At 51.5% G+C, this 115,343-nt stretch carries 86 protein-coding genes and 2 tRNA genes (2 of these 88 running past the window's edge); 31 read left to right on the plus strand and 57 right to left on the minus strand.

All coding sequences use genetic code 11. From position 1 onward, the window contains the following. A protein-coding gene (locus R3I13_RS02500; protein WP_346316338.1) for an ABC transporter ATP-binding protein crosses the window boundary here: on the minus strand, positions 1-660 show its 5' portion. Its footprint begins 177 nt before the window's first position; 660 of the gene's 837 nt are visible here — the first part of the coding sequence; its start codon is at positions 658-660; its stop codon lies beyond the left edge, outside the window. Between the two features lie 158 nt (positions 661-818). Here R3I13_RS02500 and R3I13_RS02505 point away from each other — a divergent pair, with 158 nt between their 5' ends. Further along, a complete protein-coding gene (locus R3I13_RS02505) occupies positions 819-3,182 on the plus strand; it encodes a PDZ domain-containing protein (protein ID WP_346316339.1) in 2,364 nt (787 codons plus the stop codon). Positions 3,183-3,256: 74 nt separating this feature from the next. Here the strand turns inward: R3I13_RS02505 and glyA are convergent, their stop codons facing one another. Beyond that, positions 3,257-4,537, minus strand: coding sequence for a serine hydroxymethyltransferase (gene glyA / locus R3I13_RS02510; RefSeq protein ID WP_346316340.1), 1,281 nt, complete (start codon positions 4,535-4,537; stop codon positions 3,257-3,259). A gap of 223 nt (positions 4,538-4,760) precedes the next feature. Here glyA and R3I13_RS02515 point away from each other — a divergent pair, with 223 nt between their 5' ends. Next, on the plus strand, positions 4,761-5,753 hold the full coding sequence (locus R3I13_RS02515; protein ID WP_346316341.1) for a sugar phosphate nucleotidyltransferase: 993 nt from the start codon (positions 4,761-4,763) through the stop codon (positions 5,751-5,753). A 44-nt stretch (positions 5,754-5,797) separates the two neighbouring features. Further along, positions 5,798-6,769: a nitronate monooxygenase gene (locus R3I13_RS02520; RefSeq protein ID WP_346316342.1), complete on the plus strand. Its 972-nt coding sequence runs from the start codon at positions 5,798-5,800 to the stop codon at positions 6,767-6,769. Between the two features lie 193 nt (positions 6,770-6,962). On the opposite strand, the gene R3I13_RS02525 is transcribed toward R3I13_RS02520, so the two are convergent. From R3I13_RS02525 to R3I13_RS02545, 5 genes are all read right to left on the minus strand, one after another. Further along, positions 6,963-8,267, minus strand: coding sequence for an ABC transporter permease (locus tag R3I13_RS02525; RefSeq protein WP_346316343.1), 1,305 nt, complete (start codon positions 8,265-8,267; stop codon positions 6,963-6,965). A gap of 10 nt (positions 8,268-8,277) precedes the next feature. Further along, positions 8,278-9,033, minus strand: a complete 756-nt coding sequence (locus R3I13_RS02530; RefSeq protein ID WP_346316344.1) for a hypothetical protein — start codon at positions 9,031-9,033, stop codon at positions 8,278-8,280. A 6-nt stretch (positions 9,034-9,039) separates the two neighbouring features. Beyond that, positions 9,040-9,957, minus strand: a complete 918-nt coding sequence (locus tag R3I13_RS02535) for an ABC transporter ATP-binding protein (RefSeq protein ID WP_346316345.1) — start codon at positions 9,955-9,957, stop codon at positions 9,040-9,042. Between the two features lie 93 nt (positions 9,958-10,050). Then, positions 10,051-11,610, minus strand: a complete 1,560-nt coding sequence (locus tag R3I13_RS02540; protein WP_346316346.1) for an FAD-dependent oxidoreductase — start codon at positions 11,608-11,610, stop codon at positions 10,051-10,053. Positions 11,611-11,715: 105 nt separating this feature from the next. Continuing rightward, on the minus strand, positions 11,716-12,108 hold the full coding sequence (locus R3I13_RS02545) for a DUF3127 domain-containing protein (RefSeq protein ID WP_346316347.1): 393 nt from the start codon (positions 12,106-12,108) through the stop codon (positions 11,716-11,718). 542 nt (positions 12,109-12,650) lie between these two features. Here R3I13_RS02545 and dnaA point away from each other — a divergent pair. Both dnaA and R3I13_RS02555 read left to right on the plus strand, forming a co-directional pair. Continuing rightward, entirely contained in the window at positions 12,651-14,084 is a 1,434-nt protein-coding gene (gene dnaA, locus R3I13_RS02550; RefSeq protein ID WP_346316348.1) for a chromosomal replication initiator protein DnaA, read from the plus strand. Positions 14,085-14,240: 156 nt separating this feature from the next. Then, positions 14,241-16,058, plus strand: a complete 1,818-nt coding sequence (locus tag R3I13_RS02555; protein ID WP_346316349.1) for an alkaline phosphatase — start codon at positions 14,241-14,243, stop codon at positions 16,056-16,058. Here the strand turns inward: R3I13_RS02555 and R3I13_RS02560 are convergent. From R3I13_RS02560 to R3I13_RS02570, 3 genes are read right to left on the minus strand one after another with little or no spacing between them, the layout of a single operon-like run. Next, positions 16,049-16,477, minus strand: coding sequence for an SRPBCC domain-containing protein (locus R3I13_RS02560; RefSeq protein WP_346316350.1), 429 nt, complete (start codon positions 16,475-16,477; stop codon positions 16,049-16,051). The genes R3I13_RS02555 and R3I13_RS02560 overlap by 10 nt on opposite strands. Continuing rightward, a complete protein-coding gene (locus tag R3I13_RS02565; RefSeq protein WP_346316351.1) occupies positions 16,470-17,258 on the minus strand; it encodes an SRPBCC domain-containing protein in 789 nt (262 codons plus the stop codon). The genes R3I13_RS02560 and R3I13_RS02565 overlap by 8 nt, the downstream gene beginning before the upstream one ends. Next, positions 17,236-17,835: a helix-turn-helix domain-containing protein gene (locus tag R3I13_RS02570; RefSeq protein ID WP_346316352.1), complete on the minus strand. Its 600-nt coding sequence runs from the start codon at positions 17,833-17,835 to the stop codon at positions 17,236-17,238. Before R3I13_RS02570 ends, R3I13_RS02565 begins: the two co-directional genes overlap by 23 nt. 211 nt (positions 17,836-18,046) lie before the next feature. Here R3I13_RS02570 and R3I13_RS02575 point away from each other — a divergent pair, with 211 nt between their 5' ends. Beyond that, complete coding sequence (locus R3I13_RS02575) at positions 18,047-18,541, plus strand: hypothetical protein (RefSeq protein ID WP_346316353.1); 495 nt, start codon at positions 18,047-18,049, stop codon at positions 18,539-18,541. 7 nt (positions 18,542-18,548) lie between these two features. Here R3I13_RS02575 and R3I13_RS02580 read toward each other — a convergent pair whose 3' ends face one another. The 3 genes from R3I13_RS02580 to R3I13_RS02590 all read right to left on the minus strand — a co-directional run bounded on the left by R3I13_RS02580 (position 18,549) and on the right by R3I13_RS02590 (position 20,556). After that, positions 18,549-19,403, minus strand: coding sequence for a dienelactone hydrolase family protein (locus R3I13_RS02580; protein WP_346316354.1), 855 nt, complete (start codon positions 19,401-19,403; stop codon positions 18,549-18,551). A gap of 66 nt (positions 19,404-19,469) precedes the next feature. After that, positions 19,470-19,910 carry a carboxymuconolactone decarboxylase family protein gene (locus R3I13_RS02585; RefSeq protein ID WP_346316355.1) on the minus strand — a complete coding sequence of 147 codons (441 nt, stop codon included), beginning with the start codon at positions 19,908-19,910 and terminating at the stop codon, positions 19,470-19,472. A 70-nt stretch (positions 19,911-19,980) separates the two neighbouring features. Beyond that, positions 19,981-20,556: a Crp/Fnr family transcriptional regulator gene (locus R3I13_RS02590; RefSeq protein WP_346316356.1), complete on the minus strand. Its 576-nt coding sequence runs from the start codon at positions 20,554-20,556 to the stop codon at positions 19,981-19,983. Between the two features lie 146 nt (positions 20,557-20,702). Between R3I13_RS02590 and R3I13_RS02595 the strand changes: the two genes are divergently transcribed. Both R3I13_RS02595 and R3I13_RS02600 read left to right on the plus strand, forming a co-directional pair. Next, on the plus strand, positions 20,703-21,608 hold the full coding sequence (locus R3I13_RS02595; RefSeq protein WP_346316357.1) for a bestrophin family ion channel: 906 nt from the start codon (positions 20,703-20,705) through the stop codon (positions 21,606-21,608). A 67-nt stretch (positions 21,609-21,675) separates the two neighbouring features. After that, positions 21,676-22,665 (plus strand): AraC family transcriptional regulator, encoded by a 990-nt coding sequence (locus R3I13_RS02600; RefSeq protein ID WP_346316358.1) that lies wholly within the window; start codon positions 21,676-21,678, stop codon positions 22,663-22,665. 72 nt (positions 22,666-22,737) lie between these two features. On the opposite strand, the gene R3I13_RS02605 is transcribed toward R3I13_RS02600, so the two are convergent. Continuing rightward, positions 22,738-23,589: a phosphatase PAP2 family protein gene (locus R3I13_RS02605; protein WP_346316359.1), complete on the minus strand. Its 852-nt coding sequence runs from the start codon at positions 23,587-23,589 to the stop codon at positions 22,738-22,740. Positions 23,590-23,839: 250 nt separating this feature from the next. Between R3I13_RS02605 and R3I13_RS02610 the strand changes: the two genes are divergently transcribed. Both R3I13_RS02610 and R3I13_RS02615 read left to right on the plus strand, forming a co-directional pair. Beyond that, the gene (locus tag R3I13_RS02610) at positions 23,840-24,886 is read left to right on the plus strand and encodes a histidine kinase (RefSeq protein WP_346316360.1); all 1,047 of its coding nucleotides are present in this window, start codon (positions 23,840-23,842) and stop codon (positions 24,884-24,886) included. A 1-nt stretch (position 24,887) separates the two neighbouring features. Next, complete coding sequence (locus R3I13_RS02615) at positions 24,888-25,610, plus strand: LytTR family DNA-binding domain-containing protein (protein WP_346316361.1); 723 nt, start codon at positions 24,888-24,890, stop codon at positions 25,608-25,610. A 316-nt stretch (positions 25,611-25,926) separates the two neighbouring features. Here R3I13_RS02615 and R3I13_RS02620 read toward each other — a convergent pair whose 3' ends face one another. From R3I13_RS02620 to R3I13_RS02655, 8 genes are all read right to left on the minus strand, one after another. After that, complete coding sequence (locus R3I13_RS02620) at positions 25,927-26,868, minus strand: alpha/beta fold hydrolase (protein WP_346316362.1); 942 nt, start codon at positions 26,866-26,868, stop codon at positions 25,927-25,929. Between the two features lie 15 nt (positions 26,869-26,883). Beyond that, entirely contained in the window at positions 26,884-28,251 is a 1,368-nt protein-coding gene (locus tag R3I13_RS02625) for a WG repeat-containing protein (RefSeq protein ID WP_346316363.1), read from the minus strand. A 73-nt stretch (positions 28,252-28,324) separates the two neighbouring features. Continuing rightward, a complete protein-coding gene (locus R3I13_RS02630; protein WP_346316364.1) occupies positions 28,325-28,666 on the minus strand; it encodes a TfoX/Sxy family protein in 342 nt (113 codons plus the stop codon). A 133-nt stretch (positions 28,667-28,799) separates the two neighbouring features. Beyond that, positions 28,800-30,065: a glycoside hydrolase family 71/99-like protein gene (locus tag R3I13_RS02635; RefSeq protein WP_346316365.1), complete on the minus strand. Its 1,266-nt coding sequence runs from the start codon at positions 30,063-30,065 to the stop codon at positions 28,800-28,802. Positions 30,066-30,082: 17 nt separating this feature from the next. After that, entirely contained in the window at positions 30,083-31,417 is a 1,335-nt protein-coding gene (locus tag R3I13_RS02640) for a glycoside hydrolase family 71/99-like protein (protein WP_346316366.1), read from the minus strand. Then, a complete protein-coding gene (locus tag R3I13_RS02645) occupies positions 31,414-32,100 on the minus strand; it encodes a DUF3823 domain-containing protein (protein ID WP_346316367.1) in 687 nt (228 codons plus the stop codon). Before R3I13_RS02645 ends, R3I13_RS02640 begins: the two co-directional genes overlap by 4 nt. Positions 32,101-32,117: 17 nt before the next feature. Continuing rightward, the gene (locus R3I13_RS02650) at positions 32,118-33,995 is read right to left on the minus strand and encodes a RagB/SusD family nutrient uptake outer membrane protein (RefSeq protein ID WP_346316368.1); all 1,878 of its coding nucleotides are present in this window, start codon (positions 33,993-33,995) and stop codon (positions 32,118-32,120) included. Positions 33,996-33,999: 4 nt separating this feature from the next. Beyond that, on the minus strand, positions 34,000-37,143 hold the full coding sequence (locus R3I13_RS02655) for a TonB-dependent receptor (protein WP_346316369.1): 3,144 nt from the start codon (positions 37,141-37,143) through the stop codon (positions 34,000-34,002). 319 nt (positions 37,144-37,462) lie between these two features. On the opposite strand from R3I13_RS02655, the gene R3I13_RS02660 reads away from it, so the two are divergent. Continuing rightward, positions 37,463-39,979, plus strand: a complete 2,517-nt coding sequence (locus R3I13_RS02660) for a hypothetical protein (protein ID WP_346316370.1) — start codon at positions 37,463-37,465, stop codon at positions 39,977-39,979. Here R3I13_RS02660 and R3I13_RS02665 read toward each other — a convergent pair. Then, positions 39,976-40,140, minus strand: coding sequence for a phosphatidate cytidylyltransferase (locus R3I13_RS02665; protein ID WP_346316371.1), 165 nt, complete (start codon positions 40,138-40,140; stop codon positions 39,976-39,978). The two genes, R3I13_RS02660 and R3I13_RS02665, sit on opposite strands and share 4 nt — an antisense overlap. Before the next feature lie 896 nt (positions 40,141-41,036). Here R3I13_RS02665 and R3I13_RS02670 point away from each other — a divergent pair. Then, on the plus strand, positions 41,037-41,438 hold the full coding sequence (locus R3I13_RS02670; protein ID WP_346316372.1) for a hypothetical protein: 402 nt from the start codon (positions 41,037-41,039) through the stop codon (positions 41,436-41,438). A gap of 356 nt (positions 41,439-41,794) precedes the next feature. Then, a complete protein-coding gene (locus R3I13_RS02675; protein ID WP_346316373.1) occupies positions 41,795-42,190 on the plus strand; it encodes a hypothetical protein in 396 nt (131 codons plus the stop codon). 39 nt (positions 42,191-42,229) lie between these two features. On the opposite strand, the gene R3I13_RS02680 is transcribed toward R3I13_RS02675, so the two are convergent. The 3 genes from R3I13_RS02680 to R3I13_RS02690 all read right to left on the minus strand — a co-directional run bounded on the left by R3I13_RS02680 (position 42,230) and on the right by R3I13_RS02690 (position 47,991). Continuing rightward, positions 42,230-43,600 carry a RagB/SusD family nutrient uptake outer membrane protein gene (locus R3I13_RS02680; protein WP_346316374.1) on the minus strand — a complete coding sequence of 457 codons (1,371 nt, stop codon included), beginning with the start codon at positions 43,598-43,600 and terminating at the stop codon, positions 42,230-42,232. Between the two features lie 15 nt (positions 43,601-43,615). Further along, on the minus strand, positions 43,616-47,188 hold the full coding sequence (locus R3I13_RS02685; protein ID WP_346316375.1) for a SusC/RagA family TonB-linked outer membrane protein: 3,573 nt from the start codon (positions 47,186-47,188) through the stop codon (positions 43,616-43,618). A 221-nt stretch (positions 47,189-47,409) separates the two neighbouring features. Continuing rightward, positions 47,410-47,991: an RNA polymerase sigma factor gene (locus R3I13_RS02690; RefSeq protein WP_346316376.1), complete on the minus strand. Its 582-nt coding sequence runs from the start codon at positions 47,989-47,991 to the stop codon at positions 47,410-47,412. A 482-nt stretch (positions 47,992-48,473) separates the two neighbouring features. Between R3I13_RS02690 and R3I13_RS02695 the strand changes: the two genes are divergently transcribed. Beyond that, the gene (locus R3I13_RS02695) at positions 48,474-49,598 is read left to right on the plus strand and encodes a FecR domain-containing protein (protein WP_346316377.1); all 1,125 of its coding nucleotides are present in this window, start codon (positions 48,474-48,476) and stop codon (positions 49,596-49,598) included. A 173-nt stretch (positions 49,599-49,771) separates the two neighbouring features. Next, positions 49,772-50,932 carry a hypothetical protein gene (locus tag R3I13_RS02700; RefSeq protein WP_346316378.1) on the plus strand — a complete coding sequence of 387 codons (1,161 nt, stop codon included), beginning with the start codon at positions 49,772-49,774 and terminating at the stop codon, positions 50,930-50,932. Between the two features lie 673 nt (positions 50,933-51,605). On the opposite strand, the gene R3I13_RS02705 is transcribed toward R3I13_RS02700, so the two are convergent. From R3I13_RS02705 to R3I13_RS02725, 5 genes are all read right to left on the minus strand, one after another. After that, positions 51,606-52,928, minus strand: coding sequence for a redoxin family protein (locus R3I13_RS02705; protein WP_346316379.1), 1,323 nt, complete (start codon positions 52,926-52,928; stop codon positions 51,606-51,608). Positions 52,929-52,961: 33 nt separating this feature from the next. Further along, entirely contained in the window at positions 52,962-54,044 is a 1,083-nt protein-coding gene (locus R3I13_RS02710) for a TlpA disulfide reductase family protein (RefSeq protein ID WP_346316380.1), read from the minus strand. 583 nt (positions 54,045-54,627) lie between these two features. Continuing rightward, a complete protein-coding gene (locus R3I13_RS02715) occupies positions 54,628-55,374 on the minus strand; it encodes a hypothetical protein (protein WP_346316381.1) in 747 nt (248 codons plus the stop codon). A gap of 10 nt (positions 55,375-55,384) precedes the next feature. Continuing rightward, positions 55,385-57,019 (minus strand): AAA family ATPase, encoded by a 1,635-nt coding sequence (locus tag R3I13_RS02720; RefSeq protein ID WP_346316382.1) that lies wholly within the window; start codon positions 57,017-57,019, stop codon positions 55,385-55,387. A gap of 561 nt (positions 57,020-57,580) precedes the next feature. Further along, entirely contained in the window at positions 57,581-58,369 is a 789-nt protein-coding gene (locus R3I13_RS02725) for an SDR family oxidoreductase (protein WP_346316383.1), read from the minus strand. Between the two features lie 204 nt (positions 58,370-58,573). Between R3I13_RS02725 and R3I13_RS02730 the strand changes: the two genes are divergently transcribed. After that, a complete protein-coding gene (locus R3I13_RS02730) occupies positions 58,574-60,007 on the plus strand; it encodes an alpha-L-fucosidase (protein WP_346316384.1) in 1,434 nt (477 codons plus the stop codon). Between the two features lie 238 nt (positions 60,008-60,245). On the opposite strand, the gene R3I13_RS02735 is transcribed toward R3I13_RS02730, so the two are convergent. Genes R3I13_RS02735 through R3I13_RS02750 form a run of 4 tightly spaced genes read right to left on the minus strand, consistent with a single transcriptional unit; the run spans position 60,246 to position 66,271 of the window. After that, positions 60,246-61,112, minus strand: a complete 867-nt coding sequence (locus R3I13_RS02735) for an AraC family transcriptional regulator (RefSeq protein WP_346316385.1) — start codon at positions 61,110-61,112, stop codon at positions 60,246-60,248. A 32-nt stretch (positions 61,113-61,144) separates the two neighbouring features. Beyond that, positions 61,145-61,969 carry an alpha/beta hydrolase family protein gene (locus R3I13_RS02740; protein ID WP_346316386.1) on the minus strand — a complete coding sequence of 275 codons (825 nt, stop codon included), beginning with the start codon at positions 61,967-61,969 and terminating at the stop codon, positions 61,145-61,147. 37 nt (positions 61,970-62,006) lie between these two features. Further along, positions 62,007-65,390 (minus strand): M1 family aminopeptidase, encoded by a 3,384-nt coding sequence (locus R3I13_RS02745; protein ID WP_346316387.1) that lies wholly within the window; start codon positions 65,388-65,390, stop codon positions 62,007-62,009. Then, positions 65,384-66,271 (minus strand): ABC transporter ATP-binding protein, encoded by an 888-nt coding sequence (locus R3I13_RS02750; RefSeq protein WP_346316388.1) that lies wholly within the window; start codon positions 66,269-66,271, stop codon positions 65,384-65,386. Before R3I13_RS02750 ends, R3I13_RS02745 begins: the two co-directional genes overlap by 7 nt. A 170-nt stretch (positions 66,272-66,441) precedes the next feature. On the opposite strand from R3I13_RS02750, the gene R3I13_RS02755 reads away from it, so the two are divergent. After that, positions 66,442-67,899: a histidine kinase gene (locus tag R3I13_RS02755; protein ID WP_346316389.1), complete on the plus strand. Its 1,458-nt coding sequence runs from the start codon at positions 66,442-66,444 to the stop codon at positions 67,897-67,899. Then, positions 67,896-68,597 (plus strand): LytTR family DNA-binding domain-containing protein, encoded by a 702-nt coding sequence (locus R3I13_RS02760; RefSeq protein ID WP_346316390.1) that lies wholly within the window; start codon positions 67,896-67,898, stop codon positions 68,595-68,597. The genes R3I13_RS02755 and R3I13_RS02760 overlap by 4 nt, the downstream gene beginning before the upstream one ends. A 23-nt stretch (positions 68,598-68,620) precedes the next feature. Here R3I13_RS02760 and R3I13_RS02765 read toward each other — a convergent pair whose 3' ends face one another. The 16 genes from R3I13_RS02765 to R3I13_RS02840 form a co-directional block, all read right to left on the minus strand. Further along, on the minus strand, positions 68,621-69,013 hold the full coding sequence (locus R3I13_RS02765; RefSeq protein ID WP_346316391.1) for a hypothetical protein: 393 nt from the start codon (positions 69,011-69,013) through the stop codon (positions 68,621-68,623). Positions 69,014-69,241: 228 nt separating this feature from the next. Beyond that, on the minus strand, positions 69,242-70,213 hold the full coding sequence (locus tag R3I13_RS02770) for a DUF1080 domain-containing protein (RefSeq protein ID WP_346316392.1): 972 nt from the start codon (positions 70,211-70,213) through the stop codon (positions 69,242-69,244). 71 nt (positions 70,214-70,284) lie between these two features. Next, on the minus strand, positions 70,285-71,853 hold the full coding sequence (locus R3I13_RS02775) for a SusD/RagB family nutrient-binding outer membrane lipoprotein (RefSeq protein ID WP_346316393.1): 1,569 nt from the start codon (positions 71,851-71,853) through the stop codon (positions 70,285-70,287). A gap of 6 nt (positions 71,854-71,859) precedes the next feature. After that, positions 71,860-75,000, minus strand: coding sequence for a SusC/RagA family TonB-linked outer membrane protein (locus tag R3I13_RS02780; protein WP_346316394.1), 3,141 nt, complete (start codon positions 74,998-75,000; stop codon positions 71,860-71,862). 507 nt (positions 75,001-75,507) lie between these two features. After that, positions 75,508-76,857 (minus strand): hypothetical protein, encoded by a 1,350-nt coding sequence (locus R3I13_RS02785; RefSeq protein WP_346316395.1) that lies wholly within the window; start codon positions 76,855-76,857, stop codon positions 75,508-75,510. A gap of 258 nt (positions 76,858-77,115) precedes the next feature. Further along, on the minus strand, positions 77,116-78,483 hold the full coding sequence (locus R3I13_RS02790) for a DegT/DnrJ/EryC1/StrS family aminotransferase (protein ID WP_346316396.1): 1,368 nt from the start codon (positions 78,481-78,483) through the stop codon (positions 77,116-77,118). A gap of 341 nt (positions 78,484-78,824) precedes the next feature. Then, entirely contained in the window at positions 78,825-79,901 is a 1,077-nt protein-coding gene (locus R3I13_RS02795; protein ID WP_346316397.1) for a substrate-binding domain-containing protein, read from the minus strand. A 47-nt stretch (positions 79,902-79,948) separates the two neighbouring features. After that, positions 79,949-80,734: an amidohydrolase family protein gene (locus tag R3I13_RS02800; RefSeq protein WP_346316398.1), complete on the minus strand. Its 786-nt coding sequence runs from the start codon at positions 80,732-80,734 to the stop codon at positions 79,949-79,951. After that, entirely contained in the window at positions 80,724-81,644 is a 921-nt protein-coding gene (locus R3I13_RS02805; protein ID WP_346316399.1) for an amidohydrolase family protein, read from the minus strand. Before R3I13_RS02805 ends, R3I13_RS02800 begins: the two co-directional genes overlap by 11 nt. Positions 81,645-81,656: 12 nt before the next feature. Beyond that, positions 81,657-82,727, minus strand: a complete 1,071-nt coding sequence (locus tag R3I13_RS02810; RefSeq protein WP_346316400.1) for a DUF5017 domain-containing protein — start codon at positions 82,725-82,727, stop codon at positions 81,657-81,659. 20 nt (positions 82,728-82,747) lie between these two features. Further along, positions 82,748-84,577 carry a RagB/SusD family nutrient uptake outer membrane protein gene (locus R3I13_RS02815; RefSeq protein WP_346316401.1) on the minus strand — a complete coding sequence of 610 codons (1,830 nt, stop codon included), beginning with the start codon at positions 84,575-84,577 and terminating at the stop codon, positions 82,748-82,750. A 20-nt stretch (positions 84,578-84,597) separates the two neighbouring features. Then, positions 84,598-87,711 (minus strand): TonB-dependent receptor, encoded by a 3,114-nt coding sequence (locus tag R3I13_RS02820; protein ID WP_346316402.1) that lies wholly within the window; start codon positions 87,709-87,711, stop codon positions 84,598-84,600. A 224-nt stretch (positions 87,712-87,935) separates the two neighbouring features. Beyond that, positions 87,936-88,823, minus strand: a complete 888-nt coding sequence (locus tag R3I13_RS02825) for a hypothetical protein (protein ID WP_346316403.1) — start codon at positions 88,821-88,823, stop codon at positions 87,936-87,938. Positions 88,824-88,830: 7 nt separating this feature from the next. Beyond that, positions 88,831-90,192: a neutral/alkaline non-lysosomal ceramidase N-terminal domain-containing protein gene (locus R3I13_RS02830; RefSeq protein ID WP_346316404.1), complete on the minus strand. Its 1,362-nt coding sequence runs from the start codon at positions 90,190-90,192 to the stop codon at positions 88,831-88,833. A 296-nt stretch (positions 90,193-90,488) separates the two neighbouring features. Further along, positions 90,489-91,826 (minus strand): hypothetical protein, encoded by a 1,338-nt coding sequence (locus R3I13_RS02835; RefSeq protein WP_346316405.1) that lies wholly within the window; start codon positions 91,824-91,826, stop codon positions 90,489-90,491. Positions 91,827-91,852: 26 nt separating this feature from the next. Further along, the gene (locus R3I13_RS02840) at positions 91,853-93,208 is read right to left on the minus strand and encodes a DegT/DnrJ/EryC1/StrS family aminotransferase (protein WP_346316406.1); all 1,356 of its coding nucleotides are present in this window, start codon (positions 93,206-93,208) and stop codon (positions 91,853-91,855) included. A gap of 50 nt (positions 93,209-93,258) precedes the next feature. On the opposite strand from R3I13_RS02840, the gene R3I13_RS02845 reads away from it, so the two are divergent. From R3I13_RS02845 to R3I13_RS02855, 3 genes are all read left to right on the plus strand, one after another. Continuing rightward, entirely contained in the window at positions 93,259-93,591 is a 333-nt protein-coding gene (locus R3I13_RS02845) for a hypothetical protein (RefSeq protein WP_346316407.1), read from the plus strand. A 287-nt stretch (positions 93,592-93,878) separates the two neighbouring features. Further along, a complete protein-coding gene (locus tag R3I13_RS02850; protein WP_346316408.1) occupies positions 93,879-96,005 on the plus strand; it encodes a PVC-type heme-binding CxxCH protein in 2,127 nt (708 codons plus the stop codon). Positions 96,006-96,011: 6 nt separating this feature from the next. Next, positions 96,012-96,359 (plus strand): high-potential iron-sulfur protein, encoded by a 348-nt coding sequence (locus R3I13_RS02855; RefSeq protein ID WP_346316409.1) that lies wholly within the window; start codon positions 96,012-96,014, stop codon positions 96,357-96,359. A 76-nt stretch (positions 96,360-96,435) separates the two neighbouring features. Here R3I13_RS02855 and R3I13_RS02860 read toward each other — a convergent pair whose 3' ends face one another. Both R3I13_RS02860 and R3I13_RS02865 read right to left on the minus strand, forming a co-directional pair. Next, complete coding sequence (locus tag R3I13_RS02860) at positions 96,436-96,795, minus strand: DUF488 domain-containing protein (protein ID WP_346316410.1); 360 nt, start codon at positions 96,793-96,795, stop codon at positions 96,436-96,438. Between the two features lie 74 nt (positions 96,796-96,869). Beyond that, positions 96,870-97,550 (minus strand): hypothetical protein, encoded by a 681-nt coding sequence (locus R3I13_RS02865; RefSeq protein WP_346316411.1) that lies wholly within the window; start codon positions 97,548-97,550, stop codon positions 96,870-96,872. A gap of 260 nt (positions 97,551-97,810) precedes the next feature. On the opposite strand from R3I13_RS02865, the gene R3I13_RS02870 reads away from it, so the two are divergent. The 7 genes from R3I13_RS02870 to R3I13_RS02900 all read left to right on the plus strand — a co-directional run bounded on the left by R3I13_RS02870 (position 97,811) and on the right by R3I13_RS02900 (position 109,156). Then, entirely contained in the window at positions 97,811-98,386 is a 576-nt protein-coding gene (locus R3I13_RS02870) for an RNA polymerase sigma-70 factor (protein ID WP_346316412.1), read from the plus strand. A 42-nt stretch (positions 98,387-98,428) separates the two neighbouring features. Then, entirely contained in the window at positions 98,429-99,571 is a 1,143-nt protein-coding gene (locus tag R3I13_RS02875) for a FecR domain-containing protein (protein WP_346316413.1), read from the plus strand. A 201-nt stretch (positions 99,572-99,772) separates the two neighbouring features. Continuing rightward, complete coding sequence (locus R3I13_RS02880; RefSeq protein WP_346316414.1) at positions 99,773-103,108, plus strand: TonB-dependent receptor; 3,336 nt, start codon at positions 99,773-99,775, stop codon at positions 103,106-103,108. A gap of 11 nt (positions 103,109-103,119) precedes the next feature. Next, positions 103,120-104,769: a RagB/SusD family nutrient uptake outer membrane protein gene (locus R3I13_RS02885; protein ID WP_346316415.1), complete on the plus strand. Its 1,650-nt coding sequence runs from the start codon at positions 103,120-103,122 to the stop codon at positions 104,767-104,769. An 82-nt stretch (positions 104,770-104,851) separates the two neighbouring features. Then, the gene (locus R3I13_RS02890) at positions 104,852-107,536 is read left to right on the plus strand and encodes a sugar-binding domain-containing protein (RefSeq protein ID WP_346316416.1); all 2,685 of its coding nucleotides are present in this window, start codon (positions 104,852-104,854) and stop codon (positions 107,534-107,536) included. Positions 107,537-107,669: 133 nt separating this feature from the next. Then, the gene (locus R3I13_RS02895) at positions 107,670-108,521 is read left to right on the plus strand and encodes an AraC family transcriptional regulator (protein WP_346316417.1); all 852 of its coding nucleotides are present in this window, start codon (positions 107,670-107,672) and stop codon (positions 108,519-108,521) included. A 137-nt stretch (positions 108,522-108,658) separates the two neighbouring features. Then, positions 108,659-109,156: a hypothetical protein gene (locus tag R3I13_RS02900; RefSeq protein WP_346316418.1), complete on the plus strand. Its 498-nt coding sequence runs from the start codon at positions 108,659-108,661 to the stop codon at positions 109,154-109,156. A gap of 165 nt (positions 109,157-109,321) precedes the next feature. Here the strand turns inward: R3I13_RS02900 and R3I13_RS02905 are convergent. Continuing rightward, a tRNA-Pro gene (locus R3I13_RS02905) sits at positions 109,322-109,396 on the minus strand. A gap of 42 nt (positions 109,397-109,438) precedes the next feature. Further along, a tRNA-Ser gene (locus R3I13_RS02910) sits at positions 109,439-109,527 on the minus strand. A gap of 95 nt (positions 109,528-109,622) precedes the next feature. On the opposite strand from R3I13_RS02910, the gene R3I13_RS02915 reads away from it, so the two are divergent. Then, the gene (locus R3I13_RS02915; protein ID WP_346316419.1) at positions 109,623-110,270 is read left to right on the plus strand and encodes a LysE family translocator; all 648 of its coding nucleotides are present in this window, start codon (positions 109,623-109,625) and stop codon (positions 110,268-110,270) included. A 57-nt stretch (positions 110,271-110,327) separates the two neighbouring features. On the opposite strand, the gene R3I13_RS02920 is transcribed toward R3I13_RS02915, so the two are convergent. Next, positions 110,328-112,133, minus strand: a complete 1,806-nt coding sequence (locus R3I13_RS02920; protein WP_346316420.1) for an alpha-L-fucosidase — start codon at positions 112,131-112,133, stop codon at positions 110,328-110,330. A 504-nt stretch (positions 112,134-112,637) separates the two neighbouring features. Then, on the minus strand, positions 112,638-114,677 hold the full coding sequence (locus R3I13_RS02925) for a M13 family metallopeptidase (RefSeq protein ID WP_346316421.1): 2,040 nt from the start codon (positions 114,675-114,677) through the stop codon (positions 112,638-112,640). Positions 114,678-114,788: 111 nt separating this feature from the next. Between R3I13_RS02925 and R3I13_RS02930 the strand changes: the two genes are divergently transcribed. Both R3I13_RS02930 and R3I13_RS02935 read left to right on the plus strand, forming a co-directional pair. Then, positions 114,789-115,334, plus strand: coding sequence for a hypothetical protein (locus R3I13_RS02930; RefSeq protein WP_346316422.1), 546 nt, complete (start codon positions 114,789-114,791; stop codon positions 115,332-115,334). 6 nt (positions 115,335-115,340) lie between these two features. Continuing rightward, positions 115,341-115,343, plus strand: partial view of a replication-associated recombination protein A gene (locus tag R3I13_RS02935; protein WP_346316423.1) — the start only. Its footprint extends 1,257 nt past the window's final position; only the first 3 of its 1,260 coding nucleotides appear in the window; the start codon lies at positions 115,341-115,343; its stop codon lies off the right edge, out of view.

Consider the following 115,343-nt stretch of genomic DNA (forward strand, 5'->3'; position numbering starts at 1 on the left):
GAAGCTGAGCTTTTCAGTGATGCTGGAAACAGGCTGCTGAAGGATTACGCGGTGGTCTTCCAGGATCAGTACTTCATCGATCAGGCTGTCCAGGTCTTTTACCTGGTGCGTGCTGATGACGATACACTGTCCTTCCTGCAGGCTGCCGGCAATCACTTTACGGAACTGGCGCTTCGAAGGAATGTCCAGCCCGTTGGTAGGCTCGTCCATCAATATCAGCCGCGCGTTGGTGGCCAGCGCAAAACTGATGAGCACTTGCTTTTGCTGGCCATGGCTGAGCGCACGGAGATGCTCGTCCGTTCCTATCCCGAATGCCTTTAAATATTCTTCAAAGGCCGAAGGGCTGAAAGCGGGATAAAAAGGCGCATACAGCCGCAGGTAATGCGGGATGTCCATGTCCGGCAACTCAAAATCTTCCGGCAGCAGGTATACCTGTTGCAAAAAGGCGGGCTCGCGGCGCGGTGGCGTGTGCCCCAGCACGGAGCAGCTGCCGGAAGCGGGAAACAGCAGGCCGCAGATGTTGTACATCAGGCTGCTTTTGCCCGCGCCGTTCTTTCCCAGCAAGCCGTAAATGCGGCCGGGAGCCAACTCCAGGTTCACATCCCGGAGAATGGGAACGGTTTTTTTGTAGGAAAAATGGAGGTGTTGAAGGGATACCATATATCGTAGTTATAGGTTAAAATTAGTGTACTACTAAACTAGTACACTGTAAATGTACGGCAATTTCTTTATTCTCCAAATTTTTCTGCAAGAATTTGATCATTTACTATTACCCTGCCCGGAAATATGGGATTAACTTGTGGTTTTAACGGTTCTATATGTTCAAATGGCTACTCACCGCTTGTATGGCGCTGGCGCTTCCTTCGCTGGGGCAAACGCAAAGGATCTATCTGTCTCCTGACGGGAAAGACGCTAATCCCGGCACCAAAGAACGGCCCCTGGCCACGCTTCACCGTGCGCAGCAGCTCTGGCGGCAGGTCCGCGCGCAGCATCCCGGGCGGAATATCCAGGTGACCCTGCGGGGAGGTACTTATTATTTAGACAGTGCGCTGGTGCTGACGCCGGAAGATAACAGCAGCATGAACAGCGTACTTTTCATCATGGGCTACCCGGGCGAAAACGCCGTGATCAGCGGCGCGCGGCCATTAAAAGTGAAATGGGAAGCGCAGGATGTCGGTATCTTTTCCGCTTCCATACCCGGTTCTGTTACCGCGATGGACCGGCTGTATATGAACGGGCAAACACAGATACTGGCGCGTTATCCCAATTACGATTCCGCTGCAAGGTTCTACCACGGCACTTCCGCGGATGCGCTGGCTCCCGAAAGGATTAAAAACTGGAAACACCCCGAAGGCGGCATTGTACATGCCCTGCACCGCGCTGAATGGGGCGGTTACCACTACCGCATCACCGGCGTGGACGCAGCCGGCAATGTCATACTGGAAGGCGGCTGGCAGAACAACCGGCAGATGGGTTTGCATGCGCAGCACCGCTTCGTAGAAAACATCCGGGAAGAGCTGGACGCGCCGCAGGAGTGGTTCTTCGACGCAGCGCAGCATACGCTTTATTATAAACCGCAATCCGGGCAGCAACCCGCCGCTGATATTGCGTATGCATCGCTCACAGAACTGATCGTAATAAAAGGTTCAGAAAAGGAACCGGTAAGACAGGTGATACTTAACAATCTCCAGTTCACCGGCAACGCCAGGACCTTCATGCTCACCAAAGAACCGCTGCTGCGCAGCGACTGGACCATCTACCGTGGCGGGGCGCTGCTGGTGGAAGGCGCGGAGTACTGCTATGTGAGCAATTGTTTTTTTAACGAAGTGGGCGGCAACGCCGTGTTCGTGAATAACTACAACCGTTACGTGAGCATAGACAGCTGTCATATTTATAAAGCCGGCGCCAGCGGCATCGCTTTCGTGGGCAATCCTGCTGCGGTGCGCTCTCCCGCGTTTGAATACAACGAGGCCGTTCCCTACACGCAGATGGATCTCACGAAAGGCCCGAAGGGCAACGATTACCCGAAACAATGCAAGGCTACGGACAACCTCATACAATACACCGGCGAAACGGAAAAACAATCCGCCGGTGTGCAGATCTCCATGGCCTCGCACATCAATATCGCTTACAACACCATTCACGACCTGCCGCGGGCGGGCATCAATATCAGTGAAGGCACCTGGGGCGGGCATATCATTGAGCACAACGACGTGTACAACACCGTGCTCGAAACCGGCGACCATGGCGCATTCAACTCCTGGGGCCGCGACCGCTTCTGGCACCCCGACCGCCGTGTGATGGACAGCGCCACCACCGCCAACATCAGCATGGTGCTGCTGGATGCGGCTACCAAGACCGTGATCCGCAACAACCGCTTCCGCTGCGATCATGGCTGGGATATAGACCTGGACGATGGCTCCAGCAATTACCGCATCTACAACAATGTATGCCTCAACGGCGGCCTCAAACTGCGCGAAGGATTTTTCCGCACCGTGGAAAACAACATCCTGCTGAATAATTCCTTCCACCCGCATGTATGGTTCCTCAACAGCGGCGACGCATTCCGCCGCAACATCGTTACCACCGCCTACAAACCTATACAGATCAAGCAATGGGGCGAGAAAGTGGATTCCAATTTCTTCCCTGATGCCAATTCGTTAAAAGCAGCGCAGGCGAATGGCACAGACCGCCATTCCTTATACGGCGACCCGCAGTTCATCGATTTTTCGGCGGGCGATTACCGCGTAAAGCCCGGCAGCCGTGCGCTGAAAGCAGGTTTCCGCAATTTCCCGATGGACCGGTTCGGCGTACGTATCAAAAGGCTGAGGGCTAAGGCCGCGCGGGTGCCTTTGCCTGCAACTTTATTTTCCCGGCAATCAGGCCCGCAGGCGAGCATCAGCTGGAAAGGCGCAACTGTCAAGAATATTGAAGGGTTGGGCGAACGCTCCGCCACCGGCCTGCCCGACGAAAACGGCGCTTACTTCGTAACCGTGCCCGCGGGCAGCGAAGCAGAGAAGATGGGCTTCCGCACAGGAGATGTGCTGCTGATGCTGGAGGGCGAAAAGGTGGGCAATGTCAAAGATTTCCTCAGCATCTACCAATCCAATGCATGGCGCCAGCAACTGAAAGCCACGGTGTTCAGAAACCAGCAGCCGGTGGAGATCAGTGTTTCGAAATAATATTCAGCGTACAATAAAAAGAAGGCCGCCCCGGATGGGACGGCCTCTTTCTTTACAAACCTCTTAAAGACGTGTTATTTCAGCTCAGGGTAGAGCGGGAATTGTTTCATGAATTCATTCACTTCGCCGCGCACTTTCGCGATCAGGTCTTCGTTGTCCGAATCGAGGATCAGTTTGTCCATCCATTCAACGATCTGCGGCATATGCTCTTCCTTCAGGCCGCGGGTAGTGATAGCGGGCACGCCTACACGGATACCGGAGGTGATGAAAGGAGATTTATCGTCGTAGGGAACCATGTTCTTGTTCACGGTGATATCCGCTTTCACGAGTATCTGCTCGGCTTTTTTACCACTGATGTTCTTGTTGCGCAGGTCTATCAGCATCAGGTGGTTGTCTGTACCGCCGGAAATGATCTGGTAGCCTTTCTCCACGTACGCACGGGCCATGGCCTGCGCGTTGCGGATCACCTGGCGGGCGTACTGGTCGTAGTCATCCGTCAGTATCTCGAAAAAGGATACTGCTTTGGCAGCGATCACATGTTCGAGCGGACCACCCTGGATGCCGGGGAATACGGCCATATCCAGCAGGTTGCTCATCATGCGCACTTCTCCTTTGGGGGTTTTGAGGCCGAAGGGGTTCTCAAAATCTTTACCCATCAGGATCATACCGCCGCGGGGACCGCGGAGCGTTTTATGCGTGGTGGTGGTTACGAAATGGCAATGCGCGAAAGGCGAATTGAGCAGTCCTTTGGCGATAAGACCGGCAGGATGCGCAATATCCGCCATTACGAAAGCGCCTACTTTATCGGCGATCTCGCGGATGCGTTTGTAGTCCCAGTCGCGGCTGTAAGCGGAAGCTCCGCAGATGATCACTTTCGGCTTTTCCTGGAGCGCTACTTCCTCCATTTTATCGTATTCAACCAGGCCGGTCTCTTTATTCACGCCATAAAAGAACGGCTGGTAAAGTTTACCGGAGAAGTTAACAGCGGAACCATGAGTAAGGTGCCCGCCCATGCTGAGGTCCAGGCCCAGTATCTTATCGCCGGGCTGGAGGATGGCCAGTAATACGGCAGCATTGGCCTGTGCGCCGGAGTGCGGCTGAACGTTGGCATATTCTGCGCCGAAGATCTGCTTCGCGCGGTCGATAGCCAGCTGCTCGCTCAGGTCTACCACTTCGCAACCGCCATAGTAGCGGCGCCCGGGGTAACCCTCTGCGTATTTATTGGTCATTACATTGCCCATGGCCTGCATAACCTGGAGGCTCGTAAAGTTCTCCGAAGCTATCAGCTCAATGCCATGGCGCTGTCTTTCCAGTTCCTGGCCAATGATATCAAATATCTGCTGGTCTCTTTGCATGGTGAAGGAAAATTTTAAGACGCAAAATTAATCTTCTTCCGGGTAATTATAAACTTGGAATTGATGAAAAGAAGTCCCTGGTAATATAAATGTTAATCCTAATATTAATCCGATAATGATAAATCCTAATTCATTTTTAAGGATTGATTCCGTAATTTGCCCGCGATTACGCAGTGAGAACGGTTTATCGTAAGCAGTGAACCAAACACTCCAAATCCTGTACATGAAGGCAATAATTCCAGTAGCCGGCGCAGGCACCAAACTGCGCCCACATACATATACACAACCTAAGGCTTTGATTCCACTCGCCGGCAGAACGATCCTGAGCATTATCGTGGATCAGCTGGTGGAGGCAGGCATCCGCGAATTCGTGTTCGTGGTGGGTTATCTTGGCGAGAAGATCCAGCATTACGTTGAAAAAAAATATCCTGACCTGACCACGCATTTCGTGCAGCAGAACTCACGCGAGGGCACGGGCCACGCCATCCTGCTCACGCGCGACGTAGTGGGCAGCGACGAAGTGCTCATCGTGCTGGGTGATACCATCGTGGAAGGGGATTTCCAGGAAGTGATCAGCTCGCCGCATTCCGTGCTGGGTGTGAAGAGGGTGGACGATCCGCGCAATTTCGGCGTGGCGGAGATCAACGATCAGAACAAGATCACGCGCGTGGTGGAGAAACCCCAGATACCGAAGTCGAACATGGCGCTGGTGGGCATGTACAAGATCAGGGAAACCGAACAGCTGTACCAGTGCCTGGAAGACAATATCAAACAGCAGGTGCGCTCGCACGACGAGTTCCAGCTCACCGACGCGCTGGAATGCATGATCCGCCATGGCGTACAGTTCAATGCCTTCAAGGTGAACAACTGGTTTGACTGCGGGCGGAAAGAGACCCTGCTGGAAACCAACGCCATCCTGCTGAAGAAATACAAGCTGGCCACCAACCCGGTGCTGCCCTACGAAAATACCATCATCATTCCCCCCGTAAGCATCGGCGAAGGTTGCAATATCAAGAACAGCATCATCGGGCCGAACGTGGCCATCGGCGATAATACCGTGATCAGTTATTCCATCGTGAAAGACTCCATCATCGGCTCGTTCAGCAATCTTTATGAAGTAGTGCTCAAATCGTCCCTCATCGGCAGCGACGCCAATATCCGCGGGCTCAGCCAGAGCCTGAACATCGGGGACAATACGGAGATCGACCTGGGCTAACGCTTTTATCGTTAAATTGCCTCCCTGTAACCAATCATCAACACATGGCGGCATTCAGTAATCCCGTTACAGAGCTATTCAGCATAGATTATCCCATCATCCAGGCAGGCATGATATGGGCCAGCGGCTGGCGTTTAGCCAGCGCCGTGAGCAATGCCGGCGGGCTGGGCCTCATCGGCTCCGGCAGCATGTACCCTGACCAGCTGCGCGAACATATCCGCAAGTGCAAACAGGCTACCAGCCACACTTTTGGCGTAAACGTGCCGCTCCTCTACCCTGACATTGAAAAGCATATAGACATCATTATCACAGAAGGCGTGAAAGTGGTATTCACTTCCGCCGGCAATCCCAAAACCTGGACGCCCGTGCTGAAAGAAAAAGGGATCACCGTAGTGCACGTTGTATCCAGCTCGAAGTTTGCCGTAAAAAGCCAGGACGCCGGCGTGGATGCCGTGGTGGCCGAAGGTTTTGAAGCAGGCGGCCACAACGGCCGCGAAGAAACCACCACCATGGTGTTGATCCCCGCCGTGGCAGACGCTGTAAAGATACCCGTGATAGCCGCAGGCGGCATTGGCTCAGGAAGGGCCATGGCGGCGGCTTTCGCACTGGGCGCCTCAGGCGTGCAGGTAGGCAGCCGTTTTGTGGCCACGCCCGAAGCATCGTCGCACCCATCGTTTAAAGACGCAGTGGTAAAGGCCGGCGAAGGCGATACCATGCTGTCGCTTAAACAGCTTACGCCCGTGCGGCTGCTGCGCAACGCTTTCTTCGAAGCCGTACAGAAAGCCGAGCAGGCAGGGGCGAGCCGTGAAGAACTGAATATCCTCCTGGGCCGCGGCCGTTCCAAGCGCGGGATGTTTGAAGGAGACCTGGCGGAGGGAGAGCTGGAGATCGGCCAGGTGAGCGCGCTCATCAGCGATATCAAACCTGCGGCAGACGTATTGCGGGAGATCTGGGACGAATTCCTGGAAACCGGGCGCCGGCTGGGCGGTTTGACGAACGGGCAGCGAATCTGTTAATAAAGGATCGTCATTGCATGAAAAGCCCGTCATTGCCAGGAGCTGCAGGGTATGCTCTGCGGCAGGAAGCGCGACGAAGCAATCTCCAAATATGGGGTGTATCAATTCAATGCAGGAGATTGCTTCGTCGCCCCTCCCGCTTTGGCTCAGCGGCTCCTCGCAATGACGGGCTTTCCTTTTGATTAAAGAATATTTAGTTCTTCCGCACCACCCATTTCGCCACTTCTTTCAGTGTTACCTTTTTACCATACAATAAAATACCCGTGCGGTAGATCTTCGCCGCCACCCAGGTAGTGCCGATGAACCCGCCGATCAGCAGCAGCATAGACAATCCCAGCTGCCAGTAAGGCACCGTGCCCGGCACGCCGTAAGGTATCCTCGCCATCATCACGATGGGCGACGAGAAAGGGATGATGCTTCCCCAAACCGCCAGGCTGCTGTTGGGTTTGCTTACCGAAGCGATCATGATGAATATGGAAAAGATGACCGGCAGGGTGATCGGGAAAGTGAGCGACTGCGCATCGTTCGGGTCTTCATTCACCAGGCTGCCCACCGCGGCGAACAATGCCGCGTAGAACAGGTAACCACCCAGGAAGTAGAACAGGAATATCATGATCAGGAAGGTCCAGTTCACACCCTGCAACGCTTCCTGCACCTGCAACGCCATCTGCTCGCTGGCAGTATACGACGGGCTGCCCGTCATGCCGTTGCTCATCGCGCTGCTGGCCATTTCAGGGCCCCATGCCAAGATGATGAGAAAATACAGCCCCACTATCAGTACGATCCATATGAGGAACTGGGTAAGCCCCACAAAAGCGATCCCGATGATCTTGCCCATCATCAGCTGGAAAGGCTTCACGCTGGAGATCATTACTTCGGCAATGCGGTTCATCTTTTCCTCCATTACCCCACGCATAACCACGGTGCCAAACACCAGCAGGATAATGTAGATCAGGAAACCGGAAGCGTAGCCAATAATATAAGCGCGGCCTGCGCTGCCTTTCTTTTCTTCCCGGCCGGCCAGGTTCACGATGTCCACATCGGCGCGGATGCTTTCCAGCTTCGATTTATCGATGCCGGCCTGCTCCATGCGTTTGTCTTCCAGCACATTTTCCAGCTTCTTCTCCATTTTGGATTTCAGCATGATATTCATCTGGCCCTTGCTGTAGAAAATGATGCTGGGCGGGCGGTTCACGTCCATCTGCGGGATATGCAGCACCCCGGTATAGCCGAGCTCTGAATAGCTCTTTTTAAGGGAATCGATGTTGGCATCAACAAATTTGTAATGCAGGTTATCTTCATCCGCGATCTTGCCGGTGAATATCTTGCTCTCATCCACTACGGCCACGTTCTCATTATCGGTGCCGTCCGCGATCAGTATAGGCACCACCAGCATGCCCACAAACAACAGCGGCAGCAGCAGGGTGGTCACTATGAACGACTTCTTCTTTACACGTGTCAGGTATTCTCTCTTGATGATGATCCAGATCTTGTTCATGGTTGCAGGATTATTGGCTATATGAATGCTTGTTGACGTATACAGAATCGGGCACTTCGTATTCCTTTTCCCCGATCAGGTACTTGAATGTTGCAGCCCATTCGGGCTTGTTCTTATTGGATGTATCCAGTGCACGGGTTGCCAGGTCAGTCCTGTAATAGTTCGTGCTGGAATTATACGCACTGTCTTCCACTTCTCCCCAAATAGAATTGACCGCCATCCAGGCATCAACGGAAATGCTGTTACGGATCAGCCAGGTATTGTAACTCACCGCATCACCCGCGTCTCCCCAATCGTGCACCAGGTCGAAAGCATAACCTATCGAATCTGCTTCATGATCATAATATAAAAGGCTCAGCACTGAAATGTCATATTCACCGGGCGTTCTTGTGAGCAGCCCTGTCAGCCGTTCGTTGATCCGGAATTTATAGCAGGCGTAATAACCCATGAAATGGTCTTCTGCCGCCGGGTGAAATCCCTGCGTTAATCTCACTGGCAACAGGCTGCTGTGTGCTGAATCCAGCCAACGGCCTTTGTATTTACCAATGATGCCGCCGCCTTCCCCACGTTCTACACTGCCAAGATTCAATGTATCTGTATCGAAAGACAGGTTTTCATACAGCTCCAATATCTTCCCTGCAGGGCGTTTCGACAGAAGGACCGTTGAATCTGCCGTTGTTGCCGCTGCACTATTTTTTATTGCTTGCCGCCCGGCATTATTACAAGCCAGCAGGGCCAGCGCACTTATTAAGTATAAAAATTTCATAGGCATTTAATTCGCCATATCCGTCATCTTCACCTGGGAGATGAACACCTCGTTGATAGTGGGCAATATTTCCTTGAAAAAGTTCACCTGGATGCCATGGTGAATGAAGTGGGATAGTATGTCATTCGTCTGGCTGAATTCGTTCAGCTTAACGGTATAAGCCTTGTCGTGGTTCTGGATGATGGTGAAATGATGGGTGGCCATCTGCGCGGGGTTGGGCTGTGTGTCCAGCCCGATGCGGAACAGGTGCTGCTTGAAGTCCTGTTTGATCTGTTTTACCGGCCCGTCCAGTATTTTGCGGCCTTTGTTCACCAGCACAATGTGGTCGCAGATCTCTTCCACCTGTTCCATGCGGTGGGTGGAAAATATAATGGTGGTGCCGTTCTTTGCCATTTCAAATATCTCATCCTGTATCAGTTGCGAGTTGATCGGGTCCAGACCGGAGAAAGGCTCGTCGAGGATCAGCAGCTTGGGGTGATGCATGATGGTGGAAATGAACTGCACCTTTTGCTGCATGCCTTTGCTCAGCTCTTCGATCTTTTTGTTGGACCAGGAAGTGATCTCAAATTTATTGAACCAGTAATCGATCTTGTCCAGCGCTTCCTTTTTGCTCAGGCCTTTCAGCTGGGCGAGGTAGAGGGCCTGCTCGCCTACTTTCATTTTCTTGTAAAGGCCGCGCTCTTCGGGCATGTAGCCGATATATTGAATATCATGGTGGGGGTCGAAGCGTTTGCCGTCAAACAATATCTCCCCGGCGTCAGGATAAAAGATGCCGGTGATCATCCGCAGCAGCGTGGTCTTGCCCGCGCCGTTCGGTCCCAGCAGGCCGAAGATGCTGCCTTTCGGGATGGAGAAACTGATATCGTCCACCGCTTTGTGGGTGGCATAGTGCTTCTTGAGATGTTGCAGGTCCAGTACGTTCATAACTTTGATTGACGATGTTAAATTACAGGTTCTCCCGAACGGGGCCAAGGAATTCATAAGGAATTTTCATAATAATACACGAACCGGCCTTTGCTACATACGAACGCCCGCGATGGCCTCCGCCACGCGTTCACCGTCCATTGCGGCAGACACGATGCCGCCTGCGTAACCGGCCCCTTCGCCGCAGGGATAAAGGCCTTTCACCTGCGGATGCATGAGCGTGGCGTCTTCCCGCGGGATGCGCACGGGCGAGGAGGTGCGTGATTCCGTTGCCACGAGAATGGCATCGTCTGTATAATATCCCCTTATCTTTTTACCGAAGGCTTTAAAAGCTTCACCAAGGCGGGTATGCACGGCGGCGGGTAACACTTCGCGGAGGTTCACGCTGTTCACACCGGGAATGTAAGAGCAATCGGGCAACGTGGCGGATACTTTTCCTTTTACAAAGTCTGTCATGCGCTGGGCCGGAGCTACAAAACAGCCGCCGCCTGCTTCGTAGGCTTCTTTTTCTACGGATTGCTGGTAGTACATGGCGGCGAGACTGCCCTGCTTCGCAAATGGCGCAAAGTCCCCTTCATCTACCGTTACAACCATACCTGAGTTCGCGTAAGGGTTGTTGCGTTTAGAAGGGCTCCACCCGTTCACCACCAGTTCGCCCGGCGATGTGGCGGCCGGGGCGATGATACCGCCGGGGCACATGCAGAAGGAGAACACGCCGCGGCCTTCCACCTGTTCCACCAGGCTGTAGCTGGCGGGCGGAAGGTAATCGCCGCGGAGGCTGCAATGATACTGGGCGCTGTCTATGAGCGATTGCGGATGTTCCACGCGCACGCCTAATGCGAAGGGCTTTGCTTCTATTAATATATGTTTATCGCGCAGGAGATGGAAAATGTCGCGGGCGGAGTGGCCGGTGGCGAGAATGACATGCTTTGCGTCCCAGGTTTCGCCGCCGGCGGTCTTTACGCCGGTGATGCGGCCATCATGTATAAGGAAGTCCGTCACCTTCTGTTCAAAGATCACTTCGCCGCCGCTTTGGATGACCTGTTCCCGCATGGCGGTAATGATATGCGGGAGCTTGTTGGTGCCGATGTGAGGATGCGCATCGGTGAGGATATTCTCATCTGCCCCGAACTGCTGGAAGATATGCAGGATGCGGTTGATATTGCCTCTTTTATTGGAGCGGGTATACAGCTTGCCGTCTGAATAAGTGCCGGCGCCGCCTTCGCCGAAGCAGTAGTTCGATTCGGGGTTTACGATGCCGGTTTTGTTGAGGGCTGCCAGGTCCCTGCGGCGGGCGCGCACATCTTTCCCTCTTTCCAGCACGATAGGTTTCAGGCCGAGCTCTATGAGCCTTAGTGCGGCGAACAGGCCAGCAGGCCCTGCTCCTATTACGATCACGCGTTCTGCTTCCGGCTTTACGGGATCGTAATGAAAGCCCGGGGATGTTCTTTGCCGGAAGGGCTCTTTCACGAACACTTCGAGCGTGAGCACGAAATATACCTGTCGCGAGCGGGCGTCTATGGAGCGTTTGAGGAGATTGAAGCCGGTGATGTCCGCAGGTTTCACGCCGAGCGAAGCGGCGGCGTGCCTGGTGATGGCCTTGTGCTGGCCGGCCTCCTGCGGAGGCAGCTTGAGGGAGATCTGTTGTATCATGCGCGGTTAGGTATTTATCCTAAAACTGGCTGCGAAGATACGGTATAAACGGCAAAAGGCCCCTTTGCGGGGGCCTTCGCGCTATTCAATAAGATTGACCAATGATTAGAAGGGAAGATCGTCCCCACTGTTGCCGCCGCCTTGTGAGAAGGGGGCTTCCTGTGAGGTGTTGTAATCGGGCTGGCGGTCTGCACCGGGCTGTGCCTGCATCATGCTTTCCATACGCCATGCGTCGAGATTGGTGATGTAATTCACTTTACCATCTTTTTCCCAACGCGTGCCTTTTATATTAAAATAAACTTTAACCATTTCCCCTTCATTGTGACGGTCCACAATGCTGGTACGATCCTGCACAGACTGAAACTTGATATAATTTGTGATCACACGGCCGTTGATATCATCAGACTTCTCGATCACAAATTCCCGGGTCTTGAACGATTCGCTGCGCTGAACCGTATTGTACTTCACTACCAGCTTTCCGGTAATTTCAAAACTCATAATAACAAATTTAAAATTTCAATTCCGCCAAAGATAAGTTTTTCAGTACAGTGCAGCTTAATTACTTTTGCACAAGTTATTCGCAATTATTGCGAACCATATCATAAATTTGCACGGAATTTGAGAATAACGAGAAAGCAGTTACCTAAAAAAGTGAAGAGCGCTACAGCCAACTGAGTATCCCCCGGGTTTACGAAATGATAGGCGACATGGCAATGGTATTTTACCAGATATGCCGGGCATTCTATGTAAACAAGTAAACAGTTTCACAAATTACTTGTTAATCATGCTTGTACGGTTTAACACTTTTCATTGTAATGGAATTGCAGGCTAAACGGGTGTTTTAGCCGATAAAACTTGAATAAACAGGGTCTGAACATTCTGTAATTGTTGGAAATAAAACAAGGCCAGATAAATTTTTTTTTTCAACATTTTCTACAGATATTCGTCGTCCTGTCAAAAAAGTTCTTCAACTGCCCGCATTGAAGAATTTGTATTCGAGAACACCCAAATTATAAACACGACTAATTATTTTTTACTAAATGAATAAAACTTGCGAACAAGTTTGGGAAAGGTGTCTGAATATAATCAGGGATATTGTGGAATGGCAGCCATTTAAAACATGGTTTGAACCGATAAAACCCGTAAAGCTTGAGAACAATGTTTTAACCATCCAGGTGCCCAGCCAGTTTTTCTATGAGTACCTGGAAGAACATTACGTAGGCCTTCTTGGAAAAACCATCAAGCGGGAGTTAGGAAAAGAAGCACGGCTGGAATATCGGATAGTAGTTGAGAACGGCACTCCACATCAACACCCTAAGACCGTGAATATGCCGACGCAGTTCACCAAACCCCAGAAGGACAGTGAAGTTGATTTCCCGTTAACGATACAAAACCCGGTGAAGAACCCGTTTGTGATCCCGGGCATCAAACGCGTGCAGATCGATTCACAGCTGAATCACAATTACACCTTTGAATCCTTTATAGAAGGCGATTGTAACCGTGTGGCGCGCAGGGCCGGCAAAACCGTGTCCGACAAACCAGGCGGCACTTCCTTCAACCCCCTCGTGATCTACGGCAGCGTAGGCCTCGGCAAAACGCACCTGGCACAGGCCATCGGCAATGAAGTGAAAAGGCAGGCCCCCAACAAGGCCGTGCTGTACGTGAGCGCCGAAAAGTTCATCAACCAGTTCATAGACCACTCCAAGAATAATATCATCAACGACTTCATCCACTTCTACCAGCTGATAGACGTGCTGATCGTAGACGATATACAGTTCTTCGCCCGCGCCGAAAAGTCGCAGGATGCCTTCTTCGCCATCTTCAACCACCTTCACCAGAGCGGCAAACAACTGATCCTCACCTCAGACAAACCGCCCAAAGACCTGGACGGCGTGCAGGAAAGGCTGCTGAGCCGCTTCCGCTGGGGCCTCAGCGCAGACGTCGGCCTGCCCGACTTCGAGACCCGCATGGAGATCCTGGAAATGAAAATGCGCAACGACGGTCTTGAAATGCCCAAAGAAGTAGTGAAATACGTAGCCTACAACATCCAGAGCAACGTACGCGAGCTGGAAGGCGCGCTCATTTCCCTGCTGGCGCAATCATCCCTCAACCGCAAAGAAATTGACCTCGAGCTGGCCAAGCGCGTGCTGAAGTCTTTCGTAAAAACCTCTTCCAAAGAGATCACCATCGAAAGCATCCAGAAAATGGTCTGCGAATATTTTGACGTGGCATACGACAAGCTGTTGCAGAAAACACGCAAACGCGAGATCGTACAGGCCCGCCAGATCACCATGTACCTGGCCAAGAGCTTTACCAAGAACTCGCTCAAGACCATCGGCGAACACTTCGGCGGCAGGGACCACACCACCGTGATCCACTCCTGCCAGACCGTAAAAGACCTTATGGATACTGACAACAGTTTCCGCGACAGCGTGATCGAATTGCAACAAAAAGTGCAACTCGCTGCTATGTAACCTAACCGCAACCTGCAAAAATATTTCCGGTACCGGGCTCCTGCAGCCCGGTATCTTTTTTTTGTTAACAACCCATCCCGCAACATACGTCCATTTGTTAACGAAAATATATCCGCTCCCTACTCCCGTTGTTCCGGGAGTTCGCTATTTTAGCCCATGATGAAAACTTTACTGCAACACCTCCTGTGGCTCTGCTGCCTTGCCGCCCCCGCGCAGGCGCAATACACTGCGGCCAATGCGCACTCGCACAACGACTACCTTCAGCCCGCCCCCTTCGAAGCCGCCTTTGCACGCAACTTCGGCTCCATCGAAGCGGACGTGTTCGAGAAAGACGGCGAACTGTTCGTAGCGCATACTTCAGCCGAGATCACCAGCAACAGAACACTGCGGGCCTTGTACCTGGAGCCCATCCGCGCCAGGATAAAAGAGCAGAGAGGCATCTTCGGTGAATCGAAACAAAGCCTGCAGCTGCTGATAGATTTCAAAACAGCCGGCGTGCCCACCATGCAGGCGCTGATCCAACAGCTGGAAAAATACCCTGAGATCACTTCGAGCCCCAAACTGCAGATCGTGATCAGCGGCAACCGGCCCGCGCCGGAACTGTGGAGCAATTATCCCCCCTACATCCTCTTCGACGGCGTGCCGTCTCAAACCTATACCACTGAACAACTGCAGCGCATCCCGCTCTTCAGCGACAACTTCCACAGCTACACCCGATGGAACGGTAAAGGTTACCTTGTGCGGGAAGACCTTGAGAAAGTGCAGAACGTGCTGAAGAAAATGCACGGCATGCAAAAGAAGTTCCGCTTCTGGGCCACGCCCGATGAGGTGAACGCCTGGAAGACCATGATCAACCTCGGCGTGGATTATATCAATACAGACAAAGTGGAAGGTCTCGCCGATTACCTGCGCAAGCGTGTGCAGGCGCAGTACCAGGCACAGGCGCCGCATGAGGTTTACACACCTTCTTACCGGAACAACGACAAAACTTCCAAAGTAAAAAATGTGATACTGCTGATCGGCGACGGCATGGGCCTGGCGCAGATCTATGCGGGATATACCGCCAACTTCGGCGAATTGAATCTATTTAAGCTGCTAAATATCGGCTTTTCAAAGACCGCCTCCTTCAACAACTACATCACCGATTCAGCCGCAGGCGGCACCGCGATGGCTTCCGGTAAAAAAACGCACAACCGCGCGGTAGGTGTAGACGCAGTAAGCGCGCCGCTACCGGCTATTCCAGACCTCATTGCGCCTCTTGGCATGCAGAGCGCGCTCATCAGCTGCGGCGACATCACCGACGCAACGCCCGGCGCATTCTACGGCCATAACAGCGAACGCAGCATGAACGCCGCCATCGCGAAAGATTTCCTGCAAAGCCCCGTCAGCATCCTCATCGGTTCCGGCGGTAAACATTTCCTGCCCATCCGCGAACAACTGGAACAGAAAGGCTACAGCCTCTCTACCAGCCTCTCCGCGCTGGACACCATCCGCAGCAGCAGGTTCCTGGTACTGGCAGACAGTGCGGGCCTCAGCATCCAGAAAGGGCGCGGCGATTTTCTTGTGCGCGCATTCCGCAAAGCCACACAAACGTTGTCTGGTAACAAAAAAGGTTTCTTCCTCATGGAAGAAGGCGCACAGATAGACCACGGCGGCCACCTCAATTCCGTTCCTTACCTCACCACCGAAATGCTCGACTTCGACCAGGCCATCGGCGAAGCGCTCCGCTTTGCGGACAGCAACGGCGAAACACTCGTGATCGTTACGGCGGATCATGAAACAGGCGGCCTCAGCCTGCTGGACGGGGATATTAAAAAAGGGTATGTGGACGGGCAGTTCAGCACCTCAGACCATACGGCCATCATGGTGCCTGTATTTGCCTACGGCCCTCACTCCATGGATTTCAGGGGAGTGTATGAAAACACGGAGCTGTTCGAAAAGATCATGCGCATCATACGCCGTTATCAGAAATGACGCTGCTGGTAAGGCTGGCCCTTGCCGGTTTCAAGGTATAACTTCAGGCTGTAGAGGAACTGCGCCCAGTTGTAATTGCAAAAACGATAGAACTCCGTCACCTCGCGCCATCCCGTGTGACGCAGCATTACCGCCGTCACGTCTTTTCTTGTTTCCAGGTCGAACGACACCTTGGTACCGATCCATTCCGGGTCTGACTGCACGCATTCCCACAGGATGCGCGTGGGCGGCGTGAGTTCGGTGTTCCTGAATTTTGTATCGTAGTTGTCGGAAAAGTCGAATTCGTTGATGAAACCTGTTTCAGGCTTTACCACCAGCTTTTCCGTCCATATGGCGCCGAGGCCTTCTTCCGTGCTGAGCGCATCGTACACCGCTTCGATCGGTTTGCGTACGTATTGGATATGTTCAATATCAGCCATGATAGATGTGATTTAATTTTTCCTGCCAGCGTTTCTCCAGTTCCTTCACGTCCTTTCCCGGCACGCCGTACGCGGCGATCCATACCCAGATGAACACATCGCCGCCCGGTGAAAAACGTTCGATGGAAAGGCGGAACAATGCGTTGTGAAAGTTTTGCATCGTGCCCAGGAGGTCTTGCGGCTGGTTGTAGAATAAGAGGCGGCCTTCGTAAGTTTCGCCCAGCGGCGTATCGAGCGCATAATGATTCCCATTGACCCGCAGGCCGCTGCCAATGAGGTTGTTCCATAATTCCTGGTAAGACTGCTGCGATTGAATGCTGGCCAGCGCCACCACCCTGTCTTTACCAGCGTGATTCTCCAGGTAATGTTTCAGCGCGAGGGATTCAGTGCCCCAGCCGCGGCGTACGCCGTCGTACATTTCATCCCAGCTTTCGTCTCCGCCAAAACCATTGTGAACAATGCGCAGCGTGGTAACGCCGTCTTTTTCATGCAGGAAAAATTCAACCGCCAGGCGCCGCGGCACTGCGGATACAATGCGGTGATGCGCTTCGCCGTAGCCCAGGCGCAGGTATTCCTCTTCCCTCACTTCCTCTATTTCCATGTGCCAGTGCACATCGCCGCCCCACGACAACCGTACTTCACCTTCCGTCACACCGGCTTCCAGCGGGAACCAGCGTTCCAGCTCCTTTGCATCCGTGAGGGCTTTCCAGACGGCTTTCACCGGGGAATTGATGCTGCGGGTAATGTCTATCACCCTGTCAGCCTTTGTTTCTTTTTTCATGGTCCTGTTTTTTGATGGTGGGATGAGAGAACAGGTGAAACTGGTAAGACCTTGCCTGTGCATTGCCGGGCTTGTGGTATTTTATCGCAAGCCGCGCGATGGTTTGGGCCACTTCGTCCGTAAAAGCCTGCAAGGCGGCAGGATCTTCGAAACGAACTTCCGTTTCGAGCGTGAACGTGGCCAGTTTTTTCCTGGCTTTGTGCGCGCCGGTCTGCATCGTTGCCACGTCCCGGATCATGCGGCCGGCGGACTGGAGCAGGTAAGCAGAAGAAAATTTATCCGTCACCTCATCTTCTTCCGCCATAGCGGTGTTCAGCAGTACCATGTACGAACGCGAGGTGGCGCGTACGATCCTTTCCGTGCAGTTGCCTTTTTTTCTTTCTTCCACCAGTTCCACCAGTTCATTCTTTTCCAGCTCACGGAGATGATAGTTCAGCTGCTGCCGGGGCATATCCAGCGCGCGTGCGAGGCCGGCGGCCGAATTGGGCTCGCGGAGCTGTTCCAGGATGCGCATGCGCAAGGGGTGCATCATGGCGGAGGCGGTCTGCGTATCCTGTATGAGATTCTGCGCTTTCATACCCTGAAATTACCACCGAAAAATTAATTTTTCAAGAAAATATTAATTTTCAGATAAGTCTATTGGGAAAGTGGGGTATATATATTTTATAAATAATTAATTATTAACACAAACAAAAGTGCTATTTATAATCAGGGGGAATATGTTAAATTGTATGTGTCATCCAATCATCGACCAAAATCTAAATCTTTTCATGACATAATTGCTCGCTATGGTATCAACTCACGGGCGTACGGCGCAACCTTTCAGCGCCGTACTGATGATTGGATGTACTGTTTGGCTGCTGGACGGCGCAGCCGCGGTTATCACCGCTTATGCCAGGAACGGCGTTCCGCCGGGCAGGGTTTTCAAATACATTTCCAGCGCCCTCATGGGCATGCCCGCTTTCAGCGGGGGACCGGCAGTGATCCTGCTCGGGGTATTCCTGCATTTCCTCGTAGCGCTCGGCTGGGGTGCGCTGTTCTTTTTCGCTTATCCCAGGCTGCGGTTCCTGCAAGGCAATAAATGGCTCATTGGCTGCCTCTACGGGCTGTTTGTCTGGGTGATGATGAGCCTGGTGATCGTTCCCCTCACGCAGGTGCCGCAGGCGAAATTTAACCTCCAGGGCGCGGTTGTAGGATGGGTGGTGCATATGCTTTGCGTAGGATTGCCCATCGTGCTGATCACGCGGGGATGGTACCGGCGGATGCACGCCCCGGCAGCCTGAAATCAATTTATCCCAAAGTTTCCTTAAACAGCTCCAGCGTCCTGTTCCACGCGAGCTTCGCGGCTTCCGCATTATAACGCGCGGCAGATGTATCGTTGTGGAAAGCGTGCTGCATGCCTTCGTACATGAACAGCTGGTAATTCACGCCGGCTGCTTTCAGCGCCGCTTCGTAGGCGGGAATACCTGCATTGATGCGCTCGTCGAGGCTGGCGTAGTGCAATTGCACGCGCGCTTTTATTTTCGACACATCTGCGGCGTCCGGCTGGCCGCCGTAAAAGGCTACGGCAGCGTTCAGCTGCGGATCGTTTACCGCCAGCTGGTTTGCCATGGAGCCGCCCCAGCAAAAGCCTACGCATCCTGTTTTTCCGTTGCTGTCTGGCCGGCTGCGCAGGTAGGCAAGGCCTTTCAGGTAGTTATTCAGGTTTTGTACCTTATCCAGTTTACCGATGAGCGTACGGCCTTCGTCCTCATTAGCGGGCGTGCCGCCGAATACCGACAGCGCATCCACGCCCAGCGCAATATACCCGGCTTTCGCGGCCCTCCGCGTTACATCCCTGATATGCGGCGTAAGCCCGCGGTTTTCGTGTATCACCACTACGCCGCCGCGCTTGCGGTCTTCTTCCGGGCGCACGAGGTAACCTTTCATGGTCACATTATCTCCGGGCCAGGTCACTTCTTCTTCTTTCAAACCGGGATCCAGCGGGGCTTCCGCGGCTTTGGCGTAATTGAATTCCAGGAGCGGAAGGATGGTCATAGCCGCAGCCATGGTGCCGGTGATCTGTACAAGGCGTTTCAGGAACACATCGCGGGTGAGCGGCTTATGAGTATACTCATCAAAGAGGTTAATGATACGCTGGTCCATATAAAAAGGGTTTACAGAAAGATAAGGCAAATTCCTCCAAATTTCCGGCCCTTTTTTACGGCTGTTCTACACTTTCGCGGGCTGCATATGCGTGGATACGCCGATCCTGTTCCAGGCGTTGATGATGATCGCCGCCATGATGACCTGCGCCAGGTATTCGTCGTCGAACAATGCGGCGGCTTTGGCGTAGGTAGCGTCTGACAGGCCTTTGTGCATGAGTGTCACTTCTTCAGTAATGGCCAGGATGGCTTGTTCCTCTTCCGTGAAAAAGGGCGTATCGCGCCAGGCGGTGAGGGCATAGATGCGCTGCTCGGTTTCACCTTGTTTACGGGCGTCTCTCGAATGTTTGTCTATACAATACGCACAGCCATTGATCTGCGAAGCGCGGATGCGGATCATTTCCTGGTGCAGCGGGCTGATGCGGGTGGTTTCGAGATAACTTTCAAAGGCCAGCATGGCTTTGTACGCAGCAGGGGCTGCTTTCTGGATCTTGATTCTTTCTGACATGGTGTTTCTTTTTTGATAACACAAATGTCCGGCGGAAACAGGCCTCAAAATCTTGAACCAGTTCAAGAAATCATACCCTTTTTTTTGCTCTTATTTTACTGATGAACTCGGGGGTAACGCCCAGGTAAGAAGCCAGCATGTATTGCGGCACCCGCTGCACGAAGTCCGGGAACAGCCCGGAGAAGTGATGATAGCGTTCTTCGGCGGTTTGTGTAAAAATGTATTTGATGCGCAGCTGCGCGGCGTTGAGGGCTTTCTGTAAAATAATGCGGAAATATCTTTCCAGCTGCGGCACGGCGGCAAACAACTCATCCTGCACATCGCGGTAGAGCACGGCATACGTGGTATTTTCCAGCACCTGTATATTGCTGGTGGAAGGCATGCGCGATTCCAGGCTCATATAATCCGTGATCCACCAGTTCTCAATCGCGAAATGATAGATCTGTTCCCCGTCGCGCTCCGTTTCGAAATAAGCCCGGCAGCAGCCGCCCAGGATAAAATAATTGCCCAGGCATACCTGCCCTTCCTTCAGCAGGAAACCTTTTTTCTTTAAATCCTTTATTTCAATATACCCGGCCAGCACCTGTTCCTCTTCTTGGGACAGCGGCACGAATTTCCGGATATGGTCAAATAAATTCCGCAGCATAATAACTGTTTTCCGTTTTTACAAGATAGGCAATTCCTGCTGAACGCCCCTGCCGGGCAAAGCGTTCTGCCACTTCTTTTGCTCAGCCCGCAAGGAATCTGTAACTTAAAGCTACATTACCGGATACTGAACATAAACCCCCGCTTATGCTCCTGCGCGACAAGCTCTCGCTTATACAGGTATTCCGCCTCACCTGGCGGCTGGACCTGATGATCATCCTGGTTTGCTCACTTGCCTATGCGGCAGACACCTACTGGCTCAAACAGCATGTTTCCATCCCCGTTACCATGAGCGCCGTGCTTGGTACCGCCCTCGCTTTTTTCATCGGCTTCAACAACAACCAGGCTTACGACCGCTGGTGGGAAGGCCGGAAGATATGGGGCGCGCTGGTGAACGATTCCCGCAGCTGGGCGCGCAACCTGCTGCACTTCGTGGATACCTCCGTGAGCGGCGAAGCGCGGCACATCGCCCGGCGCATGATCTTCCGGCACCTCGCTTTCCTTTACGCGCTCAATACCTCACTCCGTAAGGACGGCGATCCTTATCATGAAGGGTATCTCAGCAAAGACGAAGCGGACCAGGTGAGGAACAGCACCAATGTGCCCAACAGCATCCTCAACATACAGGCCGCAGACCTCCAGCAGCTGCGCGGGTCCGGCGCTATAGACGGGTTCTGCTTCCGGGAAATGAACGACCTGGTGGTGAAGCACTGCGACAACATGGGCAAATGCGAGCGGATAAAATCCACCGTATTCCCGCCCAGCTACCTGTTCTTTACGCGGGTGTTCATCTGGTTCTACGTGATACTCAATACGTTGATGCTTGCCGAATCCATCGGCTACTGGTCCGTTATTTTCGGCTGGGCTGTGGGCTTCATTTTCCACGTTACCCACATGAATGGCGTGAGCATCATGAACCCTTTCGAGAAGCAGCCCACCTCCCTCCCGCTGGACACTATTTGCCGCACCATAGAACGTAACCTGCTGGAAATGCTGGGCCACGAGCCCCTGCCTTCGCCGCTTGAACCACTGGACGGACAATACCTGCTCTGAGCGTTCGGCTTTCCGGAAAATACCGTAATATTACGGTACCAGTTTTTCAGCCAAATTCCTTCATCCTATGCAAGCAGTGGACCGTCCCGCTATTATGAACTTCGAGGTGCCCGACCTCATGAAGCAACGCATCACCGTTTCCGACCAGCTCCCCGATCACTATAGCAAATATCGTATACCCGGCACCGTAGTGCACATCACGGAAGGGCCTTTCGGCGCGTTCTTCAAGCAGGAGCTGCACAGCAATGACTGGATAGTCGGCTGGCTCAATTTCGACATCAAAGAGCATATCTACCTCTATCCCATCACCAAAGACCCGCTGCTGGCGCTGTATACCGGGCTGGATGGCAATATACCCTGCGAGCTGCAGGGCTCCGCTGAAAAGCTGATGCTGCCCGAGAAGAAATTCGCTTTTTATTATGTGCCCCCCATGGCGTTTAACCGCGCGGAATTTGCCCCGGCACATTATACCGCGGTGTATATTTCATTTTCGCCCTCGTTCATGCAATATTTCGGGAATAAATACGAGGCGTATAAACCTTTGGTGGAGAAACAATTAAGAGGCGAGCAGGAAGGCGAGCAAAAAAACCTTATTCCCCTGGGTAACACCGCGCGCGACATCATCCAGGCCATGGGCGCGTACCGGCAGGCCCCGGCCATGTTCGAGCCATATCTTCACGGGCAGGTGATGCTGCTCACCGCCCACTACTTCAACCTGCTGATGGGCCGCCACGAAATACCCAAAACCGTGCTGGACGCCTGCGATTACATACAATGCAATCTCGGGGAAGACCTCAGCACCACGGTCGTTGCCAAACATGCCGGCACGCATAAAGACGCGCTGAACAAGCATTTCAAAGCAGTATACGGCAAAAACGTGCGCCAGTACATTACCCATGTTAGGCTGGAAGAAGCGGAGTACCGGCTGCTCAACACCAACGAGCTGGTATGGGAGATCGCCGCCCACACCAACCTGACAGACGCCTCGCACCTGGTGCGCCTCATCCGTGGGAAACACGGCCTCACCCCGGAGGAATACCGGGAGAAACACAAATAAATGGGAGATTATTTCCTTCTGCCACTACAGGCTCGCATAATTGCGGCCATTATCGTGCGTAATTTCTTCCTTTCAAAATGTCATTGAGAATCCCAATCCATATTGCCGTCCATTATAATAAGGCATAACGGTTCCATTTAATTTATCCTTGTCCTTAAAAATCGTTTTCTTAATAAAGGGATGGATCCAGTAGGCAATTTTAGTACTTAAAATTCCGATTCCCGCACCTGCAGCAACATCAGTAAGCCAATGTTTTTCGTTGGACATTCGAAAAAAACCTGTGCCGGCCGCGACCACGTAGCCGCCAATGCCATACCAAACAGATACGTGTTTATACTCCTGGTATAAAAACTCGGCGCCCATAAAGGCCGTAGCGGTATGTCCTGAAGGAAACGAGTTTGTACCTGAGCCATCCGGCCTGGTAACTTTTGAAGTTTTTTTTATGATACCTACTGAGCTGCCCATTATGAGATATGCCGTTGCCAAAACAATGGTCCTGTCTTTAAAATTACTTCTTCCGTGTATACCAAAGGCATTTAAGGCATATACCGATAAAAACGGACTGTATTGAGAAAAATCGTCTAAATTAACTTTCCTGTCATCATGATCTCTAAATTCATTCTTCGTAGAAGTATTGATATCTTTTAAGGTCGGGTTAATAAGACCGGCAACTCCATACCCAATTAAAACGGTTGGAATTATAAGCGAATTGTATTTGAATTGAAAGTTTCCCGCGCTTTTTGTTGAGTCAGCCGGATCGTTAATGCCCACTTTAAATTCAGGAATGGAAATATTATGGCCAAACAGTGTTCCAGTATCGGACCTGTTGGCTACTATGCCGCTAAGAGTAATTTTTTCCTGCGAATATGCCTGGAACATATACGAAAAAAGGAGGATCAGCAAGGCCAAAATTCTGCCTTTCATTTATTAAAGTTTAGAGATAAATGCCACAGTTCCCGGCGAAAGTATATCATTGTTGAACGCTCATATTTTATATATACAAAACGGCTTACTTTATATACTAAAGCAGCCTTTAGATGTAGTAAAACATGTTGCACATTCTGCCGTGATATTATCTTTAAATCTTATTTTGGAAGGTAAATAATACGCTTTTATATAAAAAGATGTAGTTTCCCCGTTATTGATGCATGTGCCCGAAACCTGAAACAGGCTTATGATTAAGACCTTACACAAAAGAAATATGGATGCCAATTGGATGCTTCAGCTGATCATTTCAGAAAAGTACCGGTTGCAACGCCATTTGTTATTGATCACATTTTGCATTATTGTTTTGTATTACAGTCCACCGGACTACATAGAACCTTTCGAAACCTACAACCGGCTGATTATTTTTTCCCAGATAGTTTTACTGGCCTACAGTAACATGTATTTTTTTGTGCCTAAGTTCCTGTTTAGAAAGAAATACTTAAGCTATGGCCTTTTTGTGCTTTCAGCAATGATCCTTTCGTTTTACACTCATGAAGTTTTTTCTTCTTATTCTAAACCTGATCTGCTTCCGAACGAGGATGACAATATCAACTTTTTGACCTTTTCTTTCCTGGTCATGATGCTTATCATTGCATCGGCAGCGGTTAAGTTATTCCAACAGTGGATATCGGATATGCAACTGATCCATGATCTGGAACTTTCAAAAACCAATACTGAACTGGAACAGCTCAAGAATCAGATCAATCCGCATTTCCTTTTTAACATGCTTAATAATGCTAATGTTTTAATTGAAGATGATCCCAAAAAAGCTTCGCAGGTTTTGATGAAACTAAGCGACCTGCTCCGGTACCAGCTTTATGACAGCTCAAGAGATACGGTCCTGTTAACTTCAGAAATCCATTTTTTAGAAGATTTTTTAAACCTGGAAAAGGTCAGGCGGGATAATTTTAGTTTTTCGATATCCAAAGAAGGTGAACCAGGTGGTGTCCAGGTTCCTCCCTTATTATTTATTTCTTTTGTCGAGAATGCGGTAAAACATAATAACGATTCAGCGAAAATGTCTTACGTGAACGTCTTTTTTGAGGTACGGCATACTGAGATCTTTTTCAAGTGCATAAACTCAAAACCCGGCGTAAGATCAGTTAATAAATCCGGGGGATTGGGTTTGGCCAATATTAAAAGAAGGTTGGAACTCCTGCTTCCCTCTTCACACGATCTAAAAATAGAAGACAGTATGGAAACATACTGCGTTTCATTGACCTTAAAATTATAAAATGAACTGCATAATAGTAGATGATGAGCCCTTGGCAAGAAGAGCCATACAAAAACTGGTGGATCAGACAGAAAATATAACATCTATCGCGTCATTCAGTGGAGCGGGTGATACACAAAAATTCCTGGAAAAGAATGCTGTTGACCTGGTGTTTCTTGATATCCAAATGCCTGGAGTGAACGGAATTGAATTTGCCAGGACTATTTCTAAAAAAACGCTGGTGATATTTACTACCGCTTTTCATGAATTTGCTTCTGAAAGTTATGAAGTCGACGCTATTGACTACCTGATCAAACCTGTAAAATTGGAGCGCTTTCAAAAAGCGGTTGAAAAAGCGCAGACGTACGCTAAATTATTCCGTACTGATCATACAAAAAGTAATATAGAAAACATAACCGAAGATTATATTTTTATAAGGGCAGACCGGAGGATGTTTAAGGTACATTTTAGTGATATAACTTATATTGAAGGGTTAAAGGATTATGTTATTATTTACACAGAAGGTCAGAAACTGGTTACGCTTATGAATATTAAAACTATTCATGATTTGCTTCCAAAATCTTTTTTTGTCAGGGTCAGCAAATCGTACATTATCAATGTAAATAAGATAGATTCCTTAGATAACAATACAGTATATATTGAAAATAACGAAATACCTATTGGTAATATTTACCGGGATTTCTTTTTCAATGAATTTGTAACCAAAAAGATTCTGAATAAGTGATAGACCCATAAATTTCACCCTCACTGCTGTTTTTTTTCAGTTCGTACAATTTTCCGCGCAGAATATACAATGCCGTATGGGGAAGAAACTTCAACTTTGGAAAGTAGGGCGCAAGGCAGGCTGAAAGCCGGAACGCCCGGAAAAATTGGTTAAGACCCAACTTTCGATTTAACTGGTAATGTTCATTATTTCGCTGAAAGACAAAAACTTATATCTTATTCTCCAATTTAGCTAAGATAAGAGATCTGACAGAATCCGTTCCCCAAATTAGACTTGAGACATTTGTTTCAAAAGCCAGCGCCGGAAGCACTGGCTTTTATTGTGCCTTTATAAATTCCGCGACGGCCGCAGTCCATTCCCGGCTGTAGCCTGAGAGGTAATTAACGTGCCCCGCCTCCGGGAAGGTGACGAGCTTTTTAGGGCCGGGCAGGTTATTGTATATATCGTCTATCTCCTTCCGCGCCACCCGTCCGTCTTTTTCCCCATACACCATTAAAACCGGCACATGCACAGTCCTGGCGTATTCTACAGGCTGATGGCTGAAGCCCCAGAAGCCGTTGATAATGCCGCCCCAGAACACGACCATGCCCGCCATCGGGAACGACGGCGCGCCGATGGCCCGGAACCTTGCGCAGGCTGCTTCGTACAATGTGCTGAAGGGCGCTTCCAGGATCACGCCTTTAGGTTTCACCGGGTAATCCTGCAGGGCTTTGAGGATCGCGGCGGCGCCCAGTGAGGTACCCAGCAGGTAGATATCCTGCTCCCCGCGGGCGGCCAGGTAATCGTATGCCGCCTTCACATCCCGGGCTTCTTTGTAACCGATGGTGGTGGCATTGCCACCGGAGCCGCCGGAGCCCTGGAAATCCACCAACAAAGTATTGTAACCCAGCCCCAGCAATATTTCCGCCCTTTCCAGCATGCGCGATTTCGCGGCGCCATAGCCGTGAAACAGCGCCACGGTGCCTTTTGCCTGCGGCGCCCTGATCATCCAGGCTTCCAGGCGCTCGTAGCTTTGCAGGCTGATGGTTTCATAAGCGCGGCCGGGTTTGTTGCGGTTCACCGGGCGGGGATTGTCTACCCCGGCCACCACCACCTTCAGCCTGCCGGCAAAGCCCAGCCTGCCGGGATTGGTGCGCGGCACGTTGGCGGTGGTGAAATGCGTGAATTTATAGGCATGAAAACAGGCAAATGCATTCACCAGCAGGAAAAGGACCGCCAGGGTCCAGGCGGTGCGCCTGAATGTTCGAGAAGTTCGCATGGGTATAAGATGGGTTTACTCCCGGTATTCCCGGCCCGTATAAAGATCGATATAAAAAAGCTGATTTTTCTGCATTACCGCGCCGTGTTCACCGATGCTGTCGTACAGGGGCGGCGTAATATGCGCGCCGGTGCTTATGTTCATCAGGCCGTACAGGTTATCCTTGCAATAGGGCGCAATATCCTCCGCCAGGCAGGGCCCGATGTAACTGTATGCGGGTGGCACTTTCCAATCCTGCTCCATGATATCAAAAACGCCATACCTGCCGCTCTTGTTGTCTTTCCCGGCGTAGAGGGTTTCGCTGAGGGCTTCGGGGTATTGGAGGGGGAAGAGGTGGAATTCCAGGCTGGTGTCCATCACACCTTTGGCGGTGCCATGGGTGAACAGCAGTGAACCATTGCGCAGCATGGAATGAAAGCCGGCCCGCGGCTCTATGAGTTTGTTCCATTTGCCGCTCTTATGCAGCACCAGCAGGCGGCGCTCTTTGCTTTTGCCGGTGGTGGCCAGCACGAAAAAATGTTCCGCATCCCGCATTGCGCCGATCATGGCCACATATTGCACTTCGCCCACCTGCGGGTAAGGCTCAATGGAAGCGGGGAAAGGTTTTGAAAAATCAGGGAAGAGGAACACCTCGCCGGCGGTGGACTGGAAAACAGGCGCGGCAATGCGTTGGTAGGGCGCTTCCTGCTGCGGGATCGTCTTCCCGCCGAAAGTAAGGTGATTCTTTTTGTAATACCGCACGGCGTCCATCGGTTTGCCGGCTTCGTTCACGCGGCGGTACCAGCCTTTGCGGTATTGGAGGAAGGTGCCGTCTTCCAGCTGCCCGAAGATCTGCCCTGAGCAATGTTCTCCTTCCGCATTGTACAGCTCCTGCCGCAGCAGCAGGTGCTCGCCGGATGTGAGCAGCCGGGCTTCGCCGGGCATTTTGCGGGCGGGCTCCCAGTCCTTGCGCCAGTAGCGGTTTCCCCAGGCATTGAGGTCGTCCGTGCAATTGAACTGCTGGATCTTTTTCATATCCGGCATGGCCAGCACTTCCCATTGCGCCCTGGGCACTTTGGTAACGAGCAGCGGGCCGTTGTGGCGGGTGCTGAGGAGGTTGAATTCAGGCAGTATTCGCCAGCGCGGCAAACGCCACCAGGCATTGTATTCTTTTTTGATAAAAGCGAGCGAAAAAGGGCGCGGCGCCGTGAGATGGATGAAAGGGTGCTCCGGGGCGATCACAGGCACTCCTTCCGCATTGATGATGCCAAAGCCGCCTTCCTGCGCTATCACGGCAAAACCGCCCCGGAAAGGCCGCGCATGGGAATATTGCGGCGGGATCAGGAGCGACCCGTCGCGGTTTGTATAGCCATAAAGGCCCGATTTTGCCAGCCAAGGTATCATAGCGCTGGCCAGGGAGAACAAAAATTATACCTATTCGGCGGGAAAGAGCTTTCTATTGAGGGAGATGCGTTCCTTATTTCTTCTTCGATGATTTCGCAAACTTATTGAAATCCAGCGCCCGGCCTACCCAGAAGCCGAGTTCTTTTTTGGTGTCCAGCGCGGTTTCATCCACGAAAATGTATCCTTTCATCACCCGCCCGTTGTGCACCATCAGCTCGGCGCCTTCTTTTTCAACAAGGGTTTCGGCCAGCTCAGGGTCTACGCGTACCATGATGCTGTCTGCACGGACGCCCACGCACATTTTATCATTCACCATAAAACAAATGCCGCCGAACATCTTCTTTTCCTCCACATTTTTTTCAGCGGCGGCGATCAGTTCCCTTACACGGGCGAGCAGCTTTTCGTTTACCGGCATAGTCAAGGTTTTTACGTTCAGCTAAGTTACGGCATTCGGGATGATACAAAAACAGGCCCGTGCTTTTCAGCCGGACCTGTTAGCGGTAATGGAAGTCAAGGCCGTCCCGGCTAAGCCGGGATGGCAGGTATTATTATTTTCTTTCCGGCATTTTGAAGGTCAGCGAAATCTCGTGCCGCAGCATGCGCGCAGCCTGGCCCGTGAGCCAGAGATAATGATCGGAAGGCTTGCCGTCCATCGTAATGAAGGAAGTGACCTTGCTCAGGGGCGGGTTGTCGCTGCCTTTGAAGATGGCGGTGGCTTCGTTCACTTCGTCGAACATGGCTACGTAGAGCATGGTGGCGCCTGCGTTGAGCGCAGTGGAAAGCATCTGCCAGTAGAACCTTCCGCCCTGCCGGGGAATGGAACCTACGGGCTTCACATCGTCCGGGAATTCGTAGCGGCTGAGGTTGTGCCAGCTGAAACCGGGATACACACAGGGCACGTACGCCACTTTGTTCTCCCTGCACCAGTTGATATCATCCACGGTATTGTCCCTGAAGCGGTCCATATCGTTGTGCAGTAGTGGCGAATAGCGCTGCACAGCCCAGGGCATCACAATATCTGATTGCCGGATAAGCGTATGCAGGTAGGGATCGTTGAGGCAATCCGCATTCAGCGTGCGCCAGGCGGCAGGTACGCCCAGCATCACGGCGCAGCCGCCGTACACGGGATCGTTCTTCAGGAAATCGATCAGCCTTTCCAGCCCGATGTTCCGGATGTTGTACGGCCTGTCCGGGAAACCGATGCCCCAGATGGCCACTACCGGTTTGCCGTTGTGATGCAGGTAGGTCTTCTTACCAGGCTGGTCCGTTACTTTCAGCTGGTCTACCAAATACTTCCAATCCCCGATCAGCGCTGAACAATCTTCGCCGTTCGCGCGCAGGCCCGAGAGGTCGTACATCACCGCGATAGCGCGGTTGTGCTTTGACGCGGCGGCAAATGCGTTCCTGAGGATCACGGAAGAAACGGAATCCCTTCCACGGGCGTTGCCGAAGAAACGTTGCATGAAAACGCCGTCCAGGTTGTATTCTTCCATCCATTTGAAATGCAGGTCTACGGTACTTTTGTCGTAGGAGCTGAAGAACTTCGCATTTTCCCCATTGGCCAGCTTCCAGGGCGTGGCGTAGGTCCTGGCGTATTCGGACACATCAGGCCACATATCAATACCGCTGCGCTCTTCGTTGCCGTAAGCGAAGCGGCGGGCGTTGGAGCCATCGCCCTCCGCCCTGAACCATCCCTGGTAACCAGCCATAATGAGGCCCTTGTAAGCAGGATAGCTGGTTTGTTTGCTGTGCTTACGTTGTGCAATAACCTGTATGCTGATCAATAATAATAAAACGATGAGCCCTTTATTCATGCTGTTGATTTTAAAACTTACCGTACAGGGAGCGTGGCGCTGTAGCCTGCTTCCCCATGAAACCATTTGCCTGCCTGGCCCGCCAGCCAGAGATAATGATCGCTGGACAGGTCGTTTTCAATTCCCACGAACTGTTTGCCGCCGTTGAGCGGCAGCTCGTTCTGGCGGGCGCATTTGTAGAGCGCGGTGCCTTCGTCTATTTCGTCGAACATAGCGAGGTAAAGCGATTTGGCGCCTGACATTTTCGCGCCGGCCACCTGCTTCCAAAGGAATTCCCCTTTCAGCCGCGGGATGGAATTATACACGGTTGGATCATTCTTCAGGTTCCCCCAGCTGAAGCCGGGAAAGGCCAGCGGAACGTAATCCACCTTGTTGTTGCTGCACCACTGGATATCCGCCGCCAGCTCAGCGCCTGCCACATTAGCGTAGTTATTGCTGCTGTAGCGGCCTACGGCCCAGGGCATGATGATGTCGCACTTTTTGATAAGGGCATGCAGCAGCGGCGAATTCTCCGTGTCGTTGCGCATATCGCGCCAGTAGTAAGGCACGCCCAGCATTACGGAAACCTTTTTGGCCGGGCCTTTCAGCTTCGTCACCAACTGGTCTGCATCGGCGATGGAGTACTTGCGGTTGTCGTTGAAACCCACGCCCCAGATCACCACCAAAGGTTTTTTGTTATGGCGCAGGTAGGTGGGATGCGTCTTGTTGTCGAAGAGGGAAAAGACGCGCTGCAATTCCTCCCAATCCTGCTCCAGGTACGCCACATCAGCGGACGAGCAACCGCTGAGGTCGTACATTACGCAGATGGCGCGGGAGTATTTTTTGGCGGCTTTCAACGCGTTCTCCAGCACTTTGTTGAAGTGGCGCTTGCCTTTTACGTTCTCGTTCTTGATCTCCATCACGAACCGCTGCATGAACACGCCGTCTATCCCGTAATCCTTCATCCATTTGAAATGCAGGTCAACGGTCTCTTCATCATACGGACTATACAACGGCGCATTGCTGCCATCTGCAAAGGAAAAGGGCGAAGGATATTTTTTCGTGTATTCCGTCATATCCGGCCAGAAGTCTACAGAAGCGCAACCCGGCATAAAGCCGCCGCAACTGCCGTTGCGGTAGTGGTACCAGCCTCTTTCGGAAGCATCGCCTTCGGCGGCAAACCAGCCCTGGTAGCCGGCCATCACGAGGCCATTGTAGCTTGTGTAAAGACATCCTGTTTCATCATACACCGCTTCGGCCGGCGGCGGTGGCGGCGGAGCCGGGGGATTGCCCCCCGTGCTCTTCTTGGAGCAGCTGATGCCAGCCGCCAGCAACGCCGTAAGTAAGATCACCTTTAGTTTCTTCATCATCATATCGCCAGTTTAACAGGAGCTGCGTAATTGAATTTTGCTTCACCAACGGAGATCAGCGCCCCTACGCGGAACCAGTATTCTTTACCAAGCGGCATCTGGTTTTTGAACTCGTCAGGATTGTATTCGAGGCGGTAGGTGGTGGCGGGGTCCGCCGGCGCGTTGATCTCCTGTTCTTTATGGCCGAGGCGCATCGGTTCGCCCACGCGCTGGTCCTTGTCTGCATAGATGCCGATCTTCACCACGTTGCCCACTACGTTCTGCTGCAGGTTGAAAGTAGCCACCACGAGGTTGCCCACTTTTTCCACTTTCAGGTTCTGCACACGCAGGTAAGGCGTTACCGTGAAATCCAGGACGGTCTTGCCTTTGATCTGGATCTCCTGCGCCGCCACGTCCACGAAGTTGCCGCGCATCGGTTTTACGGTGTAAGTGTTCTCGAACAGCATGCTGTTCTCATAGGTGCCGTCGGTCTTCACGACCAGCACCTGCGGTTTTACGGGATCATATCCATGTTCGGTGATCTCGATGGTGGTGCCGCGGATAATGTCCTGCTCCACGAGCTGTTTGGTATCCGCATCGATGATCCTGCCGGAGAGGCCTGCGGTGGGACCGTCGAAGTTGTCTTTTTCACAGGCGGCAGCAAGCATGATCACACCGGCCAGGAGTATATATCGTAACGTTTTCATGGTTGAATTTTTCTGTATTAATACTGCGGGTTCTGTACCAGGCCGTTGGAACCGATGCCGGGTATGTAACGGTAGTAGGACTTGGGCTCGAATGTGCGGGGATTGGCATTCGGCACCTGCACCCTTACGAAAATGTATTTGGTGGCCGGCAGCGCCCGCAGATCCTGCAGGGGCAGCAGCGTGTGCATGAACCGGTTGTTGAACACGGTATGATATTCCCTGCGGCGGATCAGGTCCCAGAACCGTTTGTTTTCATAAGCCAGTTCCACTCTCCTTTCACGTTGCACGTTGTCTGCGGTGAGCGGGATGTTCACGGTATGGCCCGCGCGGCGGCGGATGTCGTTCAGGGCTTTGGCCGCAGCTGTTGCATCACCGGCACCGCTTTCTGCGACTGCTTCCGCGAAGTTCAGCAGCACTTCGGCATACCTGAATTCCGCCCAATCTGTGGTGCTTTGGTTCCAGCCGGGCACGATCGGGTTGTTCTGGTTCATGAATTTCCTGAAAGAAAAACCGGTGCGGGTATTGTTGCCGCCATAGGTATCAAAACCCGAATACATCGTGGTGCTGGGCGCACCGTAAGTGTAATAGGTGTTGCCGCCGATGGTGATCTGGTCTTTGATGCGGATCACCGCCTGGCCGTCAGGCTTCACGTAACCGGCCTGGATCACGATGTTGGTGCCTTTCCAGCTGGTGCCGGGCAGGATGGCCGTGCCCCACAGGCGGGCGTCTTTGTCTTTGAATATTTCGTTCGGCGTATTGAATTGCAGGTATGCTTTGGCAGGATTATACCCGCCATAGTCATTTATGTTCCCGTCAACGGTGGTCACCACGGGAGCGCTCTGGCCGGGATTGGCGTAGCTTTCATAGAGGTCCACCATTTCCAGCGTAGGATTCATCCTGCCGGGGTGCGGCCACCCGTTGGCTACCTGCGCGGGCTGGTACCAGATGTCGTAGTTATGGCCGAGGTTGGCGCCGGGCAGGTTATAACCTTTGATAAGGATTACTTCATCCTGCGCATCGTTCGGGTTCTGGAACAGCAGGCGGTAATTTTCCGCTGCTTCCGCCGGGGTGGCCGGATTGGGGCGGAACAAAGAATACGCGCCGCTAGTCATGATCGCCTGGCAGGCCTGGATGCAGGCAGTGTAATACCCTGCGGCAGCGGATGCCTCCATCCCTACGAGCTTCTGCGTTACCGCATCGCCGCTCAGCGGGGCGCGGGAGCCGAACTTCGCGATGGAAGCCGCATGCAGCGCCGCGCGGGACTTCAGCGCCAGCGCGGTGTATTTGTTCGCCCTGCGGCCCTTGGCAGTGCCCAGGTTGGCAGCGGCCACATCGCACAGCTCCATGACATAATCCCAGGTTTCTTTTTCCGTGCTGCGCGGCACTTTCAGCGTTTCCGCATTGCCTTCATATTTTTGCGTGGCCTTTATCAGCGGCACGCCGCCGTAGCGTTTGGCCAGCCCGAAATAGGCAAACGCCTTGATGAAATTGCTCTCGCCGGTGAGCGCGTTCTTTTCTTCCTGCAGGATGTCCAGCGTGGGGATCGCGTCTATCAGCAGGTTCACATCGCGGATGAGCTTGTAACCCTGGTCCCACCAATGGAAATCGCCGTCGCCCAGGAAATCGCCGAACTCGGTGTGCATGGCTTCTTCGGTCATCATGGCCGCACTGAAGCCTCCGTTGTTGGGGTCGCCGCCGTTCTGGTTGAACCCTGCCCTGAAATACGCGAAGTCTTCGATCGGCAGCTGGTAATAAAGGTTGGCCATGTAGATCTTCACGCCTTCGGGATCGCCGAACAATACATCCGCCGGGATCTTATTGGTGGGCTCTATGTCCAGGATGCCCTGGCAGCTGAACAGTATGCCCGTTAAGAATATTACGAATAACTTTTTCATTGTCTTAGAAATTAACGTTAACACCAAAGTTGAAAGCGCGCATCAGCGGATAGTTGAAACCTGCGTTGAACAAGCCTTCCAGCCTTTCAGGATCGAAGGGTTTCACGAAGCTGTCTGCAATGGTGAAGAGGTTGAAGCCGTTCGCATACACGCGTATCTTGCTGATGCCGGAACGGTTGTACAGTTTCGGGGCAATGGTGTAGCCCAGTTCCGCGCTCTTCAGCCTGAGGTAAGAAGCGTCTTTCCTCCAGGTATCTGTTTCGGTATACATCCTGCCCACGTCGAAGTTGAAGCGGGAAGCGGGCCATTTGCCAGGTATCCATTCGCTGTTGGGATCGTAGGGATCCGCTTTGTGCCAGCGGTCGAAGAAGTAAGCCGGCGTATTGCCCCTGAAGGCCATTACTTCAGCGTATACTTCCTGGAACCTTACAGTGTACATGGCAGCGCCCTGGAACAGCAGGTTCAGGTCAAATCCTTTCCATGACGCGTTCAGGTTGAGGCCGTAGTTGATGCGGGGCGCTTTGCCTGCGGGGTTGAGGTCGTTGTTGTTGCCGTTGGCGCCGAAGTACTGCGCTACCATGTCCAGGTCGTTGATCACGCCGTCGTTGTTGGCGTCCAGGATGCGGTAGTCGCCGGGCAGCTCGCGGCGGTTGCCCTGGTCGCCGTTTTGCAGCGCGTGGGCATACACTTCTTCAAGGCTCTGGAACTGGCCGTCGCTGATGTAAGACCATACCCAGTCGTTGTTGCGGTAATCGTTCGCGTTCCTCCAGCGTTCCCAGCTGTTCAGGTCTTTGCCTCTTTCCACGTACAGGTTCATGCTGCGGAAGAAGTTGAAGTTGCCGGAAATGCCGTAGTGGAAATCGCCGATGTCGTTGTTGTGGCCGAGGGTAAACTCGATCCCTTTGATCCTCGCGGAGTTCAGGTTCTCCTGCGGCAGTGATGCGCCGAAGGTATTGGGCAGCGTCAGGTTGCGGAAGGCGGGGATGCCTTCCATGTCACGGCGGTACACGTCTACTTCGAGGGTCAGCTTATTGCGCCACAATCCCAGGTCCATGCCGATGTTCAGTGTTTTGGAGCGGGTCCAGGTGAGCTGTTCGTTCACGATGTTGGGCGATGCCGCGCCGGTGGTGAGGGCGCCGTTGGTGAACTCATACTGCCCTCCACCGGAAAGATTATAGCCGACGATATACTGGAACGGCGCCGCGGCGTCCTGGCCGAGAATGCCGTAAGATGCGTCGAACTTGAGGTTGGAGATCACCGGTACTTTCTCTTTCATGAAAGGTTCTTCCGATAGCCTCCAGCCCGCGGAGATCACGGGGTAAAAGTCCCAGCGGTTAGACGGATGGTAGGCGTATGAGCCGTCTTCCCTGAATGCAAAATCTACCAGGTACTTGGATTTATAGTCGTAGCTGACGCGGCCCAGGTAGCCGATGCTGGCCGTGCGGTTCTCGTTGCCGGAGTTTTCCATTTTGGCGTTGCTGGCCCTGTCTATCTGGTCCATGGTATAGAACTCGTACGTTCTCCTGAGCCATGCGTCGCGGCCCCACCACTGCTGCGTTTCCATTACGAGGGTGGCGGCTACGTTGTGCGCGCCTGCAAACTGGCGCTGGTAGTTGACCTGGCCCTGCATGGTGAGCCGGGCGCCATTGCTGTAGTTGTTGGAGATCGTTGCGGCGCCCACTCGTTGCGGGGCCGGCACGTATACGCCGTTCACATAATTATAGAGCTTGTAGGGTTTGCTCACGTCCTTGTTCGTATACACGTTCAGGTCGTAACCGGCCACGCCGCGCAGGCTCAGGCCCTGCACGAAAGGCACGGTGTAGTTCAGCGCGATGGTGGACTGGATATTTTTTGTCACGGATTCATTGTAGCCGGTAATATCCCGGTCAGACAGTACCACGGGGTTCTGCGTGGAAGGACTTACGTTGAAGGGATACTCCGGGTTGTTGTTGGCATAAGGCTTTTCCGTGGGCAGCGTTACGCGGGTGCCTTTGAAGATGTTGAAAAAGTTCTCGCCCGGCGTTTCCCTTTTATCCCAGCGGCCGCCGATCAGCACTTCCAGCTTCAGGTTCTTGTGCAGCTCGGTGGTGAGGTTGGTGCGAAGGTTGAAACGGTCGTACCCCATATCGTTGGTCTTCAGCAGGCCCGCCTCGTTGGCATAGGCGAAGCTCACGAAGTACTGCGTTTTATCGTTGCCGCCGGTGGCAGACAGGTTGTGCTGCTGTTGCATGGCGTGGTTCTTCATGGTTTCGCTGTACCAGTCGGTGCTTTCATATCCCGGCGCGCCGTCGATCCATTTCTGCAGTTCGTCTTTGGTGAGGTAGGGCGTGCCTTTACCTCCCAATACGTCTGCGTCGTTCCTCATCTGCATCCACTCGCTGGCGGAGGCCATCCGCGGCACGTCCGTTGGTTTCTGGAAGCCTACCATGCCGTTGTAGCTGAAGGAAGCCTTTCCTTTGGAACCTTTTTTGGTGGTCACGATCACTACGCCGTTGGCCGCACGCAGACCATAGATTGCGGCGGTCGCGTCTTTGAGGAAGGAAATGCTTTCGATGTCGTCCGCATTGAGGCGCTGGAATTCGCCGGCCCCGTCACGCACGATCCCGTCGATCACGAACAGCGGCGTGCCGAAGCCCCTGATGTTGATGCTGTTGTCGAATGTGCCGGGCTCGCCGCCGAGCTGCCTGATCTGCAGGCCGGCCACTTTGCCTTGCAGCTTCTGCGCAATGCTGATGTTGGCCACCGTCTGGATCTCTTTGTTGGTGATATTGCTCACGGCCCCGGTCAGCGTTTCTTTGCGTTTGGTGCCGTAACCTACCACCACTACGCCAGACAGCTGTTCATCATTAGGTGTCAATCGTACGTTTATCGTACTTCTGCCGTTTATCTGTTCAACGGCGGTGGTCATGCCCACATAAGTGAATGTGATGGTGGCGGCCCCGGCGGGTACGTTCAGCGAATATTCGCCTTTAACGTTGGTGGTGGCGCCCGTTCTTTTGCCGGCGGCGTCTACGGTGAAGACCGTTACCCCGGGGAGGGCTGCGCCGTCCCGGTCATCGGTAACCTTTCCCGTGATGGTTTTCTGCTGGGCTGCCGTCAATAGCGGGAGCAGGCAACACAGCACCAAAAAGTGATAGATTTTCTTCATAACGATTTTTTTCATGGAGTAGAATAGGAATGCAGAATCTGGTTGAAAACGTGGTATTCGTGAATGTCCGAGATTTATGGATGCAAGTAACCCGGCGGGCATTAATAAACCGGTTAATGAAAGCGTTAATAGCCGAATTAATTTTTAATTATGGCAAAATTGATTGATTATCAATGTGCATGAGAAAAGAATTGCGGAGATTTGTATCGAAACTTTCTAAAATATGCTTATCTTAAAAATCGCATTTCACGAATGAAAGAACGGATCATATCATCCAAAACGGACAGGTTATTATTATCAAATGCATTTTAGGTCTCCGATGGGGAAATATATATTTTGTATCTGCTGGGCCCTTGTTTACAGTCATATTATATTCGGACAATCGCACGGACTTGGGTTTTCCAGTCATGAAGTAGTACCGGAGAAAAGGACATCCCTTCACCTGACCCCGGGGGCGCCCGTGTGCCTGCGCGGGCAAACAGACCTCAGTTTCGACCTGGAGTTCAGGCCCAACATGGAAACTTACTTCGGGTACGTGGTGCGGGTGATCACTACCGGCCATCAGAATATAGACCTTGTATATAACCAGCGGCTGGGCGTGTTTCACTGCGTGATCGGCGAAAAGGTGACGGGAGAATTCAGGATAGACACCCTGCAGCTTTATCGTGGCTGGAACCCAATCAGGATAAGATTTGATGCAAAGGCCGGCGAAGCCGTGTTCTATCTTCGCGACAAGCCCGTTTGCCGGGGTAAGCTCGCCCTCCCAGACAATACCTGTGCACGCATCTATTTCGGCGCCACCAATTTCGAAGGGCATCAAACGCTGGACCTGCCTCCCATGAACATCAAAGACGTGCGCATTACGGAGGACGGGAAGCTGAAACATTTTTTCCCCCTTTCCGAAAGCCTGGGCGCTGCGGCAGACGATACCGAAAGCAAAGACACTGCGGCCGTGCGCAACCCCGTATGGCTCAAACCCCGGCACCAGAACTGGGCACTTGCCCGCACCATCGAATTGGCGGGCACACCCAGCATCGCGTTTGACCAGCAGAAAGAAGTACTATATATTATTACCGCCGATTCCACTTTCCGGCTCACGTTCAGGGATATGCAGCTCAGGGGCGAGCCGCTGGCCCAGGGGCATACGCTGCTGCCGGACGGCAACCAGTCCATCTACGACCCCGTACGGCAGCGGATCTACAACGTGCTGATCGACGAAAAGAAAGTGCGCACCTACGACACGCTGGCACGGCGCTGGGACAATACCTTTACGCATACAGAATTGACCGAGTACTGGCAGGCCAACAAATTCGTGAGCCAGCCGGACACTTCTTTATATATACTCGGCGGTTACGGGCAGCTACGCTACAAGAACCTCGTGCAACGTTATCATTTTCCCACCGGTACCTGGGAAACGCTGCCAGTGAAAGGCGAGCACTTCATGCCGCGCTACCTGGCCGCACTGGGGCTCAATGCCGCGGGAGATACCGCGTTCATCCTCGGCGGTTACGGCAGCAATACCGGCGACCAGTCCGTGAACCCGAAATATAATTACGAGCTGAACGCCTACAGTATCCGCGACCGCAGCTTCCGCACCATATGGCGCTTCCCCGAGCCGGCGCGGCAGTTCTGCTTTGCGAACAGCCTGGTGATAGATACCGCCACCCGCGAATATTACACGCTCATCTACCCTACCGATAAATTCAATTCTTCGCTGCAGCTGATCAAAGGTTCGCTGGCATCGCCGGGGTACCAGCTGATGGGGGATTCCATTCCCTATTCGTTTTACGACATCCGTTCGTTTGCGGACCTGTATTATTGCCCCGTGAGCAAAAAGCTGGTGGCCGTAACCCTTTACAATTCGAAAGAGAACACCTGCCAGGTGAAGGTCCACACGCTGGACTTCCCGCCCAATGCGCTCATTCCCTCGCCTGCGCCGCGCAAAACTTACATCGCTCCCTGGTGGTTCACACTGCCCGGCATCACTATACTGCTTTTTATCCTGCTTGCGCTTTCCCGCCGCAGGCGGCAGAAACAGCAGGCTGCGCAGGCCGTGAAAACAGTTGAGCACATCCCGCCCGTGGAAGCTACGCCAGTGCAGCAACCTGAGCGTTCGGCCGTATTCCTTTTCGGGCAGTTTGAAGCGTTCGACAAAGAAGGGAATGATATCACGAAACTTTTCACACCACTGCTGAAAGAACTTTTCCTGCTGGTGCTGATCCATACTTACAAAGACGGCAAGGGCATTTCTTCCGAGCAGCTGTTCGACATCCTCTGGAGCGACAAGCCGCAGAAAGACGCGCGCAACAATTACTCCGTGAACATCGTGAAGCTGAAGGCCGTCCTGGAAAGAGCCGGGGAATGGCATATCGGGAAAGAATCGGGCAAGTGGAAGCTGGAAGTGCTCAACCAATCCGTGCAGGTAGATTACGCGCGGTTCGCGCAGCTTTGCATGCAGAAGAACGCCGCTTCGCGCCCTTACATCCAGGAGCTGCTGGCTATTGTGAGCAGGGGCGCTTTCCTGAAAGCCATGCAATACGAGTGGCTGGACGATATCAAGTCAGACATTTCAGGGCAGGTGATAGACCTGTTCCTGCAATATATCTCCACCGCAGACCTGCCCGCAGAAGCAGAGCTGGTGCTGCGCCTCACGCATGCCATCTTCCTGTTCGACGCGCTGAACGAAGAAGCGCTGGCCTACCGCTGTCGGAGCCTTATCCTGCTCGGGCGGCACGGCATTGCACAGGAAGCCTACCAGAAATTCGCGAAAGAATACAAAGAAAGTTATGGCCAGGAATTTGGCCGTTCATTCAAGGAGATCACGCAACAGGGTTAGCCTTTCCTGCCGCGGGATATGAGCCAGATAATGAGGCCCAGCACCACTGCCACCAGCAGCAGGCCGGTCCATACCCCGGCTTTGAAGATCCCTTCCACCAGTTCACAGCTGCTGAGCGTAACCGTTAAAATCCCGAGCAGGAAAAGCATTGCGTTTTTCATAGCGTTCCTTTTAACTTTCCGGGATCATAAATTATGCCGGAATACTGATACTATAACAGCAGTACGTCATACATTTCTTATGACAACTTCTTCACAAACAGCTCTTTATGCTGGCCTAAAACTCAGGAATACACGAGATTACTATTGAGACCGTCCTGTATTGCCTCAACATATTCACGGTTTCCCTTCATTTGGATCAAAAAAGTCAGAATATTATTCGGGCTGCTGTCATAATTCAGTATGTGATTATAATTTCGTTGATGTATTAGCCCTGACGAAATTCAAAGCCATTAAACACAGGAAACATGAAAGCCATCTTAAAAAGAAACCTAGTCCCCAATAGTAATAGTAAGTACGTTTTTATCTACCTAGAAGCAGTAACTGCAATCTTTATAATTCTATGGATTTATACAGGAATAAGTAAATTAATCGATTGGCGTAGTGTGTCCCTTCAAATGATGACAAATCCCATCTTCAAGGGAATGCCTAAGCTGGCAACTTTTGGCGGACCGGTCCTTGAATTGTGCTTAGCTATATTACTGGTATTCAAAAGAACAAGATTACTAGGTTTCTATCTTTCATTCGTGTTGATGTCATTCTTTACATTCTATGTCTCATATCTAATGATCTATCTACCGACGCTGCCATGTAGCTGTGGTGGCGTAATTAGCTCTCTCAACTGGACACAGCATCTTGTTATGAATATACTATTGACCATAATTTCCGTTTCCGCCATAATACTCTATAGAAAAAGAAAGGCAGTGAACAGCCATTAAAACGAAGATCTTATTGAATTCTACATTTAAAACTTCCAAGTATTTGTTGATCAACAATATAGCCCGATTGGCCGTTGGGCACCAGTAACCATTATTAGTTAACAATTAAAAACAAAAAAAATGCGCAACTTAAAATTCAGCTTCGCATTACTTATTGCGATTGCAGCTGTAGGAATCACTCTTGCTTCTAAAGCTGGTCAAATTGGTTCTCGCGTTCTTACTGTATGCTTTGAACAAGTATCACTGCAGAATGCTGCCGGCACTCAGTTCTATTCACCGACTGCAGGTGATGTTTGTGCCGATGTTGTTACCGACATAAATACCCTCAATACTCTGTATCTGAGCGCCAACCCCGCAACAGGCACTAACATTAAAACTGGCTGCATTCCTGTAAGGCCCGTTTACTGCTGCATCGACTTTGATGTTGATCCGACAGCTCCTTCAACGGTTCCGAATACAACTCCGAATGGAGCTGCGTCTGGAAAATACAAAATAGTAGACATTCGCTGCAAACTTCAGTAAGCAGCAAAATGGAAATGCAATGCATCTTGTCATTAGATGCATTGCATTTTTAATTTTGAGAGTAAAGTCTCTTGTTCACTATAAAGCCAACAAACATAACTAATAATTATTCTAGAAATTGCCCCAACAGCTCCTTCAGCAGTTCCCGATACAACTCCAAATGGAACAGCTTTAGGAAAGGACAAGATAGAAAATGTATACTGCAAGGTCTTCTAACGATTCAAAATAAAAGCACTTGAACTTTATTAGTCTCTGTCGATTTCAATGCAAAAAACTTAACTATAAAGTTATGACCACTAAGAATATTTATCCCACTCCAAAGCACAACACAATCAAACAAACTCAATAACGTCAAAATGGTCAAACTAAAAATCCGCTCGGCATCGGTTGCCGCATTTATCACTTTAGGTGTCACTCTTGTATCTAAAGCCGATAAAATTGATTCTCGTTCATATACAGCATGCTTCGAAGAAGTCTTGCTCCAGAATGCTGCCGGCACATCATACTATACACCAACTATTAACGACGTTTGCCAGGATGTTATTTCAGACATATCGAATAACCAAACCCACTACTTGAGCAAAAATCCCGTAACCGGATCCAATATTAAAAAGGCACGTAGTTATCCAGGTACAATCTACTGTTGTGTTGAATTTGAATGGGATTCCTCTACTCCAAAAACAGTACCAAATACTTCCCCCAACGGAGCTGTTTCAGGGAAATATAAAATTGCAAATATACGTTGTCGATAACCATCACGATTTACGGGCATCCAATCCAGCCTGAAAAAATCAATTCTTCCATCCCCCATTTTGTTCTATTCCTGATTGCGTGATGATTTCAACTGGAATAGGAAAGGTATACTTGTAACTATTGGGCTCAAGGATGTATGTATTGCCACCAATAGACCTTATTATTGATTCTGCAAACCTAGAATCTCTATTCAAGCGGCGCAAATCAGACCATCTTACATTTCTAAGCAAAAGCTGCTTCTTCCGTTCTTTCAGAATAATTTTCAATGCGTCTGTTTGATTGCTGGCTACATAGTCAACGAATGTGCTCGTTCCATTTATCTTTAGATAGCGGGTTCGAATCAGACTATTCAAGTCATTCATCGCTGCATTAATATCATTTTTTCTCGCGTAGCATTCAGACCTATTTAGTATCATTTCATCGGTTGCAATGCCAGAGAATTTATCAGTAGTGGTATTGCTGTAGCTACCTTTAAAGATGTACTGTCCAGCACCCTCTCTGAAAAACACCTGCTTTCTCAAATCATTCACATCGAACTCAGAGTAAAATGATGCCGGGAGGAGGTATGTTGTTATACTTGAAGCGCCAAGCAGGAGGCTAAAATATCCTATTTCTTTATTGGTTCCAACAAAAAGTTGAGCAGGTGGTATATCATTATAATCAATCAATTCATTATTTATTTTAAGATATCTATCAGCATAAAGAAATGCGCTGTCGTACTCTTCCATAGCCATATATATTCGGGACAGCATTCCGACTGCCGCAATCTTGGTCGGGCGGGTAATATAATTACTCTGATCCGGCAATAGGTTTTCCGAGATTTTAATATCAGATATTAGTTGATCATAGGTCTCTTTCGCACTCGATCTTATTGTGGGGTTCTCTATATCACTTTTTAATTTTAGCGGAATCCCGAGAGTTTGATTTGAAGAAGACTTGGTAAATGGGGGGGCAAACGTCATGGCTATATAATAATGAAATTTCCCCCTTTGAAACAACGCTTCTCCTTTAAGCTGATTTACTTTAAGGTCATTCCCTTTCCCATATAAACGCTCAATCCCATCTAATACTAAATTGGCGTGAAGAATACAAGAATATGGTATGTCCCAATCAGTCAGATTTTTATAGGGAACATTTTCACTCCATGTATATGCATTACCTTGTGCTGAATTTTTAACCCTTTGCCAATTAGTTTCTGCAATAAGGTGATAATCAGCTGCCACTTCAGTCAAAGAAGGTGAATACATGAATATTTCATTATCCAGTATCGCTCTATAATCTTCAAAAGTTGTGGCTACAGCCTGCGACTGATCTACTTTCACTTCCATCCATTCCTTACCACAACCGACAAAAAAAAACGAAAGAATAGCAATAGCAATTGTATTTATAATACAGTATGTCGTTTTCATAATTTACATTTAAAATTAAAATCTCGCAGTCACTCCCATTGTAAAAGATCTCGGCAGAGGCATTTCAGGGCTATCTGGATCTAGTCCAAATTTATTAGCCCGCCATAAAATACCGACATTAGAAGCAAGAAGGCTTATATTTATACCCGATATTACCGATGTTCCACGCGTTGGTATGCTATAATCTACTTTAAAATCCTGAAGCCTTATGTGATCCCCTTTTTCAACCAAGACACTAGATTTTGAATAAAAATAATCTCGCACAGGATTTGGAGCTAAAACTTCAGAGGGAACATTGGTTCCGATTTCATCACCGCTTTTTTTCCACCTTTCACTATAATCGGAATGTCCAACCCAATAGGTAATAAGATTTGTATAATTCATAGATTTTCGGCTAAAATAATATTTGAGTTTATAGGTAATATTAAAGGATACTGTAAATCTGTGTATCTGGATACTATTTAAAATATTCCCAGTTATCCTTGGAAATATTGAACCAAAATGCACTAAGTCCTCTGGCTTTGTATTCTTGTTGCTCGCCGCAATATCATATGGGGCAATGGTATCAGCAATAATTCCGCGCGGATCTCCAGTCTTGGGATCAAGACCTCCCCATTTATACGCATACAACTGGTATAACGGCTTCCCTTTAAACACAACACTAGATCCCAAATAATTATCAGAATTTTGCTCTGCGTCAGCTACCAGATATTTATAATCTGTAACTTTCTCTTTATTAAAACTAAAATTTGTGATAATATTCCAGCCGACATTTTTCCTCCTTACAACATGACCATCCAGTTGGATATCAAACCCAGTTGACCGGATTCCAGCATAATTACCATAGTAAAAAGTTGGTATTCCCTTTGTGGCTTCACTTTGTATTGGCCCGATTAAATCCACGCCGTTTTTCCTATAAAATTCTATGGTACCTGAGAGTCTATTGTTAAAGGATTTAAAATCCAACGCCGCATTCCATGTCTTTACTTTTTCCCACGTTATATTTGGATTGGGTGGAGTAGATATGCTGGCAAATGGCAATGGGCTATATAAATTAAACGATGGGGAATAAATAATCGTAGCCAACTGAGATACATTGTTATTGATATTACCATTCCAGCCATATGTAAGCCTTAGATTTAAGTGATTTATTTTTTCGACATGAAAGAAGTTCTCATTGGTTATGTTCCAAGCGCCTCCCACAGACCATAATGGCACTTTTCTCAGATTCGCCTTTACACCCAATACGTTAGCTTCATCGATTCTTCCGCTTGCAGAAACTGTATATCTTTTGTCATACGCATAAGAGGCATTCCCAAAATAACTTCTATATCTCCTTATGGTACCATTTGTTCCTTGGATTGGATACAACAATTCTTGTCCTCCTCCGGGCCGAGTTGTATAGTAGTTCTTGAAATCCATATTGCTCATAAAGGTTAAAGTTTCTTTATTATACCCATACAAGCTTGATGTACTGGAATTATATTTGGTTTCGCTTGCCTCTGTGCCTAATATCGCAGTAACAGTTCCGCGAGACCATGATTTGTTATAATTCAATTGCCCTCTTGCATTCCAGGATCTTTGATTGCCACTCAGTGTAGTTAAGGTTCCACCTAACGGGAACGGGTATTGTATACCCCCTCCTGCATCATAGTACATAAACTTGTTTACCATATTCCTATTGGAATAGGCCATTCCACTTGCATAGTTTTCATCTACATTGTTTGACCGGAAATACTGTCCCTTTACATCCAGAGAGAGGCCTTGTAAAATATTAAACCGAACATTTCCTCCAATTCTTGTCGTGGACACCTTTGATGTGATACTTCCAAAGTCTTTTTCCTCGATTGGTTTGTAATGCCAATCTAACAAACCTACTGCAGACACCGTATCCAGATATGGCTTCCTATAACCGCCATCTGAAGAATTCGGGATATGTAACGGTTGGCCAGATTCATCCGCAAGCATTGTATATGGAGCAACATAGTTATAAATATTATTACCAAGATAAGGTACAAGTTGCGAATACCCTATTCTATTGTTTTTAAACGTATTTAATGAGTAATCAATAAAATAATTTAATTCAATTATTTTGTTTAGTTTGATTATGCTCGTAAAATTTAAAGTATATCGGCTAGATTTGTTTCCCACATCTGCTCCAAGGTTATTGTCATATCCAAAAGAAGTATAATAATTGGATTTATCACTTCCACCTTTAATACTCAAATTATATTGTTGGCTAATGGGATTTCTAAGGAAATATTTATCGATATCATCGTTTACATTATGGTTTGATAATTTCTCAAGACCATTTTCTAACTGCACGTCTGTTATTTCGCTTCGCCGTCTGGAATATAAAAGCTCCATAGCCGGTGATATAATTGGAAATAAATTATAGGCGGGATAAAGATCATCGTAAGCATCGTAATACCCTGAATTAAACAAGTTTTTCTCGAAACCTATGGCGTCCTTAGAAGACATGATCGGAATTTCTGAAATTTTGGGCTTTCCCATGAGGGTTAGGTTACTCGTAAAATTGATTTCAGTCTTAGAATTGAAGTTTCCCTTTTTTGTTGTAATCACAATTACTCCGTTTCCAGATCGGGCTCCCCATATTGATGCAGCGGCCGCATCCCTAAGGATAGTTATCGATTCCACATCGTTGGGGTTTAATCTCTCTATAATGTTTGCAACCGGCATTTCCTCATAGGGAAACCCGTCTATTACGATCAATGGCTGTCTGTTAGCATTAATAGTACTAAATCCCCGGATTACATATTTCGTCCCTGCAATACCGTTAGGATCATACCTTAAACTATTTGTAACATACCCTATCCTATCTAAAATATTTGTCGAAGGGGTCCTGCTCAATAGCTTATTATCTAACTGTACAAAACTTCCAGTAGCTCTTTCCTTGGGTATCGACTGATATCCCGTAGATACCACTTCCACCCCTTGTATATCCCTAATCGCCGAATCCAACGCCACCCTAATCTCCCCTCTCCCCGCAATCCTCACCTGCTTTGGGTCATAACCCAGCGAAGAGAACACAAGCGTCCCGTTCCCGGGCACGCGCGTAAAGCTAAAACGGCCCATATTATCGGTCCCCTGGCCCCGGGGATAGCCTTTGAGGGAAACAGTGGCTGCAGGAATGGGGTTGCCCTTGGCGTCTACTACCACGCCGGAAACGTTGATCATTGGAACGGTATCCAAAACCGCGTTCACCGGCTCTGCAGGCGCTTCTGCTGCAACGGGCTTTTTCGAAAGTACGATGCCTTTGTGTTTGATGGTCCAGGTGATGTTTTTACCGCGGAGCACGGCGGCCAGGGCGTTGGAGAGCGTTACCTGGCTTACTTTTACGGTGATGGGGGTATTGCCGTCGAGGGTGCTGCCGGAAAAAAATACGGTGTAGCCTGTTTGTTTCTCCAGGGCAATAAATACGTTTTCAATCGGCTGATTGGTAAAGTTTAGGGATACGTTGGAACTGTCTTGCGCCGCGGCGAATGCATTCGATTGAACCGCCATAAAAATCAGGGAAACAGCCCGCCATTTTACGTTTTTCCGCAGTAGAGAGTAGACCTTTTGCATATACGTTTGTTGGTTTTGAAGCGCCCATGAGAATTATCAGGACTGAACATTCCCATGAGAAAATTAAAAAAATGGACACACAGTTAAAATTCAGGCAATAAGGAGCCCCACCCGGGAAAACACGGATGTAAAAATTTTCTTTGATGATAGATGGATGCATGCGATATTCCCGGCCGGGAATATCTACAGAATCACGGTAAGATTGACTTTGGTGTAAACGCCTAGCTTATAAGAAAAGAAAGCGCTATGAGGTTGATCATTAAGCCCAGCTTCGATTTCAGGATCTGTTTGGCGTAACGCAGATGCGTCTTCACACTTTGTTTGCTGATCCCCATTTTAGCCGCTGCCTCCTGGTATGTCATGTCTTCCTGGTATACCAGCTGCAAGGCCGTTTTTCGCTGATTCGTCAGGAAACCCAGCAGATATTCCATCCGCTCCTCCTCTTCCTGCTGCTTGAAAGATGCCAGGGCCTCCGGCATCGTAATGTCCGCCGAGGCCGACCGGTTGTAGTACTGGAAAACCTCTTCCTTCTCAGAATGGGACGCCCGCTTCCTGATCTGGCCCAGGCATTGGTTCTGCACCATCTTCATCAGGTACCAGCGCATATCAGAAATGGTCTTCCACAACTTCGGCTTGTTCAGCAACAAAGCAAAACATTCCTGCACGGTATCCGCCGCATCATCCTTATCCCTCAGAAAGGTATAGGCCAATGCCAGCATCTCCTGCGAGTACTTGTTGTAAGCCTCGTTGAAAGCCTCCTTGTCGCCTTCTTGCAATTTTGTGATGAGAAATTTTTCCTCCACTTTTCGCAGGTTTTATTAAGAGTCTTAGTTCAGAATACTTTCATGTCTATTTCAGGAATAAGCAGATTTCTGTGTCAGCCAAAAGGGAGAAAAACGAGATATTCATACTTGTCCGATAGTTCAAAAAGCTAGTTGATTATGGACCGAAAATTAGTTAATACAAAAACAAATTTACGTTATGGATTTGTTAACAGAGGGAAATTGTTAATTCGGGGAAGTGTAGGCCTGTATTGGGTTGTACGATAATAACTGTTGTTTTGATTCTTATTCAAAAGTTAAGAGAAATTTGTAGAAATGGGCAAAAAAGACGGTTTTTCGTTCACCCTTTTTGGTTAATAATGCTATCCTTGTTTTGGGCCCGGAAACCGTACCTTCGCGTACTGAATGTAACATTTTTTTCCTTGCCAACGATCTATTTTTACGCAAAAGTTCACCCTTTCAAGTGATGATTGCATCTTATAATAAGACTTATTAATTCATTCATGGAAGATAATATCCATATACGACTACTGCTGATACGGGAAATACTCAACCGCCTCACCACGGAGGAAAAACAGGAACTGGAAAACATCCTCGCTTCCAACCCCGAAGCCGTACAGCTACGGCAGGAACTTAGCAACATCCCCCGCGAAGAACTGGAAGAATTCATCCAGTCCTTCGACCGCCAGGCCGGCCTCGCCGATGTATACGCCCGCGCCCAAACCCTGCGCAGCAACCGCAAAAAGACGATCATCCGCCGCATCGCCACCGCCACCGCAGCCGCGGCAGCCATCGCAGCAGGCGCCATCATATTCCTCAACCGCCAGCCGGAACAAACTGCCCCGCTCGCACACCAACAAGTTAGCGGCAGCGCCTCTATCACCCTCGAAGATGGAAAGGTCATCGCCCTGAAAGACTCCGGCCTGCAGCAGCACACCGCCTTCCAGAACAATAACCGCGTGCTGGAACTCGGCTCCGATAAAAAAGCAGACCAGGGCTGGAGCATCCTCAACGTGCCCGCCAAGCTGGACTACCAGGTGAAACTGGCCGACGGCAGCCGCGTTTGGCTCAACAGCAAAAGCCGCCTCCGCTTCCGCTTTTCTTATGAAAAGAACGTACGCGAAGTATACCTCGAAGACGGCGAAGCCTTCTTTCAGGTATCCGCCAGCGCGGAAAGCCCCTTCACCGTGCACACGCCGCAAGGCAGCGTGCAGGTGCTCGGTACGGAGTTTAACGTAAACGCCTACACGGAAAATAAGGTCACCACTTCCCTCGTAACCGGTAAGGTCGCCATTCAGTCCGGCATAGACCGGATAGAGCTGCGCCCCGGCCACGAAGCGATCGTGAACGCAGGCGAACCCATCAAAGTGGAAACCTTCGACGCCCGCCGCACCCTCGGATGGCGCCAGGGCATCCATTATTTCGAAAAAGCCAGCATCGCCTCGGTGGCGGTAATGCTCGAAAGATGGTTCGATACCCCCCTTATTATCGATAATCCCGCCGTTGCCAAAGAAAATTTATGGGGCCAGCTCAACCGCAACGAGCCGCTCCAGGTGTTCATAGACCAGGTGAATCTCACTGGGGACGTGCATTTCTACTGGAAAGACGGGGCGCTGCATTGCCGCTGAAACACGCACTGATTGTAACTCTCTCATATTGATTGTTTTATTTTCAGAAATTTTATTTTACTTTGTTGAAAGTTGTAAAATTTCCATTTGTAGTATTACGCGCCCGGTTTTCCAGCCGGGCTTTTTTATGCCCGGAATTCAGTAAATTCATATAGAATTTAACCCCAGCCTTCATGCAACAGGCCCTACCCCAAACTGCCACACCTGCAGCCAAAGCTTCCGGATTTTTCCCGCCACAGGCATCGGGCAATTTTTTTGCGCCTGCAGCAGCGCCCGTGATACAACGCGCTACCCAGCAGGATTGCCTGGATACAGAACGCGGCGTCGTGAATACCGCGGTGGATGCAGCTTTCAACAATATCGTAAGCGCCCTCGCCATCATGGATACTGTGCCGCTGCCGCCCAGCGTAAACAATGCGCTCTTTCTCGCATTCAGGGACAGCAGCGATGCCACGCGCGCATTGGTGCGCGGCAACCTGGTCACACTCAGGGACCGGGTGCGCGGCGCCACCTACGAATGCACCCGCAGCGGCGATGCGGATTTCTCCGGATGTACCAGTCCCAGCGGCGTGGCCAGGGTCGGGTATGCCAGCCACACGGGCTCCGGCGCCACACGGCAGTCTGTCGGCAACATCATGCTGTGTTTCCCGGCATTCAATGATGCAACCCCTGAAAAACGCTCCGGTACTATCATTCACGAGCTGGCGCATTATTACCTCGGTTTAAGCGATACCGGTTATTTTGGCGCGGGATGCGCTGAAACAGGCCGTCCTTCCACCGCTCCCAATGCCTGGCACGAAGATTCAGGCACGGCGGGCGATAACCCCGCCATCCGCCTCAATAATGCAGACAGCTATGCCTGTTTTGTGCACTTCCTCGCCATCATGCCGGCAGCGGATATGCAAGCCCGCGCAGCAGATTACCGTGGAGATAACCTGCATATCACGGCCAGGGGCGGCACATATATTTACACGGAAACGGGCAACGAACAGGAACCTTTGTTCAGTATCGAAGGCGTACCCGGGCTGGAACTGAACCGCCTGCATTCCAGCGGCATGGTATTCCGTTGGGAACTGGAAGTCGGCGGCATCCGCTATGGGATGGAATCGCGGCACGCGGCCTCTGCCAACCTGTTTGACCACTCCAACACGCAGGCGTATGTGGGCCGGAATATAAGAAGATTGCTGGCCGGCGTAAGCTCCGGCACGGTGGTTTGTTATACGCAACTGTTCGATCATCACGACGGCCGCTTTTCACCCACACCCATCGCTACCCGGCTGCCGGTTACCATCCGCCGTGGGCAGGATCCGCTGAATATGCCGCTTTTTCCGTGATCTTCCACTGTTGAAAATGTGGAAATACATCCTCCGCCTGCAAATGAAACCCTACTGCAAGGTCAGGGAAATGCCATCATGCATTTTCAACCGTAAAAAACGAGTTAATGGTGTAATGAGTAGAATATCAAATTTCTTTACATCGAATTTCATGTACTCTGAATTTACCAGATAGGCCGTCAATTATAAATGATGGGATATTAGATGGGCTCTGGGGGCTAGTTCAAATATAATACAACAATAATAGGGCAATTCTGGGTTACATTCATCTTCAATCGGCCAAGCTAGTGGAAAATAAGAGCACAGCCACTGAAAATCATACGACGGGTTGTTAACGACAAAATTTATATTTTTACATGTTTGAGGACCATGATAAGGACGATAGGAAAGCCCTGAACTGTTCATTAATTCACTTAACCTAACATTTGGTCACTTCGGTAAATAAAAGTTTTTAGCATTGCTATCAATTGAAATATAGGCGCTTATACTTTCCACTATTATTGAGAATGAGGGTTTGAATGTATGCATGATATAAGAATCTGTAACAATAAGAACTCTGACCTTTATAAAGATAATACTGCATACTACTGTGTGACAATACTTTAAAAAAGTCTACAGTTGATTAAGAAAACGGCTTAACAAGAAAAAGCACACGTTTTTTTTAAGGCATTACTTACTTTTGTTCTCTTAGCACGAGAGATCTAATTGACCTGTCTTCTAATTTTAAGTCAAATCCAAATCGAGAAAGCTCTCTACCCAACTCCTTATCGTCATTCAAATTTTTTACTTTGAGATAAAAGTCCATTTTGTAAGAAATATTTGTCTCATCGATCACCAGAAAATCTCTTGTTGCATTTCTGTTTAATGCTCTGGAAAGTACAATCACGAATGCTTTCATAGTTGAGCTACTAAGAAAAATACCATTGCTCGTAACTTCTATTGTTGGCAACTGTTCTGCGGATTTAGTCATAATAGGAATAGCGTCAGCTGTATCTTTCCTTCTCAGAATATAGCATGGCCTTATTACTTCCCTTAATTCCCCAACAATGCCCAGTTCTTGCTGGATATCCTGCTTTCTGAACTCATTAAAATACTGTTGATATTCAGCATAATTTTCTGGGTTAACAATATAATCAATAGAATAAACATTATTATCTCTCCATATTTCAAATTCATCTGGATCCTTTGGTGGCTTTAAGTATGATAAAGCATTAGATTCCAGCACGACATTTGAAGTTTTGACTCCATATGAATACGCAATAAACTCAAGTATACTTAGACCATTAAGCGAAATCCCTATTTGTTTCCCTGTTACAGAATCTTTGAGAGGATGATATAACCCTTTGGTCCGCTCCTCTTCTGTGTTGCCCAGTTTTCTAATTTTTGAGAAATATTCTCTCCCATTCCAAATATGAGAATTTAACCGAGTTTTAATAATACTAAAACTTTCGTCATCGACATCTACTTTCATCGCAACTGAAGTTGATTCTAATTCTCCAGAGGCCAGGACTGAATCTATCATGCCTTGAGATATTGTGTTTGACGTCGCGATAAATTGACCCTTTTCATTAAACCAGACACAATAAGGAACAAACTGATGAGGATACATTTTGTGTAGTACTTTGTCACCTAGGGCAAACGGAAGGGATGATTCCTTTATAATTTGAGATTTGACTTTGAGCTTTTGAAATACCTCATATGAGTCCATTGTAACTGGCAAAATGAAGACTTTGTCTCTATAAATTGTATTAAAATATTCAACTTTAGGAAATGATGCAATGCAGCTACCGCACCCTCTGCTCCAGAAATCAAGCACTACTATCTTACCTCGTAAATCTGACAATTTCAATGATGATGTCGTATGGTTTACCATATTTGTAATAGTAATATCCGGGAGATTGCTCCCTTTTTGGGCGGCACTTGTATATTTAACCTGGGCGGTTAGTGTGAGAAAAAAAAACAAAAAAATATTTACAAATACTACAAACATTCGCATGATTCTGCACTTATTTGATTGAAAAATATTAAGCTATTTTAATAAGATAGAAATCACATGATTAAGGCTATCTCTTAAATTGCCACCATTCAAGCCTGGCCTTATCATTAAAGCACTGCTAAAATAATCTGCTGAAATTACTTTACTTTTACTGTCAACTAATATGTATCCTGGAATTGCATCCATTTTTAAGATATTTGACCTGGCATCCACTAAATTATCAATGGTTTGTATCCAGGGGGCTTTATCTTCGAGCATTGCTTTTTTCCAAGCAGAATGGCTTTTATCAATAGATATGCCCACAATCCCAAAGCCTTTTGCATTAAAATCATTATAAACATTTATTAACCTAGGAACTTCCGCCCTACAAGGCCTGCACCAGCTTGCCCAAAAATCTATCAGTGTGAATTTATTCCTAGAAGTTATATTATGCAATGTTTCTATTTTCCCATTTGATGTCGTAATCTGGAAATCAGGAAGCACCGATCCAACTAATCCACTTTTATAAAAATCCTTATATTTCAGCCTTCTTTCAACTTCTTGCCCTAATTGTACACCATATCGAGTTGCTTTTGAAGCGTTGGACAAACTATTGTATACCAATTCCAGTTCTTTTTCATTGTAAGTGTGAACCATTCTCAGAATGAGGTTTGGAATATAAAGCGAATTAGGGTGTTTCTTGACAAACTCCTTGTAAAGCATAACAGAGGTATCACCCTTTTCTGAAGGTATACCCATAACTTCCATATATTCTTTCTGAGAATTTGACCCCTCAAGATTTAGATTGTTTAATTTGTCAATGTCCCCTGTCACAATCATTTCTTTATTCTCTAGCCATAACGCATTACTAAATTTTTCCCTCCCATTTACAATAAAATTAAAAAAGTAAAAATCTGCTCCGCCTTTAACATTTCCAGAAAATTCAAACTCCCCATTTTTACTCTTAGTCATTCCGACAGTGTCCTGATTTAGAAGCAGGCATACAGTTGTTTCATCAGGAATTCCATTAATTTTCGCTTTTAATATGAAATTTGGTTGTTTTTGAGAAAAACTAAATCCCATTAATACTACTAAAACAAACGTGTAGAGGACTAAAATATTTAGATACCGCAACATACATACTAATTTAATTTATATAATTGTACTCTATTCTCATTTATAAGATGCATAAACCTCTAAAAGAGGTGAAGGGAATGTCTTTTTTAGAATCTATTTAATTTTGCATGTTGACCGGTAAATATTATTCAATACGTTACTGTATACAAAAACTCTTAGTCGCCAACGTGTGTAAAACGTGGTTCTAGTACATGATCTCTGCTCATATTCAATGCCACGTGAAGCTGTTTCTGTTCAGTCTAAGCCAACAGCCTTTTCTAGAAGTTTGAACACCAAAAATTAATCTCACCTGACATTACATATTCCTGAATGTCTATCGCTCATACCGAAAAGAAGTCAATCAAACAGGTCTGTTTGCCTCCCAGTTAACCACCAACCTGCTAGAATTTATGCTTATGTACTAACCGACCCGTAGGCGGATCACGCCTTTTTTTCCTTTACAGATATTCACAGAGGTTCTTTTGTGGCCTTTTTCGACGAACTTAAAAGACACAACCCTTCACTATCCCAGCATGAAGCAAACAAAGATGGCAACCCTTTTTAACAAAATTCATCCTGCAACAGTCTCAGCCCCCACTCTCCCTCACTCCTTCTTCCCCCCATCCCTCACCCTCACCACCGCCAGCTTAAACGACAACGCCATCAGCTCAAGAAACGACTTCTCCGAAAACCGCTCATCATTCCGCATCTGGAACGCGGCGATAGCGGCCGACAGCACTAAACAACTTGCAACAACCAACGGCAATACGAACCCGCAAAAATACCATACAGCAGCCAAACTTGCCAGTAGCACAATGGCCGTAAACAGGTAAAAGCTACCCGACGGCCAGGGATTATTATTCTTTTTCATGGGAGAATTATTAATGTTTGTAATGTTCTGAACAGTTGTTTTATTGGAAAGCTCCAGCCGGGCCTCATCCTTATCAAGCACCTTCACGTCCGTCCCGCAAAAGCAAATGATGCGGTAACCTGGCAGGTAAGGGTACTTTTTCCAGTATTGATGGCTGCCCACAATTACCGCCGGAGCATGGCGCGTGGCCGAGGCTACCCTTAAGTACATTTCCTCTTCGCTGGCGTCTTCAGGGATATCCACCTCGACGATTTCGAATGAACTGCCGTTCCGCGTCATATAGTCCAGCCACCGGAACAGGTCCTCGTTGGTTTCAGCAAGCTTTTGGTAATGTTTCAGCAAAACCTTTTTATCGTCCATTGCCGCCTTATGCTCACTCTCAGGATTGGCAAACTGGAAAAAGACGCCCAGGAGGTGACTTTTATGCGCCGGTTCGCTAACCCTGTCGATATAATCGATCGATAACGTATAAACTGCCATTAACTCTGAATTATTGGTTCTTTAAAAATTCAAACACATCCGCCGCTAAATCGCCCGTATAAAAATCCTTGGGCCAGTCGAAAGCGCCCTTTTCTCCAATGTCTATTTTCTTAATGGTGGTACATTCACAATCCGCCTCCTGCTCCACGTAGTAGATCGCCACCTGGCCGGCATGCACCGTGCCTTCGGAGATCCTTCTCCGCAGGCGCTTCAGTAGGTACTCGCTGTGCGTTTCTATTACGAGGAACCGGCCTTCGGCGCTTCGCTCGTTTTTCCGGATGGCAATGTCGATGAACAGGTCCGCCAGGTCTGCCTGCATCTTGGGGTGCAGGTGGATCTCCGGCTGCTCTATCAGGGTGATGCTGCCTTCTTTGGACAAAAAACCCTGTATGATCACGGGCAATATCTGCGATACGCCGAAACCCACGTCCGTGATGTCCAGGTCCAGGGAGTTCTGGTTGACCCATATCTGGTGGATCACGTCTTTAATAGGCCCTACGTTGATCTTCAGGTTGAAGCGTTTAAACCAGTTGTTCACACTGTCCTTTAGGTTGCTGTTGTCTTTCAGGATCTCGGCGATCGCCTCCCCGTCCAGCGTATCCAGGAACTTATTCACCTTGGCCTTGTCCAGGAAATAATACCGCTTGGGATGCGCCCGCAGCGGGCTTACGTAGTTGATGCGCTGGGAGTTGAAAGACTGCTGCAGGCAAGAGAACACTTCAGACACGATATTCCTGAAAGACACGCACAGCAGGGAGTTCATCTTATCCGGCATATCCGTGTTCTCAATGAAGGAAAACACGGTCCTGTCGCTTTTAAAGCTGTTTTTCAGCTCGGCCTTCTGTTTTTCATGGATGCCGCGGAAATCGATCAGGTCGCTGGATATAAAATCATCCGCCGGCGCGTCCAGATCAATATTGGCGATCTCGACGTTGCCGATATGCAGCTTGCACCGCCTGATCTTCAGCACGCTTTCGCTGTATTTAAAATCGTACTCGATCCTCACTTTCTCCGAATTTTCAATGCCCTGCAGCTTTTTAAAGAAATCAAAGGCCTTCAGCAGCTCATCCTTATCGGAAAGCAATGCCTTCCTGATGGTATTCCGCAGGTCAGATGCCGTGGCAGCGATGTCTTTAACGATGGCTTTGTTCCTGGATATGATCTCATAACTTCTCTTCACAAGGTTTTCAATGGCCTCCCGTGTGATCTGGCCCCTCTTCCAGGTCAGCAGTTCCGTGATCATCTTTGTGCTCTTTTCCTTCTCTTTCCCGGGCCTGTCGGTAGCCGGCAGCCGCGCGATCACGAAATAACAAATGGTCATCAGCTCGTCCAGGAACTTATCCCCTTCGCGGTTCAGCACATCGCCTATCGAAGATTCGTTAAAATTGAATTCCAGGTGAAGCGCGTTCTTATTGTCTTTTTTCCTGAACAGGTTAATGCCTTCGCCCAGGCTGAAAAATGGCCCGTGCAGCTTCAGCGCCGATTTATAATTCTCGGCAAGCGCGGTTTCCTGCAGCATCAGGAAAAGCTGCAACAGGCTGCTTTTCCCCACGCTGTTCGCCCCCAGCAATATGGTCAGCGGTTTTACTTCTATATTCCCCTCACGGAATGCTTTGTAGTTTTGAAACTTAACTTTTGTTAACATACATTTTTAATATTTATAATGAATAAACCCGGGATCAGCCGGGGAATAGCATCCCCTTTTACCTGGTGTTAAACTACAGGTAGCCATCCGCCTAATATTTCAGGCAAAACCTTCCCTTTTCAAACAATTTTCTTTGTTTGTCGGGACTGGTATTGTTTTTTGTGTGATTTACATAAAAGAGAAGTTTGTGAAAGATGAACCCGGAAGGTTCTGATTTAAACCTGTGATGATGATGGTGTATGCTCTGCGCTGCTGAAGGTTGAATAACCTTCATGGCTGGTTGTTACGCCTGTAGGAAGGGCGTTTTTAACTGGTTAGTTCTTTTCAATAAAAATCATTTAAAACGGTTAGTTCATGATATTTCTTTCAAAATCCTTTAACTACGAATTTGATTTCATGTCCTCAATGGATTGCAACAAGTTCCGCCTAAATTAAAGACAAGAAATTAATTAAAAAGGGTGAAGGGGTTCTATCAGTTTGAGTGGAATTCACTCGTTTTATTACAAAAAAATATTCTGCCCTGCATAAAAGTATCGATCATCATTTCCCGGTCATTTTTCCTCACCCCGTTACCCCGCCACAAGTCAGGTTTACCACCACACCCGTCACCGCCCCGGCTTTCCCCGACGCAAAAAATACCGCGGCGTTCCCTACGTCTTCCAGCGAAGTGTTCTTGCCTAAAGGCGGTTTCTCAGAAAACAGCTCATCCAAAGTCTTCCCCATCAGCTTCGCCCTGAAACCGAACACTTCTCTCGCATGCGAACCTAAGGAAGTGGTTTCCGGGATCGCATCCGGCCGCAGGCAGATCACCCGTATGCCGTGCGGCGCCAGCTCCCCGGCCAGCTGCAGGCTCAGGGCTTCCACCGTAGCATTAGACACGCTGAAGCCGCCGGAAACGGAAGTATACAGTTTAGAACCCGGTGTTGTGAGCGTGAACAGCACGCCGGAACGCTGAGGCATCATCACGCGGGCCGCTGCCGTGGAAGTGATGAAATTCCCCCTCGCATAAGTGACAACGGGTAACTCAAAATCTTCCGCAGACAGCTCCGCCAGCGGGATGCCCTGCACATGGTACACGCCAACCGCATTAAAAGAAATATCCAGCTTCCCCTCGCGTTCCATGACGCTTGAGAGATGTTTATCCACCGCGGCCGCATCCAGCACATCTACCACACCGGTGGCGGCAAAACCGCCGGCTTTGGTGATCCGCTCCGCCACTGCGTTCAATTTTGCTTCCGTACGCCCGGCCAGGTACACGCGGGCCCCCGCGGCGGCAAATGCCTCGGCGGCCGCGCTGCCCAATGCACCGCCGCCGCCATAGATCACAGCTGTCTTGTTATGAAGTTCCATGGGATGTTTTTGTGGCTAAAGTTCAGCATTTGCATCGCTATCATACGGGGGGATTAGGGACAATCACCAGGCGAAATACGCCATGATATCCGGCAAGCTCATCGTGAAACCACCACAACAGGGTAATTTCACCGCTGTTTTGGGTAATATTTCCCAATACCGCATAAACACATAGGATTAACTTCATGGTTTAAACATCGGATTATGCGTTTATTCTTTATCCTCCTGTTCTGCACCTCCATGGCTGCCGCGCAGGAACGCTTCCAGCCCTCATGGCCTTCGCTGGAGCAATATTCCACGCCTGAATGGTTCCGCGATGCGAAATTCGGCATATTCATCCACTGGGGTGTTTACGCCGTGCCTGCATTCGGCAACGAATGGTATCCCCGCAATGTATACCGCAAAGACTCCCGCGAATACAAACACCATGTGGAAAAATACGGGCCCCTGGACAAGTTCGGCTACAAGGACTTCATCCCTATGTTCAAAGCGGAAAAGTTCGACGCCAACGCCTGGGCTGAGCTCTTCAAACAATCCGGCGCGAAATACATCGTACCGGTAGCTGAGCACCACGACGGCTTCGCGATGTACAATACGGCGCTTTCCAAATGGAATGCGGTGGAAATGGGCCCCAAAAGGGATATCGTCGGCGAGCTGGCCACAGCTGTCCGCAAGCAGGGACTGATCTTCGGGCTATCATCGCACCGCATCGAACATTGGTGGTTCATGAACGGCGGCAGGAAATTCAATTCCGATGTGAACGACCCGAAATATGCAGACTTCTACGGCCCCGCCCATGAAGAAACCGAAACCATGAGCCCGGAATTTATGAACGACTGGCTGATGCGCTGCACGGAACTGGTGGAAAAATACCAGCCCCAGCTCTTCTGGTTCGACTGGTGGATTGAGCAGCCAGCGCTGGAGCCCTGGCGCAAAAGTTTCGCCGCCTATTATTACAACAAAGGCCTGGAATGGAAAAAGGGCGTAGTGATCAATTACAAAAATGATATCTCCTTCAAACCAAAAGCCGCCGTGCTGGACCTGGAACGCGGCAAGCTGGATGAAATACGCCAGCTGCCCTGGCAAACAGACGATGCGCTGGGCAACAAATCCTGGGGATACACGATCGACAACGATTTTAAATCACCACATTACATTATCACCCACCTCGTAGATATCGTCAGCAAGAACGGCAACCTCCTGCTCAATATCGGCCCGCGGCCGGACGGCACTATCACCGAACAGGAAACCGCCATCCTGCAGGCAACCGGCAAATGGCTGGCCATCAACGGCGAAAGCATCTACGGTACCCGCCCATGGAAGGTTTCCGGGGAAGGCCCCACCAAATCCGCCAAAGGCCCCTTCGCCGATCAGAAAGAAGCATTTACTGCCAAAGACCTCCGCTTCACAAAGAAAGGAGACACGCTGTATATGATCACGCTCGGCATTCCCACTGCGCCCATTTCAGTGAAAGCACTGGCTGCCGGCAGCGGCAATATTACCGGCATTACTTTACTGGGCAGCAACGAAACGGTCCGCTGGAAACAGCAGCCGGGCCAGCTGGTGATCCAGCCCGCAACCGCGTACCCCGCAGAGCATGCAGCTGCATACAGGATCATTCTCAGTAATGCGAAATGACTGATACAGGAACAATGAAATATTACATGGAACTGCGGGGCTAGTGGGTAGAACAACGAAGCAAAAAAGCCCGTCATTGCGAGGAGCCGCAGAGCCAAAGCAGGGGCGCGACGAAGCAATCTCTTATGCTGGATTGATATACATCAATGTTAGGAGATTGCTTCGTCGCGTTTTCTGTCGCACAGGATGCCCTGTTGCTCCTCGCAATGACGGGTTTTTCCAATCGCAATGACGGACATCATTCCGCAAACACCGATCTGCAATACTGCTGCGGCGTTTTACCCGTATGTTTTTTAAATATCCTGTGGAAAGAAGTATAATCGCTGAACCCGCTGTCAAAGCATATCTCCTTGATGGAAAGCCTGCTCTCCATCAGCAATTTACAGGCAGCTCCCACTCTTACCTCGCTCAGGAATTGCAGGTACGTTTTCCCCGTTTTTGATTTGAAATACCGGCAGAAGGAATTTTCGCTCATCGCGGCAATGCCTGCTACTTCGGCCAGCGGCAGCGTGTCGCGGAAGTTGCGGAAGATATGGTCGAATACGCGGTTGATGCGGTCGCTGCCCGTCCTGGGGTCCAGGTCGGGGCTGAAGCCGGGGGAAGCCAGCTCGGTTACATCCGGGTTGGCGGATAATTTCGCAAGGCACCGGAGCAAGGCGATGATCCGCTCGATGCCGTCCGTTTCCATTATCTGGGTTATTTCCGCTGCAATAGCGGCGGATGAATGCTCGGGCACATGCAGTCCGCGCCTGGCGCGCTGCACCACCCCGCGCAAAGCCGCTGCTTCGGGAATGTCCAGGAAACCGCCGCCGAGGCAGGTCTCTTTAAAATGGATCACGGTGGAATAAGGCGCCTGGCTGTCTTCTTCGCTCCCGCTCTCGTACCGCCAGAAATGCGGGAGGTTGGAGCCTACCAATACGATGCCCCCTTTGGAAAACGGCCGGATGTCGTCGCCTACAAATTGCATGCCCTGGCCTTTCTGGAACCAGATCAGCTCCAGCTCCTCGTGGTAATGCCAGCTGCTGTTGATGTTCGGCAGCATGTCGCGGCGGGCGCTGAATGAATGTATCTCCCGGGTCGGCACTTTTAAGAGAGCTGGCTTCATACGGGTTGTTTTAAACGTGGATCACAAATATATCACTTTGTGAAATACTCATGCATGAACAGCAACTGGTACAACACGGCATTGCTCCAGTATTGCCAGTTATGCGCGCCGGGCCGCGTGATGAAATCATGCGGGATGTTCCGGTATTGCAACTGCTCATGCAGGTTCAGGTTCACTTTGTAAAAAAAATCATCGTAACCGCAGTCTATCATCAAAGCAAGCCTGTTCGGCGCCAGCAGGTGCAGCTGGTTGATGACGGTATGCGATTCCCAGCGCGCGGGTTCTTTGTCGTATGTGCCAAGGCGGTCGGCCATGTCCCAGTTATTGGGAAAAGGCCTGATGTCTACCCCGCCGCTCATGCTGCCGGCGGCGCCGTATACATCCTGGTGGCGGATGGCCAGGTACAGCGCGCCATGGCCGCCCATGCTCAGGCCGGTAATGGCGCGGCCTTTCCGGTTAGGGATGGTTTTGTAGTGCTCATCTATCCAGCTCACCAGTTCTTTGGACACATAGGTTTCATATTGGAAAGAAGGATCCGCGGGACTGTCCCAATACCAGCTGCCGAAGCCGCCGTCCGGGCAAACGATCAGCATGTTCAGCTGGTCGGCCTGTTCCTGCACGGCTTTCACTTTGGTCACCCAATCGGTATAATTGCCGCTGTAGCCATGCAGCAGATACACCACGGGTAACGCTTTGCTGCCGTCGTAGCCTGCGGGTTTTATCACCACAGCTTTGATGTTTTTCTTCATGGCCTGGCTGTAGGTATTTACGGTGTCTACCGAAGCGGCCAGCACTGCCTGCGCCTGCAGGATAAGGATCAATGCCAGTAAGCGGAAAGCCTTTTTTAGATTTTTCATGATGGGTTCGGATGTTCTGGCTATCAAGATACACAAATCATGGAATGGCTGCAACGTTGTCGCCCGGGTTATCGTCAGGAATATACCCGTAGGGGTCTATGGCCGCCGCGGCAGGCTTTTGGTCCAGCAGCAGGGTGAGTATGGAAGCCTTTCCGGTGAAGCGGTGCATCTTTTCATAAATGGGCTTGCCCAGCGGGGCTGAGGCGGCAAATATGCCGATGGGAAGCAGGTCATTGGCCGGCCCGCCGTTCCGCAGGGTATTCACTTTCAGCACGAGTTTATATTTCCCGTTCACCGGCTCGCAGCTTACGATGCTGATACCCAGTGAATAGGTGACCGCTTCCTGTAAGCAGGTATGGATCAGCTGCATTTCTTCCGGCGTGGCATTCAGCGATAGTTCCTTCACGAGCTCTTCCGCCCGGCTGGCTTTGGTGGCCAGGGCGCGGCGCAGGGCGGCGTTTACGCGTTGTTCCCCGAGGGTTTCTTTCAGGCGGTACATGGCCAGGCCGCCTTTCTGGTAAGCCACATGCGGCGATCCGTCCGTTTGCACCAGCGGCAGCTCTTCGCCGGCAAAGCTGCGCACGTACATATACCACCGGTTGTCTGCCAGCAGGTAATTGCGCAGCTGCATTTTGCCCCGCGACCGCTCCAGCACCATAGCTTCCGTATATTTTGCCAGCGATTCCGTGAGGAACTTGGACCCTGCTGTATCCGCAGGCACCAGCTGCATGGCCCACCATTGATGCGATACTTCATGCGCGGTGGTGGCATAAGCGAAATTCACTTTCCCCGTGTCGCGGAAATCGCCTTTGAAGTTCAGGCGCTCCGCGGAGAATATCACGCCGGGATAAGCGGTAGCCGCCCCCCTGTATTGCGGCACCTGCGCCACGGTGCAGTACCGCAGCGGGTAAGGGCTGAACTGTTCGTTGCAGTAATCCAGCGCGTCTTTCATGGCCTGCATAAGCGAGGGCACATTTGTATTATCCCCGGACTGGTAATACACACGCAGGTCAACGCCTTTCCAGGTTTCCCGCAGCAGCGTATACCGCGCGGCGCTGAAGGCGAACATCTGCGTTACCGGTTGTGTGGTCTTGTAATGAAAATAATGCCGCCCTTTAGAGGTCCAGTCCTTCAGTAACGCGCCTGTAGTGACCACCTGCTGGCCTTCGGCAACGGAGATGACCGTCTCGAAATCCATTTTCTCGGGTACGGTGGCTGCACCCATCTGCAACCTGGCAGGCAGGCCCAGTTTTTTCCGTTCCGTGGAATCTTCCAGCGCCAGCCCCGCGTTGAACCCGAACCAGGGAAGATATTTTTCCAGCTCCACGTATGACCCGTCCGGCACAATGGAATGCTCGTTGTTGAAAGGCAGGAAGCTGCCGCGGTTCACGTCCGTACTGAATTCCAGTGCCATGGTATCCCCCGGCAGCAGGGGCTTTGGCAGCTTTATCCAGGATTGGTTATGCCCCGCGGACCGTGTTTCCCCTTTGAATTGCAGCGAGGTCACTTCCGGGTGCGCGCCCGCCAGCAGTTGTGTGATCGTGGCGCCCGTCTTATTGACAAGGCGGTACGATCCTTTTACTGAATAACGGCCTTCTTCGGGATAAATATCTGTTGCCGTGCGCACAGAAATTATATCCGGCTGCGGCATGTTTTTATACCGGGCAAATTGTTTTTCATATTCGCCTTTCCATTGAACAGCATCGTAACTGCCATCCTGTTTGGAATAAATGAAAGCGCCCGCGGCCAGCGCCACCAGCAGGCAGGGAATGGCAAGGAACGCCACACGCTCTCCCGTTCTGCGCGTCCTTTTCCAGAGAGCGGCGGAAAGGAATACCAGCATCATGGCAAAAGCTCCCCAATACAACATGTACCAGTTGAATGCCTTCGCATAATGCCCCACACCGTTCATGGATGAATATTCCAGCTCCGGCGTCACCGCGTAGCGGAACAGGTAATTCTCTACTCCCAGTCTGCGGCTGTACAGGATCAAACCCGCGGCCAGCAAGCCCGCCAGCATGCCGGTGTATTTGTGCGGGATCAGTGTCTGGATGAACACCGCCAACGCGCCGAACAGCAGCAAAGGCAGCCCGCAGTAATAATACATGGAAAAATATACCGGCAGCTCCGCCCTGAAATATCCATGACTCCATTGCAAACCCAATCCCAGCAGTATGTTCAGGCTGATCAGCACCACGATCACCACCGCCAGCACGGCCAGCTGCACCAGTGGGAACAGCAGGTTCCTCACCGGTGTGGCGTATAACAGCGCATGCATATTCGCGGCCCGTTCCCGTCTTACCAGTTCCGCCGCGCAAAAAATAACCAGCAATACCGCCGGCCTCAATGCTCCCAGTTCCTCCACGATAATGCCCGTAACGGGATACAGCGAGGACCCGAACATTCCCTGGAAGAGCGCATCATTCAATTCAATGCCCATCAGCAATGCCCACAGCGCCAGCATGGCCGCCAGCGGTATATTCTTCAGCATCGCCGCCGCTTCCAGCTTAAACTGCACCCAGCTTGTGCGCAGGTCATACCCCGTATACTCCGGCTGCAAAGGCCGGTACGCTGCCGTTGCAACAACCGGTTCAGCAACAAGTTTCCTGCTGCCAGCTTTCGACAGCTGCGGCCGGAATGAAAATAATTTATACGCCACCAAAAGCAGGAGAATAGACGCGCCGGTCCATAGGATGCGGTTCAGCAGGAAAACGCCTTCCGCCGGGAACAATTGTGTATTCCGCTGCGCGTCCGTCCAGCCGCGGGTATCGCCGAAAAACGCCGCCAGCCCGAAAGGATCGAGCAAAGCAGGAAGCGCGGAACCCGCCGGGCCGGAGTTCGCCATCATCGGGGAATTGCCCAGCACGGAACCCAGCATGTACAGCATATACAACAGCACGCCCGCTACATACACGGCTTTCGTACTCCGGGTCAGCAAAGCGGCAGCAAATACCAGCCCGCAGCCCAGCAGGATATTCGGCAAACCAAACAGCAGCAAGGGTTGCAGGAAATACGCCCAGTTAAATGGCGACAACTTTGCAGGCCCCACGAAAAAACATCCCAGGCACAGGCCCAGCAAAGCCAGGCACAGCAAGGCAAACACGGCCAGCAGCAAACCGGCGAACCGGCTGATAAAATAAACCGGCTTGCTGAGCGGCGTCGTAAAAATGAACTGTTCCGTGCGGTGCGCCGTGTCGCGCAGCACCACGTTGGCGCAGAACACAACGCTGGCAAAGATCGCGGACAGCGACAGGATGCTTACCAGCATCGTCACCACGTAAGGCCCGTTTACATGTACGCCGCTGCCGAAATTCCCGAACACGGCCAACGCGCCCAGTACGAAAAATATAGCCGCAGCGCCCAGGAAGCTCAGCTGTTTCAGGTGATAACGGCATTCGAACCGCAGGAGTTGCGCTAACATATCACTGCCTCCTTTTCCTTTAACGCTGAAAAATATACTTCTTCGAGGCCTGCTTCGTACGGCTCAAATCCTTCGCCAGGGCAGTGTTCAGACCATACATGCAATTGCATGCGCCCCGCCAGCAGCCTGGTAGACAATACCGTGAATGCCGCAGAATATTCCGCCAATGTTTCTTTCCGGATCGTTTTTCTCCAGACCTTCCCTTCCAGCAAACCGGTGAGCGCCGCAGGCCTTCCCTGCAGGATGATCTTCCCGCCGGCCAGCACAGCCATTTGCGGGCAGAGGTCCCGCACATCTTCCACGATATGCGTGGAAAGGATCACCACGATCTGCTCGCCGATCTCGCTCAGCAGGTCGTGGAAGCGGTTGCGTTCTTCAGGGTCCAGGCCCGCCGTAGGCTCGTCGGCTATGATCAGCTGCGGGTTGCCCAGCAAAGCCTGCGCAATGCCGAACCGCTGCCGCATGCCGCCGGAAAATGTGCTCACGGCCTGTTTCCTGACATGATAAAGATTGGTTTGCTGCAACAGCGCCTGCACCTGCTCTTTCCGCGCACGCGGCTGCAGCAGGCCTTTCAGCACGGCCATATGTTCCAGCAGGTCCTGCGCGGATATTTTCGGGTACACGCCAAAGTCCTGCGGAAGGTAACCCAGCTGCCGGCGCATAGCCTGCGGGTTGGCCAGGATGTCCGTATCATCAAAACGGATCGTGCCGCCATCCGGCTGCTGCAGGGTGGCAATGGTGCGCATAAGCGTGGACTTCCCCGCGCCGTTGGGACCCAGCAGCCCGAACATCCCGTTCGGTATGCTGAGGCTGACCCCGCTCAGCGCCTTCACGCCGCGGGCATATTGTTTATCAAGGTTCCGGATGTGCAGTCTTTCCATAGTTTCCAGGATTTATGCGGCGAAAGTAGCCCCGTCTTTCAGCACCGGGAATTAAACAGGTCCAAAGCAACGGATGCCGTGACCAACGGGCCTTTCTTCCCTTCGTCACCGTTTTGGATACTTTCGTCATTATCTTTTGGGAGGAAGGGAAAATGTGCCTTCTTTTACGCATGATCCGCAGGCAGACCGACACTTTTATCCTACTGGGCTTTCTTTGTTTCATGGCCGCCGTGTATGCAGACCGTGCGAGCGGCGGCTGGAGCGATTACCTGCCCGCGCTGCTGGCCCTGCTGCTTTCACAATGGCCTGCCATGCTGTTCAACGCCGTAAAGCACCGCTTAACACCCCGGCAATACAACCCCGCATGGATCATTGGTTTCTGTGTATGCCTGCCGCTTACGCTTGCGTTATTTATTTCCGTAGAGCCGTTCGGCTTAAAGGAAGACATGTACGTAACGGTCACGGTGTTCTCCGTGTGTTTGCAGCTTTTCCTGTTTGCCATTGCCTGGTGGCAGGGACAGCAGCGGGTCCGCAAACGCTGGTGGAAGATCAGTTTCGAGAAGGGAGCCCTGGCGGCGCTGGCGCTGCTGTCTGTTACATTCGCCACCATGGCCGTTTCCAGCATGGGCAACCCGGAATATCATAAAATGGGGGTATTGCTGCTGGGGTTCGAGTTCAGCTTAAAAAAAGTGTTCACGCATTTCGGGGCCTGGCTGGCCATCCTGTTGCAGTTCATGTTCATGTACGGCTGCGGGTATTTCATCTTCTGGCTCAACAGCCGCATCCTCGTATCCCGCGTGCTGAAAGACCGGGGCATGGTGATCTATTGCCTTGCCGGGCTGGCCACTGTCGCGGTTTTTTACCCTGTCATCGGCCAGCTGCTCGCCTGGCTCCCGCTCAACCACTTGCTGGGCGGCATTTTCCCGGCTAATCCATTCAAGGATGAGAATGCTTACAGCTTCCTGGCGCTGCTGGTGGTAAGCCTGCCCGTGATCCTTGCATTGCAATGGTATGCACAGAATAACCGCATCATGCTGCTGGAAAAAGAAAAAACGCAGGTGGAGCTGGATATGCTCAAGCAACAGATCAACCCGCATTTTTTCTTCAACACGCTCAACAACCTCTACGCGCTCAGCCTGCACAAGTCCGACCAAACGCCGGATGTGATCCTCCAGCTGTCTGACCTGATGCGGTATGTGATCTACAAAGGACAGGAAACCACCGTGCCGCTGCGCGAGGATGTGCGGTACCTGGAAGACTACATCCGCCTGCAGGAGATCCGCCTGAAACAGCGGCTGCACCTGGAGTTCAGGCAGCAGATAAACCGCGAGGACCTTGTTATTGCGCCGCTGCTGCTGGTCGTGTTCGTGGAAAATGCCTTCAAGCATGGCATAGAGGCGGTGGAAGGGGACGCTTTCCTGCGCATACAACTGGAGGCTGACGAAAAAGGCCTTTCATTCATTTGTGAAAACCCCGTTGCCGAAACCAATCCCCTGGAAGGAAGCAGCGGGATCGGGCTGCAAAACCTCCGCAAACGCCTGGCACTGCTGTACCCCGGCAAGCACCGGGTGGTTACAGGCCGGGAAAATCATACATTTAAGGCTGAATTATACCTGGACTGGACATGAAAATGCGCTGCCTGATCATAGACGACGAGCCGCTGGCCCACGATGTTATCCTCAAATACATCGAAGAAGCGCCGTTCCTGGAGCTGGCCGGCCAGTGCTACCGGGCCACCGAAGCACTGGAATTCCTCAACCGCCAGCCTGTAGACCTGCTGTTCCTGGACATCCGCATGCCCCGGCTCAACGGCCTTGAATTCCTGCGCACACTGCAACAGCGCCCGCTGGTGATCATCACCTCCGCGTACGAAGAATATGCGCTCCAGGGCTTCGACCTGGCTGTATGCGATTACCTGCTCAAACCCTTCCGCTTCGATCGTTTCCTCCAGGCGGTAAACCGTGCGTACGCACAATTCAATCAAACGCAACCCGCCGCTCCTTCAGCCCCCGCGCCGCAAAGCCCCGCGCAGCTGGCCGTCAAAACAGATAAAAAGCTCGTATTCGTGGACCTTCAAAGTATCTACTACCTGGAAAGCCTCGGCAATTACGTGAAGGTCTGGCAGGAAAATTCTTACCTTCTCACCGCCCGCACCCTCAGCAGCTACGAAGCGGAACTGCCGGCTGACACTTTCGTTCGCATCCACAAATCGTATATCCTCAACCGTAAGATGATCCACGCGCTGGAAGGCAATATCGTCCATCTCAGGAACGGGAAGCAGCTGCCGCTGGGGAAGAATTACCGGCATGCTGTAAATCTGAAATAGTGTCGAAAAAGCCAGTCAGCAAACTAATTGCCGCTGGGTCTGCACTTTATATTTATAACTTTAAATTTTCCGGTTTGTGTCCCAACAGTAATAGTCGGCACACCTGCGGGTGCTGAAGGATCAATATCAAATTCAATACAACAAAAAACCTCATCATCAGATGTACATCCCTGCTTGATCGTTTGTGACAAAGGAGCAACAGCCAGCCAATATGTACTTTGCGCACTTATCTGACTTGGAACAAAAGAACAAAATGGACTGCCCACAGGTGTATAAAATGCAGTCCCGTCTGCATTTCTTAGGGAGAATGAACCGTAACAGGCAGTCAGTGCTCTCTTTCCGGAATAAGCAAATAATGTAACAGAAGTGGTGGTCAAAGCTAATATTAGCAAGAAATTAAATCTTAGGAGTTTCATCGTCAAATAGTTTAATGATGATAAATAGGAACCCGATATCGTGTATTTGTTCTTTTATCCCTCTTATAGTCAGTTCCTTAAATTTAAGGTTTGATAATGCGGCACTAATTCAGTTGATCTGATAAAAATTTATTTTAACCCCGTCACATCCAGCCAGGGCAAAGTAGCTAGGTGATACAAACATTATAAAAACAAAACAGGACAGCGTTTGCTGTCCTGTTCTTCGAATTATTTCGCCGGTGTGATCACGATCTTCCGGAACTCTATCGGCCCGTGGTCGCCCTGGATGTAAATGGGGCCCGGTTCGCCTTCGTTGCTGTCCAGCGCGCCGCCGGTGATGCCGGGGATCTCCTGGTTGGAAACAACGGTCTTACCGTTTACCACGATGGTCACCATCCTGCCGATCAGTGTGATGTCGTAGCTCTGCCATTTGTCGGGCCCGAGCGCGTTGATCACGCTGGGAGCGATGAAGCCGTAAACGCCGCTGAATAATACGCTGGAAGGATGCGCGTCTTTCGGGCTGTCTTCTATCTGCACTTCATGGCGGCCCCTGAGATATACGCCGCTGTTGCTGCCTTTCTGGTATTTGAATTCCACATGCAGTTTGAAGTCGGTAAAGGTTTGCTCAGACACCAGGTTCACGCCTGATTTCGCACTGGTCAGGATGCCGTTCTTCACTTCCCACTGGTTGTTCGGAAGTATTTTCCAGCCGGTAAGGTCTTTACCGTTGAACAGGTTGATGGGCTTGCCCCATACCGGCGCGGCAGTCCTTTTCAGGTAGGGCGCTTTCACGCCTTTGTAGTTGTATTTTTTTCCGTCGCTGGTGGTGATGGTTCCCTGGATGCCTCCGCCGGCCACTTCCCCTTCGATCACAAAATCCTGCTCGCCGCTTTCCCATTGCGGGGGAATGGTGAAGCTGAATTTCCCGTTATCGAAATTCACTTTGGCCACAGGGCGCGCACTGCCGGAAGTACCTACAAAATATCCCACCAGCGTGCGGTAGCCGGACAATTTCACTTCCAGCCAGGAAGGAGCGGGCTTGCCGTTCTCGTCCACGGTAATGTCCCAGCGGCCGATCAGGTCTTTCGGGTCGGCGGCGGTTTTCACGTTATTCACTTCCGTGCCTGCAACCGGCGCGGCATTCGCAGCGCCCAGCATTACCAGGCAGCTCATGCCCAGTACAAGAAATTTTTTATGCATATGATTAACTGTTTTTTGCAATGGACAGACAAGATAAGGCATCCGCCGCCACATTGCAAAAAAACAGGGCTTTAGTTCGTCGGCACGGGGTAATCCGCCAGCGGCTTCTTATCCCACCAGAGCCGCGTGAAATTCTCATCCGGCCCGCCGAGCATGCCCACGGCCGCATCGTAAGCAGCCCTGTTGGTGGATATTTCCACGGGCGCATATGTTACGCGCCGCACCAGCTCCGTCCGGGAAAGGTCCGGGCTCTCGGATGCAATGATGGCGTAACCTCTCGGGTAGCCGGTCCTCCTGCGCTCCGCCCAGGCTTCCCAGCCGTCAGGGTACAGGGCGATCCATTTCTGGGTGATGATCTGTTCGAGCTTTTTTTCGAAGTTGCCCGCTTCGTCGTAAAGAATGGGGATGTTGCTCATGGCAGGACTGTTCCACTTATCCGCCAGCGGCGCGGGCGTGGCCGTGCTGCCCTGGTATGCGGCGATCTGCGCGGGTGAGGCGGCTACGCGCTCAGACAAGGAAAGGCTGATGCCGAGGTTGTACAGGTCTTTTGCCGTGCCGCCCATGTTCCAACCCCGCAATGCGCCTTCCGCACGGAGAAAAGCTACTTCAGCCGCGCACAGCACACGGTTGGGCGTGAGCGTCCCCTTCCTGTCGGGCGACAGCCACTTGGCGCCTACGAAAGACGTTACATTGGCCAGCTGGCTGCCTCTTTCGGAAGCGGGCAGGCCGTTGCGGAGACCGGTGAACTGGTTGCCGGTAACGGAAGGAGAGAAATAATCCGGCATGCGCGGATCGTTGTAACCGGTGAGCGCGCTGATCATGGTAGCGCTGGCGCGGAAGTCTATCAGGTAGGTGATCCTCGAAAGAATGTTCACGCTGTTGGTGGTGGAGATCACGGCTGCATTGTCCTCATTCGCCGGTATCACGCCGTCCGCCACCGCTTTTTCCGCTTCCGTTTTGGCTTTCCCGGCATCTGCGTATACGATGCGCATGGCGAGGCGCAGCCGGAGGGAATTGGCGAGCTTCAGCCATTTCGCGGCGCTGCCGCCATACACCTGGTCGTGCGCGCCAAAGCCGTTAGCAGAAGGATTTTGTTTTAAGACGGCAGCAGCTTCATCCAGCGTTTTAAAGAAATCATTGTAAATGTCCTGCTGTGAATCGAAAGGCACGCTGTTGGCTTCTTCCCCGAAATGAGAGTAGATCACGGGACCGAAATAATCCGTCATGCGGCTGTACACCACCACCCGCCAGATCTTCGCGATAGCATTGGCCACTGCGAGATTGTTTTCCTTCGTTACCTTTTCGGTGAGAAATAACTGCGGGGCGGCTTTGGTATAAAAGTCCTTCCAGAAAAGGTCCACCCACGAGCCGTTGGGCATGAACTGGTCTGTACTGAAAGACGCGGGCACGCTGGTGAAATACTGCGCGTACATATCCGCATGCAGCGTTTGCCCCACTTCCACGTACACCGCGCATAAGCCATGGTATTGCGAAAAGGCAAAGGCCTGGCCGATGAGCGCGGGCGTGATGTCATCTTCAGGAAGCAGGTTCTCCGGCGTGTTCAGCTTGTCGAAACGCTTCGTGCACGCAACAAGCGAGCATATGGCCAGCACCATGACGGGAATAAAATGCTTTTTCATCTTTATCTATTTAAAGTTGATCTTGATGTTTGCGCCGAATGAACGGGATGCCGGCAGGGCAAATGACTGAAAGCCTTCGGAAATGGTGCCGGTGCCCTGGGTGTAATCCGGGTCCAGGCCGTCTGCTTCGCGGTACAGGAAAAAGAGGTTCCTGCCCACCAGCGACACCTGCACGGAAGCCAGCGGCCCTTTGCTGAACAGCCTTTCAGGCAGCTTGTATCCCAGCGTGAATTCGCGCAGCCGCGTATTGGTGGCGGAACGTACGAACATTTCTCCCACAGGCGCAGTTCTGCCGCCCAGGAATTGCCAGAGCTGCTGAGCGTTCACCGCCACGGTGTTCTCCGATCCATCTGCTCTCGCCGCGGGAATATGCTGCAGGATGTTTTTCCCGAATATCAGCCCGCCATCGCGGCCCTGAAGGGTTTCTTCCACCAGTCCTTCGCCGTAAAGGATGGCGTCGGTGAACGATGCAATGTCGCCGCCCTGCTTGTGGCTGATCACGAAACTGGCAGACCAGTTCTTCCAGCTGAAAGCGCTGGAAACACCGCCGGTCCAGTCCGGATTCACGTTGCCAAGCAGCACGGTCTTCCCCGGCGTGGTCTGCGGAAGGCCGTTGGCGCCTATTATTACACGGTCTTTGCTATCCCGCGCAAACCCTTTCCCATAGATCTGCCCGAAAGGCTTGCCCTCTTCCAGCACGAAGTTGCGCATGTAGGTATCGCCGCCTACAATGAGGGTGGGTATTTCGTCGGACAGTTCTTTCACGGTGTTCCTGTTCCTCGCAAAATTGACGTTCAGCTCCCAGGAGAAATGCGTGGTCTTGAGCGGTGTGGTATTCAGGATCACTTCAACGCCGCGGTTCTCCACATCGCCGCCGTTTGTATAGTAGCTGAGCGCGCCGCTGCCCACGGGCAGGGCCTGCAGGAAGATCTGGTTGTTGGTGTTGGTGCGGTAGGCTGTAACGTCTACGCCTATACGGTCGTTGAACATGCGCAGCTCGATGCCGGCTTCCAGTGAACGGGTCATTTCCGGTTTCAGGTTTTTGTTGGGCAAAGTGGTATTCAGCGTAAGATAGCCGAGGTTGCCGCCGGCCACGCTGGCCGCATAGCGCTGCAGCAGCCCGGGAGACGCGCCGTTGCCCACTTCCGCCCAGGAGCCGCGCAGCTTCAGGTAAGTGAATGCGGCAGGCAGCTGCGCCAGCTCGGTAATGAGCGCGCTGATGCCCGCTGAAGGATAAAAATAGGAGCGGTTATCCGCTGCCAGGGTGGAACTCCAGTCGTTCCTGCCCGTTAATTCCAGGAACACGGCGTCTTTCCACCCCAGCTGCGCATTTGCATACAGCGATTGCGTTTCCATGGCCACACCCGGCGTATATGCCGCCGCGGGCGCCAGCGCAACGTTAGATAATGCAAAGAAATTCGGTATGCTCATCCCGGTGCCGGTATTGGCGCCCAGGTCGTCGTCTTTTATATGCCTGATCTCACCGCCGGCATTGGCTGTGAGCGCCAGGTCCGCGCTTAGTTGCTGTGTATAGCTCAGCAGGAAGTCGCCGTTCACCAGCATCGCGGAACCTTTGCCCACGGCGTAACGGCCGGAAGGATCGCGGTAGGTGCCGTAATAGGATTTTTCTTCCAGCGCGGTGTTCTCCCTGTCGAAAGAGCCGCGCAGCATGGCGCGGAAATTGTCGGAGAACTGGTAGCTCAGCGACGCGAGGCCCATGAGCCTGTCCACCTTATTGTAGCGGAGGTTGCGGTAGAGCGTCCAGTAAGGGTTTGCTCCGGTTACGGTGCCGGGGTTCCAGTAGTTCTGTTTCATGGTGCCCAGCACGGGGTCTACGTATTCGAAGCGGGTAACGTCTTCATGGCGGATGTTCGCCGGCATGGTAGCCACCTGCCGCAGCGGGTTGAAGCTGGATTCGCCTTCATCTAGCCGGTTGCTGATCTTTTGCCTCATGTAATCCAGCTTCACATCCAGCGTAAGGCGGCTGGTGAGCTGGTTGGTAATGCGCAGGGCAGCGTTGTGCCGCGAGAGTTCATTTTCCGGCAGAATGCCTTCGCCGTTGGTATGCGTGTAGGTAAAAAGTGTGCGGGCTTTTTCGCTGCCTGCGCTGACAGACAGGTTGGTGGCCAAGTTGCGGCCGGTGCGGAAGATATTGTCTCGGGCGGTCTTGTCCGGCAGGAAAGCGTTTTTTTTCCCGGCGTCCCTGGGGTCGAGGCTCCAGTGGTCTACCATTGCGCCATCCAGCTTAGGGCCCCAGGAAGATTCCGAGGTTTTCAGGTAATTCCCTGAAACGCCCTGCCCGTATTCGTATTGGTAGGGCGTGCTGAGAATAGCGCGCTCCGCCATGTAGGTGGAGTTGATGCTGACGTTGATGCCGGACTTCCCTCTTTTGGTTTCGATCACGATCACGCCGTTCTGCCCCGCGCTGCCATAAAGCGCAGCGGCGTTTGCGCCTTTCAGCACGTTCAGCGAAGCGATGTTGTCCATGTTAATATCTGAAGGGCTGGCGCGCACCACTACCCCGTCTATTACGTAAAGCGGCTGGCTGTTCCCGCTGATGGAGCGGTTGCCGCGCAATGTTACCCTGGCCTGGGAGCCTACGCCGCTGGAACCTGAGTTGATATTGAGACCGGCAACCTTTCCCTGCAAGGCGTTCACCATGTTCAGTTCGCGGGCTTCGGTAAGCTCTTTCGCGCTCACGCCCTGCGTGCTGTAAGTGAGTGTCCTTTTTTTCCGTTCAAGGCCGAGAGCTGTTACCACTACGGCTTCCAGCGATTTCACCTCGGGTTGCAGGCTCACGTTTAAGGTGGCCGCCCCGTTTACCGGTACTTCCTTCCGCTGGTAACCTGTGTAACTGAATACCAGCACACCATTGTCCGGCACGCTGATGCTGAAGCGGCCGTTCTCATCGGTGATGGCATTGCGGCCGCCATCTTTCAATACAATGCTCACACCTGGCAGCGCGATGCCGCCTTCGCCGGTAACGGCGCCTTTCACCACGATGTCCGGCTTTGCCGCACCATGGGCCACACAGGCGGCTAGTAAAAGGAACAGGAAAAACACCGACTTCCTTATAAAGGAAAAATACATTCGGGAGCGGGCAACGGGAGCATAGCATCCCGCTCTCAGCAGAACGTTGACAGCCATAGAAAGTTCATTTTGGTTTCAGTAAATAATAGCGGACAATGCGGGGCAGGTCTTCTCTCATTTCTAAATACGGTAACGTTACCGGTTCAATTGCAGCGGGGCCTGCCGTTTGATGAATTACACTCAGTTTTTGGTTGTTTTGAAAAGGTTCTTCAATACGGTCTGATGGTCTCTTATATTCTTCGATTGCGCCTGAATCGCTATTGCGGAAAGCCGAAGTGCCAAAACCAAGGACGGACTAAGCTCGAAAAGCTCGTCATTGCGAGGAGCCGCTGAGCCCAAGCGGGGATGCGACGAAGCAATCTCTTTCACTGAATTGATCCACTCCAATATTTGGAGATTGCTTCGTCGCCCCTCCTGCACAAAACCCGCGCTGCTCCTCGCAATGACGCCTTTTTTGTCCCGGCACAAGCAGCTCACGCAGCCCCACCCTTCAAACTTACGCCAGGGCCTGCCTTCACTATATTCTACAAGTAGCATCTTATTTTTTCACAGCCTAGGCCGCAACTATTCCGCCAGCACCTTCCTGATCGCCTCCAGCAGCACCTTCTCTGCCTCCGGCGTTACCGCGGAGGCCTGGCCGGTTTCATAGCCGCCTTCTTCGTAAGCGGCGACGGTGCCGATGTACCCGGGCGCATAGTCGCCATAAGCAGCCACGGTCACGAACATATCTGGCTGCATGGCTTTGGCGGCCAGCTGGTATTCAATAAAACATTCGCCGGGCAGGTGCACCATGCGCGCTGTGCCAATGCGCAGGCTGCTGATGCTGATCGTTCTGCCTTTCTTCACTCTTTCCAGCCAAACTAGTTTTGAAACATTGTTGGCGATGAAAGTGGAAGTTTCCCGGTGCAGCAATCGCCCCAGCGTATCCAGGCTCTTCTTGGGCGGTAAAGCCACCGGCGCGGTGGTCCAGCGTATATTGGAAATATTTACTTTTTCTTTGACGGTTTGTTTCCATGCACGCTGCATGCCGTCTGCCAGGCGCTCCGCCAGTACCAGGCGGTTTTCACGGGAGCCGTCGTTGTATTTGCCCGCGGTAATATTTCCGCCTGCCCCGTTGAAATGCAGGTGCAGCGCATCTGGCACCGCCAGTTGCCTGAAAAAGCGCGCCACGCCGGGGATGTCAGGATTGGCAACGCCGGTGCGGTAATAGCTTTGCGGATGCGTGGCGTAATAGCTGAGCACCGCCAGCGGCTTGTCGTTGTTCCAGAAGCTGACCAGCTGCACCATAGGGTCTATCAGTCCTTCCGGCTGGTTCCGCACAGCGGGATCTTTGGTAGCTGAAGTGCGGGAAGCAATTACTTTTCCCTGCGGACCCACGATGCGGCGGTTGGATGCCACTTTGTACACTTCAGCCTGGCCAAGGCCGATATGCGTTACCGGTTTCAGTTGTTTCAGCGAAGCGGCCACGGATTCGCGCAGCCGGCGGATCACTTCGCGGGAAAAAGTACCTTCAAATCCAAGCGCGTCCATGCCTTCTTTCTTCAGCCATTGCTCCGCGCCAAAATCGCACACGGGCGCATCGTGCTGGTGCAGCGCATGAAGGGCCACCCTGTCCGGCGTAGTGCCGGCGGCTTCGGCCAGCGCTTTGCAGAACTCATCGTAGCCTTCGTTCGCAATGCCGATCCAGTCTATCACGCAGAGCACAATCGGTTTTCCCGAGCCGGTGAGCACGATCCCTTTTGCACGAAGGCTTTGGTCCCAGCTGTTGACCATCTTGTCATACACCAGCCATGTTCCCGGCGACGGCGTGGCATCCACGTCGAAGCTGCTGATCCGTAAGGTGTCTTCCGCAGCCGCAGTGGATGGCAAATATGGTGCGATAAGAATAAATGCTATGCTGATGATCCGTTTCATCTGTTATGTTTATAATGATTGATCAAAAAGAATCCGTCATTGCGAGAAGGAGCAGAGCCAAAGCGGGAGGGGCGACGAAGCAATCTCCTGCATTTGATTGACACACCCCATGTTGGGAGATTGCTTCGTCGCGCTTCCTGTTGCACAGGATGCCCTGTTGCTCCTCGCAATGACGGGTTTTCCGTTCGCAATGACGAAGACGTGCTTCCCATTGTAAAGAATACCGGCTTCAGTGAACTTCCTTCACCGGTTTCATTTTCACAAAGAAGCAAGCTTATCCCTGTTCTCATAAACTTTCATAATGGCATTGATGATATCGTCCATATCAGTTGTGCCTGCTATGAGCGGGCCTGAGCCGGGTAATACGATCATTTCGGCGCACACACGGTCGCAACCGGGCATGCTGGAAACCGCTTCACGCCAGGCTTTCAGTCTTGCGGCGGGAAACATGTCCTTATACTCCTCCAGCTCAAGAATATGGTCTGTCCAGGCTTCGCGGTGCAGACCGTTGGGAATGTAAGGGCTCAGCGCAATGCCTTCCGCAGCAAGGGCTTTCAGGAATTGCTGGCGGGTGGCATTGTTGAAGTGTTCTTTTTTGTACGACATCGCGTAGTTGTAATAGCCGCCGCTTTCCGTGCCTTCGTATTGTTTCTGCGGAACGAGGCCTGCAAAGCCTTTGAGCTTCGAGCTGAGGTAAGCCGCATTTTTATTCCTGAGCAAAAACCGGCCGGTGGCCGTAGGCAGCTGCCCGTTCAGGATGCTGGCCTCAAATTCATTCATCCTGTTCTTCGGCCCGATGGTGACATGTTTACCCTTGCGGTTGGTACCGTGATTGTGAACAGTGAAACACTGGTCCATCAATGCTTCATCGTTTCCCACCACTGCACCGCCTTCGCCACAGGCGATGGATTTGCTGGCCTGGAAACTGAAACAGCCCAGGTCGCCGATAGTGCCCAGCGACTTGCCGCGATATTTGGCGAGTGCGCCCTGGCAGGCGTCTTCTATCACTTTCAGCTTGTGTTTCGCCGCGATGGCCATGATCTTGTCCATATCCGCCGGCAGCCCCATGATATGCACGGGCATGATGGCCTTTGTGCGCGGCGTGATCTTGCGCTCCACGTCTGCGGGGTCCAGCTGGTAGGAATCTGGATCCAGGTCCGCCAGCACGGGCAATGCGCGGCTGGTGAGGATGGCAGACACGGTGCCGAAATCCGTATACGGGGAAGTGATCACTTCATCGCCCGGCCCTATGCCCATCGCTTCCACGCAAATGGCCAGCGCCTGCGTGCCGGAACCGGTGCCTATACAGTATTCCGAGCCGATCAGCCCGGCAAACTGCTTCTCAAAAGTAGCTACAGCCCCATTTACGGGTGATTGTATTCTGCTCCAGATGCCGCTTTTGGTCGTCTTCACCACTTCTTCGATCATACGCTCGTCTACATGCGGCCACTTCGGCCATTGCTTAAAAGCGGGCCTTACCGGCTCTCCGCCCAATGCGGCTAACAATCCCGCCCGTTTGGACGGAACGGCCGAAAATGCCTGCAACGCGGGCGCTACGGCCCCTGCTATGGATGCTGCCGCGAGCGTACTGATGAAGTTGCGGCGACCGATGTCTTTACCTGCCATAATAAACAGCTTAAATAAAATTGACCTTCCACACAACCGGTAACGTTACCGGATTATCGGCTGAAAAGAGCGGGGTTTCCCCGCTTTTCTATATAAAAGATATCTCCGCTTTATCGCCTCATGCCGCGAAGCCCGTCATTGCGAGGAGCAGTGAGGGATTGTGCGCGGGTGCGCGACGAAGCAATCTCCAAACGCAGGCGTGTATCAATCCAGTACAAAAGATTGCTTCGTCGAGCCCCCGCTTTGGCTCTGCGGCTCCTCGCAATGACGGGTTTGATCAACTACAACTCTCTCGCAATGACGAAATTTTCCCGCGTCGTCTATCCTGCTAATGCCTCGCTCTAGTAATTATAAAAACTATAATTCTCCCGCGTAATAATATCGATCGGCATGAACGTCACTTTCTTCACCGGGAAAGAGATCGCCAGGTGCTGGTACAACGTCATCACTCCCTTGTAAGCCTGCTCCAGCGGCTTCTGGCAGATCAGGAAATCGATCACGCCTTTTTCGATGAACTCGATATTCTCATTCACAAAATCATATCCCATCAATATCACCTTCCTGTCCAGCTTCTCCACGAAGGCCGCCACATTGGATACTCTCGAATTGGTCACAAACACCACGCGGATGTTCGGATGTTCTTTGAACATGCCGGCCAGGCCTTTTTCGATGGACTTCGGATCGGTTTTATTGATGTTGATCTTTAGTATCTGGTTGTCCCAGCGGTGCGTCCTGAAATAATTCCTGAAGCCTTCTTCTTTTTTAAGCAGGTGGTGCTGGTCGTCCAGCTCTTTGGAAATATTCACGATGAGGATGCTGTCGTCTTTCTCCACCAGGTAGCTGATCAGGTGCGCTGCCAGGCTGCCGCTCGCGTTCTGGTTGGGACCGATGTAGGCCAGGCTGTTTTCGCCGGGCAGGTCGGAGTCCATCAGCACGTAGGGAATGCCTTGCTTCTGGCACTTCTGCACAAACAGAACCGATTCTTCCATGAATGCCGGGGCAAACAGCAGGCCGTCCGGCTTCGATTTCAGCAGCAGGCTGGCCTGTTGCTGGAATGAGCTGACGGATTCCTGGTCGTAAAAGAACTTCTCCACCGTTGCGCCATACTGGCCGATCTCAGCCGCAGCCATCTCGATCCCTTTCAGCGGCCCTTCCCAGAAGCTGGTCTCTTTAGACCGTACCGGGATGAGCGTCGCGATCCTGAACTGCTTGGCCAGGCTCAGGCGGCGCGCGTGTATATTAGGCTGGTAGTTCAGTTCCTTGATGATCTTCAGCACCTTTTCCTTCGTACCCGGGGCAAGGCCCGGCCTGTCATGGATCACACGGTCTACCGTAGCGATCGATACGTTGGCCCTCCTCGCAATCTCTTTGATCCCTGACAACGGCTGATCCTTTTTTATATTATTGGATGATTTCATGGCATTTTGCGGTTACAGGCCCGAAAATATGAAAAATTATCCCGCCTTCAGAGCCCCAGGAACCGGCTGGCATTCCCGTGCCTGAACAGTTCCCTGTCCGCGTCGTCCGCCTCTTCCTTCCGCAGCGATTCTATCCGCAGCAGCCCGGTGTAATAGTCCAGCACGGGGAAATGCGTGCCGAATGCAAATTTGTTCTTCCCGAACCGCTTCACGAAGCTGGCGAAGTTGGAAATATACCGGCCTGAAGTATCTATCAGCACATTGCCTTCCCGGATCGTCCTTTCATCTTCTTCAGACATGGCCAGGGGCGTGCCCAGGTTCAGCAGCATGAGTTTTGCATCAGGCACGGCGCGCAGCAGCGGCAGGTAATCTTTCAGCGCCCATTCGGTGGAAAGGTCCATCCAGGAGCGTTGCCGGCTGTCTACGATGCGCATGGTGAGCGCTACCGCCACATTGTTGTCCCTAGCCATTTTCACCAGGTCCAGCAGGTTAGGGTCATCTATCGTGTAGTCATGATAGTTAGGAAATACACGGATGCCTTTCATGCCGAAGTTCTTCACGCAGGTATTAAAGTCATCCTTCCAGCCGGCATAAATGGGATTGATGATGCCGAAAGGCAGGAAACGGTCGCTGAACGCCCTTTTGGAGCGTATTTCTTCATACAGTTCTTCGTTGGCCGACTGGGTGTTCTTATAAAAAACGCCGTTCAGGTTCGTGATCACAGACAGGTCTGTGCCGTATTCCTTCATCCGCTCCAGGATGCCTTCGCAGCTGTTGCCGCGCAGCCGTTTAAAGGGCCAGTGGCCGGTGTAAGCATTGATATCAATCAACATGGTAGCCTCCTTTCTGCAGTATCGCCTTGTAGTTGTCAAAGAATATTTTCCGTTTCTGTTCTTCCGTCAGCCGCGCGTCCATGATCTTGCCAACGGATTGATAATACATATTGTCTGAGCCGAACAGCACTCTTTCCACACCCAGTGTATTCACGGCGAATTCCACCATGTTGTTCTCGTTGTTGCTGCCGGATACGTCCACGTATACATTCGGGCTGTGGCGCAATGCCTTGCAGGCATACTCCCAATCGGGCCCGCCGCCGGTGTGCGCGTACTGGAACATTGCTTCGGGATAACGCGCGGCCGCTTCTATGAAGTCTTCCGGGCGCGAGGTCATCGGTTTGATCTTCTGGTCATACTTCATGCGGTAGCCGCCAATGCCCAGCGCAGCTTCGGCATGCATGAGAATGATCATTTTCATCTCGGCCACCTTTTCGATGATGGGATAAAAAAGCGGGTCGTTGATCTTCACCTGGTAATATACTTTCACGCCGGTCATTCCTTCGCCGGTGCAGCGTTTTATCTCTTCGAGCGATTCTTTCGGGTACTGCGGGTTCAGCGTGAGCATGCCGGTGAGCTTTTCCGGGTATTTTTTCATCGCTTTCAGGATCACGTCGTTGCAGGCCCTGAAGTCTTCCGGCGCGCCGGGCCCGCGGGTAACGGGTTTGGAGATGAACATCCGGGTGATGCCCAGCCGCTCCGCGAAATCCACGTTCAGCTCAGGCGGGTCGTTGGAAAGCCCAAGGTGCACGTGCGCGTCCAGCTTCCGGTATTGCATCATTTGTTTGATGCGGCCTTCAGCACCTTTGTCAGCCGCAGCCTGCGCCTCTGCCGTTTGCAGCAACCCACCACCGAGTATCAGGCCCGAAGCGGAGGTAGCCATGTTCCGTACAAAATTCCTTCTGTTCATGTAATGTTTTTATCAGGGTGTAATGGTAAGCTCCAGCTGGCGCACTACCGTTTTCACCCCGTCGATATTATGATTGGATGCCACGAAATAAACTTTGTAAGTGCCGGGCGTTTTGTAAGTATGCGTGTAATTGTCCAGCACATCGGTGTTGATGCCTTTGATGGACACGGCCCTGTCCGGCCCCAGGTCTATCTTATCTTCATAGACCGGTTTGGAGATCACCCAGGTTTCCGTTGCAGGATCGTTATACGGGCTGTTAGGATCATACGGCACATAAACGGGCACTCTCGCGGTGGGCTGGTATGTCGGGCTTTTCGGATCGTAGATCGGGTTCTTCGGATCGTAGATGGAATAAGCAGGGTTGTAGATGGAATCCTGCGGGTTCTTGTATTTGTTACCCACCAGCGAGATCCTGGTAGCGGTGATCGTGGTGAGGGAAGGCGCATCCGCCGGGTACTGGTTGATGGTCCTGAAACCGGCGTTCTCCTGGTCTGTCAGCAGCAGTTCCTTTGTGCCGAGCTGTTCGGCTTTGCTTCTCACGGCCAGGCTCTGTATCCACCACACGCGCGCCAGGCCGTTGGTAGCCTGCGGTTTGGTGATGTATTTGAAACCGATGTAAAGCGGCTTGTCCTTGGAAACCCAGGCGCTGACATCCAGCTTGCCGGAAGCCGTGTTGGTAGCGGCGGTAGCGAGTTTGAAGCTCCCGGTTACATCCGTCCAGGCGGCGGCTTTTACGGCAGCAAGATCGCCGGCGCCGTTGTAGTTGTTAGACAGCCATACGCTCAGCTGCCCGGTTTGTGTACCGTTGCCGGCCAGCTGCGAAAAGAAATCCAGCGTGGCGCCCTGGCCTGCAAGATCCACCTTGCGGCCGTCTTTGAAAGCATAGTCGTTGAACACTTCGCCGGAATAAAAAGAAATGCCGGTTTGCGTGCCGCTGAAAGTGAATACGACGGGCTCGTCTACTTTAAAGCTCGTTTTCTCCACCGATACCTCCAGCACGGGTTCTTCCAGGTCGCCCAGCTTTTCGGAACAGGCGGCCATTGCGAGGGGAAGACTTATCAGCCATATGAATTTGTACTGCATAGGATTACTTTTTTTCATGTTTACCAACCGGGGTTCTGCACCATTTTGTTGTTCGTTACCATTTCCGCGCTGGGAATGGGGAGCAGCAGGTGCTTTGGAGCGGTCATGTTTGAATAATAACTGATAAATGCGGAGCCGGGAACATCCGTGCTCATGATCGCCGCCATATCGCTGTTCACCTGTTCATAAATTCCCCAGCGCACCAGGTCCGCCCGGCGCATGTTCTCGAAATTGAACTCGCGCATCCGCTCATCTTGTATGAACCTGCGGAAATCCTCTTTGGATGCGGTGAAGGCGGGTTTCACATCGGCGTCTTCCGGCTTGAATATGGTGGCCGTGGCCTGCGCGCCGGTGCCGTCGCCGGTGATGGTAACGGTGGGAGCAGCGGTGTATTTCCCGGCAAGCGAGTAGGTAACGCCTGAGGGATCACGTTCCAGCACAATACCGGTTACAGCCCCGTTGGCGATCACCGCTTTGGCGGAAGCGCCGCCATTGCCGGAGATGGTAACAGCCGGAGCGGTGGTGTAGCCGCTGCCGCCGTTGGTGACAGTGAAGCTCTTAATGCCTGTGGACCAGCTTCTGCGCCGCACGGAATTCACGATATTCACGGCTTCGGCTACCGGGCCCTGCACTTCGTTCAATGCTTCGGCGTACATCATCAGCACGTCCGTATACCGCAGCAGCGGCACATTGATGGGCGAGCGGGTGGGCATTTTCGGGATCAGGGTTTCGTACTCCCTGCGGAATTTACCGGGTGTGCGGCCGTATTTGGTAGTTTCTGATGTGATCTCTGAAATAAGCGATTTGGTGCCGCTGGCCGCGGGCAGCCCCGCATAGTTGAAATGCGGGATGCACCAGTATTTGCGGAGGTCGCCGGGCTCATAGCTATTGTAGAGCTTCGCGGTGTAATACATGTAAGCGTCAGCCCGGCCGGTGTTGGTATTGGGCGTGGCAATGCCGTTGATCCAGCCGTTGCGGCCCGTTTCCACGTACACGTCTGTTCCGTTGCCGGCAAACTCCGCTTCCCAGATACTTTCTTTGATATCGTATTTCTCTTCGGCCATGGTGATGAAAATGCTGGAAAAGCTGGGATTCATGGCGTGAGCGGCCAAGCCGTCCTGCATGATCTTTTTTCCCCAGTTGATCACTTCCTGGTAACGGGCTGTTTCTTTCAATGGGGAACCGGCCATATAGAGGTTCACCCGCATCAAAATGCCGCGCACGGCGGATTTGGATATCCTTCCGCCGAAGCCGAACGTGGAAATATCCTGCACCAGCCCTTCCGCTTCGGTCATGTCTTTGATCACCTGGTCGTACACCTGCTTTACGGTCGCCCTTTCGCTATGTACGTCTGTAGGGGACTTGCTGGATTCCAGCTTCAGCGGCACACCGCCGAAGTTCTGCACCAGCAGGAAATAATAATACGCCCGCAGGAAAAGCGCTTCGCCGCGCACAGTGCGCCGTTTGGCCGCGTCAATGGATTGGTTGTTGTCTACGTTCTCCAGTAAATTATTCGCCCGGTTGATGCCGTTGTACAACTCGCGCCAGAAAGTGGTCACGTACTGGTCGCTGGTAGTATGGTTCAGCCTGAAAGCGCCAACGGCAATGGTGGTGCGGTTCATAAAGCCCTCGTCTGCCGACCAGCCGAGAAGATACAGCACGTTGTTGCCATACAGGCCGTCCGTGCCTAATGTATGATATACTGAAGTAAGCGCATAGTCGAGCTCCTGCGGTGTTTTATAATAATTGCCGGGGAAGAGCGCATCCTTCGGCTTGGTATCCAGGAAGTCCTTGCAGGAGGCGGATGTGAGGATGATAAGACCCAGTATGATGAAGTATCTGATGTTCATACCTGAAGATGTTAAGCGGTTTAGAAATTTGCTTTCAGACCGAAGGTGATGGTCCTGGCCTGCGGATAAGCTGAATAATCGTATCCCGGCGTCAGGATGTTGTTGCGCGTCGAAACTTCCGGATCCAGCCCTTTGTATTTCGTCCAGGTTAAAAGGTTCTGCATCGCCACGTTCAGCGACAGATTGGTCATGTAGACTTTCCGCAGCCAGGCCTGGGGCAGCGAATAGTCCAGCGACAAGGTTTTGAGGCGGAGGTAGGAACCGTCTTCCACGTATTTGGAAGAATGGTAGCCGATCACGCCTTCACCGCCCGCCCTGAAGTGTTCATTGGTCTGGTTTTCCGGCGACCAGCGGTTGATGTAGCTGGCAAACTGGTTCATATTGCGGCGGCCGTTCGGGTTCCCTTCGAAGGTGATGCGGTTCGCGTTGTAGATGTCGCCGCCGTATGACCATTGTAAAAATACGTTCAGGCTGAAACCCTTGTACCGCAGGTTGTTCACGAAACCACCGGTGTGAATGGGCTGGCCGCGGCCGATGATCGTTTTGTCGTCCGAATTCACGTTGCCGTCGCCATTCATGTCGCGGTACTTTATATCGCCCGGCTGGATGGTGTTACGCGGCCTCCCGTTGGCGGGCACTTCCGGCTTCAGCACATACACGCCCGGCGCGGGACTGTCAAAATCCGCATACTGGTAATTGCCTTCCCAGATATATCCCACCATCATGCCGGAAGGTTTCCCGATCTCGGAGGTATACAGGTTATCGCTATAGTTCACATCGGTCACCACGGAGTTGTCCAGCGATCGCTGGCCTTCAGTGAGCGCCAGCACCTTGTTTTTGTTGAAGGTGATATTGATGCTGCTCTCCCAGCTGAAATCTTTCGACTCCAGCACATGCGCGTTCAGCGTCAGCTCCAGCCCTTTGTTCTCGATCTTGCCGATGTTCTTGAATGCAGTGCTGAAACCTACGGTGGGCGGCAGTTGCGCATTCAGCAGCAGGTCGTCCGTTGTGCGTTTGTACACATCGGCCGTGAATTCCAGCCGGTTATTGAAAAGGCCCAGCTCATACCCGACGTCTGTGGAAGTAGTGCGCTCCCAGGTGAGCTCCGGGTTGCCGAGGTTGGATTGATATACAGACAGCAGCGGCGTGGCGTTCTGGAAGGAATAACCGTTGGTGGATGTGGTGAGCATGGAGATGTAGCTGAAATCGCCCACGCGGTCATTGCCCACTACGCCAAAGCTGCCCCTGAGCTTGGAGGTGCTGATCACTTTCTGCCCTTTGAAGAATTTTTCGTTGTGCATATTCCAGGCCAGCGCGGCACCGGGGAAATATCCCCAGCGGTTGCCGGGCGCGAACTTGGAAGAGCCGTCTGCCCGGAACGTAAGCGTGACCATGTAACGGGAATCGTAGTTATAATCAAGCCTGCCGCCATAGGAACTGCGTGTGTTGTAGGAGCGGTTGGCAACCGGATTAAAAGGAATACCGTCGTTCAGGCCGGCAATGCCCAGGCTTTCATTGGGCAGCAGGCGCGACGAATACCCTTCAGATACGAGATCATTCCGTTGGAAGCTCACAAGCCCCAAGGCAGTGAGCGTATGTTTCTGGCGGAAAGTGTTGGTATAGGTCAATGTATTTTCATTAGACCAGCTGCTGGTTTCCGTTTGCAGCACCGAGCCGTTGATGCCGTCTACGTTATTGGGATTGCTGGGGCTGCCTTTGGAGGTTTTGGAATTGAAGAACTTGTCGTATTTGAAATCGTTCTTCCGTATGCCGCCGCTCACTTTCAGCACCAGTTCGTCCAGGATGTTGATGCTTACGTTACCCAGCCCTTCAAACAATTTGTTGTAGTTGTATTGGTATTGGTTTTCAAGATCCAGTACGGGATTGATGCGGAAATCGCTGGGTGTGATGGAGGATTCATCCGCTTCTTCTTCCACGAGGTTGATGTCTGAATCCGGGAAGCCGATGGGGCGGTAGGCCCAGGTGCGGAACATCACGTAGCTGGAAGTGCTGCTGGTAGGCGTGCTGCTGATGGCCTGGCCCCAGGTGGTCACGTCTGAATAACCTGTCGTGAAGCCTACTTTGATGCGTTTGCTCACCGTATGGTCCAGCGACATGCGCGCGGTGTATCTTTTCAGGCCGGTATTGATGATGATCCCTTCCTGGTCGAAGAGGGAGCCGGACACGGAGTATTTCGTCTGTTCATTGCCGCCTCTGATCGCCAGGTTGTATATATTCACGCGGCCTTTGGTGAAAACGTAGTCCTGGAAATCTTCTCCTTTTACGTTCTTATAATCTTCCAGTGTTTTGCCGTCTGCGAGGTAACGCCAGCCTTCGCTGGTGGTGGGAAAGCGCTCCAGCTGGTATTTGATGTATTCATACGGGCTCATCAGTTCCATCTTTTTTCTTTCCAGCTGGAAGCCGGAGGAAACGCCGAAGGAAATGGAAGCCTTGCCGGATCGTCCGCGCTTCGTTTGTATCAGCACCACGCCGTTGGCAGCGCGGGAGCCGTAGATGGCGGTGGAAGACGCGTCTTTCAGGATGGTGAGCGATTCAATGTCGTCGGGATTCAGCGTGGCGGGATCGAGGTCTTCAACGGGGAAGCCGTCTACCACATACAGCGGAGATACGTCCTGCGTGAGCGAACCGGGCCCGCGGATCACGATGTTCACACCTGCGCCGGGCTGCCCGTCTGCACTGGCCACCTGTACGCCGGCCACGCGGCCTGCCAGCGCTTCGGCAAAGCTGGCTACCGGCGCTTTCTGCATGTCTTTTACATTGGCCTGCCCTACTGCGCCGGTCAGGTCTTTTTTCCGGACGGTGTTGTAACCGATCACCACCACTTCACCCAATGCAGATTCTTTGGTCTGCATGGTGACGTTTACGACGGAGCGCCCGTCCACTTTCACTTCCACCGGCTCCATGCTGATGAAGGTAAAAACAAGAACATCCTCGGGGCCGGCGTTGATGGTAAACCGTCCATCGTCTCCGGTATAGGTTTTCCGGGTACTGTTTTTGACAGTCACTGTCACTCCCTTCATTGCACTGTTGGTGCCTTTTTCAACCACAAGCCCTGTAACCGCAGGCTGGGCCTGGGCGTAAGACGTGAACGGAAGCGTTAGGGCAATGCACATTGCAAGGAGAAGTGCAGCAAAAAAATGAATACACTTGCGTTCCATAGCAGAATAGTTATGATTGATAAAATTTCGACCTACTACGGGTACGTACACGACAATGGAATAAGCAGGAATAATAAACGCTCTACATTCGGTTTTCAACTAATCCTCCCTGGTGATCTTTGCGGGTCAGCAAATCACGGATAAGGCGATCTCATGTCTGTATATAAACGATACTGCGCTCAGCGCCCGGCAAATCCTTCCTTGATGACGTTATATTTTTCCGCGGACTTCACGGGGTCCTGGTGACAATAGATCAGCACGCCGTCCGCATATAGTTTACTGAATTCAAGCACCTGCTTCACATATTCGGGAGTAGAGGGCCCCAGCCTGGAATGCGCCGTGGCATAGATGTCTACAAATACGGGCATGCCCGGTTTAAAAAGTTTACGGATAGTGGCTATTTCAGATTCCACCATCGAAGGGTCTTTCAGGTTGCCGCCGGCAGATTCGGCCCGGTAGGGGAACAGCAGGCCGTCCAGCATAGCGCCGTAGGCAGCGGCAAACTTCGGCGTGATCTGCCGGTAATATAAGCAGGGCACGAATGAAAGGCGCGGGTTGATCGCCTTGGCGCCCTGCAGGCAGGAATCCGTGTACGATGGTGTGAACGTATCCAGGTTGTGCGCAAAATCGTCTATGCTCCAGGCCACCAGCGCCGGCTCTTTCAGGCTGAGGCGCGCGAACTCCTGCGCCCAGCGTTTGTAATCCTTGCCGAAAGGTTCGGAATTCATTTTGGCCCTGGGCTTCGATTCGCTGGGTGGCACCACGGTCACCCATACTTTGATATGATGTTTGCGCGCTACCGGCAGGAAAGCCTGCAGGTCGTCCCAATCATTTTCGTTCTGCCAGATGAGCCAGTGGTAAGTGGTTACATGCAGCTCTTTCAACTCGGCCAGCAACTGTTCCATATTCACCCGCCCGCCTGCCAGCCGGGGCGGCGCGCCGTAAGTGCCATAAGTATTTTTCAGCAGCTGCGTTTTAGCGGCGGCGGCATTTTGCGTGTGCAGCTTGCTGCTGGAGCAGGATGCGCACCAGAGCAGGCAGGAGAAAATGAAAAGTCGTTGTAGCATTGTGGCGTTATTTTTTTGATAGTCCAACCTTTTGCATCACCGTGCGGATGGCCGCGTTCACTTTCGCTTCTATATTCTTTTGGAAGGGGCCCGGCATTCCATAATACATCTGGCTCGAAACCGGCTCATAGCCTCCTTCTTCCAATATTCTTTCCGTAGGGATGTAGCATACTACCTGGTTGCAATAACCGGCCACAAAAAGATGCTCGCCGGGATATTGTTTTTTCGCGTTCAGGGAATAGTCTACTACCACTTCGCCACTCAGGGAAAGGATGGTCAGCCTGTTGCCGATGCGCATGGCCTGAACGGGATAGCTGTGGGCGGAAAGGTCCCAGCCCTTGTCCATCGCTTCCATAATGAGCTTCGCCCTGCGTTTTTCGTATTTCGTTCCTTCCTGCAATTCTTTTTGGAATGCCTGCACGGTTACCGGCTGGTAAGGCAACTCCGTTCTCACGAATGCACTGCGCAAGGGCGTGCCCAGGTTCTCTGTTTTTGTACCGATCACTTTCTCTACTGCACCGGCCAGCTCTTTCCCGTGCTGCTCCGCGTATTCCAGCGTTCCCCGCGGCGTGGGGTTCTGGTCGCCGGCGCAGCCGATAAAAAAGAGCGCGGTGGCGCCGGGATATTTCTTTTCCAGCTCGATCTGCGCATATCCTGCGTAGTCACCGTTGATAGTATTGTGTGCACCCGTTACCGTGGTGTTGTGGCAGGCGTAGCCAAACAGTACCGCTTTCACCGTGCCTTTTGCATCTTTTGCCAGCAGCACCGGCACGTCGTGATCGGTGCGGTTGCTTCTTTCTTTTCCGATTGTAGCATCAGGCCCGGGCTTGTAGCGGCGGTTCATGGCAAAGCCTGCCTGGCCCGTACCATGACTGAGCTGCATGGGTTCCAGGTTCTGCATCGCCATGTCCACTGCTGCTACCAGTTTATCCGTCAGGGTGACCGTATATTGGGTGAATTTCCTGATCGTTTCTGCGTCGTAGTCCCCGATAACACTCAGCGCCGGCCAGATCATGGGGCCAGAGTGGGTATGCGAGGAATTGAACATGATCTGCGACCGCGTAATGCCGTACTTCTTTTTCAGCTGTTCCGCCGCGGCTTCTGAAACCGCGGGCGTCAGCCCCAGCACATCCGCCGTTACGATCACGATCCTGTTAGAAGGACTTTCTTCTATCACCAGCGCTTTCGCCCACAGGTCGTGCACTTTGGTCACTGCCATCGAGTCCCTTCCGGCGTAGCCGGTAAGGTAAAAAGGCAGTTCAGGCGTGATCACCACCCTGCCGGCGCCCGCTTTGATGGGGCCTGCAGCAAGGTTCTGCTGCAGGCTTACCAGCAACACCAGGAGTATGTACTTCAGTTTTAGAGCCATCCGTTTTGATTATTCCTTTTATAATTATGTTGCCCGGCAAAGCCCATCACTGCAAGAACCTACAAAGCCAACACCATGGATGACGAAGCAGGGAAAATCGTCATTGCGGGGAGCTGCAGAGCCAAAGCGGGGGGCGACGAAGCAATCTCCTGCATTAGATTGACATACCCTGTGTTCGGAGATTGCTTCGTCGCCCCTGCACAAAACCCGCGCTGCTCCTCGCAATGACGGACTTTGTAGGCTATGACAGCTTTCCCTGCTTCGTCGCAGTTCCTTATACAAGCTTTTAATTCCACTCACCCCTTCTTCGCAAACGGGTCAGGAATGCGGATCAGGTCTGTAACTGTCCTGCCGTTCCTGTCTATCCGTGCCAGCGTGTACACGGCGCCGTCTGCCGCTACTGCGATTGAATTCACATACAAAGGCCTGTCGCCATTCTCGTAAAAGATCGGGCCATGGTCGTTGTAAGTGCCTGACGGGATGTGGTAGGTGACCAGGTGCAGGTTCTCCAATCCTTTCGCCGCTCCTTTGCCGATCGCGTCCAAACCGCCGAGGCGCTTGCCGTTGATGTAGATCGGGCCACCGGTGAGATAATACACCGTTTCATTATCAGGTCCCAGCTGGAAACCAAGGTAGCCGTAGCTGAACTGGTCGAACATCCCGCTTTTGCGCGAAAGGCTGGACGTGATGCGCTCTATCAGTTCTATTTTTTGCGCCGCCGGGTCGAATTTGAAAAGGTAACCGGAGTTGCCGTGAACGCCGTATGCCACTTCATCTTCTTCGTGCCAGCATATTTTCCGCCAGTTGTAGCCCATGCTGCCAGGCTGTTCGGGCGAATATTTGCCGAAATAATCGATGCGCAGGTTCACTTCTTCCAGCTTGCTGAGCTGGCGCTGCCCAGGCGCATACGTGTAGATGTCGCCCGCCGCGGTGGAGAAGTATACCGTGCCGTTGCGCGGGTCCACGAAAAGCGAACGGCAGAGGGAACGGAAATCTTTTCCAGGCGTGCCGCCTTCGCCACGGCCCGCTGTGGCGCCAAATACATTCATTTCACGCGTATCCACGTTGTAGGCGATGAAGTTGCCCAGCGGCCATGAAATACAGAAGACATTACCTCTTTCCACATCCATGGTCATCGATACGGCGCCTTCCCCGCCCGGCAGTATGGCCAGGTCTTCAAAAGCGCCCGTCTTCATATCATACGCCAGGATGTGCCCGCCGCGGTACAGCTGGTAACCTTCCGGCGCATTCACGGGCAGGCGGTCCATGCCGTCTATCAGCTCGTAATAACCCACGTGCGTGGAAAAATAGAGCTTGCCTTGCCTTTCAAAGAACTCCACATGGCTCTTGCCCTGCGATATAAAATTTTTCCCCTTCTCCCCGCATATCTCCGTAAGATCCCCCAGCAGCCTGATGCTGCCGGTACGCGGGTCGTAGGAATACATCCGGCCGGCCACATCGTGTTTGTCTGACGACAGTACGTAATACACCCTGCCGTCGCTGGCCACCGTAATGGCGTTGTATGAATCGTGGGCCAGCTCAAAGCCGGAATCAAATGTCTTTGCTACCAGTTTTTCCGTGTGTGGTGTATGAGTCTCCAGAACGGTCTGCTCTTCTTGCTTATCTGCTTGCATGTATGATGTTATTCGAAGTAATATTTTTAGATCTTGCCGGCATTTTTCTGAATGCTCCTGATGGCTTCCGCGATGCCTTCCATGTCTTTCCTGGAGCCCAGCAGTATGTTCTGCGTCATCCATACGGCGTCGTTGCAGAGGGCTGCGTTCTTCGGACAATCATTGCGCTGTTTGTATGTTTCGAAGTTCAGTTCCTTCTGCGAATAAAAACTTTTGTACACGCGGGAGCTGAAGGCTTCGCGCATGAATTCCTGCGTATGCATCACTTTGTAACCGCCGGAGCAGGGCACGCCTTCTTTGCGCAGCGCTTCCATAAACTTCGCGCGGTTCATGCCTTTGAAGCCTGCCGGATCGTAGCGGAAAGAGTAAAGATGGTATGCGCCGCGGGTTACTTTGTCGTACAGTTTGATGGGCTTTATGCCTTCAACGTCTTTCAGCATGGAGCTGAGGTAAGCAGCATTTTCGTGGCGGGTGTTGGTTTGGGCTTCCAGGCGTTTCAGCTGGGCAAGACCGATAGCCGCCGCATATTCCGTAAGCCTGATCTTGGATGCCCTCATAAAGCTGTCGCCCGCAATGGCGCCGGTGGAGGTGCCGTAGGCGTAGCCGAGGTTGTGCGCGGCAAAACAATCGTCGATGTATTTATCGTCGTTGGATACGATGGCGCCGCCTTCGCCGATGGGCAGGTTCTTGGAGTTCTGGAAGCTGAAGCAGCCTGCTTTGCCGATGGAACCTACAGTTTTATGGTCGTACACGGCCAGGTGCGCCTGGCAGGCGTCTTCTATCACGACCAGGTTATGTTTCGCCGCGATGGCCATAATGCGGTCCATATCCGCGGGCAGGCCGAGGATGTGCACTACCAGGATGGCTTTGGTGCGTTTGGTGATCTTGCTTTCAATTTTGGCCGGGTCTACCTGGTAGGTGGCCGGGTCTATGTCTGCAAACACAGGCATGGCGTTGTTTGCCAGGATGGCCTGTACGGAAGCAATGAAGGTATACGGGGTGGTGATCACTTCGTCGCCCGCGCCGATGTTCAGCCGGTTGATGGCAGTAATGAGTGCATTGGTGCCGTTCACTACCGTAAGGCATCTTTTGGTGCCGATGGCGGCAGCCCACTTGCTTTCAAACTCGTCTACCAGTTTTGCGCGGGACCATACGCCGCTCCGGATGCTTTCGATGAGTGTCTGTTCGTCTTCTGACTGGATCCACATCGGCCATTTCACCCAGCTGGCGGCATTAAAGAGCGGCTGGCCGCCAAGGATGGCGGGGGTACGGGAAGCGGCGGTTGCGGCGAATGAGCTGTTTACAAGTCCGGAGCCTAATAAATAACCGGCGGCTCCGAGGGAGCTTTGGCGGAGGAACTTCCTTCTTGAAGTATGACCCATTGAATGATGTTTATACGTTGATAATGTTATAGACAAACTAATATTGACCAGTGATACCCGTCTCCCGTCATTGCGAGGAGCTGCAGCGCTCAAGCGGGAGGGGCGACGAAGCAATCTCCTTCCTGAAATGGGGAATGCTTCAATACTACGAGGAGATTGCTTCGTCGCGGCTCCTGCACAAGTCCTCCGCTGCTCCTCGCAATGACGGACTTCTTTCAAATGTTTTTTGGTTGATCGGTAACGTACCCGAAAATAATCATTATTTCGAATGGCAGGTAATTTTTGTTCAACTTTTTTTTGAAGTCATGGAAAATTACCCGGTTGTTATGCTGAATATCCCGGGGCAGCTCATCCGGGCAATAAAGGATGCTTCGTTTGCCTGATATAACAGCCATAACAGCCACTGTATAGAGTTTTAATAATTAACATCGTCCCCGCCGGGCAGCCGTATTCCCTTCCTGTTTTTCTCCCGGACGGTATTTTCAAATTCCATCAGACATAAATGTGTACGTTACCGGAAAACACCTGAAAAAGTATCCCCGTTCTTCATATTTTTCTTCATCCTGCTATAGAATATCCAAAATAAAATGCAATATTGTGTACGTTACCGGAACCTGTAATACAATCATCCGGGCTATTTTATCAATCAGGTTTAAATATGCTACCTACTATGCGGAATGTCCTAAAACTATGTACGGGCCTGCTTTTGCCAGTGGCTTTATTCACTTCCGGCGGCTGCGGGAAACAACCGAAGTATCCCGGCCCGCTTTCGCCAGACGAAGCACTGAAAAGCCTTCATATCACCGACGGGCTGAAAGTTGAGCTGTTCGCGGCAGAACCGCTGGTAACTGACCCGGTATCCATGGAATTTGACGAAGACGGGAATTGCTACGTGGTAGTGATGTCCGACTATCCTGACAAACCCGCTCCCGGCACGGAAAAGGGCCACATCCGCGTATTGCGCGATACAAATGGCGACGGCAGGGCCGATACATCTATCGTGTTTGCAGGCAAACTTTCCGAAGGCACCAGCATCCTTCCCTGGAAAGGCGGGCTGCTCGTTACCGCCGCTCCCGAGATACTCTACATGAAAGATACCACCGGCGATTTCGTGGCCGATACGCGCGAAGTATTGTTCAGCGGCTTCTTCAAAGACAATCCTGAAACACAGATCACGAATCTCCGCTTCGGCGTGGACAACTGGATATATGCCAACAACCGCGGGCAGGACGGCAATGTTACTTTCCGCGATAAGCCCGACGCCAAACCGCTTTCCGTAAAAGGCGCAGACTTCCGGTTCCGGCTGGACCGCGGGCTGTTTGAACTGGAAACCGGTCCCGGCCAGTTTGGCCAGGCGATAGACGATTACCGCAACCGTTTCGTGACCGAGAATTCCATTCACATCCAGCAGATCATACTGCCCTGGCGGTATACGCACCGGCATGCCTACCTGCCTTCCGCGCGCGCCATCCGCAATATTTCCGATCATGACCCCATCATGTTCCAGGAATCTGCCACGCCTTACTGGCGGGCTGAAAGAACGAAAAGAAGGAATGCCGAGTTCCAGGAGAAAAAACTGAAACGCGTGGAATATGAAAGAGAACATTTCACCGGCGCTTCAGGCGGCACTTTTTATAACGGCGATGCTTTGCCGCGGAAATTCTACGGCAACATCTTCACCGGCGAAGTAGCCGGCAACCTCGTGCACCGCGACATACTGGTAGCCTCGGCAGACAGCGTGCATTTCACCGCCAAACGCCCGGCAGGGGAAGAGAAGCAGGAATTCATCTCTTCGAAGGATACCTGGTTCCGCCCCGTAAACTTCACCACCGGCCCGGATGGTTATTTATATGTGCTGGATTATTACCGCCAGCATATCGAAACACCCGTTTCCATCCCCGACGACCTGAAAGCAGATATGGATTTTTATGAAGGATCGGACAAAGGCCGCATCTACCGCGTAATGCCGGCGGAAGGCGCTTACAAAGGCGCAGCGCCCAAGCTTAGCAAGGCTTCTTCAGACAGCCTGGTGCAGCTTTTCGCCCATCCCAATCAATGGTATGCGCAGCAGGCCCACCGCCTGCTCGTGGAGCGGCAGGACAGGTCCGTGATCCCCGCGCTGAAACAAATGCTCGGCAACACCGATCCCCGCGCGCGCCTGCATGCCCTCTACACCCTCGAAGCACTGGATGCACTGGATGTTCCCATCGTTAAAAAAGCGCTGGCAGACAGCTCAGTGAATGTGCAGGAACACGCCGCCATGCTCGCCGAAAATTACCCGGCCTGCCTGCCCGAATTGCTGGCACTGGTGAAGAACAGTCCCGCCAAACTCGCCATGCAGGCTACATTGAGCCTGGGCCAGTTCAGCAACGGCCAGGTGACCGATGCATTTGTACAGGTGCTGGAGCGTTTTGGCGACAACAAATACATACAGATGGCCGTGCTCAGTTCAGAAGCTGGTTCCTCGCCCGCCATGCTGGCCGCGCTGTTCAAAAGCAATATTGCCTGGGACACTACCAGGCTCAGCAATGGTTTCATACATGACCTTTCCTACGTTATCGGCGCCAGGCACAACGCTGCGCAGCTGGCCCAATACACCGGCCTGCTGGAGCATGAGAGCATGAAAACCGGCAGCAGGCAGGCCTTTGCAGCCAAAGGCCTGCTGGGAGGAATGGAAAAATCGGAAGGCAGCTCGGCGGCGCAGAAAACCGCGCTGAAAGCTTTCAGGCCGAAGCTAAAAAATGTAAACGGCCAAACCCTTGCAGAATTGAAGAACCTGGTGACCACCATAAAATAAATGAACATGAATACGCGCAGAGATTTTATCAGGAACGCCTTTGGCCTCGGCGGCGTGTTGCTGGGCAGCGCCCTTTTCATCAACAGCTGCGGCAATGGCAAAAAGCCCGCGAAAGACGGCGGCGGCAACAAGCAGCCTGCTTCCTGCAGCGACCTGTCTGGCGTTAGCGCTGAGGAAAAAGAAAAGCGGCAGAAACTGGGCTATGTAGAAGAAACACCTATTGCGGACAGCAAATGCGGTAACTGCAAATTGTACCTGCCTCCCGGGGAAAACGAGCACTGTGGCAGCTGCTCGCTGTTCAAAGGCCCTGTGGAGGAAAACGGGTATTGCACCTATTATGCCCCGCTCTCATAGACGGAAACGATTGCGGTTTTATCAAAAACAAGCAGCAGCAGGCTGCCCCCGTAACTACCGGCGGGCGCCTGCTTTTTTATTCGAAGAGATGGGAAAGATATTCCTGCAAAACCACGGCCTGGTTATGCTTTTCATCTTTCGCCGAATAAATGAGCGTGATCCTCTTCTTGTTCTTATGCATGTTGACGAAGCTGCCAACTGCCGGGTTATTTTTTAATTCCGCTTTATACTTCCGCTGAAACTCCGCCCACAGCGCCGGATCGTGCCCGAACCATTTCCGCAGTTCATTGGAAGGCGCCAGGTCTTTGGCCCATTCATCCACCGCCGCATCTTCCTTCTTCAAGCCCCGCGGCCAGAGCCGGTCTACCAGCACCCTGTATCCATCCTCTTCCTGGTGCGGCCCGTACGCCCGCTTAATGTGTATCACCGGTCTCATGATATGAAAGTTAACGAAAAAACCCCGGAAGAACGAGGTCTCCCGGGGTTGATATAACTGGTCTATGAAGAAACCTATCTGTTAGGTATCTCGTCCAGCGTAAGCTGGCGTACCATATCGGTCATGCCTTCACCGTCCGTGATGCTCCAAACCAGGCCCTGCGCAGCGCCTATGGCTTCAAGGTATGCATCCTCATCCTGGTACTCATTCCTTCTTAACTTTTTGTTCCTCAGCAAGCCGATCAACTCCCGCATCAACTCACTGCTCGAAACCGGGCCCAGCTTATATGTCAGGCCAGATGAACTGGGGTGTTTGGAGGCATTGATGCAATAAGCAGCAAGGCCCACGCGGGTCAGCTTCCTCGCTTTCAACACTACCTGCGTTTCCTGGATCAACAGGCCATGCTGGTCTGCCGCCGCGTTGGTGGCAAGGATGACAAGGCCGGCGGGGAGTGTAATAGTCGTGTCTTTTGTTTTGCTGTTGAACAGGCCTGCGCATACCGTTACGAGGTAGCCGCTGCCTACTTTGTAAGTGGTATCGCAATAAGCGCCATAGATAGTACCGCTAAGGGTAATGCCGGCGGGCAGTACATATTGCTCTCCCTCGGGAGTACCGGTATTCTCGCCCATGCCGGGTATCTTACTGGGCTGTTCTGTAGGTTTATTATCGCCTGAACCGCTTTTTTTACAGGCGTTGAAAGTGAGGGCTACACACACGAAAGCCGTCAATAACATAAAAGAATGCCGCATTTTCATTTTCTGATGTTTATTTAGTCAGGATGTTTTGGGTTACATGGTCTCTGCAGTTCCAAAGATAATGCCTGATCGCATGTGCGGGCGATTTCAGGGGAAGATGTTATGAAAAATACTGGTTTTCCGGGATGCAGATTTCCGGGTTTATCATGAATCCCGGCCGGAAGTCTCCCGCTAAAAGGTCCATCCCGGTCCCCTATTCCACTATTTTCAGGGGTAGAAATTTTTTATCTATTTTTAGCTCCGCCAAAGCTTGCATTAGATTGTCTGACAGTTTCTTACATACAGAGAACAATATTTTCCAACTGGTTGCTGACGGCGATCATGACGCCTTTACCCGGCTGGTGGATCAATATTGGAATAACCTGTATGGGCAGGCTATGGCTTACCTGAAAGATTCCCATAAGGCCCAGGACGTGGTACAGGAAGTATTCCTGGCAATCTGGAAGAACCGGGACTCCCTCCCGGGCATAGAGCGGCCGGAACATTATTTGTACACGATGGCCAAGAACAGGATACTCAGTGAATTCAGGAAAAAGTTATTGAGCCCGATCCCGGACCATATCGAGCAGCTGCAGCCGGCATCCGGTTCCCCTGCCGATGAGCAGCTGGCTGCCAAGCAGCTGCGGGAGCTGGTGCAGGCGGTGGTAGACCAGATGCCGCCGCAACGCCGGGTGATTTTTGAGCTGAGCCGGCAGGAAGGGCTTAAATACGAGGAGATCGCGGCACGGCTGGGTATCTCCCGGGAAACGGTGAAAGGCCATATGGTAAAGGCCCTGGCCCAAGTGCGAACCTTTTTACGGCATGCGCTGCGGATGCTGTTCCAAATATTTTTTTAAACAGACCGACCCTCTTTTGACGCTGTTGCGTCTTTATACTATATGCACACCGACGAATTCAAGGATCTATTGGAAAAATACCTGGACGACAGGATCACGCCGGAAGAACGCCGGCGGCTGACGACTGCGCTGGAAGACCCGGCGTGTGTGCAGTTACTGGATGAAACGATCTGCGAAGAGCTGGCGGCCCGGGCCTATGAAGGCGAGCCGGATGAAGGGATCAGGCAACTGATCCAGCAGCGTCTTGACCAGGAAGTGAGGCCGGTTCATACCATCAGGCCCCGGAGATACCGGTGGGCCGCGGCTGCCGCGATACTCGCTATCATGGCCGGGGCATATTTATGGTCGCAGCGGCCGGTCAAACACCAGGCGGAACCAACACTCATCGCCGATGCAGCGCCCGGTTCCAACAAAGCCGTGCTGACCTTATCGGATGGAACCAAAGTGCCCCTTGACAGCACCGGCAACCAGGTGATCCAACAGGGTTCGACGGCTATCCATCAGCAGGGCGGCCAGCTAAAGTATGATGCACAGGGTACAACTGCTTCTGTTCAGTATAATGTGCTTACCACCCCAAGAGGCGGCCAGTTCCGGATCACGCTCCCTGACGGCACACAGGTGTGGCTGAATGCGGCTTCCACGCTGCGTTACCCGACCGCCTTTACGGGGCCGGAAAGGCTCGTGGAGGTTGCCGGGGAAGCTTATTTTGAAGTAACAGGGAATGCTTCGCAGCCATTCAAGGTGAAAATGAAAGACGTTGAGGTGGAAGTGCTGGGAACAAGCTTTAATGTAAATGCCTATGCAGATGAACCAACGATACAAACCACTTTACTGAAAGGATCGGTTAAGTTATCTGCCAATAATAACCACATACTGCTTAAACCAGGCCAGCAGGCAACTTTAGCAGCCAACAAGGGGTTCAACGTCAATGAGGTGGATCCTAATGACGCCATTGCCTGGAAAAATGGCTATTTCCTCTTTAAAAATGAAAGCATTGAGAGCGTTATGAGAACTATTGCCCGCTGGTACGACGTGGAGGTCAGCTACGTAGGCGATGTGAAAAAACAACGTCTTGGCGGAACGGTGTCCCGTTACGAAAAGCTGGAAGATCTGTTAAATACAATCGAATTAACCAAAACTTTAAAATTTAAAATTGAGGGGAGGAGGGTAATAATTATGCCGTAAAGATCTTTACGCTGCATGGCTATTACCTGGCCAGTACCCGGATATGGCGCCGTATCCGGCTAAGGCCGCAGGCGGCCCTGTCATGGAATGATTCATTTAACTCGCCAATCAGTTTATCAAACCTAACATTTATTTGTGCGGTATTTCTAATGCATACATGTGCAGGAGGGAGTCCTGTGCTCTTTAAACAATTCCTTAGTTATGAGACTTACCATCATTCTGCTGCTTGCAACAGTTTTGCAGGCTAGAGCGGTAACATACGCTCAATCCATTCACCTGAAGGTCAAAAACGCATCCCTCGAAGAAATATTTACCCAATTAAGGCAGCAAAGCGGCTATAACTTTTTATATAATCCCAGCACGCTGGAGGATACAAAGAAAGTTTCCATAGCCGTCACCAACGCATCGCTGAAAGCAGTGCTGGATCAATGTTTCAAAGACCAGCCTGTTACATACGTGATCACGCAAAACAATGTGGTCATCAGCCGCAGAGCCCCGGACCCTGCTACACCGGCCATTCCTAAAGCGGACATTAAGATAACCGGCCAGGTAAATGACAGCAAAGGCTCACCCGTTCCCGGCACATCGGTAACTGTCAAAGGCAGCAACACCGGCGCCATCGCAGACGGCGATGGCAGGTATAGTATTTCGGTACCTGATAGATCCGCGGTGCTGGTCTTCCGCTCCGTTGGCTTTATCAGCCAGGAAGTAACGGTAAATGATCAAACGGTGATCAATGTGGCTTTGGCTGAAAAGCCATCTGCTTTGAACGAGGTGATCGTGGTGGGATATGGCTCACAAAAGAAAGCGGATGTGACCGGTTCTATTGCTTCTATCAACGAAGAAGCCCTAAAAAGCGTACCGGCCAGCAACCTGGTAAGCGCACTGCAAAGCCAGGCACCGGGCCTTGATATACAAAAGGCCGGCGGCAACAGCCATCCGGGCGCCACGCCATCCATCTCTATCAGGGGACAGCGTTCTTTCGGCGCGTCCAACGATGTGCTGTATGTTGTGGACGGCATACCCTACAATGGCAATTACATCAACGACCTCAACCAGGACGATGTAGTGGCTGTACAAATATTAAAAGACGCATCCGCCACCGCTATTTATGGTTCACGGGGCGCAAACGGCGTAATACTCATCAGTACCAAACGGGGCAAAACAGGCGCGCCTGTAGTCACTTACAGCGGTTATGCCGGCGTGGTAAGCGCGCTTGGCCACTATGACGTGATGGACACCAAGGCTTACGAGACCTACAAAAAATGGGGCAACTATAACGCCAACAACCCGAACGTGATCGGCGCGCCTCATCCTTACAGCGGGATAGACGATCCGAAATTCTATACAGACGGTATCACTTTCCTGCCCAATGAGTTGGCTGGTATACAAAACGGGACGGCTACCGACTGGCAGGACCTGATCTTTAAGAACGGCTTTAAGACCAATCACCAGGTAGGCGTATCCAGTGGCACGCAAACCACGAAATACGCGGTGTCCGCTGGTTATTATGATGAAACCGGTTTGTTCCCGGGTCAGTCATTCAAGCGTTATACCGTCAAAGTAAGTATCGACCAGCAGCTGGGCAAGATGTTCAGGGTCGGGATCAGCTCGCTGAATACCGTCAGCAAGATCAATGGGGAAAGCATCAACCCTGTGACCCAGGCCCTCACTTCCAGCCCCCTTACCGTTCCCTACGACGACAAGGGCAACCTTATCCCGTTCCCGGGCGGCGGCTCTTTAACCTATAACCCCCTGGCCAACCTCGCGGAGGGCGCGGTTGTGCAGAAACGTTCCAGGTACAACACCTTTACAACGGCTTATGCTGAAGCTCAGCTTACCCCGCATCTTAAATACCGTTTTAACGGGGGCGTGGAAATTACCCCGGAAACCTACGGCGACTTTTATGGCAGCGCCACCTATCAGAACCTGGGCGGCCCTTCCACTGCCAGGAACACCAACTATGATTATTACGACTATACCCTGGAAAATATGCTGGTATATGAAAACACATTCGCCCGGCATCATCATTTAACGGCTACCGGCCTGTTCAGCTACCAGGAAGATTATAAAGCCTCTACTTCATTCAGCTACAACAACATCCTGGCAGATTACATTCAATACTTCAACCCGGCATTGGGCTCCAATCTCAATGGTTCGGGCAGTTACTCGAAGTTCAACATCGTTTCATTCATGGGCCGTATCAATTACGACTACAAAAGCAAATACCTGTTAACCCTCACCATGAGATCCGACGGTTCCTCTACGCTGGCGCCGGGAAATAAATACCATCTCTTTCCATCCGCAGCTGTTGGCTGGAATATCACGCAGGAGGATTTCATGAAAAACGTTCCTGTAATTTCAAACCTGAAACTGCGCGCGGGTTATGGCTCCGTGGGGAACGCTGCTGTAAACCCCTACCAAACGCTTGGCGGGATGGCGGCAATCAATTACAACTACGGTTCAAAGAATGTTACCGGCACTTATCCCAATAACGTTCCCAACCCGGCGCTGGGCTGGGAATATACCGCCACGCTGAACCTTGCCCTGGACTTCAGCCTGTGGAACGACCGCATTACCGGTTCCGTTGATGTTTACCAGCAGCGCACCAACGATCTTATACTTCCACAAAACCTGCCTATTACAACAGGTTACACCTCACAGTTCCTCGCCAACGTGGGTAAAACAGAAAACAAAGGCCTGGAGATCAATATCGGCTCTACTAATATCAAGGCTTCCGGCCGGAATGATTTTGGCTGGACCACCAATTTCAACATCACCTTCAACCGCAATAAAATTACCGCGCTGCAAAACGGCGTAACGAAAGACATTGGCAACAACCGGTTTGTCGGGGAGCCTATTAATGCACTGTATAACTATGTAAGACTGGGCATCTGGCAAAATACTTCATCGGATTCCGCCCTGGCCCGGAAGCTTAACCTGACCTTGGTAGGACCGGGCTCCGTGATCGGTACCATCAAAGTGGCAGACCTGAATGGTGACAACGTGATCAACTCAAACGACCGTACAGTTGTCGGTTCGCGCCAGCCAAAGTTCTTCGGCGGGTTTACCAACCGCTTTAGTTATCGTGGCGTTGACCTGACAGTTGTGGCTAGCTACCGCGTAGGCGGCACACAGATCGCTTATTGGCTTCAACCCGGCAGCAATGTAAACGCGTTGAACGGGAAAATGAATAACCTGGATGTCAATTACTGGACGCCTTTTAATCACGAAAACACCTATCCTAAACCCAATTTCAACGTAGGTGTACCCACCTATGGCGATCTTCTTGGCTATTATGACGCCACTTACCTTAAAATAAGGACCATCAACCTGGGTTACACGCTGCCGACTGGCATGGCCCGCAAGATCGGCATGCAGTCTCTCCGGGTTTACACCAGTGTCAATGACGCCTTCATCTTTTTCTCTCCGTTGCACGACCGGTTCCGGGGTATAGATCCCGAGTCCGCAGGTACCCTGGGTGTAGATACCCCGCCGAATAAATCGATACTGTTTGGTTTAAATGTTACATTCTAATTTTTATCATCATGAGATCTAGCATATATACAGCTGTTGCACTGGCGGCGATCACTTTTTTAAGTTCCGCCTGTAACAAACAATTAATAGAAGAACCGCATTCAGGGCTTACTCCACAATATTTTAACACCGCGCAGGGTTTTCAGTCCGGGCTGGATGCAGCATATGCCGGCAACCGGAACATATGGGGAACCGAAAGTTTTATGACCATGACCGTGCCCGGCACCGACGAGTTCAAATCCGGCGGCGGCGGCAACAATGATTTTAATATCTATTCAAGCAGCTTCGACGCCAACAGCGGCTGGGTATCGGGCGTATGGAATGCGTGCTACACCTTCATCAATACCTGCAACGGCATTATCGACAACGGGCCCGTTGTTACCGGCCTTGATGCTGCCACTGTTGCGCAAAAAGTTGCCGAGGCTAAATTCCTGCGGGCAAATTTCTATTTTTTATTGGTCCGCTTCTGGGGCCCTGTTACACTGAACACCCATTTTATCACAGAACCCAGCACCAGCGCCTCCAGGGCGCCCATCAGCGATGTTTACAACTTCATTATCCAGGATTTGAAAGATGCGATTGCCTCGTTACCGCCAAGTCCTGTGCAAAACGGCGTATTGCCCGGCAAGGCCACCGCGGCGGCGGCATCGCACCTGCTGGCAAAAGTATACCTCACCAGGGCATACTCTTCGGCCAAACAAGCTGATGATTTCCAGAATGCCTACACCACCGCGAAAGGCCTCATTGATAACAGCGGCGGCTTAGGCCTGGGGCTATTACCGGATTTTGCATCGGTATATGCTGAAGGCAATGAAGGAAGCAAGGAGATACTGTGGAGTGTACAGCATACCAGCAACCTTACTTATAACAACAACAGCAACGAACTGAATTTTCACTATGTAATGGGTTATGAAAACTTCCCGGGCCTGGTTCGCTCCATGACCTATGGCCGCCCGTTTGCGCGCGTGGAATTGACCCGCTGGATGAGCGACACCTGTTTTGCCGATAAAACAAACGACACCCGTTATTACAAAACATTCCAGTCGGTATGGTTGTCTAACTCTGCCGAGAAAATTCCCAAGGTAAATGGCGTTCCAAAATATGCGCTCGGCGATACGGCTATTTTTATGCCGGGGTACGACGTCAGCAATGCCGAGATCAACGCTATACGTTACCTGCTCGTGCCGCCACGGAATTATACCCTGCAGTTATTTCCCACCATGCTGAAATACCAGGATACCAAAAGAGCGAGTAATAACGATCCGTCGGTAAGGCCGGTGATTGTTTACCGCCTGGCTGAAACCTACCTGCTGGCTGCGGAGGCGGCTTTTAATCTTGGCGATAAAGCCAGTGCGGCTACCTATATCAATGCTGTACGCACGCGGGCAGCATTCCCAACCGGGAACGCCGCGGCCATGAATATTACATCAGACCAGGTTACGCTGGACTTTATCCTGGACGAGCGGGCACGCGAGCTGGCCGGCGAACAAACCCGCTGGCTGGACCTGGTAAGGACCAATAAGCTGCTGGAACGGGTAAGATTACACAACCCGGACGCAGGGGTAAATATTAAGGACAAACATATACTGAGACCCATTCCTCAAAGCCAGATAGACAGGACCATAACCGGCGAAAAATACCCGCAAAACACCGGTTACTGATCAAATGCTACATCAAAGCAAAGTCCGCGGATCATTTTAAAGGTCCGCGGATTTTTTTATCATTATGCCGAATTCTCTAACTATGAAACTGAACGTTCTTATTTGCCTGGCTTTCCTGGCACTCACGCCGTTGTATGCAGGCGGTCAACAGGCAGCTCACCTTTGCCGGCCGTCGGCGGACCTTTCGCTCTTTCTAAGCTCCGGCAAAACCATCCGCTGGCAAATGCAGCAAGCCGCCAAAGCCGGTGATGGCCGTGACATATCATCGGTTAATTACGACAGCAAAACATGGCTTCCCGCACAGGTGCCCGGCACCGTATTAACCAACCTGGCAGCCAATAAAATTTACCCCGATCCTTATTATGGCGACAACAACCGCAAGAAGCGAAACCTCATACCGGACATCGCCGAGGCTGGGCGCGAGTTTTACCACTATTGGTTCAGAACTGATTTTCGTATTCCTGCCGCGTATAAAGGAAAACGCATCTGGCTGAAGTTCAATGGCATCAATTACCGTTGCGCCATCTGGTTAAATGGCGCCAGGCTGGGCGAAATGGCAGGCATGTTCAACGATCAGTCTTTCGACATTACAGGCCTGGCCAATTTGAATGGTAAAAATGTGCTGGCGGTAGACGTGCAGCCGGTGGACTTTCCCGGCGCATACGATAAGGTTGGCGCAAAGCGGACCGGCGCCGTTGGCGAAAATCACAACGGCGGCGACGGCGAGATCGGCAAAAACGTGAGCATGCTGATGAGCGTGGGTTGGGACTTTACCTCACCTGACGGCATCCGCGACCGCAATACCGGCATCTGGCGGGACGTTGAGCTTTTTGCCACAGGCGATGTGATCCTGGAGCATCCATTTGTAAAGACCATCCTGCCGCTGCCCGACACAACATCGGCTACGGCAGCCGTTTCCGTGGAAGTTATGAATGCGTCAGCTCAGCCAAAGCAGGGTATCATTACGGGCAGCATCGCCCAATCGGGCATTAAGTTTTCAGCGCCTTTTTCATTAGCCCCCCATGAAAGAAAGACACTGGAATTTAAAACGCTGGACCTGCAGCGTCCTAAGTTATGGTGGCCGGTAAATAAGGGAGAGCCTCATCTCTATGCTCTTGACCTGCGAGTTGTTGTACAGCAGAAAGAGAGTCACCACCTGCGTACGCAATTCGGTGTGCGTACGATCGCCACAGACAGGAATACGCCCGATAAATCGCGCCGCTTCCTGGTGAACGGCCAGCCTGTGTTTATCCGCGGCACGAACTGGGTGCCCGAGGCTATGCTGCGCAACAGCGAACTGCGCACCTATGCTGAGCTGCGCTACACGCGCCAGGCCGGCATCAACCTGCTGCGGCTCTGGGCAGGCGGCATTGCCGAATCCGACTATTTCTACGAGTTATGCGACCGCTTCGGCTTGCTGGTCTGGAACGAGTTTTGGGTAACCGGGGATACCCGGATGCCGGCAGACTCTGCATTGTACCTCAAAAACCTGGAAAGCACGGTCAAAAGAATACGCAACCATGCATCGGTAGCCTATTACGTTGGCGCCAATGAATCAAAGGAAATGCGGGGCACAGGTAAGCTCATCCTTTCCCTGGACAGCACGCATGGCTACCAGGAACAGTCTGAATGTTGCGGTATCCACGATGGCAGCCCTTACAAATATGAAAACCCCATGCAGTATTTTGAAAATACCGCATCGAAACGCGGCAGCCGGGTGGATGGTTTTAACCCGGAATACGGGGTACCCTGCACACCGGTCTACGAATCGTTAAAGCGCATGATGCCTGAAAATGACCTGTGGCCCATCAATGATTCTGTGTGGACCTACCTTGATGGTAACGGCTTTCACCAGGTGAACACCAAATACCGGCAGGCAGTAAATGAGTTCGGTGAATCTTCTTCCATACAGGAATATGCAAAAAAAGCCCAGCTGGTAGGCGCATTGAATTACAGGGCCATATGGGAGGTCTGGAACTATAATAAATTCGGTTATGGCGACCGCTGGGCTTCCGGCTTCCTGTTCTGGTACCACAACAGCCCGCTTCCGCAAACCGCTTCCCGCCTATACGACTGGTACCTGGAACCGACTGCCGCCCTTTATTATTCGCAGAATGGCCTGGCCCCGCTTCACCCGCAGTTTGATTACCTGAAGAATTCGGTTTCGGTTTACAATGATTACCGCCAATCATTTACCGGTTATACCGTAGAAGCCACAGTTTACAACCTGGAGGCGCAACCCGTATGGAAAAAAACAACCAGCATCAACATCCCTGCAGATGGCGTGGTGAATGATGCCATCAAGATCGATTTCCCGGAGAATATCACCCAGGTGCATTTTATCAAGTTAATACTGAAAGACGAACAGGGTCGGTTGATCAACGATGCATTTTACTGGCGTTCGAAAGATAGTTACAAAGGTGCATGGACCATGACGGGCCCAGCTGTATCGGGGTTTGCAGACATCAATCAACTAAAAAAAGCAAACCTAAACATATTGGCTAAAAAAGAGGTCAGGGGAAAAAAGATGTTTGTCAAAGTAACCGTTGCCAACCCTTCAGATGCGCTCTCTTTCTTCACCCGGTTAAGGCTGGAGCGTCCCGGCGGGCGCAGTGTAATGCCGGTTTTTTATTCAGACAATTTCTTTTCATTGTTACCCGGTGAGAAAAAATATGTTGATATTGAAATCCCGGAAGGAATTGACCAGCAAAACCTGACACTGGTCACAGAAGCGTTTAATTCGAAAGAGGTAAGGACTGCATTGTAAATTCCCGGCGCTGAATTAAACTAATAAACCCTTCAGATCACGTGGTCTGAAGGGTTTACTTTTCCGTAAGGCCGCCAAAATTATTGGAGTATTTAGTAAATTGGCTTCTAAAGCGTATAGCCTGTAGCAACAAATGGTAATCGACCATAAAAAAATTGACCTGTTTGGAAAATCATTCATCCAAAAGGTGGTATTAAAACCGCCTTTCGAATATACTTTCCCTGTTTCGGAACAGGCTTGCTTTTTATACATGCTGGCAGGCGAAATGCAATACCAGTTTGACGATGATCATATAAATATCCCCGCCAATTATTCACTATTCCTAAACTGCATCAACTCAGGAAAGCAAATACACAACTCAAATTCAAACAGTAATGGAGAAATTGTAATACTTACTTTCCACCCGGATATATTAAAGAAAGTATATGCAAGAGAACTTCCACCGTTGCTTCAACGGCCACGGAATACAATATCCAACCTGTCAGGTGAAAAAATAAACAATGACTTCCTGATACAAAAATATATTGAAGGCCTCCTGTTTTATTTTGAAAACCCATCATTGGTAAATGACGATATTTTGATCTTAAAGTTGAAAGAGATCATTCTTTTACTATCGCAAACACGTAATGCCGAAGCCATACAGGTGATATTATCACAACTTTTTTCACCGGCTACCTATACATTCAAACAAATAATAGAAGCGCACCTGTTTTCACAGGTTAGTATCGAAGAGCTGGCACGTAAGACCAATTTAAGCGTCTCCTCGTTTAAAAGGGAATTTACAAGATTGTACAACGACTCTCCCGCCAATTATATTAAAACCAAAAGGCTTGAAAAAGCTGCCGGACTGCTTTTAGCTTCTGATAACCGCGTCACGGATATTGCCTTTGATTGTGGATTTAACGATTTGGCAAATTTCACCAGGAGTTTTCATGATAAATACAATGTAACCCCAACCAATTACCGTTTAAAAGCCAGACAATAACAGCTTCGTCGTCCCATACGTTGAGTGCTTCGTTGACCCAAATTGCCAAAAAAATGGGCTAATTGACAAAATCCGCCCTCTTTCCGCCCGGTAATTTTGTGCTGTCAATTTTGACAGAATAATCTAAACCAAAAAATATGGGACTATCGAACCTGGGAATTTTTCATACGGCCATCGGCATTGTTGCCATTATCGCCGCATTGGTAGCATTTGTACGATATGGCAAAATTGACTTAAGCCAACTCTCCGGTAAAATTTATTTTTATTGTACGCTGGTCACTTCAGCAACTGCATTGGGAATATCCAGGCATGGCGGTTTTAACCCGGGACATGTTTTTTCCCTGCTTATCATTATCCTGGTAACAGCAGCCTATTTTCTTCATTCCCGGAGAAAAGGAAATATCAATGCCCGTTATTTTGAAAATTTCTTCCTGTCGTTTAGCTTTTTCCTGTCTATGCTTCCAACGGTCAATGAGACATTTACCCGTATCCCGGCCGGGCATCCGTTGGCGAAGGATATAAGCGATCCTGTGATAGGAAATACACTCCTGGTTATTTTGATACTATTCGTGGCAGGTTCTGTTTATCAATTCAGGAAACAAAGAAAGATCAATAAACTGGCTGCCGGGCAATAAGGAAGGACTGGCATAACAATTTAAACTTATTTCAGTTGCGTTCTGCCTATGCCGGATTATGGATCGCCCTGTCTGTTGTTACTCCCTCTGAAGTATTTCCCGCATCATTGGTTATAAACAGAAAGCCCTGCAATTGATCAATTGCAGGGCTTTAATTTTTTTCCGTCGGGATGGCAAGATTCGAACTTGCGACCTCCTGGTCCCAAACCAGGCGCGATGACCGGACTACGCTACATCCCGAGCCTTCAAACATTTATAGTTAAATTAACTACGTTAGTTCAGCGGTGAGGGAGGGATTCGAACCCTCGGTACAGTTTGACCCGTACGCCGGTTTAGCAAACCGGTCCTTTCGGCCTCTCAGGCACCTCACCGTTCCCCTTGCGGGGCTGCAAAAATAGGAATTATTTGGAATTTTCCAAAAGCAGTTAAAAAGAAACGGTAAATTTAAAATACAAAAACCCGCTATATGCCAGACGCTTCCACCATCCTCGCTTTCATTACCGCGGCCCTCATCCTGCTCATCATTCCCGGGCCCGCAGTGCTGTATATCATCACCCGCAGCACCGAGCAGGGAACCAAAGCCGGCCTCATCTCTGTATGCGGCATACAGGCCGGTACGCTGGTGCACGCCATTGCAGCTTCCCTCGGCGTTTCCGCCATCCTGATGGCCTCTGCCATGGCCTTTGCCCTGCTGAAATACGCAGGCGCGGCTTATCTCATTTACCTGGGCTGCAAAAAGATCTTCGGCCCCAAAACCGCCGCCAAGGAGAACCACAAGCCAGTACAACAAAGCATGCCGGCTATTTTCTGGCAGGGCATGGTGGTAAATGTGCTCAACCCGAAATGCGCCCTGTTCTTCTTCGCCTTCCTGCCGCAATTCATTAAACCCGCACAGGGCAACGTAACCGGGCAGGTGCTGTTCTTCGGCCTGCTGTTTACCATGCTGGCATTCATGACAGACGGATTCTACGCCCTGGCCGCAGGCCGCCTCGGCAAATACCTGAGATCAAACACTTACTACCTGAAGCTGGAAGCTTATATCTCCGGCATGATCTACATCTTCCTCGGCGTGCTCACGTTCATGATGCAACCGGCTTCTTCTTCGAAAAAGTGATCTTTCATAAAAAAGGTCCGGCGCTGCTGCCGGACCTTTTAATTTCTTCTCAATATCTCACTTCAACGGCTCCAGCAGCACCTGCTTCAGCCTGAACAGCTCTTTCCCGTCTTCCGCCGGTCTCACCCGTAGCCTCCATTCACCCGGCGCGGGCACGGTGATCACGGCCACGGCCTGGTCTATAAACAGCAGTGGTTTGTGCACATCATGCCTGCCGGTAAACAATACCTGGAAAGGATAAGATTGCATCGGTTTCCCGGCGGGGCCAAGCTCCAGCAGCCCTTCCCTGCGCTCACTGGCCGCGTCTGCGGCGTATTGCAGCACTACTTTATAATCGCCGGGCTCGGTGAAGCGCAGTTTATAACTGATACTGTCTGCCATGGTCTGCTGGTTCACGATGCACATGGCATGTTTCCAATCGCCGAAATAATAGCTGTGCGTGAGCGATTTCGTTTGAGCGTTCCCGTTAAGCTTCGCGCCTTGCGCCGGCAGTGAAAGCTGTTCGTACTGCATGCTGGCGATTACCGGTGTATTGGCCTGCTCCTGCAAGCTGCCACTGTATTCCAGCACCACTACGGTGTTTCGCTCATCAGGCAGCGCCATGGGGATATCTATCATCACATCTGCCCCCTGCTGGCGCACTGCGAGCGGCTTTTTTCCGGCAAGCAGGTATGCTTTTGAAGCTTTGGCGGTGAAATCAGGCACCAGCAGCTTGCCGTTGCGCGGGCGGTGAAACACGTGCAGGTACAGCTTTCCCGGCTTGCTCGTCATTACGCCCCAGGGCTGCGGCGCAATGGGGGAATAACCTGTGCCGTAAATGGCTTCGCCGTTTTGTTTCAGCCAGCTGCCGGTGGCACGGAAATATTTTTCAGACAGCGCAGGCAGTTTGCCATTACCCATCGGCCCGATGTTCATCATCAGGTTGCCGCCTTTGGAGGCTACTTCCGCCAGCAAGCGGATGATCTCCTGCGGCGTTTTGAAGTTCTGGTCGAAAGCGGAATACCCCCAGCTGTCGTTGTGCGTGAAAATCGCCTCCCAGGCGCCTTTAACGACGCCGGCCGGCACTTCCCCGTCCCCGAAATCCTTAAAATCGCCCAAACCATTGCCCACACGGCTGCTCACCAGGCAATTGGGCTGCAGCTGGTGTACCTTTTCGAGGAAAGCAGCGGATTCTTCTTTATTCATATTCCCCGGCGTATCGAACCAGATAAGGCCCAGCTCCCCGTAATTGCTGAGCAGCTCGGTGATCTGCGGCAGCGACTTCCCGCGGTAATAGGCTGCATATTCTTTTCCCTTAGGGTCAAAATCCCAGTCATTACCGCCGCCATTAGGCTCATGCCAATCCTGGAACTGGGAATAATAAAATCCCAGCCTGATGCCTTCTTTTTTGCAGGCGGCCGCCAGGGCTTTGATGGGATCTTTTTTATAGGGTGTGGCGTCCACGATATTAAAATCCGAAACCTTGGAATCCCACATGGCAAAGCCATCGTGGTGCTTGGCCGTGAGCACGATGTATTTCACGCCTGAAGCCTTCGCGATGCGCACCCATTCTTCTGCATCAAATTCAGCAGGATTGAAACCAGCAGCCAGCCGGGCATATTCTGCGGCGGGCGTCTTGTCGCGGTTCATGATCCATTCTGTAATACCGTAATAACGTTTGCCGCGGATGTCGCCGGCAAAATGGGAATAAGGCCCCCAATGAAGGAACAGGCCAAATTTGGCTTCGGTGAACCACCGGGTCTTTTCCCCCTTCCCCGCTTCGGCATGCTGCCCCCAAAGCTGGTCTGGCTGCTGCGCAAAAGAGGGAGTGGACAACAAGCCGGCAGCTGCGACAACTGCTTTAAAACAAACATGGAATTTCATAACCCCGGAATTTTATACAAGGATAAGAAAGCCCTGGGGAAGGAATTAACAGTTAATTGATGGTTATTGATATTATTTGCGCCTTCAGCGCAACGCCCGGGTATAGAACGGGCGAAAAGAGAAAGTAAGCATGGAAGCCGTTGGTGCCGGCACAGGTTGTACGGGAACCTGCACCGGCCGCCATGGAATTGGGGTCACAACGGTGGACAGGCCGGTGGACTGCCAGTTGCGAAATTCTTTTAATTTCATTCGGGATACCTTCGTATCGCTTCCGGCAAGACCGATTAAATCCGACTCAAAGGTCTGATATTCATAAGTTTTATGAAAGCGTAGTACTACCTGAAATCATTGGTAGAAGTACGCATTTCCCCGCATGCGGGCATGTAACAGCCATTACAGGGCGCTGGTTTTCAAATCCATATATTTTTACGCCAACTCAGCGGTCCATAAAAAAAGCCGCCCAGGAAAGTACTGAGCGGCCTTTTCAGTGAAATATGCAATGTATTACCAGATCACGACCCTCTGCGTGGCGGGCAATACCATTTTGCTGTCTTCAGCGCATTGCCATGCGTCTTTGAATTCAGTGAGATGCGGCAGCGGGCCGTTGATGCGGTAGCGGGCCGGGCTGTGCGGGTCTGTCTGTATCTGGTTGCGCAATGCGGCGTCGGTGGTATTGGCGTGCCATACCTGCGCCCAGCCGAGGAAGAAACGCTGTTTCCAGTTGAAACCATCTATCTGCGCGGGTTCCGGCTTGCCTTCCAGGCTTTTTTGCAGGGCGTAATAGGCAAGCGTCAGGCCGCCCAGGTCCGCGATGTTCTCGCCGATGGTGAGCGCACCGTTGATTTTGAAGCCAGGCAAAGGTTCCAGGCTGCCGAAATAATCGATATATTTTTTGGCAAGGGCATCGAAGTTCTTGCGGTCGTCTTCCGTCCACCAGTTCTGCAGGTTGCCGTCCGCGTCGAATTGCGAACCCTGGTCGTCGAAGCCGTGGGTGAATTCGTGGCCGATCACGGCAATGATGCCGCCGTAGTTGATCGCATCGTCTGCATCGGCGTTGAAGAACGGCGGCTGGAGGATGCCCGCGGGGAACACCACTTCGTTGTTGAGCGGGTTGTAGTAAGCGTTTACGGTCTGCGGCGTCATCAGCCATTCTGATTTATCCACGGCTTTGCCCACTTTTTTATTGCGCTCTTCGTTGCGGTAACGGGCCGCGCTGATGATGTTCTCCACCAGCTCATCCCTTTTGATCACGATGCTGGAATAATCTTTCCATGTATCGGGGTAACCGATCTTATAGGTGAAGGCTTTGAGTTTTTTATGCGCCATCTGTTTGGTGGCCGGGCTCATCCAGGCGAGCTTATCGATCCTCTCGCCATACACGGTGCGCACGTTCTCGATCATCTCAGACACCTTTTGTTTGCTGGCTTCGGGGAAATATTTCTTCGCGAAAAGCTTGCCCAGCGGCATGCCCAGGATGCCGTCCGTAGAGCGGATAGCCCTGTCTGCCCGCGGGCGCTGCGCTTTGCGGCCGGTCATAACGGTGGCGAAGAAGCGGAAATTCTCGTCGTCGAAACGTTTGGGCAGGTAACCTGCAAACGTGGAAAGCAGCTGAAATTTGGTGTATGTTTTCAGCGTGCTGATGGGTGTTGCTTTCAGCAGTTTGGCGCCGTTGGTAACGTAGGGCTTGTCCTGGAGCACAACAGTGTCTGTATATAAACCCTGCTGGGCGGTAAATTCCTTCCAGTCAAATTCGGGCGCCAGCTCCAGCAGCTGCGCGAAACCTATTTTGTTGTAGGTTTTCACGGGGTCGCGGAGCTCTACGTTGGTCAGTTGAAGCTTGGCAACGGCTGTTTCGAAGTCCAGGATGGTCTTCCCGGGATGCTGTTCTTTGAAACCGGCCAGGCTGAACATTTTATTGACGTGGCCTTCAAATTCCCTGCGGACATTTTTGGTGCTCTCGTCGTCTCTTTCATAATAGCTCCTTTCTCCCAGGCTCAGCCCATCCTGCCCGCCATACACGGCGTTCACCTTGCTGTCTTTCGCATCGGCTTCCACTGCAAAACCGGCCCAGGTGCTTACGCCGATGATCTGCAGCTCGCCGCAAACGCGCGCCCAGTCTGCCAGGGTCTTGATGCCGTCAATTTTTTCGATGTAATGGCGGAGCGGAGTGATCCCTCTTTTTTCGATGGTAACGGTATCGAGGAAGGAGGCGTAATAGTCGGCAATCTGCTGCTCTTCCGTGCCTTTTGCGAGGCCCTGGCGTTTGGCGATCTCGCTGATGATGCTTCTCAGGCGCACTTCCTTATTTTCCTTATCCAGGATATTGAATGCTCCCCAGCGGCTCTCGGTGCCTGGTATGGGATTGGCCTTCTTCCAGTTTTCGTTGGCAAAACCGTCAAAATCAGCGCAGGGCTGGATGTTGCGGTCCAAAGAAGAAACCTCGAATGCCGGCACCTTTTGGGATTGGGCGCTGGCGCCTGCTGAGCATATGGCGGCCAGCATGCCTGCCGCCATCCATTTGCCGGCGGTTTGGAGTTTATGCATATAAGATCAGGTTTAGACGGATAAATTTATTGAAGATTTGGCACTTACGGCCACCCGTTTGTTATAAATGGTAAATTCGTAGGTTTGCAGGGATTAAAATTCATAGGGCTTATGTCGTTCTTATTCGGGTTGTTCCGTTTCCTCACCTGGGGAAACATCATAGTGGCGGGATTTTTCCTGTTGTTTGTAGTGATGGCGCTGCTGGTGGCGCCTTCGCCGCTGGAAGTGATTACCTCCATGTTTTTCCTCGGTTCGGTATTGTATCATAATATTTTATGCACACAATTACAGCGGACGCTCAGCAACCCGGAAGTACCGCTTCCGCCCAGCCTTCCGCGCGTCATTCTTATCACCGGTATTATTGCATTTATCTACGCTATACTTGTCGCCATTCAAATGATCGGCCTCGGCAGGCTGTCTGATGAAGAAATGATCAGGTTGATGAAAGTGAACAACGCACAAAATACGCAAGGAATTACAGTGGAAGAGCTTGCAAGCGCAGTGCGTAAAGCGGTATTGGTACTTGGAAGCATCCATGCCCTTGCGATCGCGGTCAATTGCGAGCTGAGCCGCATTTTCTTTAACCGCTGGAGAAAAGACCAGGAGCCTGCAGAAGAAGATTCATTCTTTGATATCAACAACCCGGATAATCCATAACACACCATG

The sequence above is a fragment of the Chitinophaga sp. YIM B06452 genome (assembly GCF_039655965.1).
Classification (GTDB): Bacteria; Bacteroidota; Bacteroidia; order Chitinophagales; family Chitinophagaceae; genus Chitinophaga.

Coding starts and splice junctions, on each gene's coding strand:
- R3I13_RS02505 (WP_346316339.1), top strand. CDS start 819: ATGTTCAAATGGCTACTCACCGCTTGTATGGCGCTGGCGCTTCCTTCG.
- glyA (WP_346316340.1), bottom strand. CDS start 4,537: ATGCAAAGAGACCAGCAGATATTTGATATCATTGGCCAGGAACTGGAA.
- R3I13_RS02515 (WP_346316341.1), top strand. CDS start 4,761: ATGAAGGCAATAATTCCAGTAGCCGGCGCAGGCACCAAACTGCGCCCA.
- R3I13_RS02520 (WP_346316342.1), top strand. CDS start 5,798: ATGGCGGCATTCAGTAATCCCGTTACAGAGCTATTCAGCATAGATTAT.
- R3I13_RS02525 (WP_346316343.1), bottom strand. CDS start 8,267: ATGAACAAGATCTGGATCATCATCAAGAGAGAATACCTGACACGTGTA.
- R3I13_RS02530 (WP_346316344.1), bottom strand. CDS start 9,033: ATGAAATTTTTATACTTAATAAGTGCGCTGGCCCTGCTGGCTTGTAAT.
- R3I13_RS02535 (WP_346316345.1), bottom strand. CDS start 9,957: ATGAACGTACTGGACCTGCAACATCTCAAGAAGCACTATGCCACCCAC.
- R3I13_RS02540 (WP_346316346.1), bottom strand. CDS start 11,610: ATGATACAACAGATCTCCCTCAAGCTGCCTCCGCAGGAGGCCGGCCAG.
- R3I13_RS02545 (WP_346316347.1), bottom strand. CDS start 12,108: ATGAGTTTTGAAATTACCGGAAAGCTGGTAGTGAAGTACAATACGGTT.
- dnaA (WP_346316348.1), top strand. CDS start 12,651: ATGAATAAAACTTGCGAACAAGTTTGGGAAAGGTGTCTGAATATAATC.
- R3I13_RS02555 (WP_346316349.1), top strand. CDS start 14,241: ATGATGAAAACTTTACTGCAACACCTCCTGTGGCTCTGCTGCCTTGCC.
- R3I13_RS02560 (WP_346316350.1), bottom strand. CDS start 16,477: ATGGCTGATATTGAACATATCCAATACGTACGCAAACCGATCGAAGCG.
- R3I13_RS02565 (WP_346316351.1), bottom strand. CDS start 17,258: ATGAAAAAAGAAACAAAGGCTGACAGGGTGATAGACATTACCCGCAGC.
- R3I13_RS02570 (WP_346316352.1), bottom strand. CDS start 17,835: ATGAAAGCGCAGAATCTCATACAGGATACGCAGACCGCCTCCGCCATG.
- R3I13_RS02575 (WP_346316353.1), top strand. CDS start 18,047: ATGGTATCAACTCACGGGCGTACGGCGCAACCTTTCAGCGCCGTACTG.
- R3I13_RS02580 (WP_346316354.1), bottom strand. CDS start 19,403: ATGGACCAGCGTATCATTAACCTCTTTGATGAGTATACTCATAAGCCG.
- R3I13_RS02585 (WP_346316355.1), bottom strand. CDS start 19,910: ATGTCAGAAAGAATCAAGATCCAGAAAGCAGCCCCTGCTGCGTACAAA.
- R3I13_RS02590 (WP_346316356.1), bottom strand. CDS start 20,556: ATGCTGCGGAATTTATTTGACCATATCCGGAAATTCGTGCCGCTGTCC.
- R3I13_RS02595 (WP_346316357.1), top strand. CDS start 20,703: ATGCTCCTGCGCGACAAGCTCTCGCTTATACAGGTATTCCGCCTCACC.
- R3I13_RS02600 (WP_346316358.1), top strand. CDS start 21,676: ATGCAAGCAGTGGACCGTCCCGCTATTATGAACTTCGAGGTGCCCGAC.
- R3I13_RS02605 (WP_346316359.1), bottom strand. CDS start 23,589: ATGAAAGGCAGAATTTTGGCCTTGCTGATCCTCCTTTTTTCGTATATG.
- R3I13_RS02610 (WP_346316360.1), top strand. CDS start 23,840: ATGATTAAGACCTTACACAAAAGAAATATGGATGCCAATTGGATGCTT.
- R3I13_RS02615 (WP_346316361.1), top strand. CDS start 24,888: ATGAACTGCATAATAGTAGATGATGAGCCCTTGGCAAGAAGAGCCATA.
- R3I13_RS02620 (WP_346316362.1), bottom strand. CDS start 26,868: ATGCGAACTTCTCGAACATTCAGGCGCACCGCCTGGACCCTGGCGGTC.
- R3I13_RS02625 (WP_346316363.1), bottom strand. CDS start 28,251: ATGATACCTTGGCTGGCAAAATCGGGCCTTTATGGCTATACAAACCGC.
- R3I13_RS02630 (WP_346316364.1), bottom strand. CDS start 28,666: ATGCCGGTAAACGAAAAGCTGCTCGCCCGTGTAAGGGAACTGATCGCC.
- R3I13_RS02635 (WP_346316365.1), bottom strand. CDS start 30,065: ATGAATAAAGGGCTCATCGTTTTATTATTATTGATCAGCATACAGGTT.
- R3I13_RS02640 (WP_346316366.1), bottom strand. CDS start 31,417: ATGATGATGAAGAAACTAAAGGTGATCTTACTTACGGCGTTGCTGGCG.
- R3I13_RS02645 (WP_346316367.1), bottom strand. CDS start 32,100: ATGAAAACGTTACGATATATACTCCTGGCCGGTGTGATCATGCTTGCT.
- R3I13_RS02650 (WP_346316368.1), bottom strand. CDS start 33,995: ATGAAAAAGTTATTCGTAATATTCTTAACGGGCATACTGTTCAGCTGC.
- R3I13_RS02655 (WP_346316369.1), bottom strand. CDS start 37,143: ATGAAGAAAATCTATCACTTTTTGGTGCTGTGTTGCCTGCTCCCGCTA.
- R3I13_RS02660 (WP_346316370.1), top strand. CDS start 37,463: ATGGGGAAATATATATTTTGTATCTGCTGGGCCCTTGTTTACAGTCAT.
- R3I13_RS02665 (WP_346316371.1), bottom strand. CDS start 40,140: ATGAAAAACGCAATGCTTTTCCTGCTCGGGATTTTAACGGTTACGCTC.
- R3I13_RS02670 (WP_346316372.1), top strand. CDS start 41,037: ATGCGCAACTTAAAATTCAGCTTCGCATTACTTATTGCGATTGCAGCT.
- R3I13_RS02675 (WP_346316373.1), top strand. CDS start 41,795: ATGGTCAAACTAAAAATCCGCTCGGCATCGGTTGCCGCATTTATCACT.
- R3I13_RS02680 (WP_346316374.1), bottom strand. CDS start 43,600: ATGAAAACGACATACTGTATTATAAATACAATTGCTATTGCTATTCTT.
- R3I13_RS02685 (WP_346316375.1), bottom strand. CDS start 47,188: ATGCAAAAGGTCTACTCTCTACTGCGGAAAAACGTAAAATGGCGGGCT.
- R3I13_RS02695 (WP_346316377.1), top strand. CDS start 48,474: ATGGAAGATAATATCCATATACGACTACTGCTGATACGGGAAATACTC.
- R3I13_RS02700 (WP_346316378.1), top strand. CDS start 49,772: ATGCAACAGGCCCTACCCCAAACTGCCACACCTGCAGCCAAAGCTTCC.
- R3I13_RS02705 (WP_346316379.1), bottom strand. CDS start 52,928: ATGCGAATGTTTGTAGTATTTGTAAATATTTTTTTGTTTTTTTTTCTC.
- R3I13_RS02710 (WP_346316380.1), bottom strand. CDS start 54,044: ATGTTGCGGTATCTAAATATTTTAGTCCTCTACACGTTTGTTTTAGTA.
- R3I13_RS02715 (WP_346316381.1), bottom strand. CDS start 55,374: ATGGCAGTTTATACGTTATCGATCGATTATATCGACAGGGTTAGCGAA.
- R3I13_RS02720 (WP_346316382.1), bottom strand. CDS start 57,019: ATGTTAACAAAAGTTAAGTTTCAAAACTACAAAGCATTCCGTGAGGGG.
- R3I13_RS02725 (WP_346316383.1), bottom strand. CDS start 58,369: ATGGAACTTCATAACAAGACAGCTGTGATCTATGGCGGCGGCGGTGCA.
- R3I13_RS02730 (WP_346316384.1), top strand. CDS start 58,574: ATGCGTTTATTCTTTATCCTCCTGTTCTGCACCTCCATGGCTGCCGCG.
- R3I13_RS02735 (WP_346316385.1), bottom strand. CDS start 61,112: ATGAAGCCAGCTCTCTTAAAAGTGCCGACCCGGGAGATACATTCATTC.
- R3I13_RS02740 (WP_346316386.1), bottom strand. CDS start 61,969: ATGAAAAATCTAAAAAAGGCTTTCCGCTTACTGGCATTGATCCTTATC.
- R3I13_RS02745 (WP_346316387.1), bottom strand. CDS start 65,390: ATGTTAGCGCAACTCCTGCGGTTCGAATGCCGTTATCACCTGAAACAG.
- R3I13_RS02750 (WP_346316388.1), bottom strand. CDS start 66,271: ATGGAAAGACTGCACATCCGGAACCTTGATAAACAATATGCCCGCGGC.
- R3I13_RS02755 (WP_346316389.1), top strand. CDS start 66,442: ATGATCCGCAGGCAGACCGACACTTTTATCCTACTGGGCTTTCTTTGT.
- R3I13_RS02760 (WP_346316390.1), top strand. CDS start 67,896: ATGAAAATGCGCTGCCTGATCATAGACGACGAGCCGCTGGCCCACGAT.
- R3I13_RS02765 (WP_346316391.1), bottom strand. CDS start 69,013: ATGAAACTCCTAAGATTTAATTTCTTGCTAATATTAGCTTTGACCACC.
- R3I13_RS02770 (WP_346316392.1), bottom strand. CDS start 70,213: ATGCATAAAAAATTTCTTGTACTGGGCATGAGCTGCCTGGTAATGCTG.
- R3I13_RS02775 (WP_346316393.1), bottom strand. CDS start 71,853: ATGAAAAAGCATTTTATTCCCGTCATGGTGCTGGCCATATGCTCGCTT.
- R3I13_RS02780 (WP_346316394.1), bottom strand. CDS start 75,000: ATGGCTGTCAACGTTCTGCTGAGAGCGGGATGCTATGCTCCCGTTGCC.
- R3I13_RS02785 (WP_346316395.1), bottom strand. CDS start 76,857: ATGAAACGGATCATCAGCATAGCATTTATTCTTATCGCACCATATTTG.
- R3I13_RS02790 (WP_346316396.1), bottom strand. CDS start 78,483: ATGGCAGGTAAAGACATCGGTCGCCGCAACTTCATCAGTACGCTCGCG.
- R3I13_RS02795 (WP_346316397.1), bottom strand. CDS start 79,901: ATGAAATCATCCAATAATATAAAAAAGGATCAGCCGTTGTCAGGGATC.
- R3I13_RS02800 (WP_346316398.1), bottom strand. CDS start 80,734: ATGTTGATTGATATCAATGCTTACACCGGCCACTGGCCCTTTAAACGG.
- R3I13_RS02805 (WP_346316399.1), bottom strand. CDS start 81,644: ATGAACAGAAGGAATTTTGTACGGAACATGGCTACCTCCGCTTCGGGC.
- R3I13_RS02810 (WP_346316400.1), bottom strand. CDS start 82,727: ATGCAGTACAAATTCATATGGCTGATAAGTCTTCCCCTCGCAATGGCC.
- R3I13_RS02815 (WP_346316401.1), bottom strand. CDS start 84,577: ATGAACATCAGATACTTCATCATACTGGGTCTTATCATCCTCACATCC.
- R3I13_RS02820 (WP_346316402.1), bottom strand. CDS start 87,711: ATGTGCATTGCCCTAACGCTTCCGTTCACGTCTTACGCCCAGGCCCAG.
- R3I13_RS02825 (WP_346316403.1), bottom strand. CDS start 88,823: ATGCTACAACGACTTTTCATTTTCTCCTGCCTGCTCTGGTGCGCATCC.
- R3I13_RS02830 (WP_346316404.1), bottom strand. CDS start 90,192: ATGGCTCTAAAACTGAAGTACATACTCCTGGTGTTGCTGGTAAGCCTG.
- R3I13_RS02835 (WP_346316405.1), bottom strand. CDS start 91,826: ATGCAAGCAGATAAGCAAGAAGAGCAGACCGTTCTGGAGACTCATACA.
- R3I13_RS02840 (WP_346316406.1), bottom strand. CDS start 93,208: ATGGGTCATACTTCAAGAAGGAAGTTCCTCCGCCAAAGCTCCCTCGGA.
- R3I13_RS02850 (WP_346316408.1), top strand. CDS start 93,879: ATGCGGAATGTCCTAAAACTATGTACGGGCCTGCTTTTGCCAGTGGCT.
- R3I13_RS02855 (WP_346316409.1), top strand. CDS start 96,012: ATGAATACGCGCAGAGATTTTATCAGGAACGCCTTTGGCCTCGGCGGC.
- R3I13_RS02860 (WP_346316410.1), bottom strand. CDS start 96,795: ATGAGACCGGTGATACACATTAAGCGGGCGTACGGGCCGCACCAGGAA.
- R3I13_RS02865 (WP_346316411.1), bottom strand. CDS start 97,550: ATGAAAATGCGGCATTCTTTTATGTTATTGACGGCTTTCGTGTGTGTA.
- R3I13_RS02875 (WP_346316413.1), top strand. CDS start 98,429: ATGCACACCGACGAATTCAAGGATCTATTGGAAAAATACCTGGACGAC.
- R3I13_RS02880 (WP_346316414.1), top strand. CDS start 99,773: ATGAGACTTACCATCATTCTGCTGCTTGCAACAGTTTTGCAGGCTAGA.
- R3I13_RS02885 (WP_346316415.1), top strand. CDS start 103,120: ATGAGATCTAGCATATATACAGCTGTTGCACTGGCGGCGATCACTTTT.
- R3I13_RS02890 (WP_346316416.1), top strand. CDS start 104,852: ATGAAACTGAACGTTCTTATTTGCCTGGCTTTCCTGGCACTCACGCCG.
- R3I13_RS02895 (WP_346316417.1), top strand. CDS start 107,670: ATGGTAATCGACCATAAAAAAATTGACCTGTTTGGAAAATCATTCATC.
- R3I13_RS02900 (WP_346316418.1), top strand. CDS start 108,659: ATGGGACTATCGAACCTGGGAATTTTTCATACGGCCATCGGCATTGTT.
- R3I13_RS02915 (WP_346316419.1), top strand. CDS start 109,623: ATGCCAGACGCTTCCACCATCCTCGCTTTCATTACCGCGGCCCTCATC.
- R3I13_RS02920 (WP_346316420.1), bottom strand. CDS start 112,133: ATGAAATTCCATGTTTGTTTTAAAGCAGTTGTCGCAGCTGCCGGCTTG.
- R3I13_RS02925 (WP_346316421.1), bottom strand. CDS start 114,677: ATGCATAAACTCCAAACCGCCGGCAAATGGATGGCGGCAGGCATGCTG.
- R3I13_RS02930 (WP_346316422.1), top strand. CDS start 114,789: ATGTCGTTCTTATTCGGGTTGTTCCGTTTCCTCACCTGGGGAAACATC.